Source organism: Streptomyces sp. NPDC005533 (genome assembly GCF_042871845.1).
Lineage (GTDB): Bacteria > Actinomycetota > Actinomycetes > Streptomycetales > Streptomycetaceae > Streptomyces.
The window spans coordinates 185,702-294,642 of record NZ_JBIAJH010000002.1; the positions used below are offsets into that span (position 1 = coordinate 185,702).

Annotated in this window: 107 protein-coding genes and 4 pseudogenes (2 of these 111 running past the window's edge); 58 read left to right on the forward strand and 53 right to left on the reverse strand. The window is 73.0% G+C overall.

Annotated features, from left to right (window positions below):
- From ACFYP3_RS02910 to ACFYP3_RS02920, 3 genes are all read left to right on the forward strand, one after another.
- A protein-coding gene (locus ACFYP3_RS02910) for a hypothetical protein (protein ID WP_388825728.1) crosses the window boundary here: on the forward strand, positions 1-133 show its 3' end. Its footprint begins 254 nt before the window's first position; 133 of the gene's 387 nt are visible here — the last part of the coding sequence; its start codon lies off the left edge, out of view; it ends in the stop codon at positions 131-133.
- Between the two features lie 127 nt (positions 134-260).
- On the forward strand, positions 261-971 hold the full coding sequence (locus ACFYP3_RS02915; protein WP_388825731.1) for a helix-turn-helix transcriptional regulator: 711 nt from the start codon (positions 261-263) through the stop codon (positions 969-971).
- An 89-nt stretch (positions 972-1,060) separates the two neighbouring features.
- Positions 1,061-1,489 carry a nuclear transport factor 2 family protein gene (locus ACFYP3_RS02920; protein ID WP_388825734.1) on the forward strand — a complete coding sequence of 143 codons (429 nt, stop codon included), beginning with the start codon at positions 1,061-1,063 and terminating at the stop codon, positions 1,487-1,489.
- Here ACFYP3_RS02920 and ACFYP3_RS02925 read toward each other — a convergent pair.
- A complete protein-coding gene (locus ACFYP3_RS02925; protein ID WP_388825737.1) occupies positions 1,461-2,351 on the reverse strand; it encodes a GNAT family N-acetyltransferase in 891 nt (296 codons plus the stop codon). The genes ACFYP3_RS02920 and ACFYP3_RS02925 overlap by 29 nt on opposite strands.
- A 188-nt stretch (positions 2,352-2,539) precedes the next feature.
- Between ACFYP3_RS02925 and ACFYP3_RS02930 the strand changes: the two genes are divergently transcribed.
- Positions 2,540-2,932 (forward strand): RidA family protein, encoded by a 393-nt coding sequence (locus ACFYP3_RS02930; RefSeq protein WP_388825740.1) that lies wholly within the window; start codon positions 2,540-2,542, stop codon positions 2,930-2,932.
- A gap of 357 nt (positions 2,933-3,289) precedes the next feature.
- On the opposite strand, the gene ACFYP3_RS02935 is transcribed toward ACFYP3_RS02930, so the two are convergent.
- Positions 3,290-3,751, reverse strand: a complete 462-nt coding sequence (locus ACFYP3_RS02935) for a hypothetical protein (RefSeq protein WP_388825743.1) — start codon at positions 3,749-3,751, stop codon at positions 3,290-3,292.
- A 128-nt stretch (positions 3,752-3,879) separates the two neighbouring features.
- Here ACFYP3_RS02935 and ACFYP3_RS02940 point away from each other — a divergent pair, with 128 nt between their 5' ends.
- Positions 3,880-4,176 carry a hypothetical protein gene (locus ACFYP3_RS02940; RefSeq protein WP_037806522.1) on the forward strand — a complete coding sequence of 99 codons (297 nt, stop codon included), beginning with the start codon at positions 3,880-3,882 and terminating at the stop codon, positions 4,174-4,176.
- A gap of 12 nt (positions 4,177-4,188) precedes the next feature.
- Here the strand turns inward: ACFYP3_RS02940 and ACFYP3_RS02945 are convergent, their stop codons facing one another.
- Positions 4,189-5,028, reverse strand: a complete 840-nt coding sequence (locus ACFYP3_RS02945) for a MerR family transcriptional regulator (RefSeq protein ID WP_388825746.1) — start codon at positions 5,026-5,028, stop codon at positions 4,189-4,191.
- A 99-nt stretch (positions 5,029-5,127) separates the two neighbouring features.
- Positions 5,128-5,574, reverse strand: coding sequence for a hypothetical protein (locus ACFYP3_RS02950; RefSeq protein ID WP_388825749.1), 447 nt, complete (start codon positions 5,572-5,574; stop codon positions 5,128-5,130).
- A 190-nt stretch (positions 5,575-5,764) separates the two neighbouring features.
- Between ACFYP3_RS02950 and ACFYP3_RS02955 the strand changes: the two genes are divergently transcribed.
- Together ACFYP3_RS02955 and ACFYP3_RS02960 are read left to right on the forward strand one after the other, a co-directional pair.
- Positions 5,765-7,087 (forward strand): MFS transporter, encoded by a 1,323-nt coding sequence (locus ACFYP3_RS02955; protein WP_388825752.1) that lies wholly within the window; start codon positions 5,765-5,767, stop codon positions 7,085-7,087.
- A gap of 263 nt (positions 7,088-7,350) precedes the next feature.
- Entirely contained in the window at positions 7,351-8,112 is a 762-nt protein-coding gene (locus tag ACFYP3_RS02960) for a peptidoglycan-binding protein (RefSeq protein ID WP_388825755.1), read from the forward strand.
- Between the two features lie 250 nt (positions 8,113-8,362).
- On the opposite strand, the gene ACFYP3_RS02965 is transcribed toward ACFYP3_RS02960, so the two are convergent.
- On the reverse strand, positions 8,363-9,112 hold the full coding sequence (locus ACFYP3_RS02965) for an SDR family NAD(P)-dependent oxidoreductase (RefSeq protein ID WP_388825758.1): 750 nt from the start codon (positions 9,110-9,112) through the stop codon (positions 8,363-8,365).
- A 159-nt stretch (positions 9,113-9,271) separates the two neighbouring features.
- Between ACFYP3_RS02965 and ACFYP3_RS02970 the strand changes: the two genes are divergently transcribed.
- A complete protein-coding gene (locus ACFYP3_RS02970) occupies positions 9,272-10,348 on the forward strand; it encodes an RNA ligase (ATP) (RefSeq protein ID WP_388825761.1) in 1,077 nt (358 codons plus the stop codon).
- 269 nt (positions 10,349-10,617) lie between these two features.
- A complete protein-coding gene (locus tag ACFYP3_RS02975; protein WP_388826090.1) occupies positions 10,618-11,535 on the forward strand; it encodes an NADP-dependent oxidoreductase in 918 nt (305 codons plus the stop codon).
- Positions 11,536-11,554: 19 nt separating this feature from the next.
- Here ACFYP3_RS02975 and ACFYP3_RS02980 read toward each other — a convergent pair whose 3' ends face one another.
- From ACFYP3_RS02980 to ACFYP3_RS03005, 6 genes are all read right to left on the reverse strand, one after another.
- Complete coding sequence (locus ACFYP3_RS02980) at positions 11,555-14,452, reverse strand: poly(A) polymerase (protein WP_388825764.1); 2,898 nt, start codon at positions 14,450-14,452, stop codon at positions 11,555-11,557.
- Positions 14,452-16,260: an RNA ligase family protein gene (locus ACFYP3_RS02985; RefSeq protein WP_388826093.1), complete on the reverse strand. Its 1,809-nt coding sequence runs from the start codon at positions 16,258-16,260 to the stop codon at positions 14,452-14,454. Before ACFYP3_RS02985 ends, ACFYP3_RS02980 begins: the two co-directional genes overlap by 1 nt.
- 82 nt (positions 16,261-16,342) lie before the next feature.
- Positions 16,343-17,002: an NAD(P)-dependent oxidoreductase gene (locus ACFYP3_RS02990; protein ID WP_388825766.1), complete on the reverse strand. Its 660-nt coding sequence runs from the start codon at positions 17,000-17,002 to the stop codon at positions 16,343-16,345.
- A gap of 154 nt (positions 17,003-17,156) precedes the next feature.
- Positions 17,157-17,381, reverse strand: a complete 225-nt coding sequence (locus tag ACFYP3_RS02995; protein ID WP_388825769.1) for a hypothetical protein — start codon at positions 17,379-17,381, stop codon at positions 17,157-17,159.
- A gap of 170 nt (positions 17,382-17,551) precedes the next feature.
- Positions 17,552-18,238 (reverse strand): CatB-related O-acetyltransferase, encoded by a 687-nt coding sequence (locus tag ACFYP3_RS03000; protein ID WP_388825772.1) that lies wholly within the window; start codon positions 18,236-18,238, stop codon positions 17,552-17,554.
- A 92-nt stretch (positions 18,239-18,330) separates the two neighbouring features.
- Positions 18,331-18,702 (reverse strand): hypothetical protein, encoded by a 372-nt coding sequence (locus ACFYP3_RS03005; RefSeq protein ID WP_388825775.1) that lies wholly within the window; start codon positions 18,700-18,702, stop codon positions 18,331-18,333.
- Positions 18,703-18,897: 195 nt separating this feature from the next.
- Here ACFYP3_RS03005 and ACFYP3_RS03010 point away from each other — a divergent pair, with 195 nt between their 5' ends.
- The 3 genes from ACFYP3_RS03010 (at position 18,898) to arsM (ending at position 21,737) form a co-directional block, all read left to right on the forward strand.
- Positions 18,898-19,584, forward strand: a complete 687-nt coding sequence (locus ACFYP3_RS03010) for a hemerythrin domain-containing protein (RefSeq protein ID WP_388825778.1) — start codon at positions 18,898-18,900, stop codon at positions 19,582-19,584.
- Positions 19,585-19,633: 49 nt separating this feature from the next.
- Positions 19,634-20,539 (forward strand): TIGR03619 family F420-dependent LLM class oxidoreductase, encoded by a 906-nt coding sequence (locus ACFYP3_RS03015; RefSeq protein WP_388825781.1) that lies wholly within the window; start codon positions 19,634-19,636, stop codon positions 20,537-20,539.
- Between the two features lie 373 nt (positions 20,540-20,912).
- Positions 20,913-21,737, forward strand: coding sequence for an arsenite methyltransferase (gene arsM / locus ACFYP3_RS03020; RefSeq protein WP_388825784.1), 825 nt, complete (start codon positions 20,913-20,915; stop codon positions 21,735-21,737).
- A 154-nt stretch (positions 21,738-21,891) separates the two neighbouring features.
- On the opposite strand, the gene ACFYP3_RS03025 is transcribed toward arsM, so the two are convergent.
- On the reverse strand, positions 21,892-22,572 hold the full coding sequence (locus ACFYP3_RS03025) for a hypothetical protein (RefSeq protein ID WP_388825787.1): 681 nt from the start codon (positions 22,570-22,572) through the stop codon (positions 21,892-21,894).
- Between the two features lie 106 nt (positions 22,573-22,678).
- Between ACFYP3_RS03025 and ACFYP3_RS03030 the strand changes: the two genes are divergently transcribed.
- Entirely contained in the window at positions 22,679-23,647 is a 969-nt protein-coding gene (locus tag ACFYP3_RS03030; RefSeq protein ID WP_388825790.1) for a hypothetical protein, read from the forward strand.
- 5 nt (positions 23,648-23,652) lie between these two features.
- On the opposite strand, the gene ACFYP3_RS03035 is transcribed toward ACFYP3_RS03030, so the two are convergent.
- Entirely contained in the window at positions 23,653-24,138 is a 486-nt protein-coding gene (locus ACFYP3_RS03035; RefSeq protein ID WP_388825793.1) for a hypothetical protein, read from the reverse strand.
- A 156-nt stretch (positions 24,139-24,294) separates the two neighbouring features.
- Between ACFYP3_RS03035 and ACFYP3_RS03040 the strand changes: the two genes are divergently transcribed.
- The 3 genes from ACFYP3_RS03040 to ACFYP3_RS03050 are packed head-to-tail and all read left to right on the forward strand — an operon-like array spanning position 24,295 to position 27,835.
- A complete protein-coding gene (locus tag ACFYP3_RS03040; RefSeq protein WP_388825796.1) occupies positions 24,295-25,971 on the forward strand; it encodes an FAD-dependent oxidoreductase in 1,677 nt (558 codons plus the stop codon).
- Between the two features lie 11 nt (positions 25,972-25,982).
- On the forward strand, positions 25,983-27,485 hold the full coding sequence (locus ACFYP3_RS03045) for an ATP-binding protein (RefSeq protein ID WP_388826096.1): 1,503 nt from the start codon (positions 25,983-25,985) through the stop codon (positions 27,483-27,485).
- The gene (locus ACFYP3_RS03050; protein WP_388825799.1) at positions 27,482-27,835 is read left to right on the forward strand and encodes a UBP-type zinc finger domain-containing protein; all 354 of its coding nucleotides are present in this window, start codon (positions 27,482-27,484) and stop codon (positions 27,833-27,835) included. The genes ACFYP3_RS03045 and ACFYP3_RS03050 overlap by 4 nt, the downstream gene beginning before the upstream one ends.
- A gap of 30 nt (positions 27,836-27,865) precedes the next feature.
- On the opposite strand, the gene ACFYP3_RS03055 is transcribed toward ACFYP3_RS03050, so the two are convergent.
- The 3 genes from ACFYP3_RS03055 to ACFYP3_RS03065 form a co-directional block, all read right to left on the reverse strand.
- Positions 27,866-28,948, reverse strand: a complete 1,083-nt coding sequence (locus ACFYP3_RS03055; protein ID WP_388825802.1) for an AraC family transcriptional regulator ligand-binding domain-containing protein — start codon at positions 28,946-28,948, stop codon at positions 27,866-27,868.
- Between the two features lie 291 nt (positions 28,949-29,239).
- Positions 29,240-29,617, reverse strand: coding sequence for a DUF418 domain-containing protein (locus tag ACFYP3_RS03060; RefSeq protein ID WP_388825805.1), 378 nt, complete (start codon positions 29,615-29,617; stop codon positions 29,240-29,242).
- Positions 29,551-30,522 carry a heparan-alpha-glucosaminide N-acetyltransferase domain-containing protein gene (locus ACFYP3_RS03065; protein ID WP_388825808.1) on the reverse strand — a complete coding sequence of 324 codons (972 nt, stop codon included), beginning with the start codon at positions 30,520-30,522 and terminating at the stop codon, positions 29,551-29,553. The genes ACFYP3_RS03060 and ACFYP3_RS03065 overlap by 67 nt, the downstream gene beginning before the upstream one ends.
- Positions 30,523-30,773: 251 nt before the next feature.
- Between ACFYP3_RS03065 and ACFYP3_RS03070 the strand changes: the two genes are divergently transcribed.
- The 3 genes from ACFYP3_RS03070 to ACFYP3_RS03080 all read left to right on the forward strand — a co-directional run bounded on the left by ACFYP3_RS03070 (position 30,774) and on the right by ACFYP3_RS03080 (position 33,510).
- A complete protein-coding gene (locus ACFYP3_RS03070) occupies positions 30,774-32,009 on the forward strand; it encodes an NUDIX domain-containing protein (RefSeq protein WP_388825811.1) in 1,236 nt (411 codons plus the stop codon).
- 83 nt (positions 32,010-32,092) lie between these two features.
- Positions 32,093-32,650 carry an SRPBCC domain-containing protein gene (locus ACFYP3_RS03075; RefSeq protein ID WP_388825814.1) on the forward strand — a complete coding sequence of 186 codons (558 nt, stop codon included), beginning with the start codon at positions 32,093-32,095 and terminating at the stop codon, positions 32,648-32,650.
- Between the two features lie 584 nt (positions 32,651-33,234).
- Entirely contained in the window at positions 33,235-33,510 is a 276-nt protein-coding gene (locus ACFYP3_RS03080; RefSeq protein ID WP_388825817.1) for a hypothetical protein, read from the forward strand.
- Between the two features lie 24 nt (positions 33,511-33,534).
- Here ACFYP3_RS03080 and ACFYP3_RS03085 read toward each other — a convergent pair whose 3' ends face one another.
- Both ACFYP3_RS03085 and ACFYP3_RS03090 read right to left on the reverse strand, forming a co-directional pair.
- Complete coding sequence (locus ACFYP3_RS03085; protein ID WP_388825820.1) at positions 33,535-33,861, reverse strand: hypothetical protein; 327 nt, start codon at positions 33,859-33,861, stop codon at positions 33,535-33,537.
- Positions 33,858-34,394, reverse strand: coding sequence for a helix-turn-helix domain-containing protein (locus ACFYP3_RS03090; protein ID WP_388825822.1), 537 nt, complete (start codon positions 34,392-34,394; stop codon positions 33,858-33,860). The genes ACFYP3_RS03085 and ACFYP3_RS03090 overlap by 4 nt, the downstream gene beginning before the upstream one ends.
- A gap of 154 nt (positions 34,395-34,548) precedes the next feature.
- On the opposite strand from ACFYP3_RS03090, the pseudogene ACFYP3_RS03095 reads away from it, so the two are divergent.
- A pseudogene (locus tag ACFYP3_RS03095) lies at positions 34,549-35,256 on the forward strand (NAD-dependent epimerase/dehydratase family protein); the annotation flags it as partial.
- A 348-nt stretch (positions 35,257-35,604) separates the two neighbouring features.
- On the opposite strand, the gene ACFYP3_RS03100 reads toward ACFYP3_RS03095, so the two are convergent.
- The 4 genes from ACFYP3_RS03100 to ACFYP3_RS03115 all read right to left on the reverse strand — a co-directional run bounded on the left by ACFYP3_RS03100 (position 35,605) and on the right by ACFYP3_RS03115 (position 40,976).
- On the reverse strand, positions 35,605-36,600 hold the full coding sequence (locus ACFYP3_RS03100; RefSeq protein ID WP_388825825.1) for a DUF4344 domain-containing metallopeptidase: 996 nt from the start codon (positions 36,598-36,600) through the stop codon (positions 35,605-35,607).
- An 88-nt stretch (positions 36,601-36,688) separates the two neighbouring features.
- Complete coding sequence (locus ACFYP3_RS03105) at positions 36,689-38,938, reverse strand: SpoIIE family protein phosphatase (protein ID WP_388825828.1); 2,250 nt, start codon at positions 38,936-38,938, stop codon at positions 36,689-36,691.
- Positions 38,939-39,187: 249 nt separating this feature from the next.
- Entirely contained in the window at positions 39,188-39,574 is a 387-nt protein-coding gene (locus ACFYP3_RS03110; RefSeq protein ID WP_388825831.1) for a hypothetical protein, read from the reverse strand.
- Between the two features lie 763 nt (positions 39,575-40,337).
- Positions 40,338-40,976: a TIGR03086 family metal-binding protein gene (locus ACFYP3_RS03115; protein WP_388825835.1), complete on the reverse strand. Its 639-nt coding sequence runs from the start codon at positions 40,974-40,976 to the stop codon at positions 40,338-40,340.
- A 98-nt stretch (positions 40,977-41,074) separates the two neighbouring features.
- Between ACFYP3_RS03115 and ACFYP3_RS03120 the strand changes: the two genes are divergently transcribed.
- Entirely contained in the window at positions 41,075-42,046 is a 972-nt protein-coding gene (locus ACFYP3_RS03120) for a helix-turn-helix transcriptional regulator (protein WP_388825838.1), read from the forward strand.
- A 289-nt stretch (positions 42,047-42,335) separates the two neighbouring features.
- Positions 42,336-43,160 (forward strand): MBL fold metallo-hydrolase, encoded by an 825-nt coding sequence (locus ACFYP3_RS03125; RefSeq protein WP_388825841.1) that lies wholly within the window; start codon positions 42,336-42,338, stop codon positions 43,158-43,160.
- A 9-nt stretch (positions 43,161-43,169) separates the two neighbouring features.
- Here the strand turns inward: ACFYP3_RS03125 and ACFYP3_RS03130 are convergent, their stop codons facing one another.
- Positions 43,170-44,006 (reverse strand): enoyl-CoA hydratase/isomerase family protein, encoded by an 837-nt coding sequence (locus ACFYP3_RS03130; protein WP_388825844.1) that lies wholly within the window; start codon positions 44,004-44,006, stop codon positions 43,170-43,172.
- 365 nt (positions 44,007-44,371) lie between these two features.
- On the opposite strand from ACFYP3_RS03130, the gene ACFYP3_RS03135 reads away from it, so the two are divergent.
- On the forward strand, positions 44,372-44,836 hold the full coding sequence (locus ACFYP3_RS03135) for an HIT family protein (RefSeq protein ID WP_388825847.1): 465 nt from the start codon (positions 44,372-44,374) through the stop codon (positions 44,834-44,836).
- A 281-nt stretch (positions 44,837-45,117) separates the two neighbouring features.
- Positions 45,118-45,834 carry a maleylpyruvate isomerase N-terminal domain-containing protein gene (locus ACFYP3_RS03140; RefSeq protein ID WP_388825850.1) on the forward strand — a complete coding sequence of 239 codons (717 nt, stop codon included), beginning with the start codon at positions 45,118-45,120 and terminating at the stop codon, positions 45,832-45,834.
- A 29-nt stretch (positions 45,835-45,863) separates the two neighbouring features.
- On the opposite strand, the gene ACFYP3_RS03145 is transcribed toward ACFYP3_RS03140, so the two are convergent.
- Positions 45,864-46,415, reverse strand: a complete 552-nt coding sequence (locus tag ACFYP3_RS03145) for an EF-hand domain-containing protein (protein WP_388825853.1) — start codon at positions 46,413-46,415, stop codon at positions 45,864-45,866.
- 230 nt (positions 46,416-46,645) lie between these two features.
- Between ACFYP3_RS03145 and ACFYP3_RS03150 the strand changes: the two genes are divergently transcribed.
- Both ACFYP3_RS03150 and ACFYP3_RS03155 read left to right on the forward strand, forming a co-directional pair.
- Complete coding sequence (locus ACFYP3_RS03150; RefSeq protein WP_388825855.1) at positions 46,646-47,062, forward strand: hypothetical protein; 417 nt, start codon at positions 46,646-46,648, stop codon at positions 47,060-47,062.
- A gap of 370 nt (positions 47,063-47,432) precedes the next feature.
- A complete protein-coding gene (locus tag ACFYP3_RS03155) occupies positions 47,433-48,494 on the forward strand; it encodes a hypothetical protein (protein WP_388825857.1) in 1,062 nt (353 codons plus the stop codon).
- 57 nt (positions 48,495-48,551) lie between these two features.
- Here ACFYP3_RS03155 and ACFYP3_RS03160 read toward each other — a convergent pair whose 3' ends face one another.
- Positions 48,552-49,148, reverse strand: coding sequence for a hypothetical protein (locus tag ACFYP3_RS03160; RefSeq protein WP_388825859.1), 597 nt, complete (start codon positions 49,146-49,148; stop codon positions 48,552-48,554).
- A gap of 426 nt (positions 49,149-49,574) precedes the next feature.
- Between ACFYP3_RS03160 and ACFYP3_RS03165 the strand changes: the two genes are divergently transcribed.
- Both ACFYP3_RS03165 and ACFYP3_RS03170 read left to right on the forward strand, forming a co-directional pair.
- Positions 49,575-49,739, forward strand: coding sequence for a hypothetical protein (locus tag ACFYP3_RS03165; protein WP_388825862.1), 165 nt, complete (start codon positions 49,575-49,577; stop codon positions 49,737-49,739).
- Positions 49,736-50,206, forward strand: coding sequence for a hypothetical protein (locus tag ACFYP3_RS03170; RefSeq protein WP_388825865.1), 471 nt, complete (start codon positions 49,736-49,738; stop codon positions 50,204-50,206). The genes ACFYP3_RS03165 and ACFYP3_RS03170 overlap by 4 nt, the downstream gene beginning before the upstream one ends.
- Positions 50,207-50,259: 53 nt before the next feature.
- On the opposite strand, the gene ACFYP3_RS03175 is transcribed toward ACFYP3_RS03170, so the two are convergent.
- Entirely contained in the window at positions 50,260-51,747 is a 1,488-nt protein-coding gene (locus tag ACFYP3_RS03175; RefSeq protein WP_388825868.1) for a DEAD/DEAH box helicase, read from the reverse strand.
- A 106-nt stretch (positions 51,748-51,853) separates the two neighbouring features.
- Positions 51,854-52,348: a MarR family transcriptional regulator gene (locus ACFYP3_RS03180; protein WP_388825871.1), complete on the reverse strand. Its 495-nt coding sequence runs from the start codon at positions 52,346-52,348 to the stop codon at positions 51,854-51,856.
- Positions 52,349-52,440: 92 nt separating this feature from the next.
- Between ACFYP3_RS03180 and ACFYP3_RS03185 the strand changes: the two genes are divergently transcribed.
- Positions 52,441-52,809, forward strand: a complete 369-nt coding sequence (locus tag ACFYP3_RS03185; RefSeq protein WP_388825874.1) for an HGxxPAAW family protein — start codon at positions 52,441-52,443, stop codon at positions 52,807-52,809.
- On the opposite strand, the gene ACFYP3_RS03190 is transcribed toward ACFYP3_RS03185, so the two are convergent.
- Positions 52,727-53,758, reverse strand: a complete 1,032-nt coding sequence (locus tag ACFYP3_RS03190) for a 2-oxoglutarate and iron-dependent oxygenase domain-containing protein (RefSeq protein ID WP_388825877.1) — start codon at positions 53,756-53,758, stop codon at positions 52,727-52,729. The two genes, ACFYP3_RS03185 and ACFYP3_RS03190, sit on opposite strands and share 83 nt — an antisense overlap.
- 198 nt (positions 53,759-53,956) lie before the next feature.
- Between ACFYP3_RS03190 and ACFYP3_RS03195 the strand changes: the two genes are divergently transcribed.
- On the forward strand, positions 53,957-54,163 hold the full coding sequence (locus tag ACFYP3_RS03195) for a cold-shock protein (protein WP_361759745.1): 207 nt from the start codon (positions 53,957-53,959) through the stop codon (positions 54,161-54,163).
- Between the two features lie 141 nt (positions 54,164-54,304).
- Here the strand turns inward: ACFYP3_RS03195 and ACFYP3_RS03200 are convergent, their stop codons facing one another.
- From ACFYP3_RS03200 to ACFYP3_RS03210, 3 genes are all read right to left on the reverse strand, one after another.
- Positions 54,305-54,883 (reverse strand): TetR/AcrR family transcriptional regulator, encoded by a 579-nt coding sequence (locus ACFYP3_RS03200; protein WP_388825880.1) that lies wholly within the window; start codon positions 54,881-54,883, stop codon positions 54,305-54,307.
- Positions 54,880-55,233 (reverse strand): DUF1304 domain-containing protein, encoded by a 354-nt coding sequence (locus ACFYP3_RS03205; protein WP_388825883.1) that lies wholly within the window; start codon positions 55,231-55,233, stop codon positions 54,880-54,882. The genes ACFYP3_RS03200 and ACFYP3_RS03205 overlap by 4 nt, the downstream gene beginning before the upstream one ends.
- A 124-nt stretch (positions 55,234-55,357) precedes the next feature.
- Positions 55,358-55,696 carry a thioredoxin family protein gene (locus tag ACFYP3_RS03210; protein WP_388825886.1) on the reverse strand — a complete coding sequence of 113 codons (339 nt, stop codon included), beginning with the start codon at positions 55,694-55,696 and terminating at the stop codon, positions 55,358-55,360.
- A 90-nt stretch (positions 55,697-55,786) separates the two neighbouring features.
- Between ACFYP3_RS03210 and ACFYP3_RS03215 the strand changes: the two genes are divergently transcribed.
- The 3 genes and pseudogenes from ACFYP3_RS03215 to ACFYP3_RS03225 all read left to right on the forward strand — a co-directional run bounded on the left by ACFYP3_RS03215 (position 55,787) and on the right by ACFYP3_RS03225 (position 57,830).
- Entirely contained in the window at positions 55,787-56,056 is a 270-nt protein-coding gene (locus ACFYP3_RS03215) for a hypothetical protein (protein WP_388826099.1), read from the forward strand.
- 126 nt (positions 56,057-56,182) lie between these two features.
- Positions 56,183-56,542: a YciI family protein gene (locus ACFYP3_RS03220; RefSeq protein ID WP_388825889.1), complete on the forward strand. Its 360-nt coding sequence runs from the start codon at positions 56,183-56,185 to the stop codon at positions 56,540-56,542.
- 68 nt (positions 56,543-56,610) lie between these two features.
- A pseudogene (locus tag ACFYP3_RS03225) lies at positions 56,611-57,830 on the forward strand (RNA polymerase sigma factor).
- Positions 57,831-57,860: 30 nt separating this feature from the next.
- Here ACFYP3_RS03225 and ACFYP3_RS03230 read toward each other — a convergent pair.
- Together ACFYP3_RS03230 and ACFYP3_RS03235 are read right to left on the reverse strand one after the other, a co-directional pair.
- Positions 57,861-59,339, reverse strand: a complete 1,479-nt coding sequence (locus ACFYP3_RS03230; protein ID WP_388825892.1) for a condensation domain-containing protein — start codon at positions 59,337-59,339, stop codon at positions 57,861-57,863.
- Positions 59,340-59,377: 38 nt separating this feature from the next.
- On the reverse strand, positions 59,378-59,662 hold the full coding sequence (locus ACFYP3_RS03235; RefSeq protein ID WP_388825895.1) for a hypothetical protein: 285 nt from the start codon (positions 59,660-59,662) through the stop codon (positions 59,378-59,380).
- 125 nt (positions 59,663-59,787) lie between these two features.
- Between ACFYP3_RS03235 and ACFYP3_RS03240 the strand changes: the two genes are divergently transcribed.
- Positions 59,788-60,222, forward strand: a complete 435-nt coding sequence (locus ACFYP3_RS03240) for a VOC family protein (RefSeq protein WP_388825898.1) — start codon at positions 59,788-59,790, stop codon at positions 60,220-60,222.
- Between the two features lie 120 nt (positions 60,223-60,342).
- Here the strand turns inward: ACFYP3_RS03240 and ACFYP3_RS03245 are convergent, their stop codons facing one another.
- The gene (locus tag ACFYP3_RS03245) at positions 60,343-61,089 is read right to left on the reverse strand and encodes a GntR family transcriptional regulator (protein ID WP_388825900.1); all 747 of its coding nucleotides are present in this window, start codon (positions 61,087-61,089) and stop codon (positions 60,343-60,345) included.
- Between the two features lie 228 nt (positions 61,090-61,317).
- On the opposite strand from ACFYP3_RS03245, the gene ACFYP3_RS03250 reads away from it, so the two are divergent.
- From ACFYP3_RS03250 to ACFYP3_RS03270, 5 genes are read left to right on the forward strand one after another with little or no spacing between them, the layout of a single operon-like run.
- Positions 61,318-62,481 (forward strand): ABC transporter substrate-binding protein, encoded by a 1,164-nt coding sequence (locus ACFYP3_RS03250; protein ID WP_388825903.1) that lies wholly within the window; start codon positions 61,318-61,320, stop codon positions 62,479-62,481.
- On the forward strand, positions 62,481-63,368 hold the full coding sequence (locus ACFYP3_RS03255) for an ABC transporter permease (RefSeq protein ID WP_388825906.1): 888 nt from the start codon (positions 62,481-62,483) through the stop codon (positions 63,366-63,368). The genes ACFYP3_RS03250 and ACFYP3_RS03255 overlap by 1 nt, the downstream gene beginning before the upstream one ends.
- A complete protein-coding gene (locus ACFYP3_RS03260; protein WP_388825909.1) occupies positions 63,356-64,351 on the forward strand; it encodes an ABC transporter permease in 996 nt (331 codons plus the stop codon). The genes ACFYP3_RS03255 and ACFYP3_RS03260 overlap by 13 nt, the downstream gene beginning before the upstream one ends.
- A 5-nt stretch (positions 64,352-64,356) precedes the next feature.
- Entirely contained in the window at positions 64,357-65,472 is a 1,116-nt protein-coding gene (locus ACFYP3_RS03265) for an ABC transporter ATP-binding protein (protein WP_388825912.1), read from the forward strand.
- The gene (locus ACFYP3_RS03270) at positions 65,469-66,128 is read left to right on the forward strand and encodes an HAD family hydrolase (RefSeq protein ID WP_388825915.1); all 660 of its coding nucleotides are present in this window, start codon (positions 65,469-65,471) and stop codon (positions 66,126-66,128) included. Before ACFYP3_RS03265 ends, ACFYP3_RS03270 begins: the two co-directional genes overlap by 4 nt.
- Positions 66,129-66,149: 21 nt before the next feature.
- Here ACFYP3_RS03270 and ACFYP3_RS03275 read toward each other — a convergent pair whose 3' ends face one another.
- Complete coding sequence (locus ACFYP3_RS03275; RefSeq protein ID WP_388825918.1) at positions 66,150-66,704, reverse strand: DUF4232 domain-containing protein; 555 nt, start codon at positions 66,702-66,704, stop codon at positions 66,150-66,152.
- A 112-nt stretch (positions 66,705-66,816) separates the two neighbouring features.
- The gene (locus tag ACFYP3_RS03280) at positions 66,817-67,329 is read right to left on the reverse strand and encodes a hypothetical protein (protein ID WP_388825921.1); all 513 of its coding nucleotides are present in this window, start codon (positions 67,327-67,329) and stop codon (positions 66,817-66,819) included.
- An 86-nt stretch (positions 67,330-67,415) separates the two neighbouring features.
- Between ACFYP3_RS03280 and ACFYP3_RS03285 the strand changes: the two genes are divergently transcribed.
- A complete protein-coding gene (locus tag ACFYP3_RS03285; protein ID WP_388825924.1) occupies positions 67,416-68,525 on the forward strand; it encodes a DUF2330 domain-containing protein in 1,110 nt (369 codons plus the stop codon).
- Between the two features lie 31 nt (positions 68,526-68,556).
- Here ACFYP3_RS03285 and ACFYP3_RS03290 read toward each other — a convergent pair whose 3' ends face one another.
- From ACFYP3_RS03290 to ACFYP3_RS03300, 3 genes are all read right to left on the reverse strand, one after another.
- Positions 68,557-70,182 (reverse strand): carboxylesterase/lipase family protein, encoded by a 1,626-nt coding sequence (locus ACFYP3_RS03290; protein ID WP_388825927.1) that lies wholly within the window; start codon positions 70,180-70,182, stop codon positions 68,557-68,559.
- A gap of 125 nt (positions 70,183-70,307) precedes the next feature.
- Entirely contained in the window at positions 70,308-71,288 is a 981-nt protein-coding gene (gene surE, locus ACFYP3_RS03295; protein WP_388825930.1) for a 5'/3'-nucleotidase SurE, read from the reverse strand.
- A 107-nt stretch (positions 71,289-71,395) separates the two neighbouring features.
- The gene (locus ACFYP3_RS03300) at positions 71,396-72,649 is read right to left on the reverse strand and encodes an MFS transporter (RefSeq protein WP_388825933.1); all 1,254 of its coding nucleotides are present in this window, start codon (positions 72,647-72,649) and stop codon (positions 71,396-71,398) included.
- Positions 72,650-74,877: 2,228 nt separating this feature from the next.
- On the opposite strand from ACFYP3_RS03300, the gene ACFYP3_RS03305 reads away from it, so the two are divergent.
- From ACFYP3_RS03305 to ACFYP3_RS03320, 4 genes are all read left to right on the forward strand, one after another.
- Positions 74,878-75,582: a phosphatase PAP2 family protein gene (locus tag ACFYP3_RS03305; RefSeq protein ID WP_388825936.1), complete on the forward strand. Its 705-nt coding sequence runs from the start codon at positions 74,878-74,880 to the stop codon at positions 75,580-75,582.
- A gap of 116 nt (positions 75,583-75,698) precedes the next feature.
- Positions 75,699-77,276 (forward strand): carboxylesterase/lipase family protein, encoded by a 1,578-nt coding sequence (locus ACFYP3_RS03310; protein ID WP_388825939.1) that lies wholly within the window; start codon positions 75,699-75,701, stop codon positions 77,274-77,276.
- Between the two features lie 55 nt (positions 77,277-77,331).
- Positions 77,332-78,339, forward strand: a complete 1,008-nt coding sequence (locus tag ACFYP3_RS03315; RefSeq protein WP_388825943.1) for a LacI family DNA-binding transcriptional regulator — start codon at positions 77,332-77,334, stop codon at positions 78,337-78,339.
- A 60-nt stretch (positions 78,340-78,399) separates the two neighbouring features.
- Positions 78,400-78,792: a VOC family protein gene (locus ACFYP3_RS03320; protein WP_388825946.1), complete on the forward strand. Its 393-nt coding sequence runs from the start codon at positions 78,400-78,402 to the stop codon at positions 78,790-78,792.
- Here the strand turns inward: ACFYP3_RS03320 and ACFYP3_RS03325 are convergent.
- Together ACFYP3_RS03325 and ACFYP3_RS03330 are read right to left on the reverse strand one after the other, a co-directional pair.
- Positions 78,789-79,553, reverse strand: a complete 765-nt coding sequence (locus tag ACFYP3_RS03325) for a phosphatase PAP2 family protein (RefSeq protein WP_388825949.1) — start codon at positions 79,551-79,553, stop codon at positions 78,789-78,791. The two genes, ACFYP3_RS03320 and ACFYP3_RS03325, sit on opposite strands and share 4 nt — an antisense overlap.
- 141 nt (positions 79,554-79,694) lie before the next feature.
- Positions 79,695-80,648, reverse strand: a complete 954-nt coding sequence (locus ACFYP3_RS03330; RefSeq protein WP_388825952.1) for an alpha/beta fold hydrolase — start codon at positions 80,646-80,648, stop codon at positions 79,695-79,697.
- A 228-nt stretch (positions 80,649-80,876) separates the two neighbouring features.
- On the opposite strand from ACFYP3_RS03330, the gene ACFYP3_RS03335 reads away from it, so the two are divergent.
- The 8 genes and pseudogenes from ACFYP3_RS03335 to ACFYP3_RS03370 all read left to right on the forward strand — a co-directional run bounded on the left by ACFYP3_RS03335 (position 80,877) and on the right by ACFYP3_RS03370 (position 89,879).
- Positions 80,877-81,317: an ATP-binding protein gene (locus tag ACFYP3_RS03335; protein WP_388825955.1), complete on the forward strand. Its 441-nt coding sequence runs from the start codon at positions 80,877-80,879 to the stop codon at positions 81,315-81,317.
- A gap of 146 nt (positions 81,318-81,463) precedes the next feature.
- Positions 81,464-83,101: pseudogene (locus ACFYP3_RS03340) on the forward strand (AMP-binding protein); the annotation flags it as partial.
- A gap of 195 nt (positions 83,102-83,296) precedes the next feature.
- A pseudogene (locus tag ACFYP3_RS03345) lies at positions 83,297-83,677 on the forward strand (acyl-CoA thioesterase); the annotation flags it as partial.
- Entirely contained in the window at positions 83,659-85,971 is a 2,313-nt protein-coding gene (locus ACFYP3_RS03350; protein ID WP_388825958.1) for an FAD-dependent monooxygenase, read from the forward strand. The pseudogene ACFYP3_RS03345 and the gene ACFYP3_RS03350, both read left to right, overlap by 19 nt.
- 12 nt (positions 85,972-85,983) lie before the next feature.
- Positions 85,984-87,003 (forward strand): carbon-nitrogen hydrolase family protein, encoded by a 1,020-nt coding sequence (locus tag ACFYP3_RS03355; protein WP_388825961.1) that lies wholly within the window; start codon positions 85,984-85,986, stop codon positions 87,001-87,003.
- Complete coding sequence (locus tag ACFYP3_RS03360) at positions 87,000-88,118, forward strand: cupin domain-containing protein (RefSeq protein ID WP_388825964.1); 1,119 nt, start codon at positions 87,000-87,002, stop codon at positions 88,116-88,118. Before ACFYP3_RS03355 ends, ACFYP3_RS03360 begins: the two co-directional genes overlap by 4 nt.
- A 17-nt stretch (positions 88,119-88,135) precedes the next feature.
- Positions 88,136-89,047, forward strand: coding sequence for a fumarylacetoacetate hydrolase family protein (locus ACFYP3_RS03365; RefSeq protein ID WP_388825967.1), 912 nt, complete (start codon positions 88,136-88,138; stop codon positions 89,045-89,047).
- Positions 89,048-89,111: 64 nt separating this feature from the next.
- Positions 89,112-89,879 carry an Asp/Glu racemase gene (locus tag ACFYP3_RS03370; RefSeq protein ID WP_388826102.1) on the forward strand — a complete coding sequence of 256 codons (768 nt, stop codon included), beginning with the start codon at positions 89,112-89,114 and terminating at the stop codon, positions 89,877-89,879.
- On the opposite strand, the gene ACFYP3_RS03375 is transcribed toward ACFYP3_RS03370, so the two are convergent.
- The 6 genes from ACFYP3_RS03375 to ACFYP3_RS03400 form a co-directional block, all read right to left on the reverse strand.
- On the reverse strand, positions 89,852-90,220 hold the full coding sequence (locus tag ACFYP3_RS03375; RefSeq protein ID WP_388825970.1) for a hypothetical protein: 369 nt from the start codon (positions 90,218-90,220) through the stop codon (positions 89,852-89,854). The genes ACFYP3_RS03370 and ACFYP3_RS03375 overlap by 28 nt on opposite strands.
- 85 nt (positions 90,221-90,305) lie before the next feature.
- Positions 90,306-91,361, reverse strand: a complete 1,056-nt coding sequence (locus tag ACFYP3_RS03380) for a zinc-dependent alcohol dehydrogenase family protein (RefSeq protein ID WP_388825973.1) — start codon at positions 91,359-91,361, stop codon at positions 90,306-90,308.
- 42 nt (positions 91,362-91,403) lie between these two features.
- Positions 91,404-92,258, reverse strand: coding sequence for a DMT family transporter (locus ACFYP3_RS03385; protein ID WP_388825976.1), 855 nt, complete (start codon positions 92,256-92,258; stop codon positions 91,404-91,406).
- Positions 92,259-92,413: 155 nt separating this feature from the next.
- Positions 92,414-92,866, reverse strand: coding sequence for a DUF6069 family protein (locus tag ACFYP3_RS03390; protein ID WP_388825979.1), 453 nt, complete (start codon positions 92,864-92,866; stop codon positions 92,414-92,416).
- Between the two features lie 128 nt (positions 92,867-92,994).
- Positions 92,995-93,816: a RimK family alpha-L-glutamate ligase gene (locus tag ACFYP3_RS03395; RefSeq protein ID WP_388825982.1), complete on the reverse strand. Its 822-nt coding sequence runs from the start codon at positions 93,814-93,816 to the stop codon at positions 92,995-92,997.
- Positions 93,813-94,790: a RimK family alpha-L-glutamate ligase gene (locus ACFYP3_RS03400; RefSeq protein WP_388825985.1), complete on the reverse strand. Its 978-nt coding sequence runs from the start codon at positions 94,788-94,790 to the stop codon at positions 93,813-93,815. The genes ACFYP3_RS03395 and ACFYP3_RS03400 overlap by 4 nt, the downstream gene beginning before the upstream one ends.
- 335 nt (positions 94,791-95,125) lie before the next feature.
- On the opposite strand from ACFYP3_RS03400, the gene ACFYP3_RS03405 reads away from it, so the two are divergent.
- On the forward strand, positions 95,126-95,857 hold the full coding sequence (locus ACFYP3_RS03405) for a hypothetical protein (RefSeq protein ID WP_388825988.1): 732 nt from the start codon (positions 95,126-95,128) through the stop codon (positions 95,855-95,857).
- 472 nt (positions 95,858-96,329) lie between these two features.
- On the opposite strand, the gene ACFYP3_RS03410 is transcribed toward ACFYP3_RS03405, so the two are convergent.
- The 3 genes from ACFYP3_RS03410 to ACFYP3_RS03420 form a co-directional block, all read right to left on the reverse strand.
- A complete protein-coding gene (locus tag ACFYP3_RS03410; protein ID WP_388825991.1) occupies positions 96,330-97,052 on the reverse strand; it encodes an anti-sigma factor family protein in 723 nt (240 codons plus the stop codon).
- Positions 97,049-97,660 carry a sigma-70 family RNA polymerase sigma factor gene (locus tag ACFYP3_RS03415; RefSeq protein ID WP_388825994.1) on the reverse strand — a complete coding sequence of 204 codons (612 nt, stop codon included), beginning with the start codon at positions 97,658-97,660 and terminating at the stop codon, positions 97,049-97,051. Before ACFYP3_RS03415 ends, ACFYP3_RS03410 begins: the two co-directional genes overlap by 4 nt.
- A gap of 83 nt (positions 97,661-97,743) precedes the next feature.
- Complete coding sequence (locus ACFYP3_RS03420) at positions 97,744-98,742, reverse strand: DUF1996 domain-containing protein (protein WP_388825997.1); 999 nt, start codon at positions 98,740-98,742, stop codon at positions 97,744-97,746.
- 181 nt (positions 98,743-98,923) lie between these two features.
- Between ACFYP3_RS03420 and ACFYP3_RS03425 the strand changes: the two genes are divergently transcribed.
- The 4 genes from ACFYP3_RS03425 (at position 98,924) to ACFYP3_RS03440 (ending at position 106,696) form a co-directional block, all read left to right on the forward strand.
- The gene (locus ACFYP3_RS03425; protein ID WP_388826000.1) at positions 98,924-99,709 is read left to right on the forward strand and encodes a DUF1838 family protein; all 786 of its coding nucleotides are present in this window, start codon (positions 98,924-98,926) and stop codon (positions 99,707-99,709) included.
- Positions 99,710-99,889: 180 nt separating this feature from the next.
- Positions 99,890-101,170: a hypothetical protein gene (locus ACFYP3_RS03430; RefSeq protein WP_388826003.1), complete on the forward strand. Its 1,281-nt coding sequence runs from the start codon at positions 99,890-99,892 to the stop codon at positions 101,168-101,170.
- Positions 101,171-101,923: 753 nt separating this feature from the next.
- Positions 101,924-103,693 carry a S8 family serine peptidase gene (locus ACFYP3_RS03435; protein ID WP_388826105.1) on the forward strand — a complete coding sequence of 590 codons (1,770 nt, stop codon included), beginning with the start codon at positions 101,924-101,926 and terminating at the stop codon, positions 103,691-103,693.
- 234 nt (positions 103,694-103,927) lie between these two features.
- Positions 103,928-106,696 (forward strand): AAA family ATPase, encoded by a 2,769-nt coding sequence (locus ACFYP3_RS03440; protein WP_388826006.1) that lies wholly within the window; start codon positions 103,928-103,930, stop codon positions 106,694-106,696.
- A 165-nt stretch (positions 106,697-106,861) separates the two neighbouring features.
- On the opposite strand, the gene ACFYP3_RS03445 is transcribed toward ACFYP3_RS03440, so the two are convergent.
- The 3 genes from ACFYP3_RS03445 to ACFYP3_RS03455 all read right to left on the reverse strand — a co-directional run bounded on the left by ACFYP3_RS03445 (position 106,862) and on the right by ACFYP3_RS03455 (position 108,714).
- Complete coding sequence (locus tag ACFYP3_RS03445; protein ID WP_388826009.1) at positions 106,862-107,779, reverse strand: glycoside hydrolase family 19 protein; 918 nt, start codon at positions 107,777-107,779, stop codon at positions 106,862-106,864.
- Positions 107,780-107,925: 146 nt separating this feature from the next.
- Complete coding sequence (locus ACFYP3_RS03450) at positions 107,926-108,339, reverse strand: rodlin (RefSeq protein WP_388826012.1); 414 nt, start codon at positions 108,337-108,339, stop codon at positions 107,926-107,928.
- Between the two features lie 174 nt (positions 108,340-108,513).
- A complete protein-coding gene (locus ACFYP3_RS03455; RefSeq protein ID WP_388826015.1) occupies positions 108,514-108,714 on the reverse strand; it encodes a DUF5302 domain-containing protein in 201 nt (66 codons plus the stop codon).
- Between the two features lie 207 nt (positions 108,715-108,921).
- Between ACFYP3_RS03455 and ACFYP3_RS03460 the strand changes: the two genes are divergently transcribed.
- A protein-coding gene (locus ACFYP3_RS03460) for an FAD-dependent oxidoreductase (RefSeq protein ID WP_388826018.1) crosses the window boundary here: on the forward strand, positions 108,922-108,941 show its beginning. The gene runs 1,342 nt beyond the window's last position; only the first 20 of its 1,362 coding nucleotides appear in the window; the start codon lies at positions 108,922-108,924; the stop codon falls past the right edge of the window.

Genomic DNA, 108,941 nt, shown 5'->3' on the forward strand with positions numbered 1-108,941 from the left:
GGCTGAGAACGTCGAAGTGAAGTCCATGGCCGGTGGACTGCTGGCTGAGCTGGCGGCGTTGGTGACGGAGAACGAGTTCCTGAAGTCGGCCAGTGGCGCGGGGACCACGCTCAACAGCTATCGCGGAAGCTGAGCAGGACGGCATCGCTCGGACGGACCGCCGGAGCAGGCGCGGGCCAGTGGGGCGTCTCGGTGTGACGTCGGCGTGATCAGGGGCTCCACGCCTCGTGATCACGGGACATCGGCTACGGTCCTTGGCTGTGAACCGTACCGAGCGTCTGTACGCCCTGGTGGAGGAGTTACGGGCGGTCTCGCCCCGGCCGCGCAGCGCCCGGTGGCTCGCCGAGCGCTTCGGCGTGAGCACGCGCACCATCGAGCGCGACCTCAGCGCCCTGCAGCAGGCCGGTGTGCCGGTCTATGCCGAACCGGGCCGCAGCGGCGGGTACGTGGTCGACAAGGACCACACCCTGCCGCCCCTGACCATCACCCCGGCCGAGGCGGCGGCCCTGGCCGTCGCCCTGCACGGGCTGTCCGGGACACCGTTCGCCGCGGACGCCCACTCGGCGCTGCACAAGGTGTTCGCCGTCATGTCACAACGCGAACGCCAGGCCGCGCGCGAGCTCGCCGCCCGGATACGGCTCCCCGTGAACCCCGCCCGCCCGTCCGCGCTCCCGCACACCATGCGCGAGGCGCTCTCCACCCACCGGCTGCTGCGCCTGCGCTACGCCGACGACGCGCACGGCGAGGTCACCGACCGCACCGTCGAACCCCTGGGCTTCCTCGGAGGCGACCCCTGGTACCTCGTCGGCTGGTGCCGGCTGCACTCCGCCGTGCGGGGCTTCCGCCTCGACCGCATCCGGGAGGCGCGGGCACTGGAGGAGACGGCGGAGCCCCGTCCCGTGGACCTGTCCGAACTGGACGGCCTCGGACGGGATTTCGTCACGCTCGACGAGCTCTACAGTTTCACTTGAGCTGCTGCCCGGAGGGCTAAACACCGACAGAGGGTTGTCGCCTGCGGCCCGGAGGCTGGGTGACCACGAACCGACCCTGGAAGGCACCCATGTCTGTGACGACGATCCCCACCACCGACTCCGCGCCGCTGACCCGGGAGGCCGGCACCCGGCTGGTGGAGGGCTGGACGGCGCTCTGGAACGGAGACCTCGCACTCGCCGAGCAGATCCTCGCCCCCGGCTTCCGGCTGCACTTCGCGGACGACTTCGACGGCACCGGGTCCGCCGCCACCTTCGGCCGTGACGAACTCACCGCGTTCATCTCGGCCAACAGCCTCGCCCTCACCGGCCTGACGTTCGCCGCCGACGCCGCACCGCTCGTCGACACCGAGCGCGGCGAGATGGCCTGCCGGTGGCTCGAGAGCCACACCGGCGGCAAAGACGTCGTCGTCAAGAGCGGCATCGACATGTTCGCGGTCACGGACGGCCGGATCTCCGCCGTGTGGTCCCTCACCGGCAACCGTCGCTTCGACGCCTGAAGAGGCCCTGGCCCCGGCCGTCGCCGGACTCCCAGCGGACCTCGCCGTCCCGGCGCCGCCCGGTCGGCCGCAGTCCGCAGCGCGCGGCGACCGCCGCCGAGGCGACGTGGTCCGGACGGATGTGCGCGACCAGCAGCTCGACGGGCAGTGACCTCAGCCAGGCTGCGACGGCCCGCGCGGCCTCCGAGGCGAAACCGTGGCCCTGCCAGGGGGTGCCCACGACCCAGGCGAGCTCGGCCAGGCCGCGCCCCGGGACGATCGTGGCCTGGACGGTGCCCACCAGCCGCCCCTGCCCGCGCAACCGCAACACCCAGTTGGCCCAGATGGTCGCGGGGTCGGGAGAGCCGGCGCGGAGCCGCTCGTAGCGGACGCGGAGCTCCTGCGGCGACAGCGGTGAGCCGCCGGTGAAGGCGTGCAGGGCGGGGTCGGCCAGGACGAGGCTCATCTGGTCGGCGTGCGCGGGGAGCAGCGGGAGCAGGTCCAGGCGGCGGGTGGCGAGCGCGACCGGCCGGACGGCGGGCCGGCGCACCTTGGCCGCCGCGCCCGGGCGCGGTACCCCGTCCACGGCCAGGCAGATGCCCAGCACCCGGTCGTATCCGGTCCAGCCGTTGACGCGGCCGTGGTTGTTGCTGATCTGCACGCGCCTTCGCGGGGCGTCCACCGCCGACACGAGGTGCAGGTACACCGTGCCCGAGACACGGGCCAGGACGATGTCGCCGACCTCGACCAGCTCCGGGTCGGCCGGGGCGACCCGGACCCGCTGCCGGCTGTGGACCAGCGGCTCCATGGATCCGCCGGTCGGCCGGAACTCCACGGTCTCGCCCCGGCCGACCCGGTCCGCCTGTGTGTCGAGCATGCCCATCGGGCGAGTCTCGCGGGGCGAGATGTTCCCGGCCACCGGATTTCACCGGGGCGGGGTCCGGTTCGGCTCTTTCCGGACGTGTCGCTCAAGCCCGCGCCGCTCCCGCAGGGGTGGCAGGGGGGAGCCGGAGCCGGAAGAGACGGACCAGGGTCTGTTTCGAAAGTACGGTGATCTGCAAACATGGGGCGATGGATCATGTGCGGCAGACAGTCAGTTCCGGCTCGCCACTCGAACCTCGCATAGGGTTTTCCCGGGCAGTCCGCAAAGGGGCGCACGTCGTGGTCGCTGGCACTGCTCCCATCGGGGACGACGGGGCGACCGTGGGGCGAGGCGACGTATATGCCCAGACCGTCAGGTGTCTGGACATCGCAGACGCCGCGCTGAAGGCAACGGGGGCGTCGACGGGGGACGTCGTGCGGACCCGCATCATGCTCACCGATGTGACTCGATGGAAAGAGGCCGCGCGAGCGCACGGGGAGCGGTTCGCCTCCGTCCGTCCCGCATGCACCTTCGTTGAGGTCTCACGTTTCATCGATCCCGACTGGCTCGTTGAAGTGGAGCTCGACGCCATTCTCGACTGACTTCCGAAAGCGCTCGTCACAGCGGTTGATGCCGCACTCGACCGCGTGGCGCTCGCGGTAGTCGACCGGGTCGAAAGGCGGAGGCCGGCCGCCGCGGGAGCCGAGCTTCTGACGGCTGCGGGCCTGGTCGGCCTTGTCCGGGATGGTGCAGCGGATCCCGCGTCGGCGCAGGTAGGCGCGGTTCCTTCGGGAGGTGGACGCGTGGTCGGCCCGCACCCGGTCGGGGCGGACGCGTGGTCGGCCCGGCCCGGGGCGGGGCGGGGCACGCGGACCTTCCCGCACGCTGGTGGGCGCGGCAGGCCGTGGAGTCGACGTGGAGTCGACGCTCAGGTCGCACGCCACTTTCGACACAGGGGCCTATTGGGCGGCCGTGTCGGGCTCCACCTCCAGGAAGCGGCGTCGGCGCGGGCCCCGGTACAGGAGGCAGACCCACCCCAGCGGTTGCAGTACGGCCGCGCAGGCGGTCAGGCGCTCCTGCTCCTCCTCGGCCGCGCCGCCGCCCGGGGGCCCGACCCAGGTCACGTGCACCCGGCCCGGCTCCGGCGCGGCGGCCACCCGGTACCCCGTCCGCGTGCGCCGGCCTTCCGCGTCCAGTGCCGACGGGGTGATCCCCGACGCCTCCAGTACGAGGGCCACCGCGCGCGACGCCTGCCGTACCTCCCACGGCGCGGGAACCGCCGCGCCCGCCGGGCCGTTGACCAGACGACGGATCTGCAGCAGCCCCTCGTAGGCCGTCCGCAGCTCGGCCTCCCGCCGGCCGGGTGGCGCGGCCGGGCCGTCACCGGTGGCGGGCTCGAAGCCCTGCCCGGGTACCGTCATCGGCTCACACCCTCCCGTTCGTCGAGCGCCCGGCGGGGCCCCTCGCGCACCCGTCTGAGTACGTTGTGCCCAACGGCCTGAGTATCCGCCCCGATTCCCCGCCGGGCCGCCGCTGGTCGAATGGGGTCATGACTTCCGACGCCCCGCGCAGCGCGACCGTCCGCCCGCGCATGCAGCACGTGACCACCGCAGGCTCGGCCCTGGCCGTGGCCCTGGTCCCGCTCGTCGTCGGCGTCCTGTTCGCCAAGGCGATGGCCGCCGACCCGATGACCCCGGTCAACGCCCTGATCGCGGGCGGCGGCCAGCGGGCCGCCCTGCCGCGGGGCGAGTGGAAGCGGCGCGGTCACAGCACCCTGCGCAGGTTCCGCACGGTGCGCCGTGACACCGCACGCCGGTGCGCCCACGTCTGCGGCCGCCGCCCCTGATCCCTCCGCGCGTCAGGACCCGGCGAGGGGCTCCTGCAGTTCGGTGACCCACTGCTCCGGGTCCTCCGGGCAGGACAGGGTCAGCTCCCGCGCGTACCCCGCCGAGCGGTGGCCGTGCGCGTCGATCCACCGCGCCAGGGCCTGCGCGGTCGGCAGTACGCCGTCCATCGCGCCCCGGTGGACCACGGTCGCGGCCCGCTCCACCCCGGGGAGCGTGACGATCCGCACCTCGCCCCCGAGTTCCTCGGCGCGGACCGAGGCCGCCACCGGAAGGCCGGCGTGGACGAGGATCGCCGTTCCGCAATCCGCGCCCGGCGCGTCCTCGTAGTAGGCGGTGCCGGGACCGGTCGGGACGACCCCGGCCTCCTCGACGCGGCGGCACAGCTCGTCGTAGAGCGGGCCGATGACCGGGCCGATGTCCTGCGGGGCGAAACTCCCGGCCGTGCCGGTCAGCTCGGCGAGCCGGACGGGCGGGAGGCTCTTCACGACGATGTCGTCGGCAGGCATGGTTCCCTCGCTTTCGATGGTCCGGAGCCTCGCCTCGACCTGGACCAGCCGGGCCGCCGCGGCGGCCATGGCGCTCTCCAGTTCCGCCTGCCGCAGCCGCAGCATGCCGCGCAACTCCTCCGCGCCCACGCGCTCGTCGAGGATCGTCCCGACCTGGTCGAGGCTGAACCCCAGTTCCTTGAGCGCGATGACACGGTTGAGGCGGGCGAGCTGCCCGGCCTCGTAGGAGCGGTAGCCGGTGAAAGGGTCGACACGCGCGGGGCGCAGCAGTCCGAGCGCGTCGTAGTGACGCAGCATGCGGACCGACACCCGGCCGTGTTTGGCGAAGTCTCCGATGGTGAACATGACGTGCTCCACTACAAGGTCTGACACAGGGAGAGGGTCAAGCCTCGCATCCGGCACGGCGCCGGCCTGCGGCGGTGTGGCCGCAGAGCACGGGGACGGTCAGCGGCCGTACTGCCGCAGGCACAGGTCGACGATGGACGGCGGTACGACCCCGTCCGCGGCCGCGCAGAGCTCGTCCATGTGGGGCGGCGGAGCCGGCCGCCGGCGCGGGTGAGGGTGCGCGGTCGCGGGCCCGGGCACCCGCGTCCGCCGGGGCGGCACCGCCTTGGCGCGGGCCCGTTCGCGGGACGGCCCGGGCTCCGGCCCGGAGCCCCGTTCCGCCGCTGGTTCCGCTGCCGGGTCCGGGTCCTGGTCCGGGTCGGTTTCGGGTGTCGCGGGCAGTTCCCCCAGGGGCAGCGCCAAGGGGGTGGGGAGCTCGGGCGCGTCGGCGGGCGGCACGGAACCGCGGACGGGAACCGGAGCCGAATCCTGCGGTGCGACGGAGACACAGCCGGCGCTCGCGAGGAGCGCGAGGAGGGAGAGGGGCACGGCCCGGCGTAACTGCATCCGACCACCTTGCCGTACGGTGCGGCCCGCCCGGTTCCGTCCTCACGCGTCCGGGTGACAAGGCCCCCGTGGTTGCGGCCGGGGCGTGTGGGAAATTGGAACGGCAGTGCGGGCGACGGGGGAGGCGCGACCCCCGGCGCCCCGCGCGCTCGTGTCCTGCCCGCCGAACGCCCGTACGGAGTGCCCGTCCATGACATCAGCCGCCGCGCCCGGCAGCCCCACACCGCCCCCGGAGCCCACGGCCCGCCGCACGACCCGCCCCGCGTCCCGCCCCGCGTCCCCACCCTCGGCCGTGCCCGCTGCCGCCGCCCTGCCCGAGGCAGGGGGCGGACCCGCGCCGTGGAAGGGCTGGGCGGCCGTGTGCGCCCTCGCCCTCGGGATCTTCTGCCTCATCACCTCCGAACTGCTCCCCGTCGGGCTGCTCACCCCCGTCGGAGCCGACCTGGGCGTCTCCGACGGCACCGCCGGGCTGATGGTCACCGTGCCCGGCCTGATCGCCGGATGCTGCGCCCCGCTGGTCACCGTCGGCGCCGGCCGGCTCGACCGGCGGCTCGTGCTGTGCGTGCTCATCGCCCTGATGGCCGCCGCCAACCTCGCCGCGGCCCTCGCCCCGAACTTCGCCGTCGTGCTGGCGGCCCGCCTGCTGGTCGGCGTCAGCGTCGGCGGATTCTGGGCCATCGCGGGCGGCCTCGCCGTACGCCTCGTCCCCGCGCACCAGGTGGGCCGGGCGACCGCGCTCGTCTTCGGCGGCGTTCCCACCGCCTCCGTACTCGGCGTACCCGCCGGTACCCTGCTCGGCGAACTCGGCGGCTGGCGCGCCGCCTTCGCGGCAGTCGGCGCCCTCGGCCTCGTCACGCTGACCGCCCTGCTCCTGCTGCTGCCCCCGCTTCTGCCGACCCGGCACATCACCTTCCCGGAACTGCCCGCCCTGCTCCGCGCAAACCGCGCGGTCCGTGCGGGGGTGATCGTCACGTTCCTGGTGGTGACCGGGCAGTTCGCCGCCTACACCTTCGTCCGGCCGATCCTCCAGGACGTCTCCGGCATCGACGCCGCCTACGTCAGCACGCTCCTGCTCGGCTACGGCGTCGCCGGTGTCGCCGGGAACTTCCTGGCCGGGACCCGCGACGCGTACCGGACCCTGCTCGGGGTCAGTTCCTCCCTCACCGTCATCCTCGCGCTGATCGCCGTCCTCCCCGGACCGGTCGCGGGCACCACGCTGCTGCTCGCCTGGGGACTGGCCTACGGAGGGGTGTCCGTGAGCGTGCAGGGTTGGATGACCAAGGCGTCCCCGGACGCGCCCGAAGCGGCCTCCTCGCTGATGGTGGCCATGTTCAACCTCGCCATAGCCGCGGGCGCCCTGTTCGGCGGCCTCGCCGTCGACGGCATCTCCGCACCCGCCGCCCCGCTCGGCGGAGCCACCCTGATGCTCGTGGCCGCATGCACCGTGTGGGTCACGGCGGTCCGCCGCACCGACAGACCGGACGACCAGCCGGATACCGGACATCCGGCTTGACCCGGACCCTGCCTGAGGGCGAGAGTGCGCCGATCAAGAGCCACCGCTTGAGCCGCACTTCGGAGATACGCCAGATGTCCCCATTCGTTCGCACATCGCTCGCCCCGGCCACGGTCGGCGGGTCTCCGGCACTCGGCACCCCCGGCGTCCCCGCCACCGGTGCCCCCCTGGCTCCCGCCGCCCGGCGGCGCAGAGCCTGACCGGCCGGGCGGGGGCCGGCACCGCACCGCCGCGCCGGCCCCCGTCCCCGCCGGGGAGCCACCATGTCCCAGGATCCAGATGAGAGCGGGCTCGTCCCCGACGACCACCTGCTCGTACGCCCGTACGTCGGCCCCTCGGGCCCGCCGCCCCGGTCGGCGGCGCCCGCCTGGCCGCAGACCGGACCCCTCGCCTTCCCCGGCCCGGTGCGCGGCCCGCGGCCCGGTGGCCCCGCCACGGCCCCCGCCCCCGCCGCGACCCCCGCAGGCGTGCGCGACCCCCGGGACGGCGCGAGCGGCAGCCGCAGCCGCAGCCGGCTTCCGTCGGCCGTCGCCACCCTGCTCGCACTCGCCGCGGTCGGCGCCCTGGTGCTCCTGCTGAGCGGGCCCGAGCCGGAACCGCCCCGGGCCGGGCGGCCGCCCGAGCTGTCCCTGCCGGTGCTCCCGGCACGTAGCCCGGACACCGGCGTCAGCGAAACCGGGCCGGCCGCGTCCGCACGGGCCGGGGCGTCCCCCGCCGCCGCGACGGCGAAGCCTTCCGGCAGCGCGAGCGCGAAGGCGAGCGAGGGGACCGGGCCGATGCCCTCGCCGAGCACGTCGGCGCCGCGACCGTCGAACGCCCCCGTGACCCTGCGGATGGGGGACAAGGGGCCCGAGGTGCGCGCCCTGCAGGAAATGCTCTACGGGCAGGGGTTCACGTACGTCACGGTCACCGGCGTCTTCGACAGCCAGACCAAGCGCGGCGTCAGCCAGCTCCAGCGCGACCGGTCCATCAAGGGCGACCCGCCGGGCGTCTATGGTCCCGCGACCCAGGCGGCCATGAGGTAGCGCCGCGCGCCCCCCCCGGCGGGTTGCGGAGGTCGCCAGCGTCCGGGCGGCTTCCGGCGCCCTCCGTGGCCGAGGCGGGTCCGGCGCCCTCCGCGCCCGAGGCGGGTCCGGTGGCCTCCGCGGCCGACACGGCTCCAGCGCCCTCCGCTGCCCCTGTGTCGCACGGGCGTCCGGAGACCCCTGCGTCCGACGGGCGTCCGGTGACCCCCGCGTCCGACGGGCGTCCGGTGACCCCCGCGTCCGACGGGCCTCAGCGGCCGCCCGAGACCCGCAGCACCGTTCCCGTCGTGTAGGAGGCGTCGGGGGACAGCAGCCAGGCGATCGCCCCGGCGACCTCCTCCGGCCGGCCGGGCCGCCCGAGGGGGATGCCGGCCGCGGCCCGCGCCGGCCGGTCGGGATCCCCCATCGCCGCATGCATGTCGGTCTCGATGATGCCGGGAGCCACGGCGTTGACCCGGATCCCGTCCGGGCCGAGCTCCTTGGCGAGGCCCACGGTCAGCGCGTCCGTGGCAGCCTTGGTCGCCGCGTAGTGCACGTAGTCGCCGGGGCTGCCCAGGGTCGCGGCCGCCGAGGAGACGTTCACGATCGCCCCGCCACCGGACTCCGCCATGTCCCGGGCGGCCCGACGGCAGCACAGCAGGTACCCGAGGAGGTTCACCTCGACCACCCGCCGCAGGTCTTCGGTGCGGGCGTCGGCGAGCCGGCCGAGCGGGCCGGTCACCCCGGCGTTGTTGACCAGTCCGGTCAGCATGCCGAGTTCGGCGCCGGCGATGTCGAAGAGCCGCTCCACGGCGCACTCCTCGGAGGTGTCGCCGCGCACGGTCACACAGCGCGCCCCGGTGGCCCGCACCCGCTCGGCGACGGCCTCGGCGGCCGCCTCGTCGCGGACGTAACCCAGCGCCAGGTCGTGCCCGTCGGCGGCCAGCCGCAGAGCGGTCGCCGCACCGATGCCCCTGCTGCCGCCGGTGACGACGGTGACCGGACGAGGAAGACGTGACACGGGAGCCTCCTGCGGAACGTGGAACAGAGCGCGCGGTGCGGCAGGCTAACACCGTGATAATCGCTGGACCAGCAAAAATGGCGCCCGGAGAGTGATCGTCACCGACGCGCCGCAGAACCGGCACGTCCCCCGCGTCCCTGACGACTGCAGGAGCCGTCCATGTCGACCTTGAGAGTCACCGCCGAAGAGCTGACCGTCCACGAGCACCCGAACGCCGACGCGTTGGAGCTGGCCCAGGTGGGCCTGTACCGCGCCGTGATCGCCAAGGGTGCCTACCGCACGGGCGAGTTCGCGCTCTACATACCCGAACAGGCCGTGCTGCCCGCAGAGCTGATCGAGGAGCTCGGCCTCACCGGACGGCTGGCCGGCGGCTCCGCCGACCGGGTCAAGGCGGTCCGGCTGCGCGGTGAACTCTCGCAGGGTCTCGTGTGCCGCCCGCGCGCGCTCGCCGACGTCGACCTCGTGCAGGCGGCCAAGGAGGGCACGGACTTCGCGGAGCTGCTCGGCATCACCAAGTGGTCCCCGCCCATCCCCACCACCATGAACGGCGACGTCGAAGCCGCCGCCGACCTGATGCCCTGGGTCGACATCGAGAACCTCCAGCGCTACCCGCACATCTTCGAGCCGGGCGAGCAGGTCATCCTCACGGAGAAACTGCACGGCACCGCCTGCCTGTTCACGTACGTGGTCCAGGGGGAGCGGTCGATCGTCTCGTCCAAGGGATTCGGCTCGAAGGGGCTGGCGCTCAAGGAGGACGAGCGCAACCTGTACTGGCGAGCCGTACGCGGCCACGGCGTGCCGGCCGTCGCCGCGTCCCTGGCCGCCCGCCTCGGTGCCACCCGGGTCGGTGTCTTCGCCGAGGTGTACGGCGCGGGCGTCCAGGACCTGGCCTACGGGACCGACGTGCGGACCGCCGACACGCCCCCCGGGTACGCCGTCTTCGACGTGTCCGCCGAGATCGACGGACAGGTGCGCTGGCTGGACCCGACCGCCGTCCTGACGGACGGGGAACTGCCGCTGGTACCACGGCTGTACGAGGGCCCGTACGACCTCGACACCGTGCTGGAGCTGGCGAGCGGCCGCGAAACCGTGTCCGGGCGGGCCGTGCACCTGCGCGAGGGCGTCGTGATCCGTCCCGCGACGGAGCGCTACAGCCCGGTCGTCGGCGGTCGCGCCATCGCCAAGGCGGTCAGCCCGGCCTACCTGACCCGTAAGGGCGGTACCGAGTACGAGTGAGCGGCCGGCGCTGGAGGGGGATCAGACGCGGAGCCGAGCGCCGGGAGGCGCACGCGGAGCTGGCGGATCGACGAGGGGGCGGGCGGGCGGCTCGACTTCCCGGCGGCCCTTCCCGTGCACGGGCAGGCGGCCCGGGACGCGCCGCGCCGCGTTCGCCCCGCATCGTGGGGCGGGCGCGGCACGCGTGGTGGGATGGACCGGGGGCGGGTCCACCAGCACACGGAGAGGTCGGGTACATGTCCCAGTCGGGCCGGAGCAGCCAGGAAACCATGCGGGCGATGGCGTACGAGACGTACGGCGGGACGGAGGTGCTCTCCGAGATCCGGCTGCCGATGCCCAAGTACGGCCCGGGCGAGGTGCTCGTCCGGGTGAAGTACGCCGGGGTCAACCCCGTCGACTGGAAGATCATGTCGGGCGGGCTCGACGCCCTGATGGACGTCGTCTACCCGGTGGTCCCCGGCTGGGACGTGGCCGGCACCGTCGAGCGCGTGGGCATCGACGTCCCCGAGTACGCCGAGGGCGACGAGGTCATCGCCTACGCCCGCAAGGACTACGTGCACGGCGGGACCTTCGCCGAGTTCGTCACCGTGCCCGTACGCGCCCTCGCGCACAAGCCCGCCTCGCTGAGCTGGGCCGAGGCCGGCGGGCTCCCGCTGGCCGGGCTCACCGCCTACCAGGTGCTCACCCGCCTCGGCACCGGCAAGGACGACACGGTCCTCATCCACGGCGCCGCGGGCGGCGTCGGCTCCCTCGGCGTGCAGATCGCCCGCGCGCTCGGCGCCCGCGTCATCGGCACCGCCTCCCCCCGCAACCACGACCGGGTGCGCGAACTCGGCGGCGAACCCGTCGAGTACGGAGACGGACTCGCCGAGCGCATCCGCGCCCTCGTGCCCGACGGGCCCACCGTCGTCGCGGACTTCGTCGGCGGCGTCGGCGCGGTCACCCGGGAAGTGCTCCACGACGACGGTCGGCACGCCTCCATCGCCGACCCCAGCGTCCTCGGATCGGGCGGCCAGTGGGTCTGGGTGCGTCCGGTCGGCAGCGACCTGGCCGAACTGGGCCGGCTGGCCGACGCCGGCCGGCTGAAGGTGCCGGTGGCCAAGACCTTCCCGCTGGCCGAACTCGCCGCCGCCTTCGAACTGAGCCAGGGCGGACACACCTCAGGAAAGATCGTCATCGAGGTCTGATCCCACCCCGCAGGGCGAGCTACTCCAGGTCCGGCACCTCGCCGCAGGCCGCCCACGTGACCTCGACCCCCGGCAGGCCGGCCCGCCACGGGCCGGCCAGCGCGGCCAGGGCCGCCGCGTCCGGCGGAGCGGAGCCGAGGCCGATCGCGTAACGGGCGAGGCCCGGGCCGGACGCGGAGGGGCGCGGCCAGGCGTGCGCGTCCGTGACACCGGTCTCCTCCAGCGCGCCGAGCAGCGCCCGCAGCCGCCCCCGCACGCGGCCCAGGGTCTCCTCGAACTCCCCGCCGGGCGCGCGTACGGTCACCACCGCCCAGGCGGCGTGCCGGCGGTGCAGCGGCGGCGGGGACAGCAGAGCCCCGGCGTTGGCAGGGTCGGCCTCCAGCAGTTCCCAGGCCCGGTACAACTCCTGGACCAGCAGATCGCGCAGGCCCGGCCCCACCTGGGCGGTGCAGCTGCGCACCGGCTCCGAGGGCGTGAGCACCGTGACCGGATCCGGATCCGGATCCGGATCCGGGGACGCGGCCGGGTCCGCCGCGGCCGGGTCCGCCGTCGCCGCGGACGACGGCAACAGCCCGACCGGCTCCCGCCAGTCCCAGGCGGCCCACCGGCCGAAGAACTCCCGCAGCAGGTCGTCCGGGGCAGGCGCCCCGGCCTCTTGGACTGTACGCGCCGCGAGGACCGCCCAGGCCAGCCCCGGCAGCCCGCCGAACGGCGCCGAGTCCAGCCCACGGGCCCGCGCCCACGCCTTCACCTCCCGCGCCAGCCGGGCGAAGGCCGCGTGCTCGGCTCCCACCCGCTCCCGTACGGCGTCGGCGTCGCTCACCGCGCTCAGCGCGACGGCCGCCGCCTCACCCAGCTCCGCCCGCCGTGCCACCGCGTGCGCGGGCTCCAGACCGTCGGCGGCCACCGTCACCAGGTCCACCGGCAGCGCACCGACGCGGAACCGCAGGCCCGGCACCCGCGCCCCCGTCACCACACGCAGCGGCCCGGCCTCCGGCAGGGCCGCCGCCAACCGGTCCCGTACCGCGGTGACGTCGTCCGGCCCGGGCAGCACCGCGACCAGGTCCAGGTCGGCCTCCGGCAGCGCGCAGCCCATCCGGCGCGAACCGGCCAGGTGCACCTGCGCCCCGCCCAGGGCGGCCCGGACGCGGGCGGTGACCTGCTCGGCCCGGCCGGACCCGCGACCGTGCGCCCCACCGGGCTCCGGCTCTGACCCCGACCCCGACTCCGTTTCCCAGCGCACCTCGCCCGTTCCCAGGGCCACCGTCGCGCGGACCCGCATCGGGCCGTCCCCGTGACGCGAGAGCACCGCCAGCTGCCCGACCCGCGAGGGCACGGCGCCGCGGAGCCGCGCCGTGAACTCCGCGACCGCCCGCTGCGGGTCCTGGCTGCGCCCGAGCGTCAGGTGCGGGGTGTACCCCTCGGCGCGCCCCCGGCAGCCCGGGAACCGCTCCGTCAGCGCGCGCCGGAGTTCCTGCCACGGCCCCTCTCCGGCCGCCGCCGGATCCAGCCAGAGGGTGGCGTCCTCACGGTGCCCGAAGCTGTGCACGCCCTCCAGCCGCACGTCGAAGGGCCCCGTCCCGGCGGCCGCTTCGGCCAGCAGCGGCAGGGCCTCGTCGAACGAGGACTCCGGCACGAAACCGAAGAGCAGGTTGACGTGCGCGGGCCAGCGGCCGGCCTGCGGGTCGTGCCGCGCGCGCACCTCCCGTACCGCCTCCGGGAGGTCCGGGGGCAGCCACGCCACCGCCGTCCGCGCGGTCGCCGGTACGTCGAGCCGCGTCGGCCCGCCGCCGGGCGCCCCGAACTCCACGGTCGCCTCGACACCGAAGTGGTCGGAGACGAACAGCCCCTCCGAGGCGGGCGTGTCGCCGCGCAGCGCCGCCCGCGTCACACGCGCCCCCGTGGAGCCGAGCAGGATCCGGTCCAGCCGGGCGGCCCGCCCGGACAACGAGCCCACCGCGGCCAGTGGGTTGGCCACCGGATCGAAGGTCGGGGTACCGTCCGCCGCCCCGTGTACGTCGCTCCAGGCGTCCCGCATGCCGAGCGCGGACGCGGGCCCCTCGGCGCCGTGGCGGCCGTCGTTGAAGTCGCCCAGCAGGGCCACGTCGGCCTCGATTGCGCCCAGGCCCTCCGCGAGCCGGGCCAGTTCGGCGTCCCGCCGCAGGTGCCCGTTCTCGGTGTGGTCGCTGGTCAGGTGTGTGGCCGCGACGACCAGGGGGCCGGCCGCGGTGTCCACGGTGACGGCGGTGACCGCCTTGTGTCTGCCGAGCACGTGCACGCCCGCCTCCCGTACCGGCAGCCGGCTCAGCACCAGCAGCCCGCACGCGGCGACGTCCGGGCCGCCGGGATCCGTGCCGAGGGTGTACCCGGCCCGCACCCACGGCGCCGCCAGCAGCATGCCGACCAGCTCGGGCTCGACCTCCTGGAGCGCGATGACGTCGGCGTCGGCGACCGCGAGATCGGCCAGCAGCAACGGCCTGCGCCGGGCAGTGGCGATGCGCGGGGCGTCGTACCGGTCCCAGAGCGTGTTCCAGGTCAGCAGCCGCACCGCGGCGGGGCCCGCCGCCGGGCCGGGCGGCGGCGGCTGCGCGGGCCGCCAGGCGCCTGCGCCGGCCGGGTCCCACGCGTACGGGGTGCGCGCGGTGAAGAACGGAGACCGCAGCAGGCGCGGCTCGCGGACCCGCCCCGCCGTGCTGACATCGATCCGGTCCACGCCGGTGGCCCGGTCCCAGACGAGTTCGCCGTCCGCCTCGACGAACAGCACCCGGTGCCAGGGGATGTCGCCGCCGGGCACGAAGGAGGGCAGCGGAACCCGCTTCGGCGCGGCCCCGCGCTGGAGCAGGCCGAGCACGAACCGCGCCGGATCGAACCGCGGGTCCCAGCGGACCTGGTGGTAGAGCTGCTCACTGGTACGCATCAGAACTCCCCGCAGATCGGATCCGGGCTGTCCGCGAGGCCGCCCGCCGTGTCCTCGACGTCCCCGCCCGCACCGATGTACCACGTACGGTGCGCCTGGCCGGCGTACGGGGGACTGAACCGGTGCAGCTGGGAGGTCAGCACCTGATCGGGCACCGGGTGCGTGCGCACGGCGTTGCGGCGCAGCAGCTCCGGCTCGTCGACCAGCACCACGGCGTGGGTGACCAGCGCGTCGCGACGCCGCGCGACCGAGCCGGCCAGGCCGCGCTGCTGGTCGGTGAGCGAGGTCGCGTCCCACACCACGGTTCCTCCCCGGGCGAGGGCGGTGTCGAGGCGGTCAAGGCCCTGGCTCAGCACGTCCGCGTTGGCCCGCTGGTCCGCGCGGGAACCCCGGGCGGTGCGCAGGTCGTCAAGACTGATGTACGCGTCCACGCCGGGCAGGCCGCGGCCGAAGGTGCTCTTCCCGCTGCCCGAGGGACCGCTGAGCTGCACCAGTCGGGGAAACGTTCCGTCACGCCACTGCCAGGTCGCCGCCACCGCCTCCTCGACGGCGACGCAGCCGACTCCGTGACCCCGGCCGAGGGGAACGGCCGCGATCCTTCCCTGCCCGAACGCACGCCGGGCCTCCGCCCAGCAACGGTCCGCCGCCTCCGCGTCCAGTCCGGCGAGGGACTCCCGCAGCGCGAGGCGCAAGGCGTCCAGCGGGTCCTCGCCGCCGAGCAGCCCCGCCTCCTGCGCCCACAGAGCGGACCACTCCACGGACTCCCGCGCCTCCGGCCCGTCGGCCAGCGCCCCGGCGAGCGCGTGCAACACCCCGAGATCGGCCGCCGTGGCCATCCGGGCCAGCCCGGCCCGCCGGTCGGCGTCGGGGAACGGCCGCTGCACGTACGGGTACAGGCCCACCAGGTCGGCGACCCGGCGCGCGAGGCCCATCCCGGCCGGGCCGGCCGCGAGCCGCGCCGCGATCCGGCCGCGCGGCTCGCGCCGCAGCAGGGCGGCCAGCACACCGGCCAGCCGGTCCTCGCCGCGGCGCCCCGCCCCGTCGATCCGGGCGGTGACCTCGGCCACCTCATCGGCCACCACGTCCCACCCGCCGGCGCCGGCAGCCCCGCCCGCGCCGCCCAGCCCGACGGCGGCGGCCAGCCCGGCCACGTCCGGCGCGGCTCCCGAGCGCACCGCCCACAACGGGGCTGCCGGACCGAGCCCGTTCGGCACGACCTCGGCGAACATCCAGTGCGTACCGGTCTGCACGTGCCCGCCCCGCACCCACTTGGCCACGCACCGCCCGAAGTCCTCGCGCGCGAAACCGGCCGCCGTCCGCACGACGTAGCCCTCCTCCCGCGCGGTGTCGAGCTTCAGCTTGCGCAGCGTGCGCGCGTCGAAGGCGCCCCGCCAGAGCACGCGCGGCGTGGGCACCCCGAGGCCCCGCAGGAAACGTACGGTCCGGTCCCAGTCCAGGCAGTGGTCCCCGTCCCACACCGAGAACCCGTAGAACCAGCTGTCCAGGTCCTCGTACGGGATCGAGTGCCGGGCGTACAGGTTCTCCCCGCACACCCGCCAACCGGCCGGGATCCCCGCGCCGATCCTGCCCTGGAGCCCCTTGACCCAGGCCCGCGAGGGATGGTGCGCCGAGTCGAGCGAGCGGGCGTGCAGACCGTCCGCGTACAGGGTGGTGTTCTCCCCGTCGAGCTTCTCCGTCACCACCACCTCGCGCCCCACCAGCCCCTCCAGTCCGACAGCCCGGACGTCGTCCGCCGAGGCGCCGGGGGACCAGGGCAGGTGCGGCGTACGGGGATAGTGGGTGCGCATGGTCCGCTCCTGCTCGACGACGTGGTGCCTCGTCACTGTAAGTATCCGGAGCAGACCCATCCACCGATTAACCCGCGGGCGCTCAGTAGCCGAGGGTGAACCGCCGGCCCGCGTGCGCGTCCAGCTCGATCTCGTCGAGCACGGCGACGGCGTAGTCCTCCGTCGAGATCCGGCTGCGGCCCTCGTCGTCGACGACCAGGTCGTCGAGCCCCAGCCGGTACGTCCCCGTGCGCTCGCCCGGAGCGATCTGCGCTGCCGGGCTCAGACAGGTCCAGCGGACCTCCTCCACGGGCACGGTCCGCAGGAAGTCCAGGGCGTCCCCGTGGGCGTGCATCACGGCCAGCACGGGCTCGGGGACGCCCGCCTGGTCCCAGACCGGCGGGCCGTCGGGAGTGCGCAGCGAACCCGCCCCGCCGACGACCACCACCCGCGGCCGGGGCGCGTCCGTGCCGAGCGAACGCACGCCGCCGATCAGCGACTTCGCGGCGGCCACGAGGACGGAGGGGTCGCCGGCGCCGGGGCCGACCGCGCTGATCACCACGTCCTGCCCGGCCGCCGCCTGCGCTACGGAGGCCGGGTCGAGCACGTCGCCGCGCACCACCGCGGTGGCCCCGCCGCCGGAGTCCGCGAGCCTCGCGGGTTCGCGTACGACGGCGGTGACCTCGTGGCCGCGCCGGAGGGCTTCGCGCAGCACCTGGGCTCCGATGCTGCCGGTCGCGCCGAAGAGGGCGATCTTCGCCATGGCACCTCCCTGGGGATGGAGAGCGGTACGGAACCCGGGTCGAGCCCCGCCCCACCCATCCAACCGAACCGCCCTGCCCCCACAGGTCAGCCGGGCCGAAGCCACCCGGATGATCCGGCCCGGCTGACCGGCCTGGGCGCGCAGGCCGTTCCTGCTACCAGGTCGCGCGTCGGCGCACCGCGTTCGAGCCGGGAGGACGGGATGGTCCTCGGTGCGCCCGCTGTTCGGCGGCGGCGTGCCACCAGGCGGGCGGGGAGGGGTGGGTGATCCCGGCCATGGGCTGGTCGGGGTGCAGTCCCATGCGACGGAGCGCGTCGGCGCGGAGGCGGACCGTGTACCAGCCGTGCCAGCGGCCGTCGGAGCCGATGCCGCAGGACAAGTCGCAGGGGAAGTCCCCGGATCGAACGGCATCCAGTCGATGCCGCGCTCGCGCAGTCAAGCGCGGGCCGCTGCCATCGGGTGGAGGTGCCCCAGGTGCTCGTAGGCCGCGATGGTGACCCAGTCGGTGCTCGGCGTGTCTATGCCGAAGATGATGGCAGAGAGATCGGCTCAGGTTCGAGGGGCGATCTCTTCGAGGTCGTCGATCGTGCCGGACATGAGGGCCCGGATGTGTGCGGTGAGGTGCTCTGCCGGCCAGTCCCACCAGGCGAGGTCGAGGAGACGGGCGATGTCGTCTTCGCTGTGGCGGGTGCGGATGAGCCTGGCCGGGTTGCCGCCGACGATCCCGTAGTCGGGGATGTCGTCCACGACGACGGCCCCGGAGGCGACGACCGCGCCGTGCCCGATGCGTACTCCGGGCATGACCATCGTGTTGTAGCCGAACCAGACGTCGTTCCCGACGACGGTGTCGCCCCTGCCCGGCAGGCCGGTGATCAGGTCGAAGTGCTCGGCCCAGGAGCCGCCCATGAGGGGGAAGGGAAAGGTCGAGGGGCCGTCCATGCGGTGGTTGGCGCCGTTCATGATGAACCGCACCCCGGTGCCCAGCGCGCAGAACTTCCCGATGACCAGTCTCTCGGGCCCGTAGTGGTAGAGGACGTTGCGGGTCTCGAACGCGGTCGGATCGTCGGGGTCGTCGTAGTAGGAGTACTCCCCGACCTCGATCAGCGGCGAGGTCACCAGCGGCTTGAGCAGGACCACCCGTGGCTGGTCGGGAAACGGGTGGAGCGCCGTCGGGTCCGCGGGAAGGCGGTTCACAGGCAGTCGCTTTCGGTCGGCAGCAGCTGGCGAACGCCCCATTCTGCGCATGACGTACGGTCACTCCGCTGCTGCGCCACCGCACATCTCGTGGTCGTGCCCAGGTCGACGCCCGACGCGCACGTGACGCGGCACTAGCCGTCGAGGTACCGGTGCCGGATGTCGCCGGACGAGATGAAGAGTTGGCCCTCGCGTACCTGCCATTCGGCTGTGCCCCCGATCTCGTGACCGGCGAGGAACAACCCCCTGACGCGGTCTCCGTCGGCGTCGGATGCCGGGATCCGGGCGATCTCCCCGATCTGCTCGAGGAGCCAGTCCACGGCCGACTGTCGGATGTCGGCGCCGTAGAAGACGTAGTGCGTCCAGTTGACGTGCCGGCGGGGCGTGCCCCACCCGTGTGAGTAGTGATCGTCATGGTGAGACGAGATGACCGCTTCGACGGCTGCGAGTTGCCTCTCGTCACACTCCAGCCATCCTCTGACCGACACGTAGATGCCCACGGCCATGTCCTCTCTTGCACCAAGCGGCAGCTTGCCCGCCACCGTATCGGCCGCCCGCGACGCGGGGCGTCGAGGTCACGTCCGCCCGGAAGCCGGGGAGGCCGAGCTCAGCTACACACCCATCGGCTGCGGAGCCGGCCGCGAACGTCGGGGCAAGTCGGTTGCAAGTGCCGTGCAACCGGGCTCCGAAGACTGGTTCTCATGAACGCGAACAACCCCTCCGGTCCCACCGTCCACCCCTACACCCGCGAGATGGCGATGATCCACCCGGTGTTCCGCCGCGAGTCGCGCCTCCTGGCCGAACTCGTCCAGGAGGTCCGCCCCGCCGACACCGCCCGTTCCGGGATCCTCGCCGAGCACTGGCGGCTGTACTCCATCGGCCTGCACGCCCACCACACGGGCGAGGACGAGATGCTCTGGCCGGTGCTGCTGCCCCACCTGGACCTCGACGCGGAGCAGGTCCTGGCAATGGAGGCGCAACACCGCGCGCTCGACGAGGGGATCGCCGAGGTGCAGCGGCTGATGGACCGCTGGGAGGCGGGAGCCCTGGCCGAGGACCGCGACGAGCTCGCGGACGCGCTGCGCCGCCACCACCGGCAGCTGTGCGCCCACCTCGACGAGGAGGAGCGGAACGTCACGCCGCTGGTCGCGCTGCACGTGAACGAGAAGCAGTGGCTCGCGGTGGGGGAGCGGGGCCTGGCAGAGACGCCCCGCAACCGGTTGATGATCGCCCTGGGCGCCATCCTGGAGGACACCTCACCGGAGGAACGTCAGGAGTTCATGGCCCGGATGCCCCTCGCGGCCCGGGTGCTGTGGCGGATCCTGGGGCAGCGGCAATACCGCCGGGAGACCGACCGGATCCGCGAGGGCCGGCGTGTCTCCGCCTGACGCGCCGTCCCCGTCCCGTTCCGAGTCCCCGACCCAGGGAGTCCCACCGATGCGCATCGGATTCTCCGTTCCCCAGTTCGGCCCCTTCGCCGACCCCGACCGCACCTCCGCCATGTGCGCCGCCCTCGAAGCGCTGGGCTGCCACAGTCTCTGGGCGGCCGACCGGCTCCTGGCACCGGTCGTCCCCGCCGAGGGATATCCCGGCGGGACGATGCCCCTCCGGTACGGCACCCATCTCGACCCGCTGCTCGCCCTGGGCGTGGCGGCCGCGGCCACCGAACGGGTCCGCCTGGGCAGCAGCACGCTCAACGCCCTGTGGCAGCCGCCCCTCGTACTCGCCCGCGCGCTGACGACCCTCGACCTGATCAGCCACGGCCGCCTGGACGTGGGCATCGGGCTGGGCTGGATGCGGGAGGAGTACGAGGCCACCGGCGTGCCGTGGCAAGGGCGCGGCGCCCGGCTGGAGGAGACCCTCGACGTCCTCGACGCCGTATGGCGCTCCGAGCGGGTCGTCCACACCGGCCCCCTGTGGACCATCGCGGAGTCGACCGTACTGCCCAAGCCCGTCCAGCGCCCGGGGCCGCCGATCCTGCTGGGCGGATTCACCCCGCACGCCCTGGAGCGGGTCGGCCGGCGCGCCGACGGTTGGCTCGCCGCGTCGATGCCGCTGCCCTACCTCGACGGGCTCTGGGCCGTCGCCACCGAGGCCGCCGAGAAGGCGGGCCGGGACCCGGCGGTGCTGCGCCGGGTGTTCCGCGTGAACCCCGAGGTCACCGCAGTCGAGGCCGACGCCGCGGAGACCCACCGCCGCGGGACCGTGCGCCAGATCTGCGACCACCTCAAGGTGATGTGCTCGGCGGAGACCGACGAGGTGCTCGTGGACCTCCAGTTGACGACGGACTCCCCCGAGGAGTACCTGGACCTCGCGGCGGCGTTCATGGCCGAACTGGCCTAGGCGTATTGCCCCGCAGCGGGGGTGGCCAGGGGCGCTGGGGCAGGACTTCCGAGCTACCGCTCGCGGCGGAAGCGGCGGGGTTCACCGAGTCGGCCGGTGCGGATGCGGCGGAGCGGACCTCGATCTCGCCTTGGGAGAGGTGGCTGAGGAAGCCGGCGGCCATCTGCGAGCGGCCGGCGGTGGCGCCGAAGGTGGCCATAGCGACCGCGAGGGTCGTCGGTTTCGGGTGGTTCAAGCCGACCGCCCGGCTCAGGGCCATCGATCCGGCCCACGTGGTAGCTCTTGCTTCGACATGTGTCTATGTTGACGAATTTCGATCCAAGGCGCAAGGTTGCATCGAGAAGCATCAATCCAACCTGTTGGGGTGACCGCCATGACCGACCAGTCCCTGGATCTCCGCGAGACCGTCCGCGCCCGCTACGCGGCCTCCGCCCTGCAGGTCACCCAAGGCGGCACCGCCTGCTGCGGAGCGGAGCCCGTGGAAGTCGACGAGAACTTCGGCTCCGCCCTCTACACCGGCGGCGAGACCGACCAGCTTCCGGCCGAGGCCGTCGCCGCCTCGTGGGGCTGCGGCAACCCCACCGCCGTCGCGGACCTGCACGAGGGTGACCGCGTACTGGACCTCGGCTCCGGCGGCGGCATCGAAGTGCTCCTCTCCGCCCGCCGCGTCGGCCCCACCGGCAAGGCGTACGGCCTGGACATGACCGAGGAGATGCTCGCCCTCGCACTGGCCAACGCCGCGAAGGTAGGCGCCACGAACGTCGAGTTTCTCAAGGGCGTCATCGAGGCCATTCCCCTCCCCGCCGCCACCATCGACGTGGTGATCTCCAACTGCGTGATCAACCTGTCGACCGACAAGCGGGCGGTCTTCGCGGAGGCCTTCCGCGTCCTCAAGGCCGGCGGCCGGATCGGCGTCTCCGACGTCGTCGCCGACGATACGCTCACCCCGGAACAGCGCGCCGAGCGCGGCGACTACGTCGGCTGCATCGCGGGCGCCCTCTCCTTCACCGAGTACCGGAGGGGGCTCGAAGAGGCAGGCTTCACCGACATCCAGATCACCCCGACGCACGCGGTCGCCGACGGGATGCACTCCGCCATCGTCCGGGCCACCAAGCCCCCGGCCCCCACCACGGCGGATGAAACGCGCGCGCCCGCCGAATGCTGCGGCGTCACCGCCTGCTGCACCCCGACCGAGTGAAGCTGTGGCGGCCGCGGACGTTGAGCTTGTGCTGCTCCAACCGTGAGAGCCGGGCGACGGCGGCGCCGATGCAATGCGTCGAGCCGCTGCCCCCGTTGCACGGTCGCCGGTCATCACCTACGGTCACCATCCGACTGGGCGCCCCGGCAGGCAGTCAGTGCGACTCTCGGTCCGGGCGCGGATAGCCGATCTCGGCGATGTCCTGGCCCAGGTCCGGCAGGGTGACCGCTGCATTCAGCGACGAAACGAGTTCCTGGTCCAGCGGTCGCAGGGCGTACACATGGCTCACCGCTGCCAGGTCCACGGGGACCTCGTAGTAGTCCTCGGCGAAGCACTGGAACGCTTCCGGAGATCGGTCGACCAGGAGACCGAACAGTCCAGTCGTCCCGTCAGGATCGGCACTGCCCGTGGGAAAGTCGACCGTCCCGTGGCGCCACTGATCGTCGGTCGTTCCCCGCCACAGGCAGGCTGTCACGACGGGCACGCCGTCCTCGTCGGTGAACGCCGGCTCCTCCACGAAGGGCCGAAAAGTCGCAGGGACTTCGTCGATCACTCCCGGCCAAGGATCGCCGTCGTTGCCATAGGGGCTCATCGGCGACTCGTGGCTGAAGCCGCGGACACAGCACCCGGCCGCCGAGAACACCATGGAGTACTCGTCTCCTGCCCCGTTGCGCATCGAGGCCATCTCCTCGCCTTCGGCCCAAGCGGCGTTGAAGGAGTGGTACCGGCCTTCCCAGTCCGGGCTCAGGATCGCGTCGAGCATCGCAAGTGAGCGGCACAGGTCCCGCAGTTCGGCGATGGTGGGAAGCCGGCGGGCCAGGTCGTAGACAGTCACGGGCTCATCCAACCGGATCCCTCTGACATCAGCCCCGCACGGCCGGCAGCACGGGCCCGCGCAGCGCGCTCGCGGTTCTTCCGCAAGCAAGCCGTAGCCTGCCGGGATGACCGCACCGACCGTCACCGCAGCCGAACTGCTCGACGCATTACCCGCATTGGCGCCGTACGCACGCACCGCGACCCTCCTCAAGCCCTCCGCCGACAGCCCCGGCCCGCACCGGAGCTCGGTCGGCGGGCCGCCGCTGTGGCCCGCCGACGAGCCCTGGCCGCGCTGCCGGCAACCGCACCTGGTGTACGTGCGGGAGAAGCTCACCGACGCCGAGCGGGAGGCGTGGCAGAGCATCGGGCGGAACCGCAGAGAACGCCACCGGCCCGGGAACGCACGCGTACTGACCGCCGAAGAGGCCGAGACCCAGTCCCGGATCATGGACGGCGGATCGCTGGACCTGGTCACCTGGGAACGGGTCCGGCTGGTGCCGCGGCCGGTACCCGGCGACGGGCTGCCCATGGTCCCGGTGCTCCGGCTCCACTCCCGGGACGCGCCCGCCCTGGACTGGCCGCCCGGGACCGATCTGCTCCAGCTCCTGTGGTGCCCGCAGGACCACGCCGAACCGGAGGGGCAGCCCCGCTACTGGGGTCCCGTGGTGCAACTGCGCTACCAGGCCTCGGTGGAGGCGGTCCGCCCGGCCGGGGGGCCGCCTGTGCACTACGGGGCCAAGGGGGTGTACCTGCCCGCGCCGTGCCGGCTCGAACCCGTCGAGGTGCTGGACCTGCCGGAGCAGGACGAGCTGCCCGAGGAGCTGTACGAGTCCGTCGAGCAATGGGCCGCAGAGCGGGGGACCGACTACAACCGGGTGCTCGGCTGCCTGCCCGGCTGGAAGGCCGGCGGCTGGCCCAGCTGGCACCTCACCGACTTCACGCCGCTGGACTGCCGGTGCGGGGCCCGGATGCGGCTGCTGCTCACGCTGGACAGCGGCGGGGACCCGGGGCTCAACGTGGGACGGTACGGAGAGCTCCGGGTCTTTTGCTGTCCCGAGGACCCGGGCCACCCGATGCGCCTGAACGTCCAGTGAAGGAGCTACGGGACCGGGGTACGGGCGCTGCCCCGGCCCCTCGGTGCTGTTCGACCGGACGAGGGGTCAGTCACACGGTCCACCGGACCGAACACGAATCCGGTCCGGGTCCGGAGGCAGCTCGGACAAGCCCGCCCGGCGGCGGCCGTCCAGAGGGGCGAGTCCCATGCCGCCGCCACCCGTACGGCTTCCAGGTAGTGGCTCCGGGCCGGTTCGGGGCGGCCCAGGAAGCGGGCCAGTTCGCCCAGGGTCTGCGCGACGGGCCGGAAGACCACGCTGAGGCTGCTCGCGCCGCCAGCCAGTCCCCGCAGCGGCATCAGGTCCTCGTACACCTCGGCGGCCGCCTCCCTGTCGTGGAGGGCGACGGCGCGCGGCGAGCGCCGGCCACAACCTTCCGGGTCGAGGTCGACGGCCACGAGGTCGACGCGGGCGGCCAGCTCGCGCGGATGGTCCTGGTCCAGCCCCGTCCGCCCACCCTGCCGCACCTGCACCGGACGGACCGCACGGCGTCACACGCACGGGGGACACGGGTGACGCCCTCCCGGGAGCCGGTTCCCGGAGCGGATCCGGGCGATCGAACATACGATGGGCGGGAACCGGGGCGGGCGGCTCGCCGTGCCGCCGGTCCAGGCCGTCGTGGGAGACGTATGGCAGAGGTCGCCGATCCAGCACGGACCGTCATCCTGACCGTGGACGACGATCCCGGAGTCTCCCGCGCCGTCGCCCGTGACCTGCGGCGTCGCTACGGCGCCGGCTACCGCATCGTGCGCGCCGAGTCCGGTGAGTCCGCCCTGGAGGCGTTGAACGAGCTGAAGCTGCGGGGCGACCTGGTGGCCGTGATCCTGGCCGACTACCGCATGCCGCAGATGAACGGCATCGAGTTCCTCGAACAGGCACTGAACGTGTACCCGGGCGCGCGGCGCGTGCTCCTGACCGCGTACGCCGACACCAACGCGGCGATCGACGCGATCAACGTCGTCGACCTCGACCACTACCTGCTCAAGCCGTGGGACCCGCCGGAGGAGAAGCTCTACCCGGTCGTGGACGACCTGCTCACCGCCTGGCGCGCCAGCGACTACCGGCCGGTACCCGCCACCAAGGTGGTCGGGCACCGCTGGTCGGCGCGCTCCTCGCAGGTGCGGGAGTTCCTGGCCCGCAACCAGGTGCCGTACCGCTGGTACTCCTCCGACGAGCCCGAGGGCCTGCGCCTGCTGGAGGCGGCCGGGGTCGACGGGCAGCGGCTGCCCCTGGTGATCACCCCGGAGGGCGCCGTGCTGGTCGAGCCGGAGGCGCCGGACCTGGCCGCCCACGTGGGGCTCGCGACGACGCCGACCGCCGAGTTCTACGACCTCGTCGTGATCGGCGGCGGCCCGGCCGGGCTCGGCGCGGCCGTGTACGGGGCCTCCGAAGGACTGCGTACCGTACTCATCGAGCGGTCGGCCACCGGCGGGCAGGCCGGGCAGAGCTCCCGCATCGAGAACTACCTCGGCTTCCCCGACGGCGTCTCCGGCGCCCAGCTCACCGAACGCGCCCGCCGCCAGGCCGGCCGGTTCGGCGCCGAGATCCTCACCGCCCGCGAGGTCACCGGGCTGGAGGTGATCGGCCCGGCGCGCGTCGTCCGCTTCTCCGACGGCTCGTCGGTCGCCGCGCACAGCGTCATCCTGGCGACCGGCGTCACGTACCGGCAGCTCGGGGCACCGGGCTGCGCGGACCTGACCGGCCGCGGCGTGTACTACGGCTCCTCGCTCACCGAGGCGTCCTCCTGCCAGGGGTACGACGTCTACATCGTGGGCGGCGCCAACTCCGCCGGGCAGGCTGCCATGTACCTGGCGCGGGGCGCGAAGTCGGTGACGCTCCTGGTGCGCGGGCCGTCCCTGACCGCGTCGATGTCGTACTACCTGATCCAGCAGATCCAGGAGGCCCCGAACATCTCGGTGCGCACCCGCACGGTCGTCGAGGCGGCTCAGGGCGGGGAGCACCTGGAACAGCTCGTGCTGCGGGACGTGGACAGCGGCGCGACGGAACTCGTCGACGCGCAGTGGATGTTCGTCTTCATCGGCGCGGCCCCGCTCACCGACTGGCTGGACGGCACGGTGCTGCGCGACGAGCGCGGCTTCATCCTGGCCGGACCGGACCTGACCGCGGACGGACGGCCACCGGCCGAGTGGCCGCTGGACCGTCCGCCCTACCACCTGGAGACCAACATTCCCGGCGTGTTCGTGGCCGGCGACGCGCGGGCCCGGTCCGCGAAGCGCGTCGCGTCCGCCGTCGGAGAGGGAGCCATGGCCGTGATGCTCGTCCACCGGTATCTGGAGCAGTCGTGAGCGGGCAGGCGATGCCCTGCAGCCCGCAGGAGATCGCCTCGCTGTTCCTCTTCGAGAAGCTCTCCCCGGAGCAGCTCGGACGCTTGTGCGCCGAGGGGCGCGTGGAACGGTTCGAACCCGGTCCCGTGTACACCGAAGGCGACCCGGCGACCTGCTTCTACGTGATGATCGAGGGCACCGTCGTCCTGTCCCGCCGGGTCGGCGGCGACGACGTCGAGGTGAGCCGGACCTCGCAGCGCGGCGTGTACGCCGGAGCCATGCAGGCCTACCTGGGCGACCGGGTGCCGCAGACGTACACCAACTCCATGCGGGTGACCGAGCGGACGCGGTTCTTCGTGCTGCCCGCGCAGTCGTTCGCGGACTTCATGCAGGAATGGTTCCCGATGGCCGCCCACCTGCTGGAAGGGCTCTTCTTCGGAGCGAAGAACACCCAGCGGGCCATCGGCCAGCGCGAACGGCTCCTCGCCCTCGGATCGTTGTCCGCCGGCCTCACCCACGAGCTCAACAACCCGGCCGCGGCCGCCGTCCGGGCCACCGCGACCCTGCGCGAACGGGTCGGCAAGATGCGGCACAAGCTGGCCGTCATCTCCCAGGGCGGCTACTCCCGCGAGACCATCGCCGACCTCATCGAGATCCAGGAACGCACCGTCGAACGGGTCGCCAAGGCACCGGTGTTGAGCCCGCTGGAGGCCACCGACCGGGAGGACGAGCTCGCCGACTGGCTCGACGACCACGGCATCCAGGAGGGCTGGCGGATCGCGCCGACCTTCGTCCAGGCCGGCCTGGACACGGACTGGCTGGACCAGGTCGCGGCGACCGTGGCGGCGGACATCCTGCCATCGGCAATCGGCTGGCTCAACTACTCCGTCGAGACCGAGCTGTTGATGGACGAGATCGACGACTCCACGACGCGCATCTCCCACCTCGTGGACGCGGCCAAGCAGTACTCGCAGCTCGACCGCGCCCCGCACCGGGTCGTCGACGTCCACGAACTCCTCGACAGCACCCTGCTGATGCTGTCCGGGAAGATCGGTTGCCGGATCCGGGTGGTCAAGGACTACGACCGGTCCCTGCCGGACGTGCCCGCCTACCCGGCGGAGCTCAACCAGGTGTGGACCAACCTCATCGACAACGCCGTCTTCGCCATGCAGAGCACCGGTGGCGAGGGCACGCTGACGGTCCGCACGGCGCGCGAGGGGGACCGGCTGCTGGTGGAGTTCCGCGACACCGGACCCGGTATCCCCGCGGACGTCCGCAGCCGCATCTTCGATCCCTTCTTCACCACGAAGCCGGTGGGCGAGGGCACCGGTCTGGGCCTGGACATCTCCTGGCGGATCGTCGTCAACAAGCACCACGGCAGCCTCCAGGTCGAGTCCGAGCCCGGCGACACCCGATTCCACGTGCTGCTGCCGCTGACCGCACCGGAAACCGAGACCGAGTCCGGGAGCGAAGCCGAGACCGAGTCCGAGAGCGAAGCCGAGTCCGGGACCGAGACCGCCGAGGAGACCGTATGACCGACATCAAGGGGATCGACCCGAGCGTCCCGCCCTCCGGCCCCGGCTGCGCCGACTGCGACGCCGTGGGCGGCTGGTGGTTCCACCTGCGGCGCTGCGCCCAGTGCGGCCACGTCGGCTGCTGCGACTCGTCGCCGGCCCAGCACGCCACCGCCCACTGGAAGTCCGCCGGCCACCCCCTGGTGCAGAGCTTCGAACCGGGCGAGGACTGGTACTGGGACTACGACCACGACCAGATGTACGCGTCCGGGCCCGAGTTGACGCCGCCGAGCAACCATCCCCTGGATCAGTCGGTACCGGGACCGGCCGATCGGGTCCCGCCGGACTGGACACAGCGGCTCCACCGCTGAACGGACTCGCCGCACCCTCGAACGGGCTCGTCACGCCGTTCGGGGTGCGCCGCCGTGCGGGTGCCCGGAGCGGCGCAGGGCTGCGGGCGTGGTGTTGTACCAGCGTTGGACGGCCCGGCGCAGGGCGCGCGCGTCGGCGTAGTCGCTGCGGGCGGCGATCGCGTCGATGCTGAGGTCCGTGCCGTGGAGCAGCCGCGTGATCTGCTCCCGCCGTACGGTTTCCACCTCGATGCTCCACGTGGTGCCGTGTTCGTCGAGGCGGCGTTGGAGGGTGCGGGTGCTGATGGCCATGCGCCGTGCCGCCGCGGACAGGGTCAGAGTGCCTTCCGCGTGGAGGGAGACCACGGCGGCGCGGAAGAGGTCCAGCCAGTTGCGCAGCGGGACGGCGGAGGCGAGGGTCTGCTCCGCGTGCCGTCGCAGCACGCCCGACAGGCCGGGCTGGGCGTGCGGCGAGGGGGCGTTCAGGTCTTCGGCGCGGAAGGTGATCGAGCTGACCGGGGCCTCGAAGTCGATGCTGCGGGTGCCGTAGAGCTCGGTCAGGGCGTCGTGCCGGGCGGGTGTCCCGGCGGCCAGCGAGACGCGGACGGGAACGAGGGCCCGCTGCGCGGCCTCGCTGAGACGGCGGTGGTAGAGGCCGAGCGCGCAGGCGCGGACGGCGCAGGCCGCCTCATGGGTCAGATCGGCCTCGTTGAGGTGGCTGATGGTGACCTCGTCGCCTTCCTCCGTGACCCACAGGCTGTCCGTGCCGGTGTCGACGACCGCGGCGACGTGGGCCGAGGCGTCCCGGGCCCCTTCGAGCGGGGTCGGCGCGGAGGTGAAGAGGTAGTCCCAGACCCCGAGGCTGCCGATGCCCGACTGCCGGGTCATCACCCCGGCCACCTCGGTCCAGTGGGCGTGCACGGTGGCCAGTTCCGCGATGCGGATGCTCGTGAGGGCGGGAGGCCGGCACAGGTCGTCGTCGAGGTGCTCGGGGGCCACACCCAGCAGGTGCGCGTACCCGGCCGGAGGTATCCCGAGCAGACGTGCCGTATTGACGTTCAGACGGGTGAGGGCGGAGGAGGTCGTGCCCTGGTGGGCGTTCGGGACCACGGGGGCGTGCGCGTTCGGGACCACAGGGGCCGAGCATAGACGAGGACGAACGACCAGGTCATCGCAGTGCCGCGGAGGCCGCCGGCCGCAACATGGCGCGCCGGGTCCCCCCTTGGCGCGTCCGGTCCCCTTGCTGGCGTCCGCTGCCATGGGCCGTGCACCATTCCCGGCCATAGTGTGGAGATCGTTCCCGCGCGGTGCGGACGGCACATGACCCGGTGAAACCCGGTCATGTCCGCTGCGGAGCGCGGGACTTCCCGGTCGGCGCGGAGCCCCTCCACGGGGGTGGGGGGCTCTGGAGCCCATCGGCAGGGATCACGTTCCGCGTCCCGCTCCGCCGCTCGGAGGCGTGCGGCTCCCCACCCGCGTGGCCAGGCGGAGCGCGTGTTCCACGGGACCGCGACGCAAGGGGCTGTCCGCCCAGACCCGCTGCCAGGCCCACGTCAGGGCCAGCGCGGTGCCGCTGAAGGCGAGCCAGGCGGACCAGGACGCGGCGCCGTGCGCCGGACCGGCCAGCACCAGCGCGTGGAACACGTACGCGCTCAGCGCCATCGCCCCGAGCACCGCGAGCGGCCGCAGCAGGCGCGCGCCCGGCCGGTGCCGGGCCACCAGCGCGCACAGGCCGATCAGGGCGCACCCCACACCCGCGTTGCCGAGGGTCTCCAGCGGGGTCTGGCTGTACGGATCGGCCACCAGCAGCCACTCCCAGGAGGTGCTGGGCACGGCGCCGAACTGCCCGTCCAGCACCTCCCGTACGGGATCGGGGGCGGCCAGCGCCGCCGGGTGGTGGACGGCGATCGCCTCCAGCAGCCGCTGCCGGGACCCGAACACATGCGAGGCGAGCCAGGCGGAGCCGTATCCGAAGACCGCGGCCGCCGTGCCCGCGCCGCCATTCGCCGGGCCGCCGCCCGCTCCCGCACGTCGAACAGCCGGGCGAGGGCCATCCCCGCCAGGACGTACGGGAAGTAGGTGGCCAGCGGATACGCCCCGGTGAGCAGCAGCTCGCACACCACCGTGCCCAGCCCGGACCAACTCGCCAGGTCGGTGGCCTCCGGGACCAGGCCCCGCCCGGACGCCCCGTACCCGAAGACCGGGCCCAGCAGGAACGACAGCAGCGGCCCCGCCACCACGGAGCCGCCCGCCACGGCGGCCAGCACCGGTGTGGACAGGCGGGTGAAGGGCTCGGCGGCCAGGAAGTACACGGCGAAGAAGGCGAGGATGACCAGGATCCCCGGCCACAGCGAGGCCAGGAACAGCCCGAGCGCGGCGAGCACGACACAGCGGATCAGCAGCGGACGCCAGCGCCGGCCCCAGCCGTCGTGCGGCCGTACCGCGTCCGGGCCGCGCTGCGCGAGGACCAGGGAGAAGCCGGCGAGGAGGGTGAAGAGCGCCGGGGCGCGTCCGTCGGCCGCGACGAGCAGGTAGCCGGCGCCCTCGGGCCGCGGGCCTGGGCCGACGTGCACGGCGAACATGCCGAGGACGGCGATACCGCGCACGGCGTCGACCCCGGCCAGCCGGGCGCGCCCGCGCCCGCCGCTCCCGCGGGCGGCCGGGGGAGGGAGCGGAGCCGCGGCTTCCGTGGGAGAAGCGCGTCGCATGCGGATCTCTCCTCGGTCCGGCCGGTCGGGCGGGGTGCGGCGCGGCGTGGTGCGGTGACGTGGTCGGACCGGCGGTTTTCATGCCGCCAGTCCGCCAGCGGAAGGTACCAAGGACGGCATAACCGCGTAATAAAGAGGTATAGGGGTGGCAAAGGCGAGGGGCGGAGGTCGTGGCGTGCGGGCCGCCGTAACCCGGGGGCCGCAGCCGCTGTTGCACAGTCGGCGGGTCCACCCACGGTGAACGGAGTCCGATGCCGCAGCTGACCGACCAGGGCGCGATCGACCAGGCCGAGACCGACCAGGCGGGGATCGACCGGGCGGAGACCGAACCGGCCCGGACGGGGCGGGCCGAGACGGCACGGGCCAAGACGAGACCAGCCGGTACCGAGCAGGCTGTTGATGCCGATCAGGCCGTTGACACCGGTCAGGCCGTTGACACCGGTCAGGACGAGGCCGAACGGGTCGCGTGCGCCCGGGCTGCGCGGGCCGAGCTCGACGAGCACGAGCGGGCGGGCACCTGGATGACCCCCGAGGAGTACGGCGCCTCGCGCGCCGCCGTGTGGACCGCGGCCGTCGTCCTCGTCACCGACACCGACGGCCGGATCCTCGTCCAGAGCGTCGACTACCGCGCCGACCGGCTGCTCCCCGGCGGAGCCGTGGACGCGGGCGAGGCACCCTCCGCGGCCGCCGCCCGCGAGCTGCGCGAGGAACTCGGCATCGACGGCCGCTACCCGCGGGGCCTCGCCGTGGACTGGACACCGGCCGACACCCCCGGCTTCCCGCCCGAGATGCGCTTCCCCGGCGAGATCCTGCACGTCTACGACGGCGGCACCTGGACCGCCGAGCGGATCGCCGCCGTCCGACTCCCGGATCAGGAGATCCTCGGCATCCATTTCGCCGAGCCGGCCGACCTGCCCGCCCTGATGGACGCGGGAGACGCCCGCCGCGCCCTGTCCGCCCTGCGCGCCCGCATCAACGGCCCCGGCACCGCCCTGCTGGAGGACGGCCGCCCCACCGCGCCGACCGCCCTCGACCGGCTGGGAGTGCTCCGTACCCGGCGGACCCCGCAGCACGGCACCTGGCACCCGGGTCCGGTCCCGGCCCAGCTGCCCGTACGGGACCACTGCGGCTGGCTGTTCGGCCCCGACGGCCGGGTGCTGCTCCTGATCGCCCGGGCCACCGGCACGGCACATCTGCCGCCGCCCACGGCCGGATCGACCACCGGGGCCCTCCCGCTCGGCTACCGGCAGGTCGGCGAGGGCGCCCACGCCCGTACCGCGGCACGCCTCACCGTCCTCCCGCCCGCCACCGACCCGTCGTACGCCCGGCTGCTGGCCACCCCCGAACAGGTCCGCGAGCTGAGCGACTGGGGACCGGCCGGCGCACACGAACTCGCGGCGGTGCACACGGCCCGCGCCCGGCTGTCCCTCCCCGTTCCCACCCGGACGCCGCCGACGGAACTGCCGGAGGACGGCGTGCGCTGGTGACGCGGTGGCCCGTGCCCGCCCCGGCAGCCCGCCATGGTCGGGAAATCCGGCCTCCGCCGTCCCCGGTCCCGCAGCATGGGGCCATGAGCGACAGTGCGATCACCTACACCCTGTACATCCAGGCCGATCCGGCCCGGGTCTGGCAGGCCCTCACCGACCCCGCCCTCACCCGCCGGTACTGGGGCCTGAGCTTCGAGACCGACTGGGCGGTGGGCTCGGCGATGGACTGGGTCGAGCGCGGGGCCCGCACCAGCGACCCCGAACAGGTGGTCCTCGACTGCATCCCGGACCGGGTGCTCTCCTACACCTGGCACACCTTCACCCCGCAGTGGGCGGCGTCGGCCGGAATCGCCGAGGAACTGCGCGCCGAACTGGCCGAGGAGCGGCGCACGAAGGTGACGTACGAGATCGAGCCGGTCGGCGAGACGCTGGCACGGCTGACCATCCTGCACGAGGGGTTCGAGCCCGGCGGCACCCTGATCGGCATGTGCGCGCGAGCCTGGCCGATGCTCGCGTCGAGCCTCAAAACCCTCCTGGAGACCGGCGCCCCGCTCCCCGAGCCCGAGCACGAGGGCACTCAGGGGACCGGCGGCCACGAGACCCACGAGCCCCGCCCGTACCGCCAGGCACACGAGGACTGACCCCACGGCGGAGAGCCGGCCTCCCGACCCCCCCGTCCCGGCCCGTCTCTCCGCCCCCCGACCGCCCGGCCCCGTACGGCACCGTCCAGACCCTTCGGGCCCGCGGCTGGACGGGCGGCGGGCCGTCTACCGCGGCACTGGGCGACCCACTCCCACTGGACGAGCTCCTCCCGCAAGCGGGCCAAGGCGGCCGCTGCCGTCACCACGCGGCAGCTCAAGGAGCGCCACCTGCTCCTGACAGCGCGCACGCTGATGTCCCCCTGGTTGCGCCGTCTACTGACTCACCCGCCCCCGGTCCGGCCGCGGAATATGGGATGCACGGCGCGACGATGCACAGCTACAACGGGACCATGACGGTCTTCCACTGCTCCGCATGCGGAAACGCACTCACGCCCGAGTTGACGGCGCTGCCCACCGTTCCGACCGTCCCAGGCCTCAACATCGCCCGGCCCGCAGGGGCTCGACAGGCCCCACCTACGGTGCCCCGAGGCTTCTACGCAATCGAACCCGAGCCGTGGGGAGCACCGTTCGTCCCGCAGAAGGATCAAGGCAACCCAGTACCGTCCCAACCCCGCGGGCTCCTCATGGCCGTCCAGGACAAGGGCTTCGTCATCTCGGCCGGCGCCCGCAACACGATCGTTCTGCACCCCGCGGACGCCCCCGTCCTGCAGCCTCTGCCCGGCTGGGAGAACAGCACTGGATGCTGCGGCCCGGACGGGACCGAAGGACCGAACCGGGCCTGTCCCTGCGGAGCCCGCATCGCCACGCTCGCCGCAGACTGCTCCGGGCCTTACGAACTACACCTCGACCCGGCCCGGACCTACGACTTCACCCCCGCCGCCACGACCCGTCCGGCCTAGACCCGCAGGGGGTGGCTCACGGCTTCAGCCTGCTACGTCCGTGAGCCGGGTGCCGATGACCTTGAGCAGCTGCAGGTTCTGGTAGGCGCTGGACCCCGGCTCGGCGGTGAAGATCACTACCTGCTGGCCGCGTTCCGGGACCGTGAGGATGTCGAAGTCCAGCTCGATCGAGCCCACTTGGGGGTGCTGGACGACCTGTCTAACATGGTGGTCGATGCGGACGTCCTGGGAGTTCCACAGGTCGGCGAAGTCGGCGCTCCCGGCCAGGAGTTCGGCGATGAGGGAGCGGAGTTCCGGGTCGTCGGGGTAGTGGGTGGTGGCCACCCGCAGATAGCTGACGGCGCTGGTCATGAGCGCCGGTGGTCGCCGGTCCCGTCCGAGTCGCCGGCGCGGGCGCCGCCGTCCGGGTGCAGGAAGATGCGGCGCAGGATGTTGCGGTCGGTCGACCCCAGGGCCGAGAAGTCCCCGAACAGGGCGGCGGCCAGCGGGTTCCACGCCAGGACCTGGCAAGTGTTGTCCACCACCAGCGCGGGCATGTCGGAGAGCCGGTCCAGCAGGGCGTTGGTGGCGGGTGCCACCACGCGTGAGGGCAGCCGGTCCCGGTCCTGTTCCAGTTCGCCGGCGAGCTGGAAGAGGTGGGCGCGCTCCTGGTCGGACAGCCGCAGCGCCCGGGCTATGCCGTGCAGGACCTGGCGGGACGGGTGCCGGCCGCGGGCCTGTTCCAGGCGGCTGTAGTGGTCCGTGGAGATGTGGGCGAGCTGCGCTACCTCTTCCCTGCGCAGCCCCGGGGTGCGGCGGCGCGTCCCGTGGGGCACGCCCACGTCCTGCGGCCGGATCTGCTCTCGCCTGCTGTGCAGGAATGCCGCGAGTGCGTGCTTGTCCACGGCAGCCACGCTACGTCACCGTCGTGGCCCGCCGACGCCCGGCCGACGGCGCCAGCCACGGACTGCTGGTCCCTGTATACGCCGTCGACGTACGCCAATCCTGAGGTGGCGGCCGCACGACCGGCGGCCGGTGATGACGATGAAGGGCACGACCATGCGGATCTTCCTGACCGGAGCGAGCGGCTACCTCGGCGGGGTGCTCACCGAGCTCTTCCTCGCGTCGGGCCACGAGGTGAGCGCGCTGGCCCGGTCCGAGGCGGCCCGGGAGCGCGTCACGGCACTCGGTGCGCGGGCGGTGGCGGGGAGCCTCGCGGACACGGGGACGCTGCGGCAGGCTGCGGCGGAGGCGGACGCCGTCGTGCACGCCGCGGTGGACTTCACGCATCCCGCGATGCGCGAGGTGGAGGGGCCCGCGCTGGCGGCCCTGCTCGACGGGCTGCGGCCCGGCAACCCCTTCCTGTACACGAGCACCGGTCTGGTCTACCCGGAGGGTGAGGGGGTGACGGCCCACGAGGACACCCCGGTGGACGGGGAACGGTCCGCCCAGCCGTACAAGGTGCTGGGAGAGCAGCCGGTCCTGGCCGCCGCCGGGCGCGTGGCGGTGACGGTGGTCCGGGCGGCGCTGATCTACGGGCGGGGCGGCAGTGCGCTGCTCCAGGGCATGCTGGCAGGTGCCCGGGAGCGGGGCGTGGCGCCGTACATCGACGAGGGCGCCAACGAGTGGAGCGGGGTCCACATCGACGACCTGGCCCGGCTGTACGTGGCGGCGCTGGACCGGGCCGAGCAGCGCCTGGTCGTCAACGCCGCGTCCCGCGACCGCGCCTCGATGCGGCAGATCGCCGAGGCGGTGGCCGAGGTCACCGGCGCCCGCGCGGTGTCGATCCCGCGTGATCAGGCCCAGCAGCTGCTGGGCCCGCTCGCCGGCGTACTGACCCGCTCCTCGACGATGGACCCGACCCGCGCCGAACAGACCCTCGCCTGGACCCCTACCGGGCCGAGCCTCCTGACGGAACTCCGCGAGGGCTCGTACGCGGCAGGGGCGGGAGCAGGAGCAGGGGCAGGGGCAGGTTCAGATCGCGCCTCCGCCTGGTACTCCAGCGGGACTCCCAACGCGCGGGCCTGTGGTGGTGGAGACTCTTCGCGCATCAAAGTCCCCGGAACCGTGCCGTGTGGCTCTGCGGACGCGCTCGACGGGTGCGTGTCGCCTCGCTCATTGGCTCTTGCGGATCTCGTCGATGCGCTTCGTCAGAGCCTCCGTCTCCGCGATCAGCCGCGCGTGCGCCTTCTTCTGCTCCGCCTCGCCATTGGCCCTGTACGCCGCGCTGAAGTGGGGTTGGAGCTGGGTCCACCAGCCGTAGTCCAGCATCGCCCACGCCTGCGGGCAGAGAGGGGCGCGGGTCTTCGGGAGGTAGCCGCTGTCGACCACGGACTGCTGGTACTTCTTCGGGTCGCTGCCCTCCAGGTAGCAAAGGAAGTTGAAGGCGCGTTGCTGGGTGACGGGGTGGTCGCTGGCCAAGCCCTCCAGGCTCGGCTGGCCTTCCTTGCGGGCGAGCTCGTCGAAGAGGATCGCGGCGGCCAGTGATGGTCCCGGCCCGACCTCGTTGACGGTGTAGAAGGACGCGAAGCCGTCGGCCGCGTCCTCCTCGAGGCCGAGGTTGGCCAGGAGGAGCTGGCGTTGCAGGGCGTGGCCCATCTCGTGACCGAAGACGAATTCGGTCGACAACACGGTCAGGTCGTCGGTGTTGTACTCGGACGCGGGGAACGGGGCGGGCCGTTGGACGGTCTTCACGACGTCGGCGAGGGTCTTCTCGATCTGGGTCAGGAACGCCGGCGGGATGTAGATCGTCCTGCCGTCGGGCTGGGTGACGGCGTCGGTGACGCCGGGCGGCACGTCGGCGGTGACCTTCACGGTCATGTCGTGCGGGAGGGTGAGTGTTCTGTTCACCCAGTCGGCCGACTTCCCCAGCACCCGGGAGTTCCGGATCAGTGCGACGGCCTCCCGGTCCTCCGGTTTGGCCGTCCGGGCCTCGTAGACGACGGTGACCCTGCCGGAGCGCGTCGCCTGGGGGAGGGGCACTGCTCCGGGCCCCCGCCCGGCGTCGCGGACCTCGCCGCCGCACCCGGTCACGAGGGCGGCCACGGCGAGGACCGGCACGCCTGCGAGGACGATGCGCGCCCGCTTCGGGCGACCGGCGGTGTTCGGCATCCTTGGTCGGCTCCCGTCGCGTTTTCCCCCACCGATCCTCCGGCCGTCCGGAGGCGGGCGCCCGTCAGGTAGTCCGTACGGGGGACCGTCACCCGCGCTGCGTCTCCTGGGCGAAGCGCAGCAGGAGCAGGGCCAAGTCGTCGGTACGGGGGGCTCCGCCGCGGGCGTGGCCGATGAGGTCGTCCGCCAGCGTGCGCACCGGGTGGTGTTCGGGGGTCGCGGTGATGCGGGCGGCGACGGCCGCGATGCCCTCCTCCAAGTCCTCGCCGGGAACCTCGACCAGCCCGTCGGTGTACAGGGTCAGCAGGGTGCCCGGCTCGAACGGGATCTCCACGGCCGTGTACAAGGCGTGCGGGTCGATGCCGAGGAGCAGCCCGGGCGGTAGGTGCAGCATCTTGGCCGGCCCGCCGGCGTGGCGCAGCAGCGGGGGCGGGTGGCCGGCGGTGGCGAGCTGGGCGGTGTGGGCCGCGAGGTCGATGTGGGCGTACACGCAGCTGGTGAACAGTCCGGGTTCGAGGTCGGTCAGGAGCCGGTTGGTGCGGGCGAGGACCTCTGCCGGCGGATCGCCGGCGGTGGCGTGGACGGCTGTGCGGACCTGGCCCATGAGGGCGGCGGCGTTCACGTTGTGACCCTGGACGTCGCCGACGGTGGCCGCGACGGTGGTGTCGTCGATGCGGATGAGGTCGTAGAAGTCGCCGCCGATGTCGAGCCCGTGCGCCGCCGGCAGGTAGCTGGCGGCCACTTCGAGGTGCGGGACGCCGGGCAGGGCGTGCGGCAGCAGGCCGGTCTGCAGGCTGTGGGCGAGCTGGTGGGTGGCGTCGTAGAGGCGGGCGCGGTCCAGGGCCTGGGCGATGAGTCCGGCGAGGGAGATGAGGATCGCCCGTTCACCGGGTACGAACGTATGGGGGCGCGCGTAGGCGAGGATGAGGGTGCCGATGGGCTGGCCGGATGCGATGAGGGGCAGGAAGGCCCACGCCGCCATGCCGTCCGCTATCACCACGTCCGGGAAGGCGGCCGCGAGCTCGTCGGCGTCCGTGAAGAACAGCGGCTCGCCCGTGCGCAGACCATGGGTACTGGCCGTGTGGATGCCGAGCGGGATGCCGTCGTGGCGGGCCATGAGCTCGGCCGTGTAGCCGCGGTAGCCGACGATGCGCAGGCGCTGCTCCTCGGCCACCAACAGGGCCAGGGCCTGGGCGCCGAGCGCGGGGACGAGCATGTCGGCGGCCTGGTCGACGACGTCGCGGGCGTGGACGGCCTCCGTGAGGGCGGCCGCCAGGTGCATGAGCTGGTAGAGGGCGGTGGCCCGACTGGGTGAGGGCTCCGCAGGAACGGCCGTCGGCGCGTCGGGCGGGTGCACGGCGGGCGGGTGTACGGGTGGCTCCACGGGCTCGTCGGCGGTGACCGGGGTGATGCGGACGCTGATCCCGGTGTCGTCCGGGTAGAGGTCGAAGCGCAGGGAGCGGCCGATCGGGGTCGTGGCAGTGAAGCTGCGCGGCATTCGGCTGATCGCTGCGGCCCGGTAGTGGTCCTCGATGACGGGGGTGTCCATCCAGGTGAGCGCTTCCCAGGGGAGGGCCCCGCGGAGCCGGGAGACAGGTGCCCCCAGCATGTCGGCCGCCTCGGCGGTGATGAAGGTGATCGTGCCGTTCAGATCGAGTGCGCAGTTGCCTTCGGGCAACCGGCGGATGAAGGCCATGGCGGCGGCCGCCTCGGCCGGTCCGGGTGTGGGAGGGGGAAGCGGTCGCAGCATGACCGGGTGCGCCGGCGGACGGACGGGGTGTCCGGCGTCGGCCGCCCGGCGCAGGTGGTTCGCGAGACGGCCGCAGGCCGAGTCCACGGCGGCGCGTTCCCGTTCGGTCAGGTGGGGCGCGTGGGAGCCGGGCCACAGGAGGACGAGACCGGCGCCGGTGGGCTCCGCCGCCTCGGGCACCGGGTCGGGGACGAGGGGGGCGGCGGCGAGGGCGAAGTCGTACGGGAGGACGAGGCCGAGGCGCGGGTAGCGCCGGGCCGTCTCCTCCTGGCCGCCCAGCCAGACGAACCGCCCGTCGCGGACCGCGTCGGCCACCGGAATGGAATCGTCCATGACGACTCTGGACCAGGGCAGCGCGAAATCACGGGCCAGGCCGAAGGTCATCGCCAGATGCAGGACGCGCCGGCTGGGGTCGGGAAGGTAGAGCATGCCGACGGACGCCCCCGCCTCCGCACAGACCTCCATGAGGGCCTCGCCGAGCGCCCGCTGATCGGCCCGGTCGACGGCCTCGGCGGCCTCGGCGGGTCCGGAGGGCTCGGGTGGCTCGGGCGGCTCGGCCCCCGGTTCACGCCCTGGAAGGTTTCGCACCCGTCCATGGTCCCCCCACACCCCGCCCACGGTGCGGCACCGGCCCACTGCGGCGAGCCCCGCGCGTGGGCCGGGCCGCGGACCGGCCGCACCTGGTCGACGGATTCCTTACGGGAACCGGCCTGACCATGGACTGCTGACCACGATCAGACCGACATCGCGAATTCACGCTCGGCAACCGGGCGACCGGCCGACGGATTCGCCCCGATCTCACTTGCGGAATGAGATCGCATCCCGACCTAAAAGGCGTCAGTTGACAATGATGTAATTCAGCCGTACCTTCAGATTCCTTTCCCAATGGACCTCTGCTCGGACAATGATCCTGCCGTCGCCATGGGGTGCAACGTTGTGGACCTCCATTTTCGCGTCGCCGATGAAGGGGACCCCTTCACTATTGAGTTCACAGATCGAGACGGCGACCTGACTGAACGAATTGACCTGCACCGTAGGGAGCCTGACCGTGAGGAAAAAATCTCCGTGAAAGTTGAACTCCTCAAAGTGCCAAAAGGTGCTTGAAGGAACGCCCGAGCGAATGACCTTGTCCGTGTCGCTGCTGCCTGCATTCGGCTCCTGCGGCACCGCGGCATGCTGGTAGTGGGCCGCACTGATTTGGCGTTCGTTTCCTATAAAAGCCATGATTCTCTCATCTCTGGTTGGCGAAGCGTATGGAACATGTCTGGGAAATGGAGGAGCGCGAGGCCTGCCCGCACCCTTCCTTCACCCATGACTCCATTACGTCGCACCACCAGCAATTCGGTCACGTCACGGCAACGCGTACCTTGACAATCCTGCGAACGCATCCGGCTCTCCGGACAACGCCGGGTGCAGTCCGGCGGCCAACGAGGCCAAGCGCAGTAGCACACTCCCGTCAGCCGCGGGCTCGTCGGATCCGGCGAAGCGGGCACAGACCGCGTACGACCCTGCGCGGTGGTTCGACGCGAAGTGATCGCGGTAGGCGCCGGGTCGGTCGCCGGCCTGCTGAGCGGTGAGCCCTCACCCCCAACCCGGTAGGGGCCGATCTCGCCACCAGCAGCGAGAAGCGGCGCGGGGAGAAGAGGTACGCCGCGATCAGCTGCTGTGGGCCCTCACGGACGAGAGAAGGGTGGCCGCCCCCCCGACCGGGACCGAGGTCTGGCACGGGCGGGTCCACGGGCGCGCCGTGGCCGACTCCGTCGCCTGTACGCCCGGACCGGCGCGGACGCGCCCGCCAGGCCCACGGTGCTAGGTGGCAGTCAGGCCCTGTTTCCGATCCCCAAACTCGGGCGGTTGGGGGCCTGATCCGGCGGGTGTCGGCTCACGCTAGTCGGGTGGGAGAGCGTCGGTACCAGGAGACCGACGAGCGCTCCCTCCCCACTGCCTGATTCCAGCGGACCCAAGAGGCCGACCCGCACCGGGTTTCTCAGGGTCGGCGTCCGGCCCAGGCCACCAGCCGGTCGATGGCCGGGGCCTCGGGGCCCACGGCCACCACCTCCGCGAACGGGATCCGCCCGCCGCGGGTTTCGGCCGGCAGCGCGCGGCGTACGACGTCGATCACACGCTCGATGAGGGCCGCATCCCAGTCGGGGTCCTGCCCTGTCGCCCGGGCCAGGTCCCAGGTGTGCACCGTGAGTTCGTGGGTGTAGACGGCCGCGGCGACCGCGCCCGGCACGACGCCGATCGGCAGGCGCAGCTGCCGGCCGAGGATACCCGGATCCGCCCACACCTTCGCGACCTCGCGGGCGCCCGGCTCCCAGGCCGCCGCCCATGCGCCATCGGCGATCTCGTCGGCGAAGGACGGGACGCTGAACGGGTCCTCGCCGCGCCCGATCACCGAGATCCGGCGGACGACGGCAACCAGGTGGCTCGACAGTCGCCGTACGTCGAATTCCTCGCAGGGGGTCGGGGCGTCGTACTGGTCGGGTCGGACGGCGGCCAGCGTACGGCCCGCCAGCTCGACGGCAGTGGCGAGGTCGGCCCGCGGATCGAAGGAGGGAGGGGCGGGTACCGCGTGGGTGGAGTCGGACGGGGTGGTCTCGGTGAGCTGCTCGATCTTGTTCATGCCTTCATCCTGGAAGCAAAAGTGGCCACCTTCTGGCCAGTTTCCCGAAGAGAATGAAAAACGACGACGAGGACACCCACGCAGGAGGAAAGAGGCACATGAGAGCCGACAGACTGGTGGCGACCCTGCTCTTCCTCCAAGAGCGCGGCCGCGTCACCGTCCCCGAAGTGGCCGCCGAACTGGAGGTGTCCGAGCGCACCGCACGCCGGGACCTGGAAGCCCTGGCCGCGTCCGGCATCCCCGTCTACTCGCAGCGCGGCCGCGGTGGCGGCTGGTCCCTCGTCGGCGGGGCTCGTACCAACCTCACCGGGCTGACCGCCGACGAGATCCGGGCGCTCTTCCTCGTCACCAGCCCCCTGTCGGCCACCCCCGAACTGCGCACCACCCTCCGCAAGTTGGTCCGGGCCCTGCCGCCGACCCTGCGGGCACAAGCCCATGCCGCGACCCGCGCGGGGGTGGTCGACGCCACGGACTGGTCCCGCAACGCCGTCACCGCCGATGCCGCCCACCGCACCGCGCTCCAGGGCGCCGTCGTGGACGGGATCCGCGTCCGCCTCGGGTACGCGGGCGTCGGCAAACCGGCCGGCGAGCGTACCGTCGACCCCCTCGGGCTCGTGGCCAAAGCGGGCGTGGACTACCTCGTCGCCGGTACGGAGAAGGGCCTGCGCACCTTCCGGCTCAGCCGGGTCACCTCCGTCGAGCCGACCGGCGAACCGGTCGTCCGGCCGCCTGACTTCGACCTCACCACGGCGTGGCGGGCACTCTCCGGAGCCTTCCAGGACGGCATGCACGCGGTGTCCGCCCGGGCCCGCGTCCACCCCGACACGCTGGCCCTGCTGCAACGGTTCCTCGGCGGCCGCGTCCGCGTCGGCGGTCCGCTGCCCGACGGCTGGACCGAGGTGTGGGTCGACGGCCCGGCCGCCAAGGCCCTGGCGGGGCATCTGGCCGGGCTGGGGGCGGGGGTCGAGGTGTTGGAGCCGCCGGAGGTACGGCAGTGGCTGGCCCGGATCGGCGCCGAACTCACGGGGATGTACGCGGGGGAGGAACCGCCCGCACCGTACGGTCGGTAGATCATCCGCGGGCCCTCGCCGCGGCCGGCGGGCTGTGGCCGCTGCGCTTGGTGGCGCCGGATCAGGCCGGACGTGATCGATGCGGATCGCCGGGCCCGACCCAAGGGACGGCCCGAACGGCTACCGGTACGCGACGGCCGAGCGGGCACACACGTGTGCCGTCCGGTTTGCAGTCGTGCCCGGTCCGCCATGACATGGAAGGGGGAGCACGGCCGTGCGCACAGCGCTCCGCGGCGAAGCGACAGCGAGGCCGGCGCGGGGCCCTCGTCGCGGAGAGGAGCCGACCATCATGGCACCGTCACTGAGCGTCAATGTGTTCACCGCACCCGAGAAGGAGCTGGTGGCCGAGCGGTCTCGGCCCTTCGGCCCGCCACCGGCCTGGGACCCGATGACCTCGACCCTGATCTTCGGAGAGCACGACGCGGTCCTGGTCGACACCCTCACCACGGCCGACGAGGCCGAGGCGCTGGCGGCCTGGGTGCAACTGCATCACCGCAACCTGACCACCATCTACATCACCCACGGCCACTTGGACCATTTCGCCGGCCTGAGCGTCCTGCTGCGCCACTTCCCCGACGCCCGCGCCATCGCCACCCCGAAGACGGTCGCGTACGCGCGCACGCAGGTCGAACGACTGCCGGTCTACCGCAAGCTGTGGCCCGGCCGGCTCGCAGCCACCATTACGGTGCCCGGCCCCTGGGACGAGGAGACGTTCTCCCTGGAGGGGCACGAGTTGAGGATCATCGAGCAGGGGCGGACCGACGCCGTCGACTCCACCTCCGTGCACGTGCCCGCCCTGGACCTCGTCATCGGCGGGGACGTCCTGTACAACCGCTGTCACCTCTTCGTCGCCGCCACGACACCCGAAAGCCGCGAGAACTGGATGGCCGCTCTGGACCGCCTCGCGGCCCTGAACCCGAAGATGGCGATCGCCGGCCACAAGAAGCCGGGGGCCCCCGACACTCCCGACATCATCACGGCGACCAGGCAGTACCTCACCGACTTCGGCCGCCTTCAGCAGCAGGCCGGCAGCGACCAAGAGCTCTACGACGCCATGACCGCGCTGTACCCCGGCTGGGTCAGCCACCAGGCGTGGCTGATGTTCGGCTTCTGAGGGAGAGGGTCAGCGAGGGAAGTCCCCCACGGCCTTGCCGAGGTCGCGTTCGAGCTCACCCGGGGTCTGGAGGCCGCGCTCCGCAAGGTAGTTCAAGCGCTCCCGGCTTTCGGGCGCGGCGACCAGGCTCTGGAACGTCGCGGCATCGGAGCGGATGTGCGCGGGGGACGCCAGCGAGAGGTCGTTGACGGCACGTTTGGCAGCCCGCACTCCTTCGGGCGGGAAGCCGGCGATGCGTTTCGCCAGACGCTCCACAAAGCCGTCCAGCTCGGTGTCGGGGAGGGCGCGGTTGATCCAGCCGTAGCGCTCGGCGGTGTCGGCGTCGAAGTCGTCGGCGCCGACGATGGCCTCGATGGCTCGTGCCCGGCCGAGCCGCCGCGTCAGGTGCTGAACGCCGCCCGCGCCGGGCAGGGCGCCGGTGCCCGTCTCGAACTGCCCCAGGACCGCGTTCTCGCGCGAGGCGAAGATCATGTCGCACGCCAGGGCGAGTTCGTCGCCACCCCCGCGCGCCCGCCCGCGCACCTTGGCGATGGTGATGGCCGGGACCCGCGCCAGCTTGTCCAGGAACATGCCGAGAGACGCGTCGCCGGGACCACCGGCCTTCGCGGCTTCTGCGGTGTACTGCGGGACTGCGGTGAGGTCCACGTGCGCCGAGAAGTAGTCCGGCGAGGCGCTTTCGATGACGACGACACGCACAGCATCAGGGTCGGCGTACAGCGTGTCGACGAGAGAGACCAGATCACGGACCAGGTCGACGCCCAGAAGGTTGAGGGGGCCGGCGTCCAGGGCGGCGAACAGTACGCCGTCCTCCAGTCGGGTCCGGATCGACGCGTAATCGACACGCATGACGGCTCGCTCCTGCGCAGTGGGGGCAACGCGTGGGGGCGTTGACGTCACCCAGGTCTCGGGATGAACCCGCTGCCCGCGGCCGACGCAGTCTGTCCCCGCTCCCCAGCATGCGCCCCACTGCACCACTGGCGCATGCTGGGAGGTGGAGACGAGCGCCTCCCTCGAAGAGCCCTGCAGCGGCACTCCTCGATGAGCTCTCCTGAGGTGATGGGGGTGCTGACCGAACGCCAGCCCCTCACGCGTCAAACACGCTACGAACGGGACCCGTCGGCGAACACGGTCACCGTCACCACGTGCGACTCGAAGCCTTCGACGGAGGCCGGCAGGCCGTTTCGCAGCGACACGGTTCTACGCTTCGGTTCATGACGACTCCCGACTGCTACATATGCGGCAAGGAAGCAGATTTCGACAACCTCCCACCACGCGAGTGCATGGCGTACGACCAGCACTGGCGGGTGGCCCACGCCTTCAACACCGCAGTCCCCGGCTGGCTGGTGCTGCCGCGGCGCCACGTCGCCGCAGTCCACGACCTCACCGATGCCGAGGCATCTGCCCTGGGCATGTGGCAGGTCAAACTCTCCCGGGCGCTCCGGAGCATGACTGGTTGTGCCAAGACCTACGTGGCCCAGTTCGCCGAGGCCGAAGGCTTCGCCCACGTGCACTTCCACATCGTCCCGCGCATGGCAGATCTGCCGCGGGAGCATCGCGGGCCGGGCATTTTCGAGCTGCTTCGGCGACCAGAGCAGGAGCGGGTGACGGCTGACCAGGCAGACCGCATAGGCCGCTCGCTGCGAGCTCACCTGCACGGGCAGCCGAACGCTCGGTAACCAGCTCACGGAACCCCGGAGCGGGAGCCACCACTCCAGCGGCGCTCGACGGTCGCGTTTCCTCGCGCCGCGCCGACCATGCGGCGGCACACACGGGTGGCGGCCCGCGCCACGATCTGCCTCCGCTGGCTGCCCGATGCCTGGCTACGTGGTGTGGGGCAGCATGCTGAAGGCTCCCGTCGCGCGGACGATGGTCCTCTGCTCATCCTGAGAGGCGGGCCCGTAGCGCGACAGGCGCCCGCAGGATGAATACGGTTACGGCCGGCGGGCATTCGTCCAACGTGATCGAAGCTGAGCCTAGTCAGGGCCAGGATCCGCCCGCGCAGGCCGTCCGGGCAGCGCCGGTCCGCGCCCTGCGCGCGTCCTACCAGGCCCTCGCGGCTGTCGTGGCGCCGTTGGAGGACGAGGACTCCTGGCTGCCCACCGGCTGTACGGGCTGGGCCGTTCGGGACCTGCTCTTCCACTGCCTCATGGACTGCCAGCGCGGCCTCGTGGCCCTGCACACCCCGGCGCCGGGACCGGTGGACCGGGACGCCGTCACCTACTGGAGCGACTGGCATCCCGATACCGAAGGCGCGGCCAACGGCCGACGCTGGGCGCGGGTCTGCGCCGGCATGTTCCTGCACTTCGACCAGTTGCGCGGGCTGTACCTGGAGACCGCGGCAGCAACCCTGAACGCCGCTGCCGCGACCGACCCCGACCTTCTCGTCTCGACCCAGGGCCACACCCTGACCGCCGGCGACCTGATGAGCACCCTCACCGTCGAGGCGACCATCCACCACCTCGACCTCGTCGCCTCACTCCCACACGCCCCCGGAGCCTCACCGCCCGGACTGGCATGCGTACGTGCCACCCTGGACGGCCTGTTGGGCCGCCCGGTACCGCTCGACTGGAGCGACGAGCACTACGCACGCGCCGGCACGGGCCGCCTGCCCCTCACGGACGCCGAAAAGCGAGCACTGGGACCGGACACCGCGTCCTTCCCCCTGTTCGGCTGACAGCACCCGAGTCGCACACTGCTGACGTGTCAGCCGGAGGTGACCAGTGCGTCGTACATGGGGGAGGTGCCGTGGCTGACGTAGGTGCGGATGGCGGTGAGGTATTCGTCCCGGTCGACGCGTCCGTCGCCGTCGGTGTCGAGGGCGTCGAATGCCATGCCTGCGTTGTCGGTGTTGTTGCCGAGGATTCCGCGCAGACGTGAGAACTCGATCCGGTCCAGGGCGCCGTCACCATCGGTGTCGGCGAGGTCGAAGAGGGACCCCAGGGCTTCTCGGCAGACGTCGTCGAACGTGCCGGCGCCCGCCCAAGCCGCGTATTCGTCGAGGGTGACCTGTCCGTCGCCATTGGCGTCCATGGAGTCGAAGACGCGCCCGTGCAGGGTACGGGCGGATGCGACGAGCGGGTCATTGCTGTCGCGGCCGAGCTCGGCCGCTGCCCGCTCGGGCCGGGCGAGGTACTCCCGGCGGGAGATCACGCCGTCGCCGTCCGTGTCGAGCATGCGAAAGATGTGCTCCCTGGCAGTCATGACGTCCACAGAATTGCCCCTTTTGACGGTTGAGGAATGGCAGTTCACCCTCATCACCCCTCACCGTGTCCGGCCTGCGGCCCCGCTAACCGGACAGGGAGTTCCCCTCACCCGTTCGTGCCAACGGTCAGGCGGCGGGCGTGGCCAGGGGGCGGCCCTGACGAGTCGACAGGATCACGACTCCGTATCTGAATAGGAAACGGAAGGGAAGAGTCCGTTTTGCGTGGTCAGCAGCCGGTAGCGTACGCGCGTTCGATCACGTACACGTCACCAAGGAACCCTTCATGGCCACGCCTCCCGCGCCGCAGTCCCCCGAGCAGCCCGCCGCTCCCGGCACGTTCGACGCCCCCGTCGCGCCGTCCGAGCCCGCGAAGAAGAAGGGCGGCCTGGGGAAGAAGATCCTCGGCGTCGTCGTCGCCATCGTGGTCGTACTGTTCTGGCGCCTGGGCCTCCCCTACCTGACGGGCGAGGCTCCGGTGCACGCGAAGGCCGGCGACTGCGTCGTCGTCACCGGCCCGGAGAACAACCCCAAGGTCGAGAGCAAGGGCTGCACCGAGAAGGTGGGCGACCTCTACAAGGTCGTCAAGGTCGTCGACAACTCCTTCGACCTCGACAAGTGCCAGGGCGTGGCTGAAATCGCTCTCGCGCAGCAGCTCGACGTGGACAAGTTCGTCCTCTGCATGGAGCCCGTCAAGAACTGACGCCCCCACGCGCGGCCGCAGGGGCCGGACCCACCGGGGTCCGGCCCCTGCGGCGCTCCGGGCACCGAACAGCGGCTCGACGAACTACCCGACGGCAGAATCCAACGCGGCGTACCTGGGGGCGATTTCCCGCACCGGGTGAGGGTCGGCATACCGGACAGGGTGGGTGGCGGGCCGAGTACCACCACCTCAGAGCGCGGCCTGGACCACGCGAATGGTCCCCCGGCCTTGAGCGCGACCCGGGCCGTGGCGGTCTCCTGCGTGTCCGGGGGAGGGGATCGGTGTGCTCTCGCGAGCTGGGGGGACTTCCTAACGAGCCTGCGGAAAGGAGATGCTGCAGGCATCGTTTTTCGGGTGAGAGGTGGGGGCCGTGGAGGGTTCTGAGGGCTTGGCGTTAGCCGCCGTGCAGGCGATGACGGCAGTCGCGACTGGGGCGGGCACAGCTGTCGGGCAGGCTGTGGGCGAGGTGGTGCGTGCCCGGCTCGCCCGATTACCGGCCGGCCGCGCCGCGGTGGACGGGCTCGACCAGAGTCCGCAGGACGTGGCAGCGGCAGACATGGTCCGAGGGGTTCTCCAGGAGGAGTTGGCCGGCGATCCCGAGTTCACCGAGCGGCTGCGGCACGCTCTCGTGCCGCCACAACCTTCCTTTCCTCCGCACCACACCAGTGGCAGCATCGTCGTCGGATCCAGCAGACTGCGCGGCAGTCACCTCGCTCTGGGCCCCTTGACGATCAGCAACGTCCGCAATTCCAAAGGGGCGTTGGGCGGGTTCGCGGCTGTGGCTGTTTTGGTGCTCGCTCTGGCACTCTACGGCGGCGTACAGCTGGCCACCGGCGGTGACCGAGACCCGCAGGGCTGGGACCCCCTCGCGCCCAAGCCCAGTGCCGGCAGCGTGGCGTTACGCGACGCGAGTCAGGTTCTTCCCGTCCTCCCCGCCCCGGGGAGCTTGCCGACCGGATGGAGTGTGAAGAGCGGCTTCCCCGGGACGATGCAATGCCCGTCGGACGGTCCCGGTTGCGCGGGCACGTCGATCAGCGCAGTGGCGGAATACACCCCCGCCGGGGAGGTCGATCAGGTGAGGATCGAACTCCGCTCCTACCCCACCCCTGACGCGGCCGCCCAAGGATACGAGGCGCTCGTCCGGCAGCAGAAGAACCGCGGCTCCGGCCTGGACCCGATCTCCTTGCCCGACGTGGGAGGAGACGAGTCGATGGCGGTGTCCTGGGCGATCCACCCCAGCCCCGGTATGACGGAAGCGACAGGAGCCACCTCCGTGGTCAGAGTCGGTACGGTCGCTGCCACCGTCTACCTGCGCGACGAAGGCGCCGGCGGTACGGACCTCGACGTCCTCCAGGCCCTGACCGCTGCCATGGCCGCCCGTATCGGCGAAGCCGTCTCCGGCCAGGAGCCGCAGAGCACCATTCACCTATGACGGGGCTTCGTCCGGCTCTCAGTCCGCCGACGAGCCGCGGGACGGGAGCCGGTCAGCTCATTCGCCTCCGCCCCTCTTGGAACCGAGCTCGCCCGGCTTCTTCGGCACCCACGGGTACCCGGCGGTGGCTTCCTCGGGGTCCGGCTGGCCCATGACCACGCGCCAGCCGTCCTCGCCCGCGGTCCGGACCTGAAGTTCCTTGATCTGGCCGGTGTCGTGGAAATACAGCACGACCACCTGCCTCGTGGAACCCGAGTCGTAGAACTCCGCGGTGACCTTGCCGCGGGCTCCCTCGCCGAACGCCGCGATCCAGTTCTCGGCGGTCTTGCGCGGTTCACCGTCGGTCCCCAGCGCGGCGAGTTCGCCCGCCTTGCCGTCGGCGATCTCCCACACCGCCCGCTGGGTGATCTCCAACGTCCCCCGGCTCGGGTATCCGACCCCGGCCAGCGGCTCGTGCCGGGAGTAGGCGTCGTCGTAGCCGAAGTTCGAACCGTCCGAGCAACCCGTCAGGACGCAGACCGCCAGCAGACAGCCCAGGAACGCGGCCTGACCCTGGCCCCTGCCCGTCACGACCGCCGCATGGTTGTCCACACCCTCCCTCTTCCACTTGAAGAAGAGCAGGTCACCGGAGCGCAGGGAATTGACGTCGGTCACGTAATACGGGGAGCGGTAGCCGAGGAGCTGCCGGCGCAGGTTCTCCGCGCCCGACTATGCGATCCAGTGGGTGGTCCCCCAGGGCCCTGTTCCGCGGCGTCTTGCCGTATAGAAGCGAGTAGCCATACGTCCTCGGTCTTTCTGCGAGTACCCGATGATCTAGGTACGAGAGGAGCAACGTAGGGCTCTGACCAGGCAGTTCCTTCCCGGAAACGGGCAACTGGGGCATAATCTCGCCACGGTGACTCGTTTCTGGTGTGCGAGTGCCTACGCACCCCGCAGCACCTCCCGGGCCCGCCTCGCGCGCCGCGTCGTCCCCGGCGGACAGCCGGTCTGGTTCCGGCAGACCGGCCGCCTCAGGCTGAGAGAGGGCTTGTCGGCACCCTGGCCACAGGCCGTTCGCGGAGGTCGTGTGGAATGGGTGCCATGGGGAGAGGGAAGAAGCAGCAGCGGCCCGGCATAGGCATGCCCGAGCGGGTCCTCGTCAGCGCGATCGCGCGGGACCGCCACGGGCCGGCCGTGCAGGTCGACCGGGAGCCGCTGCCGGACGGCGGCCGGGCCGGGCGCGTACGCGAAGGCGTCGCCCGATGAACCGTTCCGATGCCGTCACGCCCCCGGAGCACTGGCGCTACGGACGCCACCTCGAGGCGCTGGCCGTCGCGCCGGGGGAGGGCGCCGAAGCCGAGGCCGTGGCCGCCGTGCTGCGCGATCCCGATCCGGTGATGGCCGAGAGCGCCGTCGTCACCCACCTCGACCGCAAGGCGGCGCGGCTGCTCGCCGACGAGGCGTTTCCCGCCTGGGCCGGGGCGATGGCCGAGGCGCTCGCGGGGCGGGCCTTCCCCGAGCGCCGGCTGCGGGAGTGGATCCTGCTCAAGGCCATCACCCGGGGCGAGGCCTGGTCCGCCGCGGAGCTCACCGCTGCCTCCGACTGGTGTCAGCGCACCGCCGCCCAGTCGCTCACCTCGTACGAGGCCCTGCGCCTGCTGGCCGCCGGCGCCCGCACCCGCCGCGTCCGCAACGCCGCGGCGGTCCGGCTGCGCAGGCGGACCGCCGTCTGAAACGGCCGGCCGCGGCGGGCACCGCGGCCCGGCCCGTCACACGCCCCGCCCCGTCAGACGCCCCGGCGTACCCGGGCCGCGCGGCGGGCCTCCGCCTGCTGGCGGGCCTCCACCGTCTTGCGGGACTCCTTGCCCTTCCCCGGCCGGCCCGGCCGGGTGCCGATGCCGCGGAAGCCGAGGTCCGACCCCGAGGGCCGGCCCTTGGCGTCGGTCGGCGCGGAGCCGGCCAGCGGCACCCCGGGGGCGGCCTTGGCGCCGGTGATCCGGCTCAGCGCCGCCTCACCCGAGCGGACCTGCGTGATCGTCGGCCGGATCCGGGCGTCGGCCATCAGCCGGACGATGTCACGGCGCTGGTTCGGGGTGACGAGGGTGACGACCCGGCCGGTCTCGCCCGCGCGGGCGGTGCGGCCGCCCCGGTGCAGGTAGTCCTTGTGGTCGGCGGGCGGGTCCACGTTGACCACGAGGTCGAGGTCGTCGATGTGGATGCCGCGCGCGGCGACGTTGGTGGCGACCAGGACGGTCAGTTCCCCGGTCTTGAACTGGGCCAGGGTCCGGGTGCGCTGCGGCTGCGACTTGCCGCTGTGCAGCCCCTCCGCACGTACGCCCATGGCCCGCAGGTGCTTCACGAACTGGTCGACCCCGTGCTTGGTGTCGAGGAACATCAGCACCCGGTTGTCCCGGGCCGCGATCTCGGTCGCCGCCGAGACCTTGTCGGCCGCGTGGATGTGCAGCACGTGGTGGTCCATCGTGGTCACCGCGCCCGCCTGCGGGTCGACGGAGTGCGAGACCGGGTCCTTCAGGTACTGGCGGACCAGCTGGTCGACGTTGCGGTCCAGGGTCGCCGAGAACAGCATCCGCTGCCCCGCGTGGTGCACCTGGTCCAGGATCTCGGTGACCTGCGGCATGAAGCCCATGTCGCACATCTGGTCGGCCTCGTCGAGCACGGCGATCTTCACGCGCTCCAGGTGCACGTCCCGACGCCCGACGAGGTCGCTGAGCCGCCCCGGGGTGGCCACCACGACCTCGACGCCGGTGCGCAGGGCGCTCACCTGCCGCCCGATGGACAACCCGCCGACCACGGTGGCCATCCGCAGCTTCAGGGCCGCCGCGTACGGCTCCAGTGCCTCGGTCACCTGCTGCGCCAGCTCGCGCGTCGGTACGAGGACCAGCGCCAGCGGGCGCTTCGGGTCCGCCTGCTGTCCCGCCGTACGCGCCAGCAGGGCCAGGCCGAAGGCGAGGGTCTTGCCCGAGCCGGTCCGGGCGCGGCCGAGGACGTCCCGGCCGGCCAGTGCGTTCGGCAGCGTCGCGGCCTGGATGGGGAACGGCTCCTTGACCTCCAGGGAGGCCATGGTCGTCACCAGCTCGACGGGCAGGTCGAGCTCCGAGAACGACTCCACCGGTGCCAGTCCCGGCACCTTCGGCTCGTGCATCGTGAACTCGCCCTGCGGCCCGATGCTCCGGGGGGTCTTGCCGCCGGACTTGGCTCCGGGCTTGCCACCGCCCTTCACACCGAAGCGTCCGTGAACTGACGGGTTCCTCATGCAGGGCCTTTCGAAGCAATAAGAAGCAATAAGAAGCAATGACAAGCACTGAAAGCGATCAGTGGATGAAAAGAAGTTGGTCAACCGCCCATGGTACCAGCGGGGCCTAGGCCCCCTCGGCGTCCAGCTCCCCGGAGCGCACCTGGGCGCAGTGGGCGCGGACCTCGACCGCGGCCCGCTCGAACCAGTCGGCGATGACGGCGATCTCGTCGGGGGTGTAGTCGGCGAACAGGGCGCCGAGCCGGTCGTAGAACGGCTGGTAGACCGCCACGACCCGGGCGGCGGCCGCGGGCTCGGCCACCACCCGTACCCGGCGCCGGTCGGTGGGGTCCGGCCGGCGCCGGGCGTATCCGGCGCGCTCGAGGCGGTTGAGGACGCCGGTGACGGCGCCGGTGGTGAGGTCCACCAGCTCGGCGAGGTCACCGGCGGCCAGCGGGGTGTCCCCGGCTCCCAGGATGTGGCCCAGGCAGGTCAGGTCGGTGACGTTGAGCCCCAGCCGCTGTGCCACCTCCTGCTGGCCGACGATGCCCAGGGCGACGTACTGGTCCATGCGCGACATCGCCTCCGCGGCCGTGGCCGCGGGGCGGGGCTTGCCCTCCACGCAGATACTCCTTAGCATCTAAGTTACTTAGCTCGTGAGATAAATGAATCCTCTCTCCGAGCCTACTGCCGCCCGACCGACCAGGGAGAACCATGAGCGCGCACGGCCACGTCGATCTCGGCCACACGGTGGCCGGCTGGACCGGGACCACCCTGGCCCTGCTGGGCTTCGCCGGAGCGGGCGCCGCCGTCTGCGCGTCCTGGACCCCCGGGATCTGGCTCGGCCTCGGCGTCGTCGCCGCGGCCGGGATCGTCACCTGGCTCCTGCACCTCGCCGGCTGGGGCAAGCCGAGCGGGCCCCGCCCGGAGGCCGACTGGGACTGGCGCACCCGGGACACCACCGCCCGCGCCGGGCACGCCGACTGCCTGGGCTGCAGGGTCAGCGGACCGCGCCGAGCCGCGGCAGCAGCCCCTCGGCCTCGATCCGCCGTGTCGTTGCCCGCCGCGGATAGCAGCGCATGAACATGCGCGTGAAGTGCTCCCCGTAGTGGATCGCCGTGTCGTCCCCCGGCTCGGGCCGCAGCGGCCGCACCACGGCATCGAAGCGCGGCTCGTGGAAATAGGCCAGCGTGTGCCGCTCCCGGTCCGCGAGCCGCACCTTGTGCGGGGTCGACAGCAGCGCGCCGCCCGTCAGGAACTGCAGGATGTCCCCGGGGAACACCGTCAGCACCCCCGGTACGGGGGTCACGTACGACCAGCCGGGGGAGTCCTGGGCGAAGCCCGCCGTGCTCTCGCCGGGCAGCCAGTTGCGGGGGCGGCGCTCGCCGGCGACCGGCGGGCGCACGAAGAGGCCGCCGACCTCGTCCTGGGCGGCGATCACGAGCAGTCCGTAGTCGGTGTGCGCGCCGATGCCGCGCTCCGTCGTGCGCGAGGCGGCCGGGAAGCGCAGCACCCGCATGTGGTGCCAGCCGCCGCGGGTCAGCCCGGCGAGCCGGTCGACACCGGCCGGACCCAGCCCGAGGCCGGGGCCCAGGCCGAGCGCCACCAGCCGCAGCAGCCGCTCGCCGAGCGCGCCCACCCCCGCGAGGTAGGCCTCCATGGCCGCGCGGTACTCCGGATCGGGCCAGGGCACCGGTCCGTGGCACGGCAGCCGGCGGTCGGCCGTCAGGTCCGGGGTGATGGTGAAGATCTCCGACGCGTCCCGCTCGCCGGCCGTGACCTCCTCGCCGGAGGCGATGTACCCGCTGTACGAGGTGTCGTTGACGTACGCCGTCTTCTGCGCCGGCGGCCGCGCGAAGAACCGGCGGCTCGCCGCCATCGCCTCCCGCGTGCGTGCCCGCTGCCCCGCGTCGGCCAGGATCTGGAAGATCCCGTCCCGCTGCCAGGCGGCTGTCATCGCCCGGCCGAGGGCCTCGTCCGCCGCCGTCCCCGTCACCCGATCGGGCACCTTGAATGTCGCGAACCCGCTCATGTCCGTCCCCTCTCGGAGGCCTTCCGGACGGCCTCCGGAAGGAGCTGCTCCCCCTTTTCACGGACAAGCCGACAGGAAGTTCGAATGCGCGCCGCGCCACGGTTGGCCGCGTTCAGCGTGTGCTGTGGGGGACCGTTGGGCAGGATCGAGACGGCCGCATATGCGGCCCGCAGTGGAACGTTGAGAAGGATCAGCCAGATGGCAACAGGCATCGTGAAGTGGTTCAACTCGGAGAAGGGGTTCGGGTTCATCCAGCAGGACGACGGCGGCCCGGACGTGTTCGTGCATTTCTCCGCCATCGCGACCACCGGCTTCAAGTCGCTGGAGGAGAACCAGAAGGTCGAGTACAACGTCACCCAGGGCCCCAAGGGCCCGCAGGCAGAGCAGGTGGTCCCCCTCTCGTAGTGCCGCTTCACGAGCCCGGCCCGTGAGCTGAGCCCCGCCGGTCCCCGGCGGGGCTCTCGCACGTCCCGGTCCCGCCGCGGTCTCGTACGTCCGGGGCCCGCCGGGGTCTCGTACGTCGCGTCCCGAGCCCGGAGCGGGCTGCTACCCCGCCCGATGGAGGGCCAGCAGCAGGCGCCACAGGTGGTCCGCCAGGGCGCCCGGATCGGCGGGGACGGCGCCGTGCAGCCAGTCCGCGAGTACGCCGGTGAAGGCGGCGGCCACCGCCGACGCGACCAGGTCCGGGTGCGGGGCTCCCACGGCCGCGCGCTCGGCGCGGGCGCGTTCCCGCAGCTCCCGGTGGAGGCGGTCGCCGAGCGGGCCGCCGCCGCCCGGGAGGAGCAGGGTGCGGTAGAGCGGCCCCCGCTCGGCCGCCCCGGCCAGGAATCCGGCCAGTCCCGCGGGCGGCCGCGCCGGGGGCAGCGCCGCCGGGCCGGTCTGCCAGGCGTGCAGGGCGTCCACCGCGGCGCGCACCACGTCGGCGCAGGCGTCCACGGCGAGCGCGGTGAGGTCCTCGTAGTGCAGGTAGAACGTGGCCCGGCCGACGCCGGCCCGGCGGACCACCGCCGCGACGCTGACCTCCGCGAGCGGTGTGGTGGCGCACTCCGCGAGCAGGCTCTCCCGCAGCCGCGCCTTCGTCCGGGCCGTGCGCGGGTCCGGTGCGCGGGAGTCCGCCGGGCTCACGCGGCCAGCAGCGCCGCGCCGAGGGCGAGGGCGCCGGGCAGGGCCTGGGCGACGAGGATCCGGCGGTTGGCGGTCGCGGCCCCGTACACCCCGGCGACGATCACGCAGACGAGGAAGAACACCTGCGTGGCGAGCGAGTCGATCACGAGCGACCAGATCAGACCGGCGGCCAGGAAGCCGTTGTAGAGGCCCTGGTTGGCGGCGAGCGGCGCGGTGAGGCGGGCGGTGTCGGCGTCGAAGCCGGACAGCGCGCGGCCGGGCGGGCGCTGCCACAGGAACATCTCCAGGACCAGGAAGTACGCGTGCAGTGCGGCCACGAGGCCGATCAGGATCTGAGCGACCGTGTGCATGGCCGCCTCCACTTCTGGGGGCTGAATGAGTGACGAACGGCTGACTGAAGGAACGCTATTTCCTGGACGACTGTACAGGAAATCTCGTCCGGGCCGTGGGGTAGGCCGTCACCCCGCCCGAGGCTCAGAGGTGGGCGTCCAGGAACGCCCGGAACTCCTCGCGCGACATCGGTCCCGCCTGGCTCGCGACCGCCTCACCGTCCTTGATGAGTACGGCGGTCGGCGCCACGGTCACCCCGTAGCGCCGGGTCGGCTCCGGGCACCGCGTCATGTCGGTGCGGACGGCGGTGAAGCGCGTGCCGTACTCCTCGGTCAGTTCGCCGACCACCGCGTCCATCGCGCGGCAGGCCTCGACGGCCTTCGGCCAGCTGCCGCAGAAGTAGGCGAGAACGGGTCCGGTCGTCATCGACAGGATGAAATCGAACTCCTGGTTCTCCAGTGGCTGGTGCACCCGACGTGCCATGCGTGTCGCTCCTCGCTCGTACGCCCCCCGAGCCGGAGGGCGGCCCCCATCATCGCCGCATTGTCAGTGGCACCTGTGAAGCTGATCGACATGGACGACAGGATGCTCCGGCGCCGGGTCTACGGCGCCGACCACGAGGACCCCGACCCGGGCCCGCGCCCCGACCACGCGTACGGCGAACTGGTCGGCGGGCCGCTCGACGGGCTGCTCCTGGACATCACCGGCTGGAGCGCGGCCCGGCTCGCGGAGGAGGCCCGGCTCCCCACGGAGATAGGACGGTACGGAGCGGGCGGCCGCGCCCACTACCTCCGCCGCGCCGGCGACCCGGCCCATTGGGACTGGACGGGTGACAGTCGCTGACGTCCCGGTGGCCGGCTCCGGAAAATCTTCGAAGAATTTCCCGGGAGCTGTCGATCCGGGTGTCTCCCGTTCGACGCAGGGGTGAGAGGCGGGGACAGCCCCCGCCCTCCCGACCGAGGAGTCACCATGCCGCGCTTCCTGACGCTGATCCGCATCAATGAGCAGGAGCTCACCACCGACACCGAGTTCCCGCCCGAGTTCCTGGAGAAGATGGGCGCCTACATGGAGGAGATCACCAAGGCCGGGGTCCTGCTCGACACGGCCGGCCTGCTCCGCACCCCCGAGGGGACCCGGGTGAACTGGTCCGGCGGGAAGATCAGCTACACCGACGGCCCCTTCACCGAGACCAAGGAGGTCGTCGGCGGCTACACCCTGATCCAGTGCAAGGACAAGGCCGAGGCCCTGGAGTGGACCAAGCGGTTCCTCGAGATCCACCCGGCGGAGTGGAACGTCGGCGCCGAGGTCCGGGAGATCGAGGAGATGTGATCCCGGGGCGCTCGCGCCGCGTTTGCCCCGGCCCGTCACGGCTGCTCTGATGGGTGGCCGTGACGGCAGTGAGTGCGGCCCAGGCGGTCGAAGCGGTGTTCAGGATCGAGTCCGCGCGGATCATCGCCGGCGTCGCCCGGATCGTGCGGGACGTCGGCATCGCCGAGGAGATCGCCCAGGACGCCCTGGTCGCGGCGCTCGAACAGTGGCCGGAGTCCGGCGTCCCGGACCGGCCGGGCGCCTGGCTCACGGCCACCGCCAAGCACCGCGCCATCGACCTCGTCCGCCGCAAGGAGACCTACGCGCGCAAGCTCGCCGAGGTGGGCCGCGCCCTGGAGGACGTACCGCCGCCGGCCGAACCGGCGGACCCCGAAGACATCGACGACGACCTGCTGCGCCTGATCTTCACCGCTTGCCACCCCGTCCTGGCCACCGAGGCCCGGATCGCCCTCACCCTGCGGCTGATGGGCGGGCTGACGACCCAGGAGATCGCCCGCGCCTTCCTGGCCACCGAACCCGCCGTCGCCCAGCGGATCGTCCGGGCGAAGCGGGTCCTCGCCACGGCCGGCGTCCCCTTCGAGGTCCCCTACGGAACCGACCGCGAGGCGCGGCTCTCCTCGGTCCTGGAGGTCATCTACCTCATCTTCAACGAGGGTTACTCGGCCACCGCCGGGGACGATCTCCTGCGCCCCGCGCTCTGCGAGGACGCGCTGCGCCTGGCCCGTGTCCTGGAGGGCCTGATGCCCAGGGAACCCGAGGTGCACGGCCTCGCCGCGCTGCTGGAGTTCCAGGCGTCCCGGACCGCCACCCGCACCGGCCCCGACGGGGAACCGGTGCTGCTCGCCGACCAGAACCGGGCCCGGTGGCACCGCCTGCTCATCGCCCGCGGCGTGCGGGCCCTCGGCCGCGCCGGGAACGGCCCCTACTCCGTGCAGGCCGCCATCGCCGGCTGCCACGCCGCGGCCGTCCGCTACGAGGACACGGACTGGCCGCGGATCGCCGCGCTCTACGGCCGCCTCGTCCGGTTGGTCCCCTCGCCGGTGGTGGAGCTCAACCGGGCCGTGGCGGTCTCCATGGCCGAGGGGCCGCAGGCCGCCCTGCCGCTGGTCGACGCCCTGGCGCAGGAACCGGCCCTGAGCGCGTACCACTTGCTGCCGTCCGTACGGGGCGACCTGCTGGAGCGGCTCGGCCGGCGCAGGAGGCCCGCGCGGAGTTCGAGCGCGCGGCCTCGCTCACGCGCAACGCGCAGGAGCGCGGTCTGCTCCTGCGGCGCGCGGCCCGTCTCTGAGGACGGGACGACGACCCCCGGGCCCCGGGGTCAGCGGCGCCGCGCGTACGCGGCGACGTCCAGCGGGGTGCCCACCGGCCGCCGCGGCGGCGTCAGCGCGATGGGCCGGCGGAAGCCCCCGGAGCGGACGATCTCCTGGAGGGTGCGGCGCAGCGCCTCCTGGAAGTCGTCCATGGTCCGGCGGGCCGCCGGGGTGTCGACGTACAGGGAGTTCATGTGCAGCCCGTCCGTGTCCCGCTGGAACCACGAGCAGGCCCCGTTGGCGCGCGCCGACCACACGTGGGTGGTGGGCCGCCAATCCTCGTGGCGCTCGGCGCCCGGGCACCGGCGCATGTCGATGTACGAGAAGAAGTTCACCGGATGCGGCCAGGCGCGGGCGGCGAACTCCTCGGGCGCCAGCAGCTCCCACGCCCGCACGAACGGCACATCGACGTGGCCGATCATCTCGGTGAAGCCGGCCCGCACCGAGGCCATGACCTGGGCGAAGTCGCGGCCGGGGGAGGCGTCGAACTCGATGGGCATGGTGTTGACGAACCAGCCCACGGAATTCGTCCAGGTGTCCCGGCCTCGCTCGCTGACCGGCATGAGGCCCCGGTAGACGCCCGGCCCGCCGGCTTCGCGCAGACACACGGCGACGGAGGCGAGCACGCCCATGAAGGGCTTGCCGCCGACCGTCAGGCAGGTCTTCTCGAAGACCTCGGCCTCACCGGCGTCCAGCAGCAGGGAGGCCTCGTTGACGATCGGGTACATCCGGTCGGGCTCGACTCCCAGGTCGAGCGGGAAGCGCGGGAAGAACTCGCCGGCCCGGCCCATGAACTCCTTCCAGTAGTCCAGGCGTTCGTCGCGGGCGTCGATCGACAGGTAGCGGCGGCGCTGCTCGTCGGCGAAGTCGAGGTAGCTGGGGGCGGGCGGCAGTTCGACGTCCTCGCCGCGGCACAGGCCCTCGTACGTGGTCATCACCTCGCGGGCGACGATCGGCATCGACATGCCGTCGCAGACGATGTGGTCGAAGGTGAGGTAGACCGTCGCGGAGTCCTCGCGGATCACCGCGCCCATGATGAACAGCGGCCAGGCGAGCGTGTCGATGCTCTGCTGGAACCGTTCGACGAGGAATCCGTTCAGCAGTTCGGCGGTCTCGAAGGTGCCCACGTCCAGGGGGTCGAGGGCGAGCCCGGCGGGGTCGAAGGGCTCACAGGCCAGCTCGCCGGCCAGCCGGCGGAAGGCGCACCGCAGCACCTCGTGCCGCCGGACGAAGGTGAGCAGGGACTGCGCCAGGGCCTCCTCGTCGAGCGGGCCCGCCACCTCGAAGGTGACCGCTACCCAGGACGCGACCGGGTCGTCGGCCGCGCGGCTCTCCTCGGCGACGGTGAAGTGCTTGTCCTGGTTGAAGGACGCCTTCCTGCTCGCCGGATCGTCCGTGCCGCCGGCGTCCGCCGACGCGGACCGGAGCCGCCATTCGACCACCCGGCCGGGCGCCACGTGGTGCATTTCCAGAGGAAACTGCCGCATACCGTCATCCCTTCGTCCCCCGGATCAACCCCCAGGCCCTAACGACCCCCGGCCCGGGGAGGTGACGAACCACTTGCGGCGGGCCGGATGCGGGGGCGTGCGCGGGGGGCGCCGACGCCCTGCTCGGCCCGCCGTGCCGTGCCGTGCCGTACGTGGCCTGCACGCCAGGGGCAGCTGATGCGGATGTCGCCCGCGTCGGTGGTGCAGGTGCCGGTGCCGTAGCCCGCGCGGATCGTGTCGTTGCCGGTGGTGGCGCCCGGGGTGCCGGAGGCGGTGTCGCCGGTGCTGACGGTGGCCGGCGCCCCGGCCTTGGTCACCGACACGGTGCGCCCCCTCCGCGAGAGCAAGGGGGCGGGCGTAGGCCGAGGGGCGGGGCTTCCCGGCTCGTCCGGCTCCGGCCGTCGGGCACACGCCGTGTGCCGGCGCCGGTAGGGGGCAAACGGCGTGCATGACCGTACCCAAGACCCCCGTTCTCGTCCTGGACAGTGCCGAGCCCGAGCTGCTGGCACGGTTCTACGCCGAACTGCTCGGTGCCACCACGGGACCCGCCCCGGGTGACGAGGGGCTCATCCTCGTCACCGGCCGCGCCGGCGTGGTACTCGGAATCCGCCACGACCCCGACCACGCACCACCCAGCTGGCCGCTCCCCGAAGGTTCCCAACAGGCCCATGTGTGCATCCTGGTGGAGGCGCGGCACCTGGACGACGCCGAGCGCGAGGCCGTGTCCCTCGGGGCCCGCCCGGTGGCCGCGGAGGGCGACGGCAGCATGCCGGGCAGCCGGACCGGCCTGCGCCGCTACGCCGACCCGGCCGGCCACGGCTTCGTCCTCTCCGCGGTCCCCGAGGACGTCGCACCCCAGGCCCCGCGGGCCGACATCCCGTGACAGGTGGCGAGGGGGCCCTCACCTGACCCGGAGCCCGGGCCGGGGTGCCCGGTCAGGGCCCGGACCGAGTCGTCGACCAGCTGCCCGTGGCCGCCGCCCCCGGTGGCCGCCGGGCTTCGATCAGCGGTCGCCGGTGCGCCGTTCCAAGGGAGTTGCTACTGCCGAGTTGCTCACACTGAAGGTCACGCTGCCGGCCCGGTAACGGTCGTCCGACCACTCGATCGGGCGACCGGTCGCCGTGGCGGAGACGTGCCGCTGGCGCAGCAGCGGGCTGCCGCGCCGGACCGCCAGCAGCCGGGCGTCCTCGCTGCCGGCCGGAAGGGCGTCGATGAGGTGTTCGCCGTAGTGGGCGACGACCCCGGAGTCCTCCGCGAGCCGGTTCATGATGGAGCGGCAGTCCTCCGGCATCGCCTCCACGGCCGCCGCGACCCAGTCGGGGTAGGCCGTCCGCTCGACCATGGTGGGCTCCCCGTCGAGCAGGCGCAGCCGCAGCACCGCGAGGACCTCGGCGCCCGGTGCCACCGCGAGCCGTTCCGCCTCCTCGGTGGTCGCGGGCCTGCGCGTGCGGGAGAGGAAGCGGCTGGCGGCCTCGTGCCCGACCCCGTCGGCCCACTGGGCGAAGCTGTTCAGCTCGCCGAAGCTGTGCCTGCGCTCGTGGCGCAGGACGATCCTCCGCGCGCCCTGCCGGGAACCGATCAGTCCCTCGGCGGCGAGGGTGGCCACCGCCTGGCGGACCGTGCCGCGCGACGCGGACCACCGGGCGGCCAGGTCGCTCTCCGAGGGCAGTTGGGAGCCCACCGGGTGCTCGCCGGAGAGGATCGCCCGGCGCAGCGCGTCGGCGATCTCCAGATACCGGACCGTGCCCATGCCCTTCGCCCCCTGATCGGTGTGTGCGGATCACGCGGATCACCCCGTCGATTCTGCACTCATGATCATTCCAACATGCCCTGTCACGACTTATTCCGGTCGTTCTCATCTCTTCGTCGAGCCGTGCTCCCGGAGACGGGCGCCGTTCACCGTCCGTACAGCGGGCCCGGGCGAACTGGTGCCAACTTGTTCAGACAAGTGAACCCACCCTCGTCTCCGGGAGAGACCGTGCTCAGTTCCTCCGCCCGTCGCGGTGCGGCCGTACTGCTCAGCGCCGCCGTACTCACCACGCTCAGCGCGTGTGGTGCGGCACCCGACCAGAAGTCCGGTGGCGCCGGCGCCACCAAGACCGGCGTACAGCCGGGCGCCGCGGCCTCGGTGGCCGACTTCGGCTCGATGGAGGCCCTCGTCGCCGCCGCGCAGAAGGAGGGCAAGCTCAATGTGATCGCGCTGCCGCCGGACTGGGCGAACTACGGCGAGGTCATCAAGGCCTTCGAGGCCAAGTACAAGATCAAGGTCAACAGCGAGAACCCGGACGCCTCCAGCGCCGACGAGATAGCCGCCGTCAAGTCCCGCAAGGGCCAGGACCGCGCCCCCGACGTGCTGGACCTCGGCATCGCCTTCGCCCGCAGCGGCGCCGCCGAGAAGCTCTTCGCCCCGTACAAGGTCACCGCCTGGGACAAGATCCCCGGCTCCCAGAAGGACGCCGACGCCCGCTGGTACAACGACTACGGCGGCTACGTCTCCATCGGCTGCGACGCGGCCCGCATCACCACCTGCCCCAAGACCTTCGCCGACCTCCTCAAGCCGGAGTACAAGGGCAAGGTCGCCCTCAACGGCAACCCCACCAAGTCCGGTTCGGCCTTCGGCGGCGTCTACGCGGCCTCGCTCGCCAACAAGGGCTCCTTCGCGGACATCCAGCCGGGCATCGACTTCTTCGGACAGCTGAAGAAGAGCGGCAACTTCATCCCGGTCGAGTCCACCCCGGCCACCGTCGAGAAGGGCGAGACGCCCATCTCCATCGACTGGGACTACCTGAACGCCGGCTACGCCGAGCAGTTCAAGGGCAAGGGCGTCGACTGGAAGGTCACCGTCCCCGCCGACGGCGTCTTCGCCCAGTTCTACTCGCAGGCCATCAACGTGGACGCCCCGAACCCGGCGGCCGCCCGCCTGTGGATGGAGTTCCTCTACAGCGCCGAGGGCCAGAACCTCTGGCTCAAGGGGCACGCCCGCCCGGTGCTGCTGCCCGTCATGACCGAGGACGGCACCGCCGACAAGGACGCCGTCACCAAGCTCCCGCAGGTCCAGGGCACCCCCGCCTTCCCGGCCTCCGCGGAGCTCGACCGGGCCAAGGCCACCCTCGCCGAGAAGTGGGACAAGGCACTCTCCTGATGTCCACCTCCGACTCACACGCCGCCGGCGGCACCGGTCGCCGGCGGCGCGGCCCGCGCACCTGGCTCGCGGCCCTCCCGCTCCTCGTCTTCACCGGGCTCTGCTTCGGCATCCCCCTCGGCGCCATGGCCTTCGGCGCGGTCACCCGCACCGACCAGGAGAGCGGCGCCACCCGGCTGACCGGCGAACACCTCACCCGCTCGCTCCAGGGCCCCTACCTCGGCTCGCTGGTCGGCAGCGTCCAGCTCTCTGCCCTCACCGCACTCGTCGGCGCAGTGGTCGGCGTCGTGATCGCCCAGGCCGTCGTCACCTCCCGCTCCAAGGGCCTGCGCAGCGCGGCACTGACCGCCTCGGGCGTGCTCGCCAACTTCGGCGGCGTGCCGCTCGCGTTCGCCTTCATCGCCACCGTCGGCATCTCCGGAGTCGTCACCCAGCTCGCCGATCTCGGCGGCCTCGGCTGGAACCTGTACTCCTTCACCGGCCTGACCGTGGTCTACCTGTACTTCCTGATCCCGCTGATGGTCCTGGTGATCGCCCCGGCGCTGGACGGACTGCGCCCGCAATGGCGCGAAGCCGCCCAGAGCAGCGGGGCCACCGGATGGCAGTTCTGGCGCCACGTCGGCCTCCCGGTGCTCGCCCCTTCCCTGCTAGGCGGGTTCGTGCTGCTCTTCGGTACCGCCTTCGCCGCCCACGCCACGGCCGCGGCCCTCGTCGGCGGCTCCGTACCGCTCGTCACGCTCAAGATCGCGGACGCGCTGTCCGGGAACGTGCTCACCGGCCAGGAGAACGTGGCGCTCGCCCTCGGCCTCGACATGATCCTGATCGCCGGCCTGGTCATGGCGGTCTACCTGCCCCTCCAGCGACGGAGCGCCCGATGGCTGCGATGAACACCCCCGCCCCGCCGGCCCGGGCCACCCCGCCCGCCCGCCTTCCGGTGCAGGACCACCCGGACCGGCCGGTGCGAGGAACCTCCGAGGATTCGCGCCCCGATGCCACCCCGCGCGGCACCCCGGCCCGGCGGATCCGCGGCCCCCGCCGCCCCGGGATCTGGCGCGGCGCCGTCCTCGCCCTGGCCGGCGTCTACTTCCTCGGCCCGCTCGTCGCCTCCTTCGTCTTCACCGTGCACGTGCCCGGCCAGGGCGTCAGCTTCGAGGCGTACGGCGAACTGCTCTCCGCCGACGGCTTCACCGAGAGCCTGCTGCTCTCCCTCGGCCTCGCCGCCGCGACCATCGCGCTGTCGCTGCTCCTCGCGGTGCCCGCGCTGGTGGCCGTACGCATCGGCTCCCCACGGCTGCGCCCGGTCGTCGAGGTGATGTGCATGCTGCCGCTGGTGGTGCCGCCGATCGCCCTGGTCACCGGAATATCCACGGTGCTGCGCTGGGGCCCCGAACACCTGTCGAGGACCCCGCTCTACCAGACCTTCATCGCGGTCCAGAACGAGAAGTTCCCCGTCGTCCTGGTCCTCGCCTACACGGTCCTGGCACTGCCCTTCGTCTACCGCTCGCTCGACGCGGGCATGCGCGCCGTCGACGTGCCGACGCTCGTCGAGGCCGCCCGCAGCTGCGGCGCGAGCTGGCCGTACGTCGTCCTGCGCGTGCTCCTGCCGAACCTGCGGGCCTCGCTTGCCGGCGCCGCCTTCCTCACCCTGGCGCTGGTGCTCGGCGAGTTCACCATCGCCTCGCTCCTCGGGTTCCGGCCGTTCGCCGTGTGGATCGTCTCGATCTCCGGAGCCCAGGCCCGCATGTCGGTGGCCGTCTCCATCCTCAGCCTGCTCATCACCTGGCTGCTGCTGATCGCCCTCTCACGGGCGGGGACCACCCCCTCCACGGCCACGGCCGCCCCCGCCACCACCTCCCGCAAGGAGTCCTGACCCCCATGCCCACCACCCTCTCCGCGCCCGGGAAGCCGGCGGACCACACCGCCCCCGCGGACCGCACCGAGCAGCCGGGCGGCGCGCGCGTCGAATTCCGGGGCCTGCGCAGGGCGTTCGGCTCCACCGTCGCCCTCGACGGACTCGACCTGACCGTCGAGCCCGGCGAACTCCTCGCCCTGCTCGGTCCGTCGGGCTGCGGTAAGACCACCGCCCTGCGCGTCGTCGCCGGCTTCGAGCAGCCCGACTCCGGCGAGGTCCTCGTCGACGGACAGGACATCACCCGGGTCCCGGCCAACCGCCGCGACGCCGGCATGGTCTTCCAGTCGTACAGCCTCTTCCCCAACCTCACCGCCCGCGACAACGTCGCCTTCGGGCTTCGCGTCCGCAAGGTCGGGGCGGCGCAGCGCCGCGAACGCGCCGCCGAGCTCCTCGACCTGGTCGGCCTCCCCGACCACGGCGACCGCTACCCGCACCAGATGTCCGGCGGCCAGCAGCAGCGCGTCGCGCTGGCCCGCGCCCTGGCCCTGGGCCCGCGGGTGCTGCTGCTCGACGAGCCGCTCTCCGCGCTGGACGCCAAGGTACGGGCGAACCTGCGCGAGGAGATCCGCCGCCTCCAGCTCGCCCTGGGCATCACCACCGTGTTCGTCACGCACGACCAGGAGGAGGCCCTGTCGATGGCCGACCGGGTCGCCGTCCTCAACGCCGGCCGGCTGGAGCAGTGCGCGGCCCCGGCCGAGCTGTACGACCGCCCCGCGACCCCCTTCGTCGCCGAGTTCGTCGGCACCATGAACCGGCTGCCCGGACGGCTCGCCGACTCCGGCCTCGTGGAGGTGGCGGGAACGCGCCTGCCGGTGGACGGCCCGGTGCCCGCGACCCCGGACGTGGAAGTGCTCGTACGACCTGAGAACGTCACAGCGACCGCCGACGCGCAGGGCACGGCCACCGTGGTGTCCGCCTCCTTCTTCGGCTCCGTGACCCGGCTCCACCTGGAACTGCCCGGCGGGGTACCGGTCAAGGCCGACCTGCCCTCGCGGGACGCGGGAGCCCTGGTGCCCGGTGCGCGGGCCGCCGTGGGACTGGCCGAGCGGCCCGTGCTCGTCGTGGCCAGGTCCGTGTGAGCGCCCTCGCCGCGGTCCTCTTCGACATGGACGGCACCCTCGTCGACACCGAGGGGCTGTGGTGGCGGGCCACCGAGGAGGTGGCCGGGGGCCTCGGCCACCGGCTCACCGACGTGGACGCCCCCGAAGTGGTCGGCCGCGCGGTCGAGGACACCGCCGCGCACCTCGTCCGGGTCTCGGGAGGGGGAGACCCGGACGAGGTGGGGGCGGCCCTCACCGACAACTTCTTCCGCCGGGTGGAGCAGGGGGCGCCGATGCGGCCCGGCGCCCAGCGGCTGCTGACCGCGCTCGCGGCGCAGGGCGTGCCCTTCGCCCTGGTCAGCGCCTCCCCGCGGGTGGTCGTGGACTCGGTCGTCGGGGGCTCGCTCGCCCACGTCCCCTTCGTGTTCACCCTGTCCGCCGACGACACGACGCGCACCAAGCCGCACCCGGACCCGTACCGGGCCGCCGCAGGACGCCTGGGCCTCGAACCGGGGGAGTGCGTGGCGGTGGAGGACTCGCCGGACGGCGCGGCCTCCGCGGAGGCCGCCGGCTGCGGGGTCCTGGTCGTACCCTCGCTGCTGGCCGTCCCCGCTTCACCGAAGCGGGTGTTCGCCCGCTCCCTGGAGGAGGCCACGCCCGAACTCCTGCGCAGCTGCCTGCCCGCCCCGACCTAGGACATCCGCGTCCTGACGGCGTCAGGAACCGGCGGCGCGGAAGGCCGTGGCGCGCACCGTGGTGCCGCAGAGCGCGAACTCCCCGCCGCCGTCGGGCGAGACCTGGAGTCCGCCGCCGCCCACGCCCACGACGATCGAGGGCGCGACGGTCGGCTCGGCGCCGGAGGCACAGTACCCGTCGGCCTCACCGAGCACCGGGGTGAAGGTCAGCCGGGTCCAGGCCCGGCCGCCCACCGGCAGCTCCACCGCTCGCGCCCGGCCCTGGGGGACCACGTTCAGGGGCTTGTTGCGGTCCGGCGAACCCTGACCGGCGAGGGCCACCGACGGGAACCCCTTCAAGGAGCACGCCGCGGGCCCTTCGTTGGTCACGGTGACCCGCACCTGACTGCCGCGGACCTGCCGGGCGTCCGCGCCGAGCTGTGTGCTCGTGCAGGGCGGGGCGGGGGCCTGCGGCCCGGCCGGCTGCCGCGCGGCGGCGCCGGGGCCCGTGGCCAGCAACAGGCCGCAGGTCACGGCGCCCGTCGCGAGCCAGAGGATCGAGGTCCTGGCGACGCCTGCACGCGTCGTGCCCTTCATACGGTCTCCTCGAGGTCCGCGGCAAGCCCGCTCACGCCGGGCCACATCTCAGCCTCGCACCACCCCTGCCCGACGGCACCCGTAGCGCTCTGACCTGGAGACGAGGCACCCTCTAGGAAGCCGGCAGGCCGAGAATTTCCAGGATGCCCTCCGCGTAGGCGGCGGGTCCCGAGCCGGGAGCCGCGGCGAGTTCGCGGCGGAAGCCCGCGGTCCCCGTACGGATGAAGGCGACGCACTGCCCGTGCAGTCCGGCCTCGTGGGTGCCGCCGTCGTCCACCGTGCACAGCAGGGCCAGCAGCGTCCACAGCAGCGCCTCGCGCGTCGCCTGCCGCGGCGGGTGCGCGGACCACACGGCCATCAGCACGGCGCACACCGCCGGAGCGGGCGGTTTCAGGTTCTCCGCGAAGAAGGCATGGCCCTCCAGCGCGTGGAACGCGGCCGGATGTCCCTCGGCGGCATCCCGCACGGCCGCCACCAGATGACCCGCCGACCGGCCGCAGCCGCACTCCGTCGACTCCCAGTCGTGCCGCGCGATCTCCGCCTCCACGGCGTCCGGAACCAGCGGACTGCGCGGCACGGCGCCCTGGCGCGGCAGAGCATGCTGCCGCTTCTCACTCCCCCTCATGGGGCACAGTATGAGCCCAGGGCGCGCGGCTCTGCGAGGGGGGTCGGAACCGGATCACCAGGGCCTTCGTCTGAGAGCCCGTGTGGATGAAACGAAGAATTCCGGCCTTGCTCCTCGCGCTGCTCGTGACCCAGCTCGGCGCCCTCGTCAACCCCGCGTACGCGTGCGGATGCGGGGCCATGGTTCCCGACGGCCAGTCCCGGCTCGGCGTCGACCGCGAGACCTCCGTCGTCCGCTGGGACGGCCACAGCGAGCAGATCGTCATGCGGTTCACCGTCCGCGGCGACGCCCAGCGGGCCGCCTGGATCATGCCGGTGCCCGGGCGGGCCACGGTGGAGCTCGGCGACGGCGACATGTTCGGCGCACTGCGGGACCTGACCCGGCCCGAACGCAAAGCCCGGTACTACTTCTGGCCGCGCGACCGCGACTGGCCCTTCTCCGCCGACCGCGATGACCTCGTCGGCGACGCACCCCTGCGCCCCGGGGACGCCGCCGTCGGCGTCGTCGGCCGCGAACAGCTCGGCGACTTCGACGTCGCCCGCCTCACCGCCACCGACCCGAACGCCCTGAAGGCCTGGCTGGAGACCAACGGCTTCACGCTCCCCGACCGCCTCGCCGCCGAGGTCCAGCCGTACGTCGACCAGCGGTGGGAGTACGTGGCCGTCCGGCTCGCCCCCCACCACCAGGGCACGGTGCTGCGCGGCGAGCTCGACCCGCTGAAGATCCGCTTCGACAGCGACCGGCTGGTCTACCCGATGCGGCTCTCCCGGATGGCGAAGACTCCCCAGTCACTCGGCCTGTACGTGCTGGCCGACCACCGCATGGAGCCCGCCTCCACCATCGGCGGCTCCGCCCCGAAGGTGACCTTCGCGGGCAGCGTGCACCCGAAGGACGGCCCGATCGCCGAACTGGCGGGCGGCAAGCCGGTGTTCCTGACCGCGATCGACCAGGAGTTCCCGGAGCCGGGCCGCATCGACGCCGACCACGAACTGCGCGCCACCGCGGAGGACACCCCGTACCGCCGGGCGGTCTACCACAACGAACTGCTCACCGTGGGGCCCGGCATCCCCGTCTGGCTCCTGACGGTCACGGCCGCCCTGGTGGCACTGGCGGGCGCCTGCTTCGCGCTGGTCCGACGCCGCAGCCGCAGCCGCCGCCGGCTCCGGCTCCGGCTCCGCGAGGACGGAGCCGCCTGAACTCCCCGCGAGGCGGCCCCGTCCCGGCCGGTCAGAGGGACCGGGGAGGCAGACTCCGCCAGAAAGCGCACTGGTGGTCCTCAGCGAAGGACGACGTCGCCCGCGTCGCCGACGGGTTCAGACTGAGGACCGTACCGGCGGCGGCGCCGGCCGGCGGCCACGCGGTCTGATCCGACACGACGGGGGCGCCGAAGCGCGCGAACGCGGCCCAGTAGCGCTTCATCCGGGTGCCGAGCGCCGCCTGGGCCGGGGTCAGCGGGCGCTCGCCCATCGTGAAGTCGTGCAGGTAGGCCAGCTCCGCGCTGTGCGCGTTCGACTCGTCCAGGCCCGGCACCTGCGCCCCCGCGAGCGTCGGCGACTGCGGGTCGTCGAACTCGTACACGTACGTCGGCACCTGGGACGCGAACAGCTGCGCCGTCCACGCCGTGTGGCAGGCGAACGTCGAGTCCGTCATGACGGCCGACAGCGCCAGGTACGGCGAGCCGTGGGCCGCGACCGGATAGCGGGCGAGCACCTCGGGACCCGCGGCCCCGTAGTCCGCCAGGACCTGCGCGGTGTACTGCTCAGCCGTCAGGTGCGGCTGCGTCAACGCCACGAAGAAGCGGGCCTCGGCGCGCGTGCTCCCGATCAGCACCGGCACCTTGTTCCACGCGCCGCTCCCGATGGCCTGCGCGGGCGGGACCGGCAGCAGCCCGTCACCCGACGCCGGGCCCTGGGTGGGCAGCGTACGGGCCGCCTCGACCAGCGCCGCACCGGAGGCGGCGCGCAGACAGGCGGCCACCTCGGACGCGGCGGCGCATCCCGCCCGCGCGGCGAAGGACCGGGCCTGCCCCTCGGCGCTCGCGCTGTCCGGCGTACGCAGCAGGGTGCACGGACCGCTCTGCAGCACGGCCCGGTGGAAGAGACCCGCGGCAGAGGGGGCCGCCAGCAGCGCACAGACCGAACCGCTGCCCGCGGACTGCCCGGAGATCGTCACGTTGCCCGGATTGCCGCCGAACGCCGCGATGTTCTGCCGGGTCCACTGCAACGCAGCGATCTGGTCCATGAGACCGAAGGAGCCGGAGTGTTGGGCGTTCTCCCGGCCCAGCTCGGGCAGCGCCAGGTAACCGAGTTGCCCCAGACGGTAGTTGATGCTGACGACCACGCTCTGGGTGAGATCGGCCATCGTGCGTCCGCCGAACTGCGTCCCCGTCCCCTGGCTGTACGCACCCCCGTGCATCCAGAGGACCACCGGGAGCCGGGCGCCGGGGCGAGCGGTCCGGGGCCGGTAGACGTCCAGGTACAGGCAGTCCTCGCTGACGGCGCGCGGATCGGCCAGGCCGAACGGCGAGAACTGGAGGCAAGCGGGGGCCTGTTGCACGGCTTCGCGCACCCCGTTCCACCGCGGAGCAGACCGGGGCGCCCGCAGCCGCGCCTCCCCGACCGGGGGAGCGGCGTAGGGAACACCGAGGAACTCCTGCGCGCCGTCCCGTGATTGTCCGCGCAGGCCGCCCTGCGCCACCGTGACGACCGGGCGCGGCGAGCCGGCGGCCGCCGATGCCGAGCGTGAGGGCGCGGCGGCCGCTGCCGGAAGCGCCGAAGCGAGCAGGGTCACCAGTGCGAGGGCCGTGCCGAGCAGGGGTCTTGCCGAAGACAGCCGACTGCGGGGCCTCTTCATCCGTCCTCCTGGAGTCGTGCGGGGTGCGTGGGTGCGTGTGTGAGTGCGCGTGCGTGCGTGCGGGGGCGTGGCGCGAGGCCGGGGCGGAGCGTCGGGCGTGCTCCGGCCCCGGCCGGTCCGCGGTCCTACGGACGGAGCCCGGCGAGCAGGGCCGAGGTCATGGCCTGGTCCGCCGGCCCGGTGTTCCAGTCGGAGTTCATCGGGCTGACGGCGATCCTGCCGGCGGCCACCGCCTCGACGTCACCGCCCTTGGCGGCGGGCTTCAGGGCCACCTTCACGCCCACCTTCCAGGTACCGTCACCCGCGTCGGTGAAGTCCGGCTCGAGGAAGTTCTGCGGGTCCTGGAAGGTGGTGGCCACACCGGCGGCCGTGCCCTTGCCGTCCGCCCCGACGACGGGGTGGTTGACGTTCAGGCCGACGCCCTTGGGCAGCAGGGGGCCGGACCGGGCCCGGACCCGCAGCCGGCCGATCAGCCTGACCGCGAAATCGAGCGTGGGACCCATGGCGTTGACCGTGGTGACCGGGTCGGGCGCGCTCAGGCCGCCGGTGCTCAGCGCGATGGCCGGCACGCCGCTCTCCAGCGCGGCGACGGCGCCGCCGACCGTACCGGAGTGGGTGGCCAGTCCGGCGACGTTCGGGCCGAAGTTGGTGCCGGAGACGACCAGGTCGGGGGCCTTGCCGGCGAACACCTCGGCCAGCCCGAAGGCGACGGAGTCGCCCGGAGTGCCGTCCACGGCCCACACCTTCGGCTCGGGGTGCTTCACCGAGATCGTGGGGGCACCGCTCAGCATCTTGGTGCCGGTACCACTCTGGTTGGTGAGCGGGGCGACGATCGTGACGTCGTGCCCGGCGGCTGTCAGCCGCTCGAAGGCCTTACGGATGCCGGGCGCGGTGTAGCCGTCGTCGTTGGTGAGCAGGATCCGCAGCGGACCGGCGGGCGGCGCGGCCGCCGGCTCCGCGGCCGCCGGCTCCGCGGCCGCCGGCTCCGCGGCTGCCGGCTTCGCGGCGGGCGCGGTCTGCGGCGCCGCGACCGCGGGTGCCGTGCCGGCCAGGGCCGGCGTGCACAGCATCAGGGCGGCCAGCGGCAGAACTCGCTTGCGTCTCACAGAGTGCTCCTTCAGAGCGGAGGGGGAGAGGTGAGGGTGGGCGGGGTGGTGCGGCCCGACGGGCGCGCGACCCTCGGCGCGCGCCCGCTGGAGCTCGGGCCGGGCGGTCAGCGCACGCTGCGGATCGGGAGGATGGCGAGCGCGCCGATCAGGGAGAGGGCTCCGCCGACCAGGAAGAGCGGGGTGTACCCGCCCAGCGCGGTGACGACGGCCGAGGCGACGAAGGGGGCGATGATCTGCGGTCCCGCGTTCGCGATGTTGAGGACGCCCATGTCGCGGGCGGCGTCCTCGGCCCTCGGGAGTACCAGGGTGACGAGTGCGGTGTCGACGGCCATGAAGCAGCCGAAGGCGAGGCCGTTGAGCGCGCTGAAGACCAGCATCCCGGTCCAGGTCGGGCTGACCACCGGGACCACCATGACCAGCCCGGCGAGCGCGGCCGATACGCCGACGAACACCTTGCGGCGGTCCAAGCGGTCGGACAGCAGGCCGCCGAGCACGGTGGAGAGGGCCATGGCGAGCATCGACACCGGAGTGAGGACGGCCATCGCGGCGGGCGGGGTGAGTCCGTCCGGCAGCGTGATGTGGTCGTCGAGGATGTACAGCTGATACCCGACGACGGCGAAGTAGCCGAGGACCATCAGGGCGCGGCCGATGAAGGCCCAACGGAAGTCGTGGCTGCCCAAGGCCGAGAGGAAGGCGGCGAGTTGGGCGCGCTTGGGCGCGGCCGACACCTCGACGGCGGGCTCGGTGCGCGGGACGTCGCGGCAGAACCCGGTGAGCAGCAGCGCGGACACCGCGACGATCGTACCGAGGATCAGGTAGCCGGTGAGTAGGTGCTCGGCGGTGTTGGAGGCGACGAGCACGCCGACCGTGCCGCCGATGGGCAGACCGAGCCCCACCAGCGCGGACGCGGTGCCGCGACGGGCTACGGGGATCCGGTCCGGGACGATCGCGGTGACCGCGGCCTGGTAGATGTTCATGGTCGCCTGGATCAGGCACCAGCCGATGCCGACGAGCAGCGCGGTGTTCACGCTGCCGAGCAGGCCCAGACAGACGAGCGAGGCCAGGCCGCCGCCCAGGATCCAGGGATTGCGGCGGCCGCTGCGGTCGGAGAGGGCACCGGCGATCGGGTTGAAGGCGGTGGCGAAGATCGCGCTGATGCCGCCGATCAGTCCCAGGACGGCGACCTTGTCATCGGGGGCGATCTCGGCGATCTGGGTGGGGAGCAGGACGGATCCGACACCCATGTAGACGGCCATCAGGGCGGAGTTGGCGACCAGCAGCAGGGGCAGCAGCCCCCGCTGGAGGGCGGGTTCCGGCTTCGGAGGTACGGGTGTGTCGAGGGCTTCGGGCGTGGCCATGAGGACTCCTCGGGGGACGGAGCGGGGAGGTGGCGGTGCGTGGGGGAGGGGGCGCCCCGCGAGCGGAGGCCGGGCGGCGGTGTCACCGGGGGTGGGGGCGGACGGCCGCGGTTGACTTGATGTTGTTACACGTGTCACCAAGTGCGCTGGAGACTGTGTAGCACCCCTTCCCAGGGCCCGCCAAGGGCTGCGACGGGTCAATGCGCAGATCGTGACCGGCGGCGAAGCTGGCATGGCATGACGTGTAACCGGCCGATTAAGGTCGCTGCGCAGGGCCGATGTGTCAAAAAAGCCTCTTGTACTTGTGGCGGCGGTCACACATCGGCAATACTCCGTGCCGCACCGCGACGACCCCGCCGGTTGTCGGGGGTCGCGCGACGCGGCAACCCGTCCGACGCACGCGGCGAGCGCGTCCCCCTGAACCCCCGCCGGGCTCGTGCGGCCCGGCACGGCGCCCCCCTCCGGCTACCGCCGGGAGGCGCTCGCCGTCATCCGCCCAGCCGCCGCTGGGAGGTTCCCGCCGTGCCGAGTCCACGGTCCGCCGGCCCGCGCGGGGCGCGTCCGAGAGCACACCCGCCCCTTGGTTCGCACCTGGGGGTGCCCGGTAGGGCGTCCCTTTCCGGCTACCGCCGGGAGGCGCTCGCCGTCATCCCCCCAGCCACCGCTGGGAGGTTCCCGCCGTGCTGACTCCGCGGTCCGCCGGCCCGCGCGGGGCGCATTCGACCGCGCACCCGCCCCTTGACTCGCACCTGGGGGTGCCCGGCCGGGCGTCCCTTTTCGGCTACCGCCGGGAGAGTGGCGTCGTCGGCGCTCCTCGCCACCGGTGGGAGGTGCCGACTAGGTCGACCCCGCGTCCGCTGTGCGTTGTGCGGAGTCGTGTCGCCGAGGGAAGGCGGGTGGTCCGACAGAACACCCCTTGCGGTGGGGTGCCGAGCTCGTCGATCCCCTCGGGCTCGTGCGGTCCGGCAGGACGCCCCTCTCCGGCTACCGCCGGAAGGCGCCCGTCAACCGCTGGGGGGGGTGCCCGACTGTGTCGTTCGGTTGTCCGCCGTGCGTTCCGCGGGGTCGGAACACCCTTGGCTGCGATCCGGGTCGGGGGGCCGAGCGCGTGGACGCGCGGGGCCCGTGTGGCCCGGCGGGACGCCGTTTCCGGCGACCGCCGGGAGGTTGGACGTCGTCGGCGCTCCTGAGCCACCGCTGAGGGTGCCGATCAGGGCGGCGTCGTGTCCGCAGCGCGTTCGCGGGTCTGCGTCGCCGCGTGAAGCGGCCGGTCCGACGGATTACCCCTTGGCCGTGATCCGGGGCGAGGTATCGAGCTCCTGGGTCGCGCGGCGCCCGCGTGCTCCGGCGGGCGGCGTCTCGTTCCGGCTACCGCCGGGAGGCGCCCGTCACCCGGTTCCGTTGTCCGCCGTGCGTTCTGCGGGCGCGCTCCCGGCGCATTCCGCCGGCGGCCTTCCGCTGACCCGTCTCCATTGCTTCCGGCTCATCCGACCCCTTGATCCCCGACTCCCGACTCCCGACTGTTGGCCTCTGGTCCTCGGTCCCGCCTCCTTACTCCTGGTCGCCGGCTCCTCGCCCCTGGCCTTTCCGCCCATCGCTCCTTGCCCTGGCCTACGCCAGCCTCCAGCCACTGGCCTTCAACCCCCGGCCCCCGCCCATGGCCCCTGGCCCCCGCCCCGCCCCTGGCCCCCGGCCTCTGGTCTTCGCCTCCCCTGGCCCCCGCCCCCCGCTCCTGGCCTCTGGCCTTCCGTCTCCGCCTCCGGCTACCGGCCTCCGCCCCCGCGCCCCTGGTCCCTGACCCTCGCCCCGCCCCTGGCTCTCGCCCCGCCCCTGGCCCTCGGCCTTCGCCTCCGGCTTCTGGCCCCTGGGCTCGGGCCTTTGGCCCCTGGCCCTCTGCCCCTGGCCTTCCGCCTCCGGCTACTGGCCCCGCTCCCGCCCCAGCCTCGGGCCTCCGGCCTCCGGCCTCGGGCCTCCGGCCTCCGGCCTCCGGCCTCCGGCCTCCGGCCTCCGGCCTCCGGCCTCCGGCCTCCGGCCTCCGGCCTCCGGCCTCCGGCCTCCGGCCTCCGGCTCCTGGCCTTCGGCCTTCGGGCTTCCCGGGTTTCCGTTCTGTCCGTTCGTTCATCCGCTTGTTCCCGTCCCCGCTCTCGTGCTGCTTTCCGTGCGCCCCCATCGCGCGGCGAGGTGGCCGTGAAAGGCTCGCCGTGTTTCCTTCGCCTTCGCCCTCCTCCGTGTCGCCGTCACGGCCGCCCCGGCATCACCTCCCCGCCGGGCCGCCGCGTCACGCGCTTGCCTTCGGGGTCGGCCTGCTGCTCCTCGCGTTCCTGGTCGCCCTGCTGCTCCGGATGGATCAGCGGCCCTTCTTCCAGGAGCTCGACGACCGTTGGGCCGCCTCGGTGAACGACTCCGCCGCCGGGGGATCCGGCGGATCGGAGGGGGTCGGTGGGTTCGCCCTGTTCCTCGATCGGCTCGGCGGCCCCTTCGGTCTCGTCCTGCCGCTCGCGCTGATCGGCTGCCTCTGCGTCTACGGGCGCTGGCGCTCCGGGTTGTTCGTCCTCACCGCGGCCATCGTCACCAACCTCGTCCTCGTCCTGCCGCTCAAGGCGCTGGCCGACCGCCCGCGTCCCCCGCACCCGTGGGTCCTGGTCAACGACGGCTCGTACCCCTCGGGCCAGGTGTTCAGCGCGGTGACGCTGGTGATCGTGGTCGCGGTGGTGGTGTTCCCGCCGCGTGCGCGACGCTGGTGGTGGGCGATCGGGGCCTCGTACGTGCTCGCCATGATGGGGAGCCGGACCTGGCTGCACGCCCAGTGGCTCAGCGACACCGTCGCCGGCGTGCTCCTCGGCGCCGGAGCCTGCCTCGTGCTGTGGCGGGTCTTCGCGCCCTTGCTGAACGTGGAGGCGGAGCGGATGGCCTCGGACAGCTTGTGGATGTGAGCGGCGAACCCGAGGCGCGTCTCAATATATTGCGCAGTGTTGACGGGCGTTAAATTTCCACCATAACCTCGCTCTCGTCGCGCATCCGGTGCGCCGCGCTCAGGAAGGAACGGCTCATGCCCCACTCTCCAGATGAGGACCGGACGACGGTTGTGGACCTCCCCGCGGGGCGCCTGCGCGGCGCGACCGAGCGCGGGGTCGCCGTCTTCCGGGCCGTGCCCTACGCCGCACCCCCCGTAGGCGACCTGCGCTGGCGGCCCGCGCAGCCGCACGCCGGGTGGAGCGGCACGAGGGACGCCACCGTCGACGGTCCGAGCGCACCGCAGATGTACGTGGAAGGCGGCGACCCGGTGCTCGGCGGGCACGGGTCGCCGCCGTTCGGCGAGGACTGCCTGACCCTCAACGTGTGGACGCCCGCCGCCGACGGCGCCCGCCGTCCCGTACTCGTCTGGATCCACGGCGGCGGCTTCGTGTCCGGCTCCGGCTCACTGCCCGGCTACTCCGGCGAGACCTTCGCGCGCGACGGCGATCTCGTCGTCGTGAGCATCAACTACCGCATCGGGCCGCTGGGTTACCTCTACACCGGCGAGCAGGGGGAGCAGGGGGAGCAGAGTGAGAGTGGCAACCCGTGGCTCTCCGACCAGCTCGCCGCCCTGCGCTGGGTGAAGGAGAACATCGCCTCCTTCGGCGGCGACCCGGACCTCATCACGGTCGCCGGCCAGTCGGGCGGCGCCGTCTCCACCGCCGCCCTCGCCGGACACCCCGAGACCCAGGGGCTGATCCGGCGGGTGATCCTGCAGAGCCCGCCCTTCGGCCTGGACCTCCCCGGCCCGGACGCCTCCCTGGAGCGCACCGCCACCTACCTGGAGCTGGCCGGCGCCAAGGACCTGGCCGAGCTGCGCACGCTGCCCTGGCAGGAGCTGATCGGGGCGGCCGGCGGGCTCTTCGCGCGGACGATGCGCTGGGGGTACTGGCCGACGCCCTTCCTCCCGGTCGTCGACGGGGTCACCCTCCGGACCCACCCGGCGCAGGCGCTGCTGGACGGAGCCGCCGCCGACATCGACGTCATGATCGGCTGGACGAGGGAGGAGGCCAACTTCGGGTTCGCCCTCGACGAGGGGTACGCCGCCGCCACCCGGAAGCAGGTGACCGACCGCATCGCGGAGACCTTCGGAAGCGAAGCCGCCGCCGAGGTGTACGCGGCGTACGAGCGGACCCGGCCCGGGGCCCGTCCGGCCGACGTGCTGATGGACCTCATCACGGACGAGCTCTTCCGGGTCCCCGCCGTCCGGCTGGCCGAGGCGAGGGCCGCGGCGGGCAATCCGGTGTGGGCGTACCAGTTCGACCTGCCCACCCCCGCCTACGAGGGCCGGCTCGGCGCCGCGCACTGCTTCGAACTGCCCTTCGTCTTCGACAACTTCGACCAGTGGACGCACGCGCCGTTCCTGGCCGGACTCGCTCCCGCCGTCCGCGACGGCCTCGCGTACGCCATGCACCGGGCCTGGATCTCCTTCGTCCGCACCGGCGACCCGAACCATCCGGACCTGCCGCACTGGCAGCCGTACGACACCGGCCGGCGCACGACGATGCGCTTCGACTCCGTCGTCACCGCGCTCGACGACCTGGCGGGAGCCTCCCGCCTCCTGCACGGCCCCTCGCGCCCGTCCGGGCACCCCACCGCTCCCTTGATCTAACTCGTGTAACCTGAAGAAAGGAGCAAGCCGCGCAGAAGGAGCACCGAAGGACGTCATGGCCAAGGACACCCACGTCCCCGCGTCGATCACCAGCGCCGACGTGGCCCGCCTCGCCGGGGTGTCGCGCGCCACGGTCTCCTTCGTGCTCAACGACACCCAGGGCCACCGGGTCAGCGCGAGCACCCGCGCCCGGGTGCTCGACGCGGCGCGGCAGCTCGGCTACGTACCGCACGCCGCCGCCCGGTCCCTGCGCGCCGGCCGGAGCAACCTCGTCCTGATGCCCGCGTCGATCTCCGCGGTCGGCCGCCTCGTCAGCGACTGGGTCGACGACCTGCACAGCGAGCTCGACCACCTCGGCTACACGGCCGTGCTCCACGCGGGCCGTTTCGCCGACCCCGTCGACGCCGCCCGCGCCTGGGCCGAGCTGCGCCCCGCGGCCGTCGTCGCCCTGGACGGCGACCGCTTCACCCCGCAGGCGGCCGAGCTGCTGGGTCGCGCCGGGGTGCGCGGGCTGCTGGCCTTCGCGTCCCACCCCGTCGAGGGCGTGCACACCATCGGCTTCGACCACCGCCACATCGGTGCCGCCGCGGCCGAGCACCTCATCGAGCGCGGCCGGACCAGGATCGGCGTGGTCATGCCCCAGGAGAGGGGCCTCGGCACCCTCGCGCAGCCGCGCCTCGCGGGCGCGGAGTCGGTGGCGGCCCGGAGCATGGCGACCGTCACCCCGGTGGAACTGGCCTACACACGGGAGTCCGCGAGGGCCCTCGCCCGACGCTGGCCGAGCCTCGGGCTGGACGCCGTCTTCACGTACAACGACGAGTACGCGGCCCTGCTGCTCCACGCGCTCCGGGCCGAGGGGATCGTCGTACCGGACGAGGTCGCCCTCGTCGGCTGCGACGCCCTCGTCCTCTCCGCACTCCAGCAGCCCGCGCTCACCACGATCCGCCTGGACCTGCCGTCGGCGGCACGGATCGCGGACGCCGTGCACGAGCTGATCGAGACGGGGACGGCGACGCCCGTCCCGGCGGTGGAAGCCGTCCTGGTCCCGCGCCTGACCTCGTGAGCCGGTCAGGGGAGTGCACGAGCGCAAGCCGGTCCGCGTGCCGGACATCAGGGAGTTGACGTGCCTCCGAGGCTGAGACTGACCGCGATCACGCTCGACTGCGCCGACCCCGTGGCGCTGGCCGCGTTCTACCAGCGCGCCACGGGGCTGGAACCCCACCCCGCGTCCGACGGTGACTTCGCCGGCCTCACCGGCGAGGACGGGCTCTTCCTCGGCTTCCAGCGGGTGGAGGGCCACCGGGCACCGACCTGGCCGGACCACACCGTCCCGCAACAGGCCCACTTCGATTTCGACGTCGACGACCTCGACGAGGCGGAGGCGCTGCTCCTGGGGCTGGGCGCGACCAAGCCGGAGCACCAGCCAGGCGGGCGGCGATGGCGCGTCTACACCGACCCGGCCGGGCACCCCTTCTGCGTCACCCCTTCCCGGCGCGACCCGGAGGGCAGGCCCTAGAGGGCCAGGGGCTTCGGGCCGGACGGCGCGGTGGAGTCTTCGCGCGCTCCGCGTACGCGTTCCCGGGCGAGGGCGGGCCGGAAGAGCCACCAGACGAGCAGGCCGGCGCCCGCGCCCGCGGCGGCGCCGGCCACCGTGTCTGTGAGCCAGTGCGCGTGCAGCCAGGTACGGCTCCACATCATGGCCAGGGTGAAGGCCGCGCCCCCGTACCACCAGGCCCGCCGACGGGCGGCCGGGACCAGGAGCACGCCGATGGTGACCACGAGGAGCGCCGCGGTGGCCGCGTGGCCGGACGGGAAGGAGCCGTGGTCGACGCGGACCAGGGGGTCGGCCGGGCGCGGCCGGCCCACCAGGTGCTTGAGCCCTTGGACGACGAGCATGTTGCCGCCGAGGTAGCCGACGAGGAGGAAACCGGCCGACGTCCAGCGCCGGCGGACGAGCAGCACGGTCAGCAGGGTGAGCGGGAGGAGGGCGCCGAGCGGCCCGCCGAACCAGTTCAGGGCCGTGGCGGCGGCCAGGTACGGGCCCTCGTGGGGGCCGCCCATCCAGAGCAGCCAGCGTTCGTCCAGCCCCTGGAAGGGCGGATGCGTGACGTCGACACGGACCACGAGGGCCGGGACCAGGGCGGCCGCAAGGAACAGGAGGGCCGCGACGAGGACGGCGCGGTCGCGGCGCGGGGGTGGTCCGGTGGCGGCGCGGCGGGCGGCTGCGCGGGGGCCGTCGGGTCTGTCGTTCGGGGTGATGACCGGAGTGCCGGGCATGGCGGTGCCTCTCGCGGCCGTGGGAGCGCCCGCGGCCGTCATGCTCTGGAAGGAGGGGGAGGGGGGAAGGGTGCGGGGGAACGCGGGGGGCGCGGCCCGGCCGCGCCCCCCGTGGTGGAACGCCGTGCGCGGAACCGGCCGTCAGGTCCCCGCGCCGAGGTGCCGGGCCAGGAAGCCCACGCTCTCCTCGACGATCGACGTGATGTCCGGGGAGTCGAGGAAGATGTGGTCGGCGCCGTCCACGGGCTGCAGGACGACCTCGCCCCCGGCAGCCCGCAGGGCCTCGGCGAGGACCTCGCTCTGGCTGTACGGGACCAGGCCGTCCCGGGTGCCGTGCACCAGCAGGAACGGCGGCGGGGTCGAGTCCGCGGCGTACGTCACCGGGCTCGCCGTGCGGGCCGCCTCCGGGTTCTCCGCCACGGAGGCGCCCAGCAGGGCCTCGTAGGGATCGGGGAACTCCATCCCGGACGGCATGGCCGGCATCGGGTGCGCGGCCAGGGCGACCAGGTCGGCGACCCCGTACCAGTCGACGACCGCGAGGACCCCGGTGTCGCCGGAGCCGACGCCGTGCGTGCCCTCCAGCGCCGCGGCCTGCGGGCTGTGGGGGCCGACCAGTGCGGCGAGCGCCGCCAGGTGGCCGCCCGCGGACTCGCCCCAGACGCCGATCCGGGTCGGATCGATGCCGAGGGTGTCGGCGAACCTGCGGACGTAGCGGATCGCCGCCTTCACGTCGTGCAGCTGGGCCGGGAAGGGGGCTTCGAGGCTGTGCCGGTAGTCGATGGAGACCAGCGCGAGCCCGGCCGCCAGTACCGCCCCGTGCAGGAGGGTGGCGGGCACGGTCGGCGGCGGGTAGCGGCGGTCGCCGTCCAGCCAGCCGCCGCCGTGGATCCAGACGACCGCCGGGAACGGCCCCTCACCCGCGGGCACCTGGACGTCGAGCAGGCGGGGGCGGTAGCCCGGGGTGGTCGCGTAGGTGATCCCGTCGAAGCGGCGCACGCCGTCCGCGCCCGTCACGGGCGGCACGGGGGACTGGTACGGCGGGGGCGGCCAGGTCATGTCGGCGATGTCGAACTCGGCGGGTGGGGATTGCGTCATTGCGGCCCTTCCAATGCGGCGGTCCCGGCGTGGGCGGCGTGCAGGCTTCGCGTCGTATGTCCGAAATGCTTGCGCGAGTCACCGGGGGAGGCTAGCGTGTTACACGTGTAATCACGGACTCTAGCGACGCGTTTCCGCTGACGACAAGCCCAGGAGCCGTCCGACTTCTGGAGCAGTGGCACGAGACGCACCGGCGGATGCGCCGCCTTTCCCCTCCGGGAGCACGTCATGCTCACCACCCCCGCCAGTTCCGCCCCTCCCGCGGTCCGGAGCTTCGTGTGCTGGGTCGCCGACCCCGTCGCCGCGAGCGTTCCGCAGGTCAGGGCCCGGGTGCGCGCCACGCTCGAAGGCTGGCGGGTTCCGTGCGGCGCCGCCGACGTCCTGGTGCTGGCGGTCAGTGAACTCGTCGGCAACGTCGTCCGGCACGCCGGAGCCGGCCGGATGCGGGTCGGGGTGGCCGTCGGTGGAGGCTGGCTCCGGCTGGAGGTCTCGGACCGGGGTACGGGGCCGCCGCGGCTGCCGACCCCGCGCGCCGAGGTCGATCCGGAATCGGAGGGCGGGCGCGGGCTGCTGATCGTGCAGCTCCTGACGGCCGAGCTGGGCGGCGAACTCTCCTTCGTGGCACACGGGTTCGGGAAGTCGGTCCGGGTGCGGATACCCGCGGCCTGAGCGGTGAACGGTCGAGCGGTGAGCGGCTGCGCTGCTGCCCGAGGCGGGGCCGTGACTCTCGAATATCGCGAGAGATTGACGGACGCCAAATATTCGACATATCTTGCACCCGTCTCCCCGCTGCTCCCTGATTGAGGTGCCGCCCCATGGAGCTCTCCCCTTCCGCGCATGCCGATTCCTTCTGTCGCGACCGGCTTCCGCCCCCCGCTCTCTGGCCCGAACTCCACTTCGAGCTCCCGGAGTTGGACTACCCGGACCGGCTCAACTGCGCTCAGCGCCTGCTCGACGACGCCGTCGAACGGCTGGGCCCCGACCGCCCCTGTCTGCTCACCCCGACCGAGCGCTGGACCTACGGCGAACTGCAGCACCGTGCCAACCAGGTCGCCCAGGTCCTCACCGAGGACTTCGGTCTCGTCCCCGGCAACCGCGTCCTGCTGCGCGGCCCCAACAACCCGTGGCTCGTCGCCACGTGGTTCGGGGTCCTGAAGGCCGGCGGGGTCGCCGTCACCACCATGCCGATGCTGCGCGCCTCCGAGCTCGCCGACCTCGCCGACATCAGCCGGCCGCTGCTCGCCGTGTGCGACCACCGCTACGCCGACGAGCTCGACCCGGCCCGCCGCCCCGGCGACGCGGACGCGCCGGACCTGCCGGACCCGCCGGCCCTGCCCGTCCTCACCTACGGCGGTCCCGGACCGGCGGACCTGACCGCGCGCTGCGCGGCCAAGGACGGCCGCTACGCCACCGTGGTCACCGCCGCGGACGACGTGGCGCTGATCGCCTTCACCTCCGGAACGACCGGCCGCCCCAAGGCGACCCTGCACTTCCACCGCGACGTCCTCGCGAACGCCGACACGTTCTCCCGGCACGTCCTCAAACCCCGCCCGGACGACGTCTTCACCGGCACACCGCCGCTCGCCTTCACCTTCGGGCTCGGCGGACTGGTGGTCTTCCCGCTGTCCGTCGGGGCCGCCACGCTGCTGATCGAGCAGGCGCCACCGCTGCAACTGGCCGAGCTGGTCGCGGCCCACGGGGTGACCGTGCTCTTCACCGCACCCACGGCCTACCGCGCGATCATGGAGGGCGGGGCGGTGGACCGGCTGGCCGGGCTGCGCCGCTGCGTGTCCGCCGGGGAAGCGCTGCCGGCCGCGGTCTGGCACGAGTTCCACGCCGCCACCGGGCTGCGCGTCATCGACGGCATCGGCGCCACCGAGATGCTGCACGTCTTCATCTCCGCGGCCGACGAGGACATCCGGCCCGGTTCCACCGGCCGTCCGGTTCCCGGCTACCGCGCCGCCGTCGTCGACGAGCAGGGCGATCCCGTCCCCGACGGGCAGCCCGGTCTGCTGGCGGTCACCGGCCCCACCGGCTGCCGCTACCTCGCGGACCCGCGCCAGGCCTCGTACGTCAGGAACGGCTGGAACATCACCGGCGACACCTACATCCGCGACGCGGAGGGCTACTTCTGGTACGTGGCCCGCAGCGACGACATGATCGTGTCCTCGGGCTACAACATCGCGGGCCCCGAGGTGGAGAAGGCCCTGGCCACCCACCCCTACGTCGAGGAATGCGCGGTCGTCGGGGCCCCGGACACGCGGCGCGGCATGGTCGTCAAGGCCTACGTGGTCCTCGGCGCCGGAGTCCCGGCCGCCGAGGGGACCGTCCGCGAGCTCCAGGCCCACGTCAAGCAGACCATCGCCCCGTACAAGTACCCGCGGGCCGTCGAATTCGTCACGGAACTCCCGCGCACCGGCACCGGGAAACTCCGGCGCGGCGCACTGCGCGAGCGCGCCCTCTCGGACGCGGCGAGACCCGGCCCGGAGGAGCCGAAGGACCTGCGCGCGCCGTCCGCCCCGCAGGCATCGGCCTCGACATCGGCACCGCCCCCGTCCGCGCCGCCCAGCGTCGTCGTCGAACGCCGCGTCGAGTGGACCGACACCGACGCGGCCGGCCACTACCACCACTCCACCGTCGTGCGCTGGGTCGAGGCGGCCGAGGCCGTCCTGCTCCACCGCCTCGGCCTGGCCCACCTGTTCGGCAGCACGCCCCGGGTGCACTTCGAGGCCGACTACCGGGCCCGGCTCTGGTTCGGGGAGGCGGTACGCACCGAGCTGACGGTCACGAAGGTCGGTTCGGCCTCCCTGCACTACGCCTTCACCGTGCGCGGCGAACAGGGCGTGGAGGCGGCCACCGGCCGCATGGTCATCGCCCACTCGGCCGCCCACGCGAGCGGGTCCACCCCGTGGCCCGCCGACGTACGGGAACGGCTGGCCGCGGCGGGGCCGCAGCAACCCGAACTACTCACCACCCGCGCGCAGTCAGCGCAATCACCCGGAGGTACGGCGTGCGCGTCGCAGTCATAGGAGGAGGGCCCGGCGGACTGTACTTCGCGGCCCTCACCAAGCAGCTCTCCCCGCACTGGGAGGTCACCGTCTGGGAACGCAACGCCCCCGACGACACTTTCGGATTCGGCGTCGTCTTCTCCGACGAGACCCTCGACGGCATCGCCCAGGCCGACCGCGAGATCCACGCGGCCATGTCGGCCGAGTTCGCCCGCTGGGCCGACATCGACGTCCGCTACCGGGGCTCCACCCTCACCTCGGGCGGCCACGGCTTCGCCGCCCTCGGCCGCCGCCACCTGCTGCGGATCCTCCAGGGGCGCTGCGCCGCCCTGGACGTGGACGTCCGTTACCGCACCCAGGCCCCGCCCGCCGCCGAACTCGCCGCGTCGTACGACCTGGTGGTGGCCTGCGACGGCGTGCGGTCGGCCACCCGCACCGCCTACGCCGACACCTTCGGCACCGACCTCGACGAACGCAGCGGCCGCTACATGTGGCTGGGCACGGACAAGGTCTTCGAAGCCTTCACGTTCATCGTCGACGAGCACGACTTCGGCACCGTCCAGGTGCACGCGTACCCGTACGACGCGACCCGCTCCACCTTCATCGTGGAGATGACGGAGGAGGCGTGGCGGCGCGCGGGCTTCGAGGAGTCCGCCGCTCTCGACCACCCGCCGGGCACCAGCGACGAGGCCGGCATACGGCGCTGCGAGGAACTCCTCGCCGACCACCTCGACGGGCACCGCCTGCTGCCCAACAACTCCAAGTGGCTCCGCTTCACCACGGTCCGCAACCGGACCTGGCGCCACGAGAACGTCGTCCTCCTCGGGGACGCCGCCCACACCGCGCACTTCTCCATCGGCTCCGGCACCAAGCTCGCCATGGAGGACGCCCTCGTCCTCGCCGCCAGCCTGCACGAACACCCGGACGTGCCGAGCGCGCTCGCCGCGTACGAGGACGAGCGCAAGCCGGTGGTGGAGTCCACCCAGCGCGCGGCCCAGGCCAGCCTGGAGTGGTTCGAGCGCATCGACCGCTACACCGGCCAGGACCCGCACCAGTTCGCGTTCAACCTCCTGACCCGCAGCCGCCGCGTCACCTACGACAACCTGCGCGTGCGCGACGAGCGGTTCACCACCGCGGTCAACCGCTCCTCGACCGTGCCGCCGATGTTCCGGCCCTACCCGCTCGGCGGACTGCTGCTGCGCAACCGGGTCGTCGTACCGCCCACCGCCCTGCACACCGCGCGTGAAGGCGTCCCCGGCGACTTCGACCTCGTCCACCTCAGTACGCAGGCCCTCGGCGGCGCCGGCCTGGTCCTCGCCGGGATGACGGCCGTCAGCGCCGACGGCCGGGCCACCCCCGGCTGCCCCGGCCTGTGGAACGACGAACAGGAAGCGGCCTGGCGGCGCATCACCGCCTTCGTCCACGGCCAGTCCGACACCTGCCTCGGCATCCAGCTCACGCACGCCGGACGCCGCGCGGCCGCGCACGACCGGCAGCCGTTCGCCGCGTCCCCGCTGGCCTGGGACGAGCGGAGCCCGGTGCCGCGCGAGTCCGACCGGGCCGACATGGACGCGCTCGTACGGGACTTCGTGAGCGCCGCCCGGCGCGCCGACCGGGCGGGCTTCGACGTCCTGGAACTCCAGTACGGCCACGGTCACTTGCTGTCCGGCTTCCTGTCCCCGCTGACCAACCTGCGGACCGACGAGTACGGCGTCGACCTCGACGGCCGGCTGCGGCTGCCGCTCGAAGTGCTGCGCGCCGTACGGGAGGTGTGGCCGGCCGGCAAGGCACTGCTCGTGCGGATCTCCGCCGCCGACTGGGCCGAGGGCGGCACCAGCGAGACCGACGCGGTCGCGATCGCCCGCGCGCTCGCCGCGGCGGGCGCCGACGCCGTCGACGTCTCCACCGGTGAGGTCGTCTCCCACGAGCGGCCCCGCTACGGCCGCAGCTACCAGACCCCGTACGCGGACCTGATCCGCAACGCCACGGGCGTCCCCACCATCGCCGTCGGCGCGATCTCCACCTACGACGACGTGAACTCGATCATCCTGGCCGGCCGGGCGGACCTGTGCGGCGTCGGCCGCGCGCAGCTCCACGACCCGCTGTGGACCCTGCACGCCGCCGCGGCCCAGGGCTACCAGGGCCCCGCCGCGCCCTGGGCCCGCGCCTGGCGGGCGGGCAGCGGCCGGCCCCCCTCGGCCCGCACCGATCGCATCCCGCCCCGCCTCGCACTCCTGCGGCAGCCCGCCGCGTCCGCCCACCGCCGCTGGCTGCCGCGCGCCACCGCCCCGGCACCCGCCCCCGCCCCCCGATAGCAGGAGGTCCCCATGCCCATGGACACGGAGAACCTGCCCCGTTACACGGCCGCGGCCGTCCAGGCCGCACCCGTCTACCTCGACCCCGCCGCCACCGTCGACAAGGCCGTCGCCCTGATCGCCGAGGCAGCGGCGGGCGGAGCCGAACTCGTCGTCTTCCCCGAGGTGTTCGTCCCCGGCTACCCGTACTGGAACTGGACGATGAACCCGGTCCAGGGCTCTCCCTGGTTCGAGCGGCTCCAGCGGGCCTCCGTGGACATCCCCGGCCCGCACGTCGACACCCTGCGCGCGGCGGCCCGCCGGCACGGCATCGTCCTCGTCATCGGGGTCAACGAGCGGGCCCCGCACAGCCTCGGCGTCCTCTACAACACCCTGCTCACCATCGGACCCGACGGAGCCCTCCTCGGCCTCCACCGCAAACTGGTGCCGACCTGGGCCGAGAAGCTCACCTGGACCGGCGGGGACGGCAGCTCACTCGTCGTCCACCCCACCCCCATCGGCCCCCTCGGCGCGCTCGCCTGCGGCGAGAACACCAACACCCTGGCCCGCTTCACCCTCCTCGCGCAGGGCGAACTCGTCCACGCCTCCTGTTACATCGCCCTGCCCGTCGCCCCCGCCGACTACGACATGGCCGACGCGATCGCCGTCCGCACCGCCGCCCACAGCTTCGAGGGCAAGGTCTTCTCCGTCGTCGCCTGCTCCACGGTCTCCCCGGAGATCGTCGACCTGATCGCCGGGGACGACGAGGAACTGCGCAAGCAGTTCACCCGCCCCCGCAGCGCCCTGTCCGGGATCTTCGGCCCCGACGGCCGCCCGGTCACCGAACCCCTCGTGGACGACGAGGGCATCGTCTACGGCGAGATTGACCTGGCCCGGTGCATCCAACCGAAGCAGATGCACGACATCACCGGCCACTACAACCGCTTCGACGTCTTCCGCCTCGAAGTCGACAACCGCCCCCGGCCGCCCGTGACCTTCACCGTGCCCCCGGCCCCCTTCACCGACACCGCCACCCCCGAGGAGGACGTATGACCATCGAGCAGGACGACAGCATGCTCGGCCGTGCCCGGGTGTCCGAGACCCCCGAACTCACCGCGTACTACGAAGAACTCGGCGCCCTCGACGCCGGCGCCCTGTGGACCGTCGCCAACGACATCGAGCCCTGGTACCCGCAGCCCAAGTCCGTGCCCGTGCTGTGGCGCTACGAGGCACTGCGCCCCCACGTCCTCAAGGCCCTCGGCCTCGTCAAGGGCGACGACGCCGGCCGCCGCGTCGTCATGCTCGTCAACCCGGGCCGCAAGGACGTCAGCGCCGCCGCGGGACTCCTCTACACCGGTCTGCAGATCATGGGACCCGGCGAGGCCATGACCGCCCACCGCCACCAGGCCGCCGCCCTGCGCTTCGTCCACGAGGGCACCGGCGCCTGGACGATCGTCGACGGGCAGAAGCTGAAGGTCGGCCCCCGCGACTTCGCCATCACCCCGAACGGCACCTGGCACGAGCACGGCAACGACGCCGCGGACGGACCCGTCATCTGGCAGGACGGACTCGACATCCCCCTGGTCAACGCCCTGGACGCCGGGTTCTACGAGGTGCACCCCGACCTGTACCAGACCCCGGGGAAGGTCATCAACTCCTCGGTCCTGACCTACGGAGCGAACCTCTTGCCGTACGGGGTGGAGAAGTGGACCCGCCCCTACTCGCCGCTGCTCGCCTACCCCTGGGAGTCCACCTACGAGGCCCTGCGCGGCCTCGCCAAGGCGAGCGGGGGCTCCCCGTACGACGGGATCATCGCCGAGTACACCAACCCCGTGACCGGCGGCCCGGTCATGCCCACCATGGGCGCCCACATGCAGCTGCTGCGCCCCGGCCAGGCCACCCTCGCCCACCGCCACACCGGCTCCGTGATCTACACGGCCGCCAAGGGCCGCGGAGTCTCCGTGATCGCCGGACAGCGCTTCGAGTGGCAGCAGGGCGACATCTTCTGCGTCCCCTCCTGGGCCTGGCACGAGCACCACAACCTCGACCAGAGCGAGGACGCCTGCCTCTTCTCCTTCAACGACTTCCCCGTCATGCGCTCGCTCGGCTTCCACCGGGAAGAGGCGTACGCCGACAACGGCGGGCACCAGCCCGTCACCGCCGCCTGACCCACGAGGAGCCCCCCATGCGCCTGCTGACCTTCACCCACCGCCCCGACGACACCACCGGACGCCTGGGCGTCGAGGCCGACGGCCTCGTCCTCGACCTCGCGGTCCTGGCCGACCACGCCGGCGTGCGCCTCCCGCACGACCTGCTGTCCTTCGTCCAGGCCGGCCCGGCCGCGCAGGAGGCGGCCCGGCAGCTCCTCGCCGCCGACCCGGCCGGACCGCCCGCCGGCGCCGTCCACCGACTGGAGGATGTCACCCTGCGCGCCCCGCTGCGCCCCGGCAAGATCATCGGTGTCGGCCTCAACTACATAGAGCACGTCGAGGAGTCCAGCCGCAGCCTCGACACCGACAAGGACCTGCCGCCGCGCCCGGTCCTCTTCGGCAAGCCCGCCACCGCCGTCACCGGCTCCGGCCAGCCGATCCTGCACAACGCCGACCTGACCACCCAGCTGGACTGGGAGTGCGAACTCGCCGTCGTCATCGGCCGCACCGCCCACCGGGTGAGCGAGGAGGACGCCTACGACCACGTCTTCGGCTTCAGCATCATCAACGACATCAGCGCCCGCGACCAGCGCCGCTCCGGACAGTGGTTCTTCTCCAAGGGCCAGGACTCCTACGCCCCCTTCGGCCCGGTCGTCGTGACGCGGGACGAGATCCGCGACCCCATGGCCCTCGACCTCTCGCTGCGCGTCAACGGCGTCACCAAGCAGAAGTCGAACACCCGCCACATGCTCTTCCCGATCGGCCGCCTCATCGCCGACATCAGCTCCGGCATGACCCTGGAACCCGGCGACGTCATCGCGACGGGCTCGCCCTCCGGCGTCGGCGCCGGCATGGTCCCGCCGGAGTTCCTCACCCCCGGCGACACGGTGGAAGCCACCGTCGAGCTGATCGGCACCCTCACCAACCCCGTCGTCGACGCCCGCTGAGGAGCACCCCGTGGCACCCCGCACCTACCGCATCGGCCAGATCGTGCCGAGCTCCAACGTCACCATGGAAACCGAGGTCCCGGCCATCCTCCGGGCCCGCCGCGCCCTCGCACCCGACGAGCGCTTCACCTTCCACTCCAGCCGGATGCGCATGACCCACGTGACCCCGGAACAGCTCAGGGCCATGGACGCGGACTCCGACCGCTGCGCCGCGGAACTGTCCGACGCCCGCGTCGACGTCCTCGGCTACGCCTGCCTGGTCGCCATCATGAGCACGGGCCTCGGCTACCACCGCACCTCCGAGGAGCGCCTGCACCTGCGTACGGTGGAGAACGGAGCCCCCGCCCCCGTCGTCACCAGCGCCGGCGCCCTCGTCAACGGCCTGCACACCATCGGCGCCAGGAAGATCGCACTGCTGGCCCCCTACATGCGCCCCCTCACCCGGACCGTCGTGGACTACCTCACGCACGAGGACATCGAGGTCCTCGACTACGAGGCCCTCGAAATCCCCGACAACCTCGACGTCGCCGCCCACGACCCGGCCCGGCTGCCGGGGCTCGCCCGGGCGCTGGACTACGCGGACGCCGACGCCGTGGTGCTCTCCGCCTGCGTGCAGATGCCGTCCCTGGACGCCATCGAGGAGGCCGAACAGCTCCTCGGCAAGCCGGTCGTCTCCGCGGCGGTCTGCACCGCCCACCAGCTGCTGCGCGCCCTCGACCTGGACGCCGTGGCCCCTGGCGCCGGCCACCTCCTGTCGGGCACGTACGCGCGGGCACCCCTGCCCGGACGGCCCCCGGCGCCCGGCTACCTCATGGGGGGCGGCACCGTGTAGTTCGGGATCGACGGGTCCTTCGGGTCGAAGGGCGTCGGCTTCCAGCTCGCCGGCGGCGGACGGTCGGGAGCCGGCGGCGGGTTGCTGCCCCGGTTCGGGTTCTGCGGGACCTCCGACGGGCTCGCGGGGGTCCGTACCGGCGCCGGCCCGCCGGTCGCCGAGGGTCTCGCCTCCGCGGTCGGCGTCGAGGCCGGGGCGGACGGCGGCTGCGCGGTCGCCGGCTCCGACGGGGAGGGAGCCGGCGGGGCGGTCGCCGGAGCACCGGGCTTCCCGGCGTCCGGTCCGGCCGCGCCGCCGGAGCAGCCGACCAGCGTCAGGGCGCCCGCCAGCGCCACGGTCACGGCGCCCACCACTCGGTTCCCGGAGCCCATGCCCACCGCCCGCCCTCGCCGTACGGTCCGTCCGTTCGGGTCGGGCGATCGTAGCTCAACCGCGCGTCGACGCCCCCGGCAGGATGATCGTGACCCCGCGCCCCGGCGCCGTACCCATCGCGGCCAGCGCCGCCGGAGCCGCGTCCAGCGGGATCGTCGAGGTGACCAGCAGGTCCGGGCGCAGCGCCCCGCTCCGGACCAGCTCCATCATCGGCGGGTAGGCGTGCGCCGCCATGCCGTGGCTGCCGAGGACCTCCAGCTCCCAGCCGATCACCCGGTCCATCGGCAGGACCGTCGCGCCGGCCGCCGACGGAAGCAGCCCCACCTGCACGTGCCGGCCCCGGCGGCGCAGGCCGCTGATCGACGCGGCGGCCGTCGCCGGCGACCCCAGCGCGTCGAGCGAGAGGTGCGCACCCCCGCCGGTCAACTCCCGCACCGCCCCCGCGGTGTCGGCGCAGGCCGCGGCGTCCACGCCGTGCACGGCGCCGAACTTCCGTGCCAGCTCCAGCGCCCCCGGCGCCGTGTCGACGGCGACCACCCGCGCCCCGGCCGCCACCGCGATCATCACGGCGGACAGGCCCACTCCGCCGCAGCCGTACACGCTGACCCACTCGCCCGCCGCGACCCTGCCCTGCGCCACCACCGCCCGGAAGGCCGTCGCGAACCGGCAGCCGAGCCCGGCCGCCGTGGCGTACGAGAGTTCCTCGGGCACGGCCACCAGGTTCACGTCGGCATGGTCCAGGGCCACGTACTCCGCGAAGGACCCCCAGTGGGTGAACCCGGGCTGCGTCTGCCGCGCGCAGACCTGGTGGTCGCCCGCCGCGCAGTCGGCGCAGCTCCCGCAGGCGCACACGAACGGCGCCGTGACGCGGTCGCCGACCCGCCAGTTCGCGACCCCGGCCCCCACCGCCTCGACGACGCCCGCCAGTTCGTGGCCGGGCACGTGCGGCAGCACGATGTCCGGGTCGTGCCCCATCCACCCGTGCCAGTCGCTGCGGCACAGCCCGGTGGCCTCCACCCGCACCACCACCCCGCCCGCCGCCGGCCGCGGCTCCGGCACGTCCCTGACCTCGGCCTGCTCGCCGTACCGCTCGAAGACCACCGCTCGCATGGATCCCGCCCTCCGCTCGACTGACCGGCACGCTACCCGGCGTCAGGGCGCGCCGTCCCCGGCCCGGGCGAGGGCCAGCACCCCCGTGCCGATCAGGGCGATGCCCAGCAGCTGGGGGAGCAGCCACCAGCCCGACCGCAGGTGTTCCTCGTACAGGACCACGCCCAGCGCGATGCTGATGCCGGCGTCGCCGAGGGTCAGCGCGGGCTGCGAGGCGACCAGCGGCCCGCCCTGCATGGCGTGTTCGAGCAGCAGCAGGGCGCAGATCCCGCTCGCGCCGAATGCGTACGTCTCCCAGGAGGTCAGGAACGCGCCGAGGCCGCCGTCGTCGAGGACGTGCACCGACGACTTCATGAGGGCGGCGGTGAGCGCGTAGCAGACGGCGGTGGCCGCGCCGAGGCAGCCGGCTCGCGCGCGACCGGGCGGGCGGCGCAGTCCGGCCACGGCCAGCAGGGCCACGACGACCGCGCAGGCCGTCAGGGCCACCGCCCACCGCGCGGCCGGCACGTCCGTACGGTTGCCCTGGGGCGACGCGGCCACCAGCGCGATCCCGAGCCCCGCCACCACCCCCGCCACGGCCAGCCACAGAGCCCCCGGCAGCCGCTGACGCGCCACCAGCGAGGCGATCAGCAGGGCCAACGGCAGTTCCAACACGAACAACGGCTGTACGAGCGAGAGCGCACCCGTGGCCAGCGCGACGGCCTGCCCGACCCCGGCCGCGATCACGGCCAGGATCCCGCCGACCCACACCGGCCGCCGCAGCAGGTCGAGGACCAGGCCGAAGCGGAAGCCGTCGCTCTGCGGCACGGTGAGCGCCGCCCGCCGCTGGAGCACGGTGGCGAGCGCGTTGCTGAGCGCCGCGAACAGCGCGAAGAGGACCGGCAGGACGACGCCCATCCCCCGATCCTCAGCGCGCCCACCCGCGCTCCCCGCCACGACACCGCCCCGGGACCGCCCCACCGAGCGCATTCCCCCGTCCGGCCGCGCGCGTCCGTCCCGGACCGGGGCCGCGAGGTGCGGGCCCCGTCCGGGGGAGGACCGAGAAGGCGGGCTCAACGCTTGCGGCGGTGGAGCTCCAGGGCGGCGACGACGGCCACGCCGAGGGCGATGTGCATGAGGGCCAGGGCCGTGACCGTGCCGCCGTCGGCGCCGGACGACAGCGGGCCGGCGACCGACAACAGCGCCAGCCCGCCGCCCACGACCTGCGCGATCCGCAGGAACACCGGCTTCCACAGGGCCAGCAGGAGGGCGGCGCCCGTCCCGACGACCAGCGGGACGACGGAGGCCCCGACGACGCCCCCGACCGTGATCGCGTGCTCCTCACCCGCTTCGACGACGACGAGCGAGGCACCGGCCAGCTTGGCGACGGCAAGAACGACCAGATTGAAAACGGCCGCGCCGACCGCGCCGGCGACCAGCACCTTCCACCAGGCGAGGCCGGAACGACGAACCGAGGGTGCGGTGGGGGCGGCGGGGCCGGAGTTCGGAACGGCACTGCTCGACATGGGACTTCCTCCGATATGTAGTGCTGCGCGGCCGTACGGCCGGCGGCATACGAAGAAGCCTGCGACCTGAACCTCACTTGAGGTCAAGCCGCGCCCGTCCCCTGGTGACACGTGCGACGAGAACGCGGTCAGACGTGCGGGCGGCGGCGGTCCCCCGCTCGGCGCAGGGTCAGGGACGCGAGGGCCGCCGGGGCTTCGGGCTGGTTGCGGACGCCGGGGAAGGCATTGATGTCGACGATCAGCGGCGTGCCGCCGCCGGTGTCGATGATGTCCACGCCGAAGACCTCCAGCGCGAACACCGCGCCCACCTCGCGCACCAGGCCGGCCCATCCGGAGGGGAGTTCCTCCGGGGACAGCGGCAGGTCGGCGCCCCGCCCGCCGGGGGAGAGCTCGGAGCGGCGCCGGGCCGCGAAGACCCGCTCCCCGATGGCCCACAGCTTGTGGTCCCAGCCGTTGTTGGGCGCGTACTCCTGCACCACGACCGGCTCCCGCGGCCAGGCCCGCGCCAACGCGCGCAGCTCCGCGGTGTCGTCGGCCCGGGCGACGAGATCGCCCTTGCGGTTGTGCCGGCTCTTGACCACCACCGGCGCGGCGAGGGGGGACCCGCAGGCCCACTCCGAGAAGGGGCCGACGGTACGGGTCGCGGCGAAGGGGAGTCCGGCCCGCAGGGCGAGCCCGGCCATCTCCGTCCGGTCCTGGCACAGCGCGGTGGCCGCCGCGGAGTTCAGCACCGTGGCGCCCCGCCGCTCCAGCTCCCGCGCGAGCCCCACGGCGTGCGGGGTACCCGACTTGAGCAGGTACACATCGGCGGGCCGGCGCGGCACCGGTACGGGCGCCTCCCCGGCCGGGGTCGGATCGAGCGCTTCGACGACATGGTCCGGAGCCAGCAGCGCGGCGGCCCCCGCCAGCAGCGGGTGCCCGGGGTCCGGCGTGATCAGGCCGATCCTCATGAGCTCTCGCCCGCCCTCGCCGACGCCTGTGCCGGGATCGAGAGGGGCAGCGTCGGGAACGGCACCGCCGCGGGCGCGGGCGCGGGTGCGGACGTGGACGCGGGCTGCGGGACGGTCACCTGCGGCTGCGGCTGCGGCTGCGGCTGCGGCTGCGCCGGGCCGCCGCCCGTCCGCGCCAGCTCCAGCACCGCCCGGGCCACCCGCGCCGCCGCGTCCGGCACCTGACGGAAGCTCGGGAAGTCGTTCACGTCGACGACCACCGGCCCGTCCGGACCCAGCAGCACGTCGACCCCGTACAGATCCAGCCCGTAGACCGCCCCGACCCGGGCGGCGATCGCCGCCACCTCGGCCGACAGCGGCACCCGGCGCTCCCGCACCGAGGGGTCCGGGTGCAGCGGGGAACAGCGCTCGGTCGCGAACAGCTCGCCGCCGACCCCGTACACCTTGATGTCGGTGCCCGAGTTGGACACGTACGGCTGGGCGATCAGCATGCCCTCGCCCGCCAGCACGGGCAGCATCGTCTCCAGCTGCTCCGGCGAGGACACCAAGCGCACGGCCCGCCCGGAGCTGCCGTCGGCCGGCTTGACGACGAGCGGGTACTCCGCCGCCGGTACCTCCCTGAGCAGTTCGGGGCAGGCCACCGCGTACGTGGTCGGCAGCGGCAGCCCACTGCCGCGCCCGATGGCGGCGGCCAGCGCCTTGTCCCGTACGCCCCGGATGGACCGGGCGTCGTTGACCGTGGTCATCCCGGCCGCCGCGGCGCCTTCGAGCAGGGTGAGCCCCGGGCCGCCGGAGACGGTCTTGAGCACCCAGGCGTCGTGCGTCCCCGTGTCCACGGCCTCGGACATGCGCAGCAGCGAGCCGCCCGGCCGCACCACGTCCACCCGGTGCCCCCACGCCGTCAGCTGCCCGATCACCTCGTTCGGCATGCCGTCGTGGCGGTAGTGCTCCTCCACCAGGAAGCAGAGCCTCATCGACCTTCCCCATATTCCCCGGACGTCCGCCGATTCCGTCCGGCGAGTTGCGACGTCACAGGATGTCATGGACCGCAATGTGATGATCGGTCCGGCTGTGGGCTTCCTTGCCGCGTCCACGTCCTGGCGGGACTCGCGGACCATTGAGGAGCCGTTGTTCCGGCGGGCGGTCTGCCGCGCCCGGGAGCGGCTCCTCCACGACGAGGACCCGGACGTGCGGCGGGCACCAGCAGGTCTGCCACCAGGAGGACATGCGCGGCCTGCTCGATCGGGCCGGGGTGCCGGTGCCGGAAATCCCGGTGCATGATCGGACAATCGACTGCTAGCTTCATCGCGTGCCGAAGCTGAATCAGATCATCGCAGTGGAAAAGGGCGTCAAGTCCAAGTCCCTCCAGGAGCTCACGCAGGCTCACCACGACGTCCAGAAGCCCGCCTTGCTGGCCGGCATCTCCCGGACCTACCAGCCCAAGGACGAGGAGGGCGAGCAGCTGCCGCCCGAGTCCACGCGGGTGCAGGTCAAGGCCGAGGACGTGCTCCGGGCGACCGCGGGGACGCTGACGCGGCTGTTCGACGTGACGGCCACCAAGGACTGGGCGAACCGCACCGCGGCCGCCGACGTCGTCGTGGACGGGACGGTCCTGCTGGCACAGGTGCCCGTGCCCTACCTGCTCTTCCTCGAGAAGCAGCTCACGGACATGCACACCTTCGTACGGAAGCTGCCGGTGCTGGACGCCTCCGAGTCCTGGAACCTCGACCCGTCGACGGACTCCTGGAAGACGGACCCGGTGCGCACGATCCGCACCAAGAAGGTGCCGCGCAACCACGTCAAGGCCGAGGCCACCGAGAAGCACCCGGCGCAGGTCGAGGTCTACTACGAGGACGTCCCGGTCGGGTACTGGACGACGGTGAAGTTCTCCGGAGCGCTGCCCGCCCGCCGGGTCAACGAGCTGCTCGACCGCGTGGAGAAGCTCCAGCAGGCCGTCAAGTTCGCCCGCGAGGAGGCCAACAGCACCGAGGTCACCGACCAGCGGGTCGGGGACGCGGTGTTCGGCTACCTGTTCAGGTAGCCCCGAAATCTCCCCCCGCACATCTGCGGGGGGTGCGCGAGAGCGCAAGCTGAAACTGATGTTGAAGCTGAACCAGGGGTGTCAGTTGGGGGTTCGAATCCCTCCCCCGGCATTGCGTGCCGGGGTGGCCCAAGCCGGTAGAGGCGGCCCCGTAAATCTCAGATTCTCGCTCCAGTCTCAGTATTCGCCGCCGAACACCGGATCGACCGAGCGTGGACGATCATCGATGGATGGGGGTTCAAGTCCCCTCTGCGCCTCTTTCGTGGCGCGGTAGTTCAAAGGTAGAACACGTCGATCTAAGAATGATCCGCGACTCTTAAACGTGCCGGTGTGCGCAATTGGGTGGCACACAGGAGCCCGGGAGCTGGATATGCTCCCGGGCTCCGTCACGTCCCGGCCCTCGTCACGCCGGGACCGACCCCGGCCATGCCGGAACCGACCCCGGCCGCGCCGGGACCGACCCCGGCCGCGGTCAGGCCTGTACGGACACGAACGTCCGGCCCGCCTCGTTCTCCACGAGGACCGCCTTGACGTTCGCCGGGTCCATCGCCGCCGAACCGTCCAGCGACGCGCCCTTGCCCTCGCCGTTCTCCTGGCCGCCGACGACCCAGCCGCCCGCGGTGGTGCGCGTACCGTCCTTGCCGACCACGACCAGCCGGCACCGCTCGCCCTGCGGCACTCCCGTGACCGCCGCGTGCAACCGCACCCACTTCGCCGCCGGCGTCATCTGCACGGTCATCCGCGCGCCCGTGCCCGGATCGGTCGCGGAGAGCACCTTGGTCCCGGCGGGCGGAGGCGAGGGATCCGCCGGCGCCGTCGGGGACGGCGGTACGGGCAGGGCGATGGCGTCGGGATCGCCGCCCAGCTGCGTTCCGGCCCAGAACACGGCGGCCAGGGAGGCCGCCACGGCCAGTCCCGCGAGTCCCGCGCGCCGGCGCTGCGCACCGGCCCGTTCCCCGCGCATCTGCCGCAGGGTGCGCTGGAGCAGCAGGTCGCCGCCCTGCGGCGGCCCGTCGAGGAACGCCTCATCGGGTACCTCGCCCAGTGCCGCTTCCATCTCGCGCAACGCGGCCACCTCCTCCCGGCACTGCACGCATCCGCTCATGTGTTCCTCGATCCGGCGGACCTCCTCGGCGTCCAGGACGCCGAGCACGTACGGGCCGAGCAGTTCCTCCTCGTGCCGCTGCCGGTTCATGCCACCACCTCACGCAGTCCGGCGGGCTGCTGGGGCGGCCTGCCCTGTCGTTTTCCGTCTCTGAAGCTGCTGTCACCCGAACGTTGGTCCCTGAAGACGTCGCGCAGGGCCTTGAGCGCGTAGTGCGCACGCGATTTGACCGTACCCGCCGGTATGCCGAGGGTGTCGGCCGCCTCCGCCACGCTGAGCTGCCGGTAGTACAACTCCTTCAGGACGTCGCGGTGTTCCGGCGACAGCTGGTCGAGGGCCCCCAGGACCGTCATGCTGTCCACCACCGCGTCGGCGTGGTCCGCCTCCACCGGGGGAGTGGCCGAGGCCCCGGAGACCTCCGGGGGCCGTGCCGCCTTGGCCCGGTAGCGGTCGGTGATGATGTTGCGGGCCACGGTGAGCAGCCAGCCGCGCACCGAACCCTTCCCGTTGACCAGGACTTCGGAATGCCGCCAGGCACGGATGAGCGTCTCCTGGACGACGTCCTCGGCGGCGGCCCGGTCCCCGGTCAGCCGGGTGGCGTACGCGAGCAGGGCGTGACCGTGCTCCTCGTACACCGACTTGATCAGTGCCTCGTCGGTCGAGCCCCGCCGAGTGCGGGGCCACAGTGGTCCGGCCATCTCACCCTCTCCGTCTTCCTCGCTTGGGTGGTGCGGTCGGAACACGCCACCGGCGCCCGTCCGGTTCACGTGACCTGCGTCACTCAGATCCGGCAGGTGCGTCCCTCGTTGAGGCAGCCGACGACCACGGCCATCTGCCGGTCGGTCATCGCGTTCACGAACATCGCGTGATCCGTCTTCGGACTGTGCCGCTGCTCGGGGAAGGAGTCGAGTGCCACCGGCACCCCCGCGGGGACCTCGTAGGCGAGGGAGACGCGCAGTTCGGGCACCGGGAAGAAGTCCGGTGGGCAGACCCCGTTCGTTCCGGGGAAGCGCAGGTGCGAGCGGTGCCCGGCGCCGGCGGTGTCGATGCCGTTCCAGCAGCTCGGGAACACCAGGGTGCGGGTGACCCGCTCGCCCTCGGGGCAGCGCGGGTAGCGGGTGGTGGGCCGGTCCGGGGAGCCGGAACACCCCCAGCGGGCCCGTACGTCGGCGTCGCTGCCCGCCGTGTAGGCGACGGCGTCGCCCGTCATGCCGCGCAGGAAGCGGGGCATCGCCACCACCTTGCTCACCGGGCTGCCGCGGAACTCCACCCGCACCGAGACCTCCGGCAGGATCTCGCCCTCGTTCCCGTGCCCCGCGGAGTGCTCGTGGGGGCGCGTGCCCGGCCGGTCGAGCCGCCGCAGGACGGGCCAGTAGTACGTGGACCGGTCGCCGCCCGCGCAGCTCGTGGCGGCCGCGGCCAAGGAGGCGTCGGTCGACATCGCGTCCGTGGACAGGTTCCCCACGTACGCGTGGGTGTGGTGGGCGCCGGCCCGCAGGCCCGGCGAGACCACCAGGTTGTCCTCGTTGTAGTGGCCCTGTTCGTTGCGGCCGCAGTCCACCGTCACCGAGCCGGGGGATCCGTCGGCGCCCGGGGCGGGAGCGGCGGCGGGGGCGCGCGGAACGTCACGTATGTCCACGTAGTCGGAGGGCGCCGGACGCCCGGCCGCGGACCTCCCGTGCGGACCGGCCGCTCGCGAGGCACCCAGCACCGCGGCGGTCAGTCCGCCCCCCAGGACCAGGCAGATGACGAGCGTGAGCAGTCGGCGTTCTTTCCCCATGGCGGTCACGGTCGCCGGTGGCGCGACCGTCGTCAACCTGGCATCCGGATGGCGGTCTCCGGCCCGCCCCGGGCCACCGGACCCACCCGCCCCCACCAGCCCCTCAAGCCCCTTGCCGGCGGCTGCGGTTGTCCATGGGGACGCTTGCCCGGCCGGGCCGCGACCGCGCACAGTGAGCCGTATGACATCAGCCGCGACACCCGCCGAACTCCTGCAAGCGTTCGCCCGCACCCGCGCCTCGCTCGACGGTGACGAGGTCACGTTCTGGTGGACCGGTGACGTCCACTCGTGGGCCCCGGGCGAGCCCTACCGGCGCCTCTTCGGCTTCGAAGGGCTCAACGTCGCCCGCCTCGTCCCGGACGAGGAGATCGGCGGCTACCAGCTGCTCTCCAGGGAGGCCGCGTTCTACCTGGACCCCCGGACCCGGCAGATCACGGAGACCTGGGAGGGCAGGCCGGTGGTCCACGTCTGGAACGATCCGGCCAACCAGCGGTGGCGGCCGTTCCCGGTGCCCGTGACCGACCTGGGCGACCAGGTCTGCTTCAGCCTGGAGATCCCGCTCGCCTACCCCTCGCCCCTGCCGGTCGAGGAGTACCCGGACCAGTCGGCCGACGACACCTACCGGGCGCTGGAGCTCTTCCAGTTCTTCACCCCCCGGGCGGCGCTGGCCACCGACGCGCCGAGCGTCCCCTCGACGATGTCGTGGACGCGCATGTCCCCGTGGCTGCCCTGGATGGAACAGGGCGCGCGCCCCGGCGGCCTCACCTTCCACTGCCGCGGCCGCAAGCTCGACGCGTACGCGCAGGTCCCCGAGCGCACCCGCGCGTACATCGCGGACCACCACCCCGAATTCGCCCACGCCCCGGAGAAGTGGAGCGAACCGAACGAAACCAGCTGGACCTACTACCGCAAACTCTTCCCGCCGAACCAGTCCGTCCGGCCGGACCGCCCGTTCGGCGATCGGTGAGGGGGATCCGGCACAGCGCAGGGTCCATGCGGCCTTGGTGGCGCTGCGGGCCGGGCCAGGTCTGCCGGATCGGCCTACGGAACGCGGCGGTTGGCGGGTAGCGTCACGGCGAGGTGTCTTGACCGAGGACGGGGAGGAACGTTGAGGAAGTTTCGGTACGGATTACTGTCGGGTGCCGCGATGGTGCTGCTGGCGGCATGCACGGGGTCGGGAGGAGGCGGCAAGCCGCAGGACGACGGGCCCGCGGAGCCCGGTAGTTCGGCCTCGTCCGCAGCGCTGAGCGCGCCGGCCGCCGCGCAGGCACAGGTCCCGCCGGCCTTCGACGGCGGCAAGGGCTGGGCGGTGATGCAGTCGGAGCACCTGACGCAGCCGACCGTCGCCCCGAACTCCCGACTGGTGCTGCTCCTCAAGACCTACGAGGACGGGAAGGCGTTCGGCGTCGAAGCACGTGAGGCCGCCACCGGCGCCGTCCGCTGGGCGAGCGGGCCGTGGAAGCCCAGCGAGAACCCCAAGGAGTTCGACGCCAGCGACGTCAAGCTCGTGGTGACGAGCAAAGAGGGGAAGGACCACGCGGTCCTCACCGCAGCGGTCAACGAAGGCGCGGACGTGGTCAACCACGGCAAGCGCGTCGTCAACGCCGCCGTGTTCCCCGCCTCCGCCTCCGGCACCGGAGTGGCCCCGGCCCGCACAGTCAAGATCCCCGGTGCGGAGCTCGTCATCGCGCACCACGGGGACGGCACGGTGCTCTTCAAGACCGATTCGGCGTTCGCCGTCGCGGATGTCACCACCGGGGACCTCAAGGCCCCGCTGGCCCAGGGGAGCCGCGAGTACCAGCTGGCCGCGGGAGGCGGCAAGATGGTGGAGCTGTGGCCGGGGCAGGCGACCATTCCAGACGGCGCCGACCCGCGTGACGACGCGATGCCCGGCAGCGGGGGCCAGGTCATGGCGGCGAAGGGCGGCTACGTGGTCGCCTCGTGGCAGGCGAAGAAGCAGGCCTACTCCGCACTGGGCCTGCCGATGAACTACGTCTGGGCCCTGCACGACGAGCGCAGCGGGCAACCCGTCTTCACCCTCACCTGCGAGGGACTGAGCACGGGAACTCTCGGCCAGGGAGGCTCGACCGTGCCGAGCGACAACGGGCGCTACCTCGTCGCCGCCACCGTGGCCTTCGACCTCCAGGCCAAGAAGGGCTACTGCTTCGGCGCGACCGACAACCGCAGCGGGGTGAATTTCACGGGGGTCGGCAACAACGGTGTCGCGTACGGCACGTCCGGCCCGGCCGCCACGACGCCGGTCTCAGTCGACCTCGCCACCGGGACGGCCGCCGACCTGGGCGGGGCCAGGCTCCCCGACCACGTCTCCGGCGACGTCGCCCTCTACACCAGCGCGCCGCAGAACGAGAAGGACCCGGCGGCCGACCTGAGCCACCACGCCGTGCTGAGCGCCTACCCCACACGCTGAGCACCCGGGCAACGACCCACCCACCCACACCGCCGTTGTGATCCGGCCCCCGGTATCGGCGCCAGCCCGGGCTCTGGCCCCGATACCGGGGGTCAGAGCGGGTGAAGGAGGACTACCGGACCAGCCCAGCCGTCTTCGATGACCAGGAGGCGGCCGGGGTCGGCGGGCCCGGACGCCCGGTCCGAGCCGTTCGGACGGTCCGGCTGGGCGGGTCCGCCGCACCGCCGCGCACGCGTACGGTCACCGACGCGACGGCCGCGCCCTCGACCTGTCTGCCCCACCGCGCTCGCCGCGGCTGCTGATCCGGTACGGCTACGCGGCCCGGTCCTGGTAAGGGCGGCCGGCCCCCGCGCGCCGTCGGAACCCCTGGTCACCGCGGCCGCGAGGGACCCCCGGGGGGTGCGCCAGGGGGCGGACAAGGGTTTTCCCCGTATCGAGTTCACTGCCGCGTTGCCTACTGTCTGCCCACCGGCGATCTTCCCCTGACGGGGCGGTTCACACGCCAACCCCACATGGCGTGTAGGCCCCCCGTCCGGGGAAGGGCCGGGAACGCCGTCGTCCCCGCCTCGCCGTTGCGGCGGGACGACGTGGCGCGCGGCGGCGGCCGGGGCGAGACCGACCAACTCGCTTCCGGCCCCGCGGCCGCCGGAACCTCCCACACTGCACCGAAAGGCCGCTCCGGCCCACCCGGAAACGGCCCGCGAAGGGGAACACGTGCACGCTTCCAGACGTCGGCTCATATCCGTGGTGGCCATGTCCGTCACCCTGCTCGCCGGCTCCGCCACCGCCGCGGCCTCCGTGGCCGTGGCCGTCGAGAACCCCGGCGCGGCACCGGCCGCCACGGTCGCCGCCACGGCGCCCGTCCAGAACCTCATCGTCGGGTACAAGCCCTCGGCCACCGAGGCCAGCTCCAACACCGCGGCCGCCGACGACGCTGCCGCCAAGGGCAAGAAGGCCGGCAAGAAGGCGAAGTTCGACCGCCGCCTCGGCACCGGAGCGGCCCTGGTCAACCTCGGCGGCACCGTGGCCCCGGCCGACGCGGCCGACGTGATGGCCCAGTTCCGCGCCGACCCGGACGTCGCCTACGTCGAGCCGGACTCCCGCGCCTACGCCCAGGCCGTCACCCCGAACGACACCGAGTACGCCAAGCAGTGGGACCTCTTCGAGCCCACCGCCGGCATGAACGTTCCCGGCGCCTGGGACAAGACCACCGGCTCCGGCGTCACCGTCGCCGTGATCGACACCGGCTACGTCGCCCACTCGGACGTCGCCCCGAACATCGTCGCGGGCTACGACTTCATCTCCAACGCCGCCGACGCCCGCGACGGCAACGGCCGCGACAACAACCCCGCCGACCAGGGCGACTGGAACGCCACCGACGGCGAGTGCGGCCTCGGCTCCAAGGCCGGCAACTCCTCCTGGCACGGCACCCACGTCGCGGGCACCATCGCCGCGGCCACGAACAACTCCAAGGGCGTCGCCGGCATCGCGTACGGCGCGAAGATCCAGCCCGTCCGCGTGCTCGGCAAGTGCGGCGGTGCCACCTCGGACATCGTCGACGCCATCACCTGGGCCTCCGGCGGCTCCGTGGCCGGTGTCCCGGCCAACGCCACCCCGGCCAAGGTCATCAACATGAGCCTCGGCGGCTCGGGCACCTGCGGCACCAGCTACCAGAACGCCATCAACGCCGCCGTCGCCCGCGGTACGACCGTGGTCGTCGCGGCCGGCAACAGCAACGCGGACGCCGCGAACTTCTCGCCCGCCAGCTGCAACAACGTGATCAACGTCGCCTCGACCAACCGCGCCGGCGACCGCTCGTACTACTCCAACTACGGCGCGATCATCGACGTCGCCGCCCCGGGCGGTGAGACCCGCCGCGCCACCGACACGCCCGGCACCGTCACCACCCCCGAGAACGCCATCCTCTCCACGCTGAACGCGGGCACCACCACCCCCGGCGCCGAGACCTACAAGCCCTACCAGGGCACCAGCATGGCCGCCCCGCACGTCGCGGGCCTCGCCGCCCTGCTGAAGTCGGCGAACTCCTCGCTGACCCCGGCGCAGATCGAGTCGGCGATCAAGACGAACGCCCGCCCGCTGGCCGGCACCTGCACCGGCGGCTGCGGCACCGGTCTCGCCGACGCCGCCGCGACCGTCGCCGCCGTCACCTCGACCCCGCCCACCCCGGGCTTCGAGAACGGCACGGACGTCGCCATCGGTGACAACACCACCGTGGAGAGCCCGATCACCGTCACCGGTGTGACCGGCAACGCCCCGGCCGCCCTCAAGGTCGGTGTGAACATCGTCCACACCTACATAGGCGACCTCAAGGTCGACCTGGTGGCCCCCGACGGCACCGTCTACACCCTCCACAACCGGGCCGGCGGCAGCACCGCCAACATCAACCAGGTCTACACCGTCAACGCCTCCTCCGAGGTCGCGAACGGCACCTGGAAGCTCCGCGTGAACGACAACGCGGGCGGCGACACCGGCAAGATCGACTCCTGGAACCTCGCGTTCTGAGCCGCTTCCCCTCCGCTGAAAGTCCGCACCAACTCGGCCTGACGGGCCGATAGTACGGACCAAATGAATCCCCGGGCCTGCCGATACCGCGCGTATCGGCAGGTCCGCCGGGTTTTCCGCGCCGCGTGACTGAATTCTGCGTCACAATCCGGGTCCACCTGCCGTCCGACCTCGTATTCTCGCCTCTCACAGGAAAGGCACAGAAGCTGGGTACTGGAAGGCTGGTGGCTGTGCGTGGTGGCGGCGACGGGGAACGCTGACACGAGTGTCGGACACGGTGAACTCATCAAGGCGGTCGACCATGCGCTGACCACGCACGGCCGGGCCCTGCTCACCGGGCCCGCCGGCGCGGGCAAGACCGAGATCGTGCGCGCCGTCGCGGCCGCGGCCGAATCCCGCCGCGAGAGCGTCCTGCGCCTCGCCCCCGAGGCCGCCGACCAGTGGATACCCGAAGCGTCCGCGGCCGCCCTCCTCGCCTCCGTCCCCGGCGCCGCCCTGGACGAGCTCTCCGGCCCCCAGCGCACCGCCATCGCCCTGCTGCGCCGAGAAGCCGACGCCCCCCGCGCCGGACGCGACCACATCGCGCTGCGCCTCGCCGTCGTCGAGGTGCTCCGCACCCTCGCCGCCCGCCAGCCCGTCCTGCTCGTCCTCGACAACGCCCAGTGGCTCGACGCCGAGAGCACCGACCTGCTGCGTTTCGCACTGCGCCTCACCCCGCCCCGCGTACGGGTCCTCGTCGCCGAATGCGTCCAGGGCGGAGCCTCCGTCGGCGAACCCCTCTGCGGCCCCGACGTCCCCGCGATACGCGTCCCGCCGCTCGGCGCCGACGAGGTCGCCGAACTCCTCGTCCGGCACTGCCTCCCCGCCCGCCTCGCCGGCCGCATCCACCAGGCCAGCGGCGGCAACCCGCGCCTCGCCCTCGCCCTCGGCCACTCCCTCGCCGAAGCCGCCGAGGCCCGCGACAGCAGCGCCCACCACGCCGACCCGCTCCCCGTCTCCGGACAGGCCCGCGAGGTGGCCCGCCGGCTCCTCGCCGGAGTTTCCGCCCAGGCCCGCCGCACCCTGCTGCTGGCCGCTCTCGCCTCCCGCCCCACCACCTCCCTGCTCCGCCGGGCCGGCCGCCCCGACGCCGAGGCCGAGCTGGCCGAGGCGGAACGGGCCGCGCTGGTCAGGGTGGGGGAGGACGGCACCGTGGAGTTCACCGCGGGCGCCCTCCTCACCGCCCTCGCCGCCGACGCGGGCTGGCCCGAACGGGCCGCCGGACACGCGGCCCTGGCCGCCGCCGTCGACGACCCCGTCCAGGCCGTACGCCACCGCGCGCTGGCCGTGGACACCCCCGACCAGTGGCTCGCCGCGGAGATCACCGAGGCCGCCGCCAGCTGCCGCCGCCGGGGCCAGCGGGCCCTCGCCGCCGAACTCGGCCTGCTCGCCGCCGAACGCACGCCGTCCTGGCTGGCCGGCGAGGAACTGGCCCGGCTCGTCACGGCCGCCGAGGACGCGGGCTGGGCCGGCCGGGCCGACCTCGCGCGCCGCGCCACCCGGGCCGTCCTGGCCCGCGACGCGTCGCCCGCCGACCGGGTACGGGCCCGGCTCGCCGTGATGGACGCCGCCGGGCAGGCCCTCGGCGCCCTCGACGAGACCTTCGCGTACGCCATGGACGAGGCGGCCGGGGATCCCTCGCTCCAGGCCGCCGTCCAGCTGCGGATCGCCTGGAAGCACAACCTCAGCGACGGCGACCCGGTCCGCTCCCGCGACGCGGCGGCCGAGGCCGGCCGGCTCGCCGCGCTCGGCGGTGACCAGACCGCCGAGGCCATGGCGCTGACCGTACGGGCCCGCATGGGCCGCATCCTCGGGGACACGGACGCCGAGGAGATCCTGGCCGAGGCACTCGCCCTGCCCGCGCCCGAGGTGCCGCTCGGCATGCGCAACGCCCCGCAGTACCTCGCCGTCCGGCACGCCCTCTTCGACGACCGCCTCACCGACGCCCGCCGGCAGCTGATGGTCCTGCTCCCGGCGGTCCAGCGCACCGGCTCCGCCGAGGACGTCTTCGAGGTCCTGCGCAGCCTCACCGAGGTGGAGCTGCGCAGCGGCCGCTGCGAGGCCGCCTCCGCCCACGCCCGCCGGGCGCTGGAGCTGACGATCGAGGCGGGCCTGTCGCCCGGCCCCGCCTGGTACGTCGCCGCGATGGCCGAGGCCATGGGCGGCAGCTTCGCGCGCGCCGCCGGCTACGCCCGGCGCGGCATCCAGGCGTCACAGGAGGAGCAGGACCAGGTCTTCCTCTCACGCAGCCTGCACGCGCTCGGCCTCGTCGAACTGGCCACCGGAGAGGCGGCGAAGGCGGTCGCCACCCTGCGCCGCGTCGCCGCCCTGGAGGCCGCCCAGCAGGTGGTGGACCCCTCGGTCCTGCGCTGGCACGGGGAGCTGGCCGAGGCGCTGATCGCCGCGGACGCGCCCGGCGAGGCCGCCGAACTCCTCGACCGCGTCGGCGCGGTCGCCCTGGCCCTGGGCCGTACCGGGGTGGTCGCCGCGCTCGACCGGGCCCGGGGCCTGTGCCTGTCCGCCCAGGGGGAGGCCGACGAGGCGGTCCACCTGCTGGAGGCCACGGCCCGGCGCTTCGCCGACCTGCAACTGCCCCTGGAGCGGGGGCGTACGCTGCTCGCCCTCGCCCGGGTGGAGCGCCGTCGGCGCCGGCGGGCCCCCGCCCGCGCGGCCCTGCGGGCGGCGGCCGAGGTGTTCGGCCCGGCCGGGGCGGCCCCCTGGACCGAGCTCGCCAGGGAGCCGGCGCCCGGCGAGGGAGGCGGTGCGCAGGTGCCGGCGGCCGCGGTGCTCACCGAGGCCGAGACCCGGCTCGCCCTCCTCGTCAGCCAGGGCGCCAGCAACCAGGAGGCCGCGGCGAAGCTGTTCCTCAGCGTCAAGACGGTGGAGGCCCGGCTGACCCGCATCTACCAGAAGCTCGACGTCCGCTCGCGGGCCCAGCTCGCGACCGCCCTGCGCACCCGCTGACCGCACCGCGGACCAGGTCGCGGCAGGTCGCGGCAGGTCGCGGCAGATCGGGTCAGGGCTTGAGCGGGGCAGGAAACCTTTCTTCCGCGCCTCGGCGATCCAACGGCCCGCGGTCGCCTCCGGCCGCGCCCACCGCGTCGCGATGGCCCGCCGCGGGCCGGGGGATCAGCAGCCGAGGTTGTTGCCCGGGGTCACCCCCAGCAGCTGGGTGAAGCTCTGGTACTTCGAGACGCGGCTCTGGACCTGGGCCGGGTTGCCGCCGTTGCACTCCAGGGAACCGTTGATGGAGCGGATGGTCTCGCCGAAGCCCGCGCCGTTCACCATGGCGGCGTGCGCGGTCATCGTGCCGGGGCCGTTCTGCGTGTTCCAGTACCAGAGCGCCGTCTTCATGGCGACGGCCGGATCCTGCTCCACGAGGTACGGGTTGGCCAGGAGGTTGATGCCCAGCGCGTCACCGGCCGCCTTGTAGTTGAAGTTCCAGCTGAGCTGGATGGGGCCGCGGCCGTAGTACGCCGCCTGCCCCGCCGGACAGCCGTACGGCTGGCTCGTGTCGCAGTAGTGGGGGTAGTTGGCGGTGTTCTGCTCGACGATGTACACGAGTCCGCCCGTCTCGTGCGAGACGTTCGCGAGGAAGGCCGCGGCCTCGCGCCGCTTCACGGTGTCGTCCCCGGTGTTGGCGAATCCGGGATAGGCGGACAGCGCCGCGACCAGGCCGTTGTACGTGTAGAAGGGGTTCCGGTTCGGGAACATCTGGTTGAACTGGGCTTCGGACACCACGAATCCGGACGGGTTGCCGGGGTCGGGGTCCTGGCCCCCGCCGCCCCCACAGGAGCCCTGGTCCGACCAGACGCCCCACTGCCCGGTGGTGCCCGGCGTCTCGCCCTGGGTCCACCACTTGGCCTGCCAGTTGTGTCCGGCGTACGAGGCGCTCATGCCGTTCGTGTAGACGGCGGACGAGGTCCAGGCTCCGGCGCAGGGAGCCGCCGCGGAGGCGGGGGAGGACGGGAGGGCGATGGCGAGGCCGACCGTGACGGCCGCGGCGGCGGCCAGGGAGAGGGCACGGCGGCGAAGCGTACGTATCACGCAACTGCTCCTTCAGTGGGGGGAATTGCCGTGGGGGGCAACTGCGCCCACTGAAGCGAAGGTGGTCTGTACCTGTCAAGGTCTAGACCAAACGAAACGCGCCGGTGCCACGCGTGACGCGTGACACCGGCGCGAAGTCGGGTCGATCAGCTGCCGGCGGAGAGGTTGCCGGAGAGGATCGGGATGTTGCTGAGGATGTGCGAGGCCGTCTCGTCACCCTTCGCCTGGGTGGAGTTCTCGGTGCACTGCTGGTTCTGCGGGTTCGACGCGACGCTGATGTCCTGGACGCCGATGTTGGCGATGACCGCGAGCAGGGACTGGGCGTTGACCTTGGCCGGCAGGCCGATGCAGAGCTTGTTGAGGGAGCCCTGGACGGCGCTGAGCTGCGGGCTCATCTTGCCGTGGGTCTCCTGGTTGCCGTAGATCTGCGCGGCGTCGTTGCCGTTGACGGTGGTGACGCCCTCGTCGTTGCCGATGGCCATGGCCGGGGAGGCGAGTGCCGCACCCGCGCCGAGCGCGGTGGCGGTGACGGCGGCGGTGGCCATGAGCTTCTTGAACATGTGGGGGATCCTTCGGTCGCACTGTCGCATGAGATAGCTGCCCTCGGCGGGACGAGCTGATCAACTGCCGACAGTGCCAGGAGTTATCCTCCCTCACCCGGGTGGCCCAATGGCGGGCGGAGTCGCCCGGTCCCGCCGCCGCGGCGGCGAGACTGAGCTCCTCGGGTCCGAGGGTCAGCCGGTCTTGCGGCGGACCTTCTTGTTCTTGCCGCCGGGGCCACTGCTGGCACCCTGGACCTTCGCGCGGCTCTGGTGCGACTGCTGGGACTGGGCGTTGGCCGCGTTGCGGTCCAGGGCCTCCCGGAACTTGCGCTTGGCAGCGTCGGCCGGGGACTCGTCCTCCGGAGCCTGCGGGGTGTCTGTTTCGTCAGCCATTCGTCCTCCTGGGGTGATCAAGCCGTTTCAGTCTGTCAGCTGGCGTGTCCACTGACCAGCGAGTTCACCGCATCCCCAAGGGTAGCTTGGAGGGGTCATAAGTTTTGGTTATGGGGTCATAAAGTGAGACCGGGTGCCGGGTTAGGCTTACCTTCGTTTAGGGTTCCCCTTGATCCACCTTGCCGTCGCTCGAAGGGAACCCCTGCCATGCCTCGCCCTCTGCGGGT

What these genes read in the sequence shown, in the direction of transcription:
- ACFYP3_RS02920 (WP_388825734.1), top strand. Translation starts at nt 1,061, where the DNA reads ATGTCTGTGACGACGATCCCCACCACCGACTCCGCGCCGCTGACCCGG.
- ACFYP3_RS02925 (WP_388825737.1), bottom strand. Translation starts at nt 2,351, where the DNA reads ATGGGCATGCTCGACACACAGGCGGACCGGGTCGGCCGGGGCGAGACC.
- ACFYP3_RS02930 (WP_388825740.1), top strand. Translation starts at nt 2,540, where the DNA reads ATGGATCATGTGCGGCAGACAGTCAGTTCCGGCTCGCCACTCGAACCT.
- ACFYP3_RS02935 (WP_388825743.1), bottom strand. Translation starts at nt 3,751, where the DNA reads ATGACGGTACCCGGGCAGGGCTTCGAGCCCGCCACCGGTGACGGCCCG.
- ACFYP3_RS02940 (WP_037806522.1), top strand. Translation starts at nt 3,880, where the DNA reads ATGACTTCCGACGCCCCGCGCAGCGCGACCGTCCGCCCGCGCATGCAG.
- ACFYP3_RS02945 (WP_388825746.1), bottom strand. Translation starts at nt 5,028, where the DNA reads ATGTTCACCATCGGAGACTTCGCCAAACACGGCCGGGTGTCGGTCCGC.
- ACFYP3_RS02950 (WP_388825749.1), bottom strand. Translation starts at nt 5,574, where the DNA reads ATGCAGTTACGCCGGGCCGTGCCCCTCTCCCTCCTCGCGCTCCTCGCG.
- ACFYP3_RS02955 (WP_388825752.1), top strand. Translation starts at nt 5,765, where the DNA reads ATGACATCAGCCGCCGCGCCCGGCAGCCCCACACCGCCCCCGGAGCCC.
- ACFYP3_RS02960 (WP_388825755.1), top strand. Translation starts at nt 7,351, where the DNA reads ATGTCCCAGGATCCAGATGAGAGCGGGCTCGTCCCCGACGACCACCTG.
- ACFYP3_RS02970 (WP_388825761.1), top strand. Translation starts at nt 9,272, where the DNA reads ATGTCGACCTTGAGAGTCACCGCCGAAGAGCTGACCGTCCACGAGCAC.
- ACFYP3_RS02975 (WP_388826090.1), top strand. Translation starts at nt 10,618, where the DNA reads ATGCGGGCGATGGCGTACGAGACGTACGGCGGGACGGAGGTGCTCTCC.
- ACFYP3_RS02980 (WP_388825764.1), bottom strand. Translation starts at nt 14,452, where the DNA reads ATGCGTACCAGTGAGCAGCTCTACCACCAGGTCCGCTGGGACCCGCGG.
- ACFYP3_RS02985 (WP_388826093.1), bottom strand. Translation starts at nt 16,260, where the DNA reads ATGCGCACCCACTATCCCCGTACGCCGCACCTGCCCTGGTCCCCCGGC.
- ACFYP3_RS02990 (WP_388825766.1), bottom strand. Translation starts at nt 17,002, where the DNA reads ATGGCGAAGATCGCCCTCTTCGGCGCGACCGGCAGCATCGGAGCCCAG.
- ACFYP3_RS03000 (WP_388825772.1), bottom strand. Translation starts at nt 18,238, where the DNA reads ATGGGGCGTTCGCCAGCTGCTGCCGACCGAAAGCGACTGCCTGTGAAC.
- ACFYP3_RS03005 (WP_388825775.1), bottom strand. Translation starts at nt 18,702, where the DNA reads ATGGCCGTGGGCATCTACGTGTCGGTCAGAGGATGGCTGGAGTGTGAC.
- ACFYP3_RS03010 (WP_388825778.1), top strand. Translation starts at nt 18,898, where the DNA reads ATGAACGCGAACAACCCCTCCGGTCCCACCGTCCACCCCTACACCCGC.
- ACFYP3_RS03015 (WP_388825781.1), top strand. Translation starts at nt 19,634, where the DNA reads ATGCGCATCGGATTCTCCGTTCCCCAGTTCGGCCCCTTCGCCGACCCC.
- arsM (WP_388825784.1), top strand. Translation starts at nt 20,913, where the DNA reads ATGACCGACCAGTCCCTGGATCTCCGCGAGACCGTCCGCGCCCGCTAC.
- ACFYP3_RS03030 (WP_388825790.1), top strand. Translation starts at nt 22,679, where the DNA reads ATGACCGCACCGACCGTCACCGCAGCCGAACTGCTCGACGCATTACCC.
- ACFYP3_RS03040 (WP_388825796.1), top strand. Translation starts at nt 24,295, where the DNA reads ATGGCAGAGGTCGCCGATCCAGCACGGACCGTCATCCTGACCGTGGAC.
- ACFYP3_RS03045 (WP_388826096.1), top strand. Translation starts at nt 25,983, where the DNA reads ATGCCCTGCAGCCCGCAGGAGATCGCCTCGCTGTTCCTCTTCGAGAAG.
- ACFYP3_RS03050 (WP_388825799.1), top strand. Translation starts at nt 27,482, where the DNA reads ATGACCGACATCAAGGGGATCGACCCGAGCGTCCCGCCCTCCGGCCCC.
- ACFYP3_RS03065 (WP_388825808.1), bottom strand. Translation starts at nt 30,522, where the DNA reads ATGCGACGCGCTTCTCCCACGGAAGCCGCGGCTCCGCTCCCTCCCCCG.
- ACFYP3_RS03070 (WP_388825811.1), top strand. Translation starts at nt 30,774, where the DNA reads ATGCCGCAGCTGACCGACCAGGGCGCGATCGACCAGGCCGAGACCGAC.
- ACFYP3_RS03075 (WP_388825814.1), top strand. Translation starts at nt 32,093, where the DNA reads ATGAGCGACAGTGCGATCACCTACACCCTGTACATCCAGGCCGATCCG.
- ACFYP3_RS03080 (WP_388825817.1), top strand. Translation starts at nt 33,235, where the DNA reads ATGGCCGTCCAGGACAAGGGCTTCGTCATCTCGGCCGGCGCCCGCAAC.
- ACFYP3_RS03085 (WP_388825820.1), bottom strand. Translation starts at nt 33,861, where the DNA reads ATGACCAGCGCCGTCAGCTATCTGCGGGTGGCCACCACCCACTACCCC.
- ACFYP3_RS03100 (WP_388825825.1), bottom strand. Translation starts at nt 36,600, where the DNA reads ATGCCGAACACCGCCGGTCGCCCGAAGCGGGCGCGCATCGTCCTCGCA.
- ACFYP3_RS03110 (WP_388825831.1), bottom strand. Translation starts at nt 39,574, where the DNA reads ATGGCTTTTATAGGAAACGAACGCCAAATCAGTGCGGCCCACTACCAG.
- ACFYP3_RS03115 (WP_388825835.1), bottom strand. Translation starts at nt 40,976, where the DNA reads ATGAACAAGATCGAGCAGCTCACCGAGACCACCCCGTCCGACTCCACC.
- ACFYP3_RS03120 (WP_388825838.1), top strand. Translation starts at nt 41,075, where the DNA reads ATGAGAGCCGACAGACTGGTGGCGACCCTGCTCTTCCTCCAAGAGCGC.
- ACFYP3_RS03125 (WP_388825841.1), top strand. Translation starts at nt 42,336, where the DNA reads ATGGCACCGTCACTGAGCGTCAATGTGTTCACCGCACCCGAGAAGGAG.
- ACFYP3_RS03130 (WP_388825844.1), bottom strand. Translation starts at nt 44,006, where the DNA reads ATGCGTGTCGATTACGCGTCGATCCGGACCCGACTGGAGGACGGCGTA.
- ACFYP3_RS03135 (WP_388825847.1), top strand. Translation starts at nt 44,372, where the DNA reads ATGACGACTCCCGACTGCTACATATGCGGCAAGGAAGCAGATTTCGAC.
- ACFYP3_RS03145 (WP_388825853.1), bottom strand. Translation starts at nt 46,415, where the DNA reads ATGAGGGTGAACTGCCATTCCTCAACCGTCAAAAGGGGCAATTCTGTG.
- ACFYP3_RS03150 (WP_388825855.1), top strand. Translation starts at nt 46,646, where the DNA reads ATGGCCACGCCTCCCGCGCCGCAGTCCCCCGAGCAGCCCGCCGCTCCC.
- ACFYP3_RS03165 (WP_388825862.1), top strand. Translation starts at nt 49,575, where the DNA reads ATGGGGAGAGGGAAGAAGCAGCAGCGGCCCGGCATAGGCATGCCCGAG.
- ACFYP3_RS03170 (WP_388825865.1), top strand. Translation starts at nt 49,736, where the DNA reads ATGAACCGTTCCGATGCCGTCACGCCCCCGGAGCACTGGCGCTACGGA.
- ACFYP3_RS03175 (WP_388825868.1), bottom strand. Translation starts at nt 51,747, where the DNA reads ATGAGGAACCCGTCAGTTCACGGACGCTTCGGTGTGAAGGGCGGTGGC.
- ACFYP3_RS03185 (WP_388825874.1), top strand. Translation starts at nt 52,441, where the DNA reads ATGAGCGCGCACGGCCACGTCGATCTCGGCCACACGGTGGCCGGCTGG.
- ACFYP3_RS03190 (WP_388825877.1), bottom strand. Translation starts at nt 53,758, where the DNA reads ATGAGCGGGTTCGCGACATTCAAGGTGCCCGATCGGGTGACGGGGACG.
- ACFYP3_RS03195 (WP_361759745.1), top strand. Translation starts at nt 53,957, where the DNA reads ATGGCAACAGGCATCGTGAAGTGGTTCAACTCGGAGAAGGGGTTCGGG.
- ACFYP3_RS03205 (WP_388825883.1), bottom strand. Translation starts at nt 55,233, where the DNA reads ATGCACACGGTCGCTCAGATCCTGATCGGCCTCGTGGCCGCACTGCAC.
- ACFYP3_RS03210 (WP_388825886.1), bottom strand. Translation starts at nt 55,696, where the DNA reads ATGGCACGTCGGGTGCACCAGCCACTGGAGAACCAGGAGTTCGATTTC.
- ACFYP3_RS03215 (WP_388826099.1), top strand. Translation starts at nt 55,787, where the DNA reads ATGGACGACAGGATGCTCCGGCGCCGGGTCTACGGCGCCGACCACGAG.
- ACFYP3_RS03220 (WP_388825889.1), top strand. Translation starts at nt 56,183, where the DNA reads ATGCCGCGCTTCCTGACGCTGATCCGCATCAATGAGCAGGAGCTCACC.
- ACFYP3_RS03230 (WP_388825892.1), bottom strand. Translation starts at nt 59,339, where the DNA reads ATGCGGCAGTTTCCTCTGGAAATGCACCACGTGGCGCCCGGCCGGGTG.
- ACFYP3_RS03240 (WP_388825898.1), top strand. Translation starts at nt 59,788, where the DNA reads ATGACCGTACCCAAGACCCCCGTTCTCGTCCTGGACAGTGCCGAGCCC.
- ACFYP3_RS03245 (WP_388825900.1), bottom strand. Translation starts at nt 61,089, where the DNA reads ATGGGCACGGTCCGGTATCTGGAGATCGCCGACGCGCTGCGCCGGGCG.
- ACFYP3_RS03255 (WP_388825906.1), top strand. Translation starts at nt 62,481, where the DNA reads ATGTCCACCTCCGACTCACACGCCGCCGGCGGCACCGGTCGCCGGCGG.
- ACFYP3_RS03260 (WP_388825909.1), top strand. Translation starts at nt 63,356, where the DNA reads ATGGCTGCGATGAACACCCCCGCCCCGCCGGCCCGGGCCACCCCGCCC.
- ACFYP3_RS03265 (WP_388825912.1), top strand. Translation starts at nt 64,357, where the DNA reads ATGCCCACCACCCTCTCCGCGCCCGGGAAGCCGGCGGACCACACCGCC.
- ACFYP3_RS03275 (WP_388825918.1), bottom strand. Translation starts at nt 66,704, where the DNA reads ATGAAGGGCACGACGCGTGCAGGCGTCGCCAGGACCTCGATCCTCTGG.
- ACFYP3_RS03280 (WP_388825921.1), bottom strand. Translation starts at nt 67,329, where the DNA reads ATGAGGGGGAGTGAGAAGCGGCAGCATGCTCTGCCGCGCCAGGGCGCC.
- ACFYP3_RS03285 (WP_388825924.1), top strand. Translation starts at nt 67,416, where the DNA reads ATGAAACGAAGAATTCCGGCCTTGCTCCTCGCGCTGCTCGTGACCCAG.
- ACFYP3_RS03290 (WP_388825927.1), bottom strand. Translation starts at nt 70,182, where the DNA reads ATGAAGAGGCCCCGCAGTCGGCTGTCTTCGGCAAGACCCCTGCTCGGC.
- ACFYP3_RS03300 (WP_388825933.1), bottom strand. Translation starts at nt 72,649, where the DNA reads ATGGCCACGCCCGAAGCCCTCGACACACCCGTACCTCCGAAGCCGGAA.
- ACFYP3_RS03310 (WP_388825939.1), top strand. Translation starts at nt 75,699, where the DNA reads ATGCCCCACTCTCCAGATGAGGACCGGACGACGGTTGTGGACCTCCCC.
- ACFYP3_RS03315 (WP_388825943.1), top strand. Translation starts at nt 77,332, where the DNA reads ATGGCCAAGGACACCCACGTCCCCGCGTCGATCACCAGCGCCGACGTG.
- ACFYP3_RS03325 (WP_388825949.1), bottom strand. Translation starts at nt 79,553, where the DNA reads ATGCCCGGCACTCCGGTCATCACCCCGAACGACAGACCCGACGGCCCC.
- ACFYP3_RS03330 (WP_388825952.1), bottom strand. Translation starts at nt 80,648, where the DNA reads ATGACGCAATCCCCACCCGCCGAGTTCGACATCGCCGACATGACCTGG.
- ACFYP3_RS03335 (WP_388825955.1), top strand. Translation starts at nt 80,877, where the DNA reads ATGCTCACCACCCCCGCCAGTTCCGCCCCTCCCGCGGTCCGGAGCTTC.
- ACFYP3_RS03355 (WP_388825961.1), top strand. Translation starts at nt 85,984, where the DNA reads ATGCCCATGGACACGGAGAACCTGCCCCGTTACACGGCCGCGGCCGTC.
- ACFYP3_RS03360 (WP_388825964.1), top strand. Translation starts at nt 87,000, where the DNA reads ATGACCATCGAGCAGGACGACAGCATGCTCGGCCGTGCCCGGGTGTCC.
- ACFYP3_RS03365 (WP_388825967.1), top strand. Translation starts at nt 88,136, where the DNA reads ATGCGCCTGCTGACCTTCACCCACCGCCCCGACGACACCACCGGACGC.
- ACFYP3_RS03370 (WP_388826102.1), top strand. Translation starts at nt 89,112, where the DNA reads ATGGAAACCGAGGTCCCGGCCATCCTCCGGGCCCGCCGCGCCCTCGCA.
- ACFYP3_RS03380 (WP_388825973.1), bottom strand. Translation starts at nt 91,361, where the DNA reads ATGCGAGCGGTGGTCTTCGAGCGGTACGGCGAGCAGGCCGAGGTCAGG.
- ACFYP3_RS03385 (WP_388825976.1), bottom strand. Translation starts at nt 92,258, where the DNA reads ATGGGCGTCGTCCTGCCGGTCCTCTTCGCGCTGTTCGCGGCGCTCAGC.
- ACFYP3_RS03390 (WP_388825979.1), bottom strand. Translation starts at nt 92,866, where the DNA reads ATGTCGAGCAGTGCCGTTCCGAACTCCGGCCCCGCCGCCCCCACCGCA.
- ACFYP3_RS03395 (WP_388825982.1), bottom strand. Translation starts at nt 93,816, where the DNA reads ATGAGGATCGGCCTGATCACGCCGGACCCCGGGCACCCGCTGCTGGCG.
- ACFYP3_RS03400 (WP_388825985.1), bottom strand. Translation starts at nt 94,790, where the DNA reads ATGAGGCTCTGCTTCCTGGTGGAGGAGCACTACCGCCACGACGGCATG.
- ACFYP3_RS03410 (WP_388825991.1), bottom strand. Translation starts at nt 97,052, where the DNA reads ATGAACCGGCAGCGGCACGAGGAGGAACTGCTCGGCCCGTACGTGCTC.
- ACFYP3_RS03415 (WP_388825994.1), bottom strand. Translation starts at nt 97,660, where the DNA reads ATGGCCGGACCACTGTGGCCCCGCACTCGGCGGGGCTCGACCGACGAG.
- ACFYP3_RS03420 (WP_388825997.1), bottom strand. Translation starts at nt 98,742, where the DNA reads ATGGGGAAAGAACGCCGACTGCTCACGCTCGTCATCTGCCTGGTCCTG.
- ACFYP3_RS03425 (WP_388826000.1), top strand. Translation starts at nt 98,924, where the DNA reads ATGACATCAGCCGCGACACCCGCCGAACTCCTGCAAGCGTTCGCCCGC.
- ACFYP3_RS03430 (WP_388826003.1), top strand. Translation starts at nt 99,890, where the DNA reads ATGGTGCTGCTGGCGGCATGCACGGGGTCGGGAGGAGGCGGCAAGCCG.
- ACFYP3_RS03435 (WP_388826105.1), top strand. Translation starts at nt 101,924, where the DNA reads ATGTCCGTCACCCTGCTCGCCGGCTCCGCCACCGCCGCGGCCTCCGTG.
- ACFYP3_RS03450 (WP_388826012.1), bottom strand. Translation starts at nt 108,339, where the DNA reads ATGTTCAAGAAGCTCATGGCCACCGCCGCCGTCACCGCCACCGCGCTC.
- ACFYP3_RS03455 (WP_388826015.1), bottom strand. Translation starts at nt 108,714, where the DNA reads ATGGCTGACGAAACAGACACCCCGCAGGCTCCGGAGGACGAGTCCCCG.